Annotated in this window: 111 protein-coding genes and 1 pseudogene (1 of these 112 running past the window's edge); 46 read left to right on the top strand and 66 right to left on the bottom strand. The window is 67.1% G+C overall.

Features of this window, described 5'->3' with window-relative positions:
• The first annotated feature begins 544 nt into the window (after positions 1 to 544).
• The 11 genes from WJ16_RS18480 (at position 545) to WJ16_RS18425 (ending at position 13921) form a co-directional block, all read left to right on the top strand.
• Positions 545 to 1441, top strand: coding sequence for a transporter (locus WJ16_RS18480; protein ID WP_069258502.1), 897 nt, complete (start codon positions 545 to 547; stop codon positions 1439 to 1441).
• Between the two features lie 80 nt (positions 1442 to 1521).
• Complete coding sequence (gene oxdA / locus WJ16_RS18475) at positions 1522 to 2580, top strand: aliphatic aldoxime dehydratase (protein ID WP_069258501.1); 1059 nt, start codon at positions 1522 to 1524, stop codon at positions 2578 to 2580.
• A 57-nt stretch (positions 2581 to 2637) separates the two neighbouring features.
• Positions 2638 to 4164 carry an amidase gene (locus tag WJ16_RS18470; protein ID WP_069258500.1) on the top strand — a complete coding sequence of 509 codons (1527 nt, stop codon included), beginning with the start codon at positions 2638 to 2640 and terminating at the stop codon, positions 4162 to 4164.
• Positions 4165 to 4269: 105 nt separating this feature from the next.
• Positions 4270 to 5319, top strand: coding sequence for an AraC-like ligand-binding domain-containing protein (locus WJ16_RS18465; RefSeq protein WP_069258798.1), 1050 nt, complete (start codon positions 4270 to 4272; stop codon positions 5317 to 5319).
• A gap of 249 nt (positions 5320 to 5568) precedes the next feature.
• Positions 5569 to 6054: a hypothetical protein gene (locus tag WJ16_RS18460; RefSeq protein WP_069258499.1), complete on the top strand. Its 486-nt coding sequence runs from the start codon at positions 5569 to 5571 to the stop codon at positions 6052 to 6054.
• Between the two features lie 250 nt (positions 6055 to 6304).
• Positions 6305 to 7768, top strand: coding sequence for a PepSY-associated TM helix domain-containing protein (locus tag WJ16_RS18455; protein WP_069258498.1), 1464 nt, complete (start codon positions 6305 to 6307; stop codon positions 7766 to 7768).
• Entirely contained in the window at positions 7746 to 8177 is a 432-nt protein-coding gene (locus WJ16_RS18450; RefSeq protein WP_084636068.1) for a DUF2946 domain-containing protein, read from the top strand. The genes WJ16_RS18455 and WJ16_RS18450 overlap by 23 nt, the downstream gene beginning before the upstream one ends.
• 173 nt (positions 8178 to 8350) lie before the next feature.
• Positions 8351 to 10465, top strand: coding sequence for a TonB-dependent receptor family protein (locus WJ16_RS18445; RefSeq protein ID WP_069258796.1), 2115 nt, complete (start codon positions 8351 to 8353; stop codon positions 10463 to 10465).
• Positions 10466 to 10765: 300 nt separating this feature from the next.
• Positions 10766 to 11233, top strand: coding sequence for a copper uptake system-associated protein (locus tag WJ16_RS18435; RefSeq protein ID WP_069258496.1), 468 nt, complete (start codon positions 10766 to 10768; stop codon positions 11231 to 11233).
• A 76-nt stretch (positions 11234 to 11309) separates the two neighbouring features.
• Positions 11310 to 13430: a TonB-dependent receptor gene (locus tag WJ16_RS18430; RefSeq protein WP_069258495.1), complete on the top strand. Its 2121-nt coding sequence runs from the start codon at positions 11310 to 11312 to the stop codon at positions 13428 to 13430.
• A gap of 41 nt (positions 13431 to 13471) precedes the next feature.
• Entirely contained in the window at positions 13472 to 13921 is a 450-nt protein-coding gene (locus WJ16_RS18425) for a hypothetical protein (RefSeq protein WP_157126812.1), read from the top strand.
• Between the two features lie 45 nt (positions 13922 to 13966).
• On the opposite strand, the gene WJ16_RS18420 is transcribed toward WJ16_RS18425, so the two are convergent.
• The 5 genes from WJ16_RS18420 to WJ16_RS34895 form a co-directional block, all read right to left on the bottom strand.
• Positions 13967 to 14425, bottom strand: a complete 459-nt coding sequence (locus tag WJ16_RS18420) for a copper chaperone PCu(A)C (protein ID WP_069258493.1) — start codon at positions 14423 to 14425, stop codon at positions 13967 to 13969.
• Between the two features lie 76 nt (positions 14426 to 14501).
• The gene (locus tag WJ16_RS18415; RefSeq protein ID WP_069258492.1) at positions 14502 to 15419 is read right to left on the bottom strand and encodes a copper resistance D family protein; all 918 of its coding nucleotides are present in this window, start codon (positions 15417 to 15419) and stop codon (positions 14502 to 14504) included.
• Positions 15420 to 15421: 2 nt separating this feature from the next.
• On the bottom strand, positions 15422 to 15787 hold the full coding sequence (locus WJ16_RS18410) for a copper resistance CopC family protein (protein WP_069258491.1): 366 nt from the start codon (positions 15785 to 15787) through the stop codon (positions 15422 to 15424).
• Positions 15788 to 15803: 16 nt separating this feature from the next.
• Entirely contained in the window at positions 15804 to 16553 is a 750-nt protein-coding gene (locus WJ16_RS18405) for a hypothetical protein (RefSeq protein ID WP_404822540.1), read from the bottom strand.
• A gap of 274 nt (positions 16554 to 16827) precedes the next feature.
• A complete protein-coding gene (locus tag WJ16_RS34895) occupies positions 16828 to 17415 on the bottom strand; it encodes a DUF2946 domain-containing protein (RefSeq protein ID WP_157126811.1) in 588 nt (195 codons plus the stop codon).
• Between the two features lie 142 nt (positions 17416 to 17557).
• On the opposite strand from WJ16_RS34895, the gene WJ16_RS18395 reads away from it, so the two are divergent.
• The 4 genes from WJ16_RS18395 (at position 17558) to WJ16_RS18380 (ending at position 22536) form a co-directional block, all read left to right on the top strand.
• Positions 17558 to 18619, top strand: coding sequence for a HoxN/HupN/NixA family nickel/cobalt transporter (locus tag WJ16_RS18395; RefSeq protein ID WP_069258488.1), 1062 nt, complete (start codon positions 17558 to 17560; stop codon positions 18617 to 18619).
• 172 nt (positions 18620 to 18791) lie between these two features.
• Positions 18792 to 19259: a DUF2946 family protein gene (locus WJ16_RS18390; RefSeq protein ID WP_069258487.1), complete on the top strand. Its 468-nt coding sequence runs from the start codon at positions 18792 to 18794 to the stop codon at positions 19257 to 19259.
• A 30-nt stretch (positions 19260 to 19289) separates the two neighbouring features.
• The gene (locus WJ16_RS18385; RefSeq protein ID WP_157126810.1) at positions 19290 to 21674 is read left to right on the top strand and encodes a TonB-dependent siderophore receptor; all 2385 of its coding nucleotides are present in this window, start codon (positions 19290 to 19292) and stop codon (positions 21672 to 21674) included.
• Positions 21675 to 21684: 10 nt separating this feature from the next.
• Positions 21685 to 22536, top strand: coding sequence for a DJ-1/PfpI family protein (locus tag WJ16_RS18380; RefSeq protein ID WP_069258485.1), 852 nt, complete (start codon positions 21685 to 21687; stop codon positions 22534 to 22536).
• 483 nt (positions 22537 to 23019) lie between these two features.
• Here WJ16_RS18380 and WJ16_RS18375 read toward each other — a convergent pair whose 3' ends face one another.
• Genes WJ16_RS18375 through WJ16_RS18365 form a run of 3 tightly spaced genes read right to left on the bottom strand, consistent with a single transcriptional unit; the run spans position 23020 to position 26047 of the window.
• Entirely contained in the window at positions 23020 to 23424 is a 405-nt protein-coding gene (locus tag WJ16_RS18375) for a BspC domain-containing protein (protein ID WP_069258484.1), read from the bottom strand.
• A gap of 58 nt (positions 23425 to 23482) precedes the next feature.
• The gene (locus tag WJ16_RS18370) at positions 23483 to 24802 is read right to left on the bottom strand and encodes a chloride channel protein (protein WP_069258483.1); all 1320 of its coding nucleotides are present in this window, start codon (positions 24800 to 24802) and stop codon (positions 23483 to 23485) included.
• Positions 24803 to 24859: 57 nt separating this feature from the next.
• Positions 24860 to 26047 (bottom strand): MFS transporter, encoded by a 1188-nt coding sequence (locus tag WJ16_RS18365; RefSeq protein WP_069258482.1) that lies wholly within the window; start codon positions 26045 to 26047, stop codon positions 24860 to 24862.
• Positions 26048 to 26260: 213 nt separating this feature from the next.
• On the opposite strand from WJ16_RS18365, the gene WJ16_RS33455 reads away from it, so the two are divergent.
• Positions 26261 to 26488: an OmpA family protein gene (locus WJ16_RS33455; RefSeq protein WP_208607003.1), complete on the top strand. Its 228-nt coding sequence runs from the start codon at positions 26261 to 26263 to the stop codon at positions 26486 to 26488.
• 72 nt (positions 26489 to 26560) lie between these two features.
• On the opposite strand, the gene WJ16_RS18360 is transcribed toward WJ16_RS33455, so the two are convergent.
• The 4 genes from WJ16_RS18360 to WJ16_RS18345 form a co-directional block, all read right to left on the bottom strand.
• Entirely contained in the window at positions 26561 to 26815 is a 255-nt protein-coding gene (locus WJ16_RS18360; RefSeq protein WP_069258481.1) for a hypothetical protein, read from the bottom strand.
• On the bottom strand, positions 26799 to 28778 hold the full coding sequence (locus tag WJ16_RS18355) for a chloride channel protein (protein ID WP_084636066.1): 1980 nt from the start codon (positions 28776 to 28778) through the stop codon (positions 26799 to 26801). Before WJ16_RS18355 ends, WJ16_RS18360 begins: the two co-directional genes overlap by 17 nt.
• Positions 28779 to 28809: 31 nt before the next feature.
• A complete protein-coding gene (locus WJ16_RS18350) occupies positions 28810 to 30411 on the bottom strand; it encodes an APC family permease (RefSeq protein ID WP_084636065.1) in 1602 nt (533 codons plus the stop codon).
• A gap of 125 nt (positions 30412 to 30536) precedes the next feature.
• Positions 30537 to 30962, bottom strand: a complete 426-nt coding sequence (locus WJ16_RS18345; RefSeq protein WP_069258794.1) for a MarR family winged helix-turn-helix transcriptional regulator — start codon at positions 30960 to 30962, stop codon at positions 30537 to 30539.
• 884 nt (positions 30963 to 31846) lie between these two features.
• Between WJ16_RS18345 and WJ16_RS18340 the strand changes: the two genes are divergently transcribed.
• Positions 31847 to 32167 carry a hypothetical protein gene (locus WJ16_RS18340; protein ID WP_069258480.1) on the top strand — a complete coding sequence of 107 codons (321 nt, stop codon included), beginning with the start codon at positions 31847 to 31849 and terminating at the stop codon, positions 32165 to 32167.
• Positions 32168 to 32301: 134 nt separating this feature from the next.
• On the opposite strand, the gene WJ16_RS18335 is transcribed toward WJ16_RS18340, so the two are convergent.
• The 3 genes from WJ16_RS18335 to WJ16_RS34280 all read right to left on the bottom strand — a co-directional run bounded on the left by WJ16_RS18335 (position 32302) and on the right by WJ16_RS34280 (position 34190).
• Positions 32302 to 33309: an ABC transporter substrate-binding protein gene (locus WJ16_RS18335; protein ID WP_069258479.1), complete on the bottom strand. Its 1008-nt coding sequence runs from the start codon at positions 33307 to 33309 to the stop codon at positions 32302 to 32304.
• Positions 33310 to 33359: 50 nt separating this feature from the next.
• Entirely contained in the window at positions 33360 to 33704 is a 345-nt protein-coding gene (locus WJ16_RS18330; protein WP_069258478.1) for a DUF3088 domain-containing protein, read from the bottom strand.
• 120 nt (positions 33705 to 33824) lie between these two features.
• Positions 33825 to 34190 carry a hypothetical protein gene (locus WJ16_RS34280; RefSeq protein ID WP_157126809.1) on the bottom strand — a complete coding sequence of 122 codons (366 nt, stop codon included), beginning with the start codon at positions 34188 to 34190 and terminating at the stop codon, positions 33825 to 33827.
• Here WJ16_RS34280 and WJ16_RS18325 point away from each other — a divergent pair.
• Positions 34189 to 35373, top strand: coding sequence for a porin (locus tag WJ16_RS18325; protein WP_069258477.1), 1185 nt, complete (start codon positions 34189 to 34191; stop codon positions 35371 to 35373). The two genes, WJ16_RS34280 and WJ16_RS18325, sit on opposite strands and share 2 nt — an antisense overlap.
• A gap of 202 nt (positions 35374 to 35575) precedes the next feature.
• Here the strand turns inward: WJ16_RS18325 and WJ16_RS18320 are convergent, their stop codons facing one another.
• The gene (locus tag WJ16_RS18320) at positions 35576 to 36286 is read right to left on the bottom strand and encodes an MgtC/SapB family protein (protein WP_069258476.1); all 711 of its coding nucleotides are present in this window, start codon (positions 36284 to 36286) and stop codon (positions 35576 to 35578) included.
• 303 nt (positions 36287 to 36589) lie between these two features.
• On the opposite strand from WJ16_RS18320, the gene WJ16_RS18315 reads away from it, so the two are divergent.
• The gene (locus WJ16_RS18315) at positions 36590 to 36874 is read left to right on the top strand and encodes a helix-turn-helix domain-containing protein (protein ID WP_069258475.1); all 285 of its coding nucleotides are present in this window, start codon (positions 36590 to 36592) and stop codon (positions 36872 to 36874) included.
• Complete coding sequence (locus tag WJ16_RS18310) at positions 36864 to 38168, top strand: HipA domain-containing protein (protein WP_069258474.1); 1305 nt, start codon at positions 36864 to 36866, stop codon at positions 38166 to 38168. Before WJ16_RS18315 ends, WJ16_RS18310 begins: the two co-directional genes overlap by 11 nt.
• Before the next feature lie 79 nt (positions 38169 to 38247).
• On the opposite strand, the pseudogene WJ16_RS18305 reads toward WJ16_RS18310, so the two are convergent.
• Positions 38248 to 39214 (bottom strand): annotated as a pseudogene (locus WJ16_RS18305) (SDR family NAD(P)-dependent oxidoreductase).
• Here WJ16_RS18305 and WJ16_RS18300 point away from each other — a divergent pair.
• Entirely contained in the window at positions 39101 to 40270 is a 1170-nt protein-coding gene (locus WJ16_RS18300; RefSeq protein ID WP_418219855.1) for an AraC family transcriptional regulator, read from the top strand. The pseudogene WJ16_RS18305 and the gene WJ16_RS18300 sit on opposite strands and share 114 nt — an antisense overlap.
• 198 nt (positions 40271 to 40468) lie before the next feature.
• On the opposite strand, the gene WJ16_RS18295 is transcribed toward WJ16_RS18300, so the two are convergent.
• A complete protein-coding gene (locus WJ16_RS18295; protein WP_006489184.1) occupies positions 40469 to 40681 on the bottom strand; it encodes a twin transmembrane helix small protein in 213 nt (70 codons plus the stop codon).
• Positions 40678 to 41028 carry a hypothetical protein gene (locus tag WJ16_RS18290; protein ID WP_069258473.1) on the bottom strand — a complete coding sequence of 117 codons (351 nt, stop codon included), beginning with the start codon at positions 41026 to 41028 and terminating at the stop codon, positions 40678 to 40680. Before WJ16_RS18290 ends, WJ16_RS18295 begins: the two co-directional genes overlap by 4 nt.
• A gap of 249 nt (positions 41029 to 41277) precedes the next feature.
• On the opposite strand from WJ16_RS18290, the gene WJ16_RS18285 reads away from it, so the two are divergent.
• Together WJ16_RS18285 and WJ16_RS18280 are read left to right on the top strand one after the other, a co-directional pair.
• Positions 41278 to 42036 carry a YoaK family protein gene (locus WJ16_RS18285; RefSeq protein ID WP_069258472.1) on the top strand — a complete coding sequence of 253 codons (759 nt, stop codon included), beginning with the start codon at positions 41278 to 41280 and terminating at the stop codon, positions 42034 to 42036.
• 87 nt (positions 42037 to 42123) lie between these two features.
• Positions 42124 to 42309 (top strand): ribbon-helix-helix protein, CopG family, encoded by a 186-nt coding sequence (locus WJ16_RS18280; RefSeq protein ID WP_069258471.1) that lies wholly within the window; start codon positions 42124 to 42126, stop codon positions 42307 to 42309.
• 44 nt (positions 42310 to 42353) lie between these two features.
• Here the strand turns inward: WJ16_RS18280 and WJ16_RS18275 are convergent, their stop codons facing one another.
• Both WJ16_RS18275 and WJ16_RS18270 read right to left on the bottom strand, forming a co-directional pair.
• Complete coding sequence (locus WJ16_RS18275) at positions 42354 to 43190, bottom strand: class I SAM-dependent methyltransferase (protein WP_069258470.1); 837 nt, start codon at positions 43188 to 43190, stop codon at positions 42354 to 42356.
• A 43-nt stretch (positions 43191 to 43233) separates the two neighbouring features.
• On the bottom strand, positions 43234 to 43587 hold the full coding sequence (locus WJ16_RS18270; protein WP_404822563.1) for a zinc ribbon domain-containing protein YjdM: 354 nt from the start codon (positions 43585 to 43587) through the stop codon (positions 43234 to 43236).
• Between the two features lie 407 nt (positions 43588 to 43994).
• On the opposite strand from WJ16_RS18270, the gene WJ16_RS18265 reads away from it, so the two are divergent.
• The 3 genes from WJ16_RS18265 (at position 43995) to WJ16_RS18255 (ending at position 45257) form a co-directional block, all read left to right on the top strand.
• On the top strand, positions 43995 to 44246 hold the full coding sequence (locus WJ16_RS18265) for an HPr family phosphocarrier protein (RefSeq protein ID WP_069258792.1): 252 nt from the start codon (positions 43995 to 43997) through the stop codon (positions 44244 to 44246).
• A 66-nt stretch (positions 44247 to 44312) separates the two neighbouring features.
• Positions 44313 to 44534 carry a hypothetical protein gene (locus tag WJ16_RS18260; RefSeq protein ID WP_069258468.1) on the top strand — a complete coding sequence of 74 codons (222 nt, stop codon included), beginning with the start codon at positions 44313 to 44315 and terminating at the stop codon, positions 44532 to 44534.
• Between the two features lie 183 nt (positions 44535 to 44717).
• A complete protein-coding gene (locus WJ16_RS18255; protein WP_069258467.1) occupies positions 44718 to 45257 on the top strand; it encodes a GNAT family N-acetyltransferase in 540 nt (179 codons plus the stop codon).
• A gap of 31 nt (positions 45258 to 45288) precedes the next feature.
• Here the strand turns inward: WJ16_RS18255 and WJ16_RS18250 are convergent, their stop codons facing one another.
• A complete protein-coding gene (locus WJ16_RS18250; RefSeq protein ID WP_236858240.1) occupies positions 45289 to 45594 on the bottom strand; it encodes a hypothetical protein in 306 nt (101 codons plus the stop codon).
• A complete protein-coding gene (locus WJ16_RS18245; protein WP_069258465.1) occupies positions 45582 to 45929 on the bottom strand; it encodes a hypothetical protein in 348 nt (115 codons plus the stop codon). The genes WJ16_RS18250 and WJ16_RS18245 overlap by 13 nt, the downstream gene beginning before the upstream one ends.
• 587 nt (positions 45930 to 46516) lie before the next feature.
• On the opposite strand from WJ16_RS18245, the gene WJ16_RS18240 reads away from it, so the two are divergent.
• Positions 46517 to 47227, top strand: coding sequence for a response regulator (locus WJ16_RS18240; protein WP_069258464.1), 711 nt, complete (start codon positions 46517 to 46519; stop codon positions 47225 to 47227).
• A 218-nt stretch (positions 47228 to 47445) separates the two neighbouring features.
• On the opposite strand, the gene WJ16_RS35320 is transcribed toward WJ16_RS18240, so the two are convergent.
• From WJ16_RS35320 to WJ16_RS18190, 12 genes are all read right to left on the bottom strand, one after another.
• Positions 47446 to 47601 carry a hypothetical protein gene (locus tag WJ16_RS35320; RefSeq protein ID WP_167375378.1) on the bottom strand — a complete coding sequence of 52 codons (156 nt, stop codon included), beginning with the start codon at positions 47599 to 47601 and terminating at the stop codon, positions 47446 to 47448.
• Positions 47601 to 47999 (bottom strand): RidA family protein, encoded by a 399-nt coding sequence (locus tag WJ16_RS18235; RefSeq protein ID WP_069258791.1) that lies wholly within the window; start codon positions 47997 to 47999, stop codon positions 47601 to 47603. The genes WJ16_RS35320 and WJ16_RS18235 overlap by 1 nt, the downstream gene beginning before the upstream one ends.
• A 73-nt stretch (positions 48000 to 48072) precedes the next feature.
• Positions 48073 to 48849, bottom strand: coding sequence for a benzoate diol dehydrogenase BenD (gene benD, locus WJ16_RS18230; protein WP_069258463.1), 777 nt, complete (start codon positions 48847 to 48849; stop codon positions 48073 to 48075).
• Entirely contained in the window at positions 48846 to 49868 is a 1023-nt protein-coding gene (gene benC / locus WJ16_RS18225) for a benzoate 1,2-dioxygenase electron transfer component BenC (protein WP_069258462.1), read from the bottom strand. The genes benD and benC overlap by 4 nt, the downstream gene beginning before the upstream one ends.
• A gap of 45 nt (positions 49869 to 49913) precedes the next feature.
• On the bottom strand, positions 49914 to 50402 hold the full coding sequence (benB, locus tag WJ16_RS18220) for a benzoate 1,2-dioxygenase small subunit (protein WP_069258461.1): 489 nt from the start codon (positions 50400 to 50402) through the stop codon (positions 49914 to 49916).
• Entirely contained in the window at positions 50399 to 51757 is a 1359-nt protein-coding gene (locus tag WJ16_RS18215) for a Rieske 2Fe-2S domain-containing protein (RefSeq protein ID WP_069258460.1), read from the bottom strand. Before WJ16_RS18215 ends, benB begins: the two co-directional genes overlap by 4 nt.
• Positions 51758 to 51877: 120 nt before the next feature.
• Entirely contained in the window at positions 51878 to 52822 is a 945-nt protein-coding gene (gene catA / locus WJ16_RS18210; RefSeq protein WP_069258459.1) for a catechol 1,2-dioxygenase, read from the bottom strand.
• Between the two features lie 53 nt (positions 52823 to 52875).
• Positions 52876 to 54012, bottom strand: coding sequence for a muconate/chloromuconate family cycloisomerase (locus WJ16_RS18205; protein WP_069258458.1), 1137 nt, complete (start codon positions 54010 to 54012; stop codon positions 52876 to 52878).
• Between the two features lie 93 nt (positions 54013 to 54105).
• Entirely contained in the window at positions 54106 to 54252 is a 147-nt protein-coding gene (locus WJ16_RS34890) for a hypothetical protein (protein ID WP_157126808.1), read from the bottom strand.
• Positions 54253 to 54554: 302 nt separating this feature from the next.
• Positions 54555 to 56027: an indoleacetamide hydrolase gene (gene iaaH / locus WJ16_RS18200; RefSeq protein WP_069258457.1), complete on the bottom strand. Its 1473-nt coding sequence runs from the start codon at positions 56025 to 56027 to the stop codon at positions 54555 to 54557.
• 101 nt (positions 56028 to 56128) lie between these two features.
• Positions 56129 to 56842 carry a helix-turn-helix transcriptional regulator gene (locus tag WJ16_RS18195; RefSeq protein WP_069258790.1) on the bottom strand — a complete coding sequence of 238 codons (714 nt, stop codon included), beginning with the start codon at positions 56840 to 56842 and terminating at the stop codon, positions 56129 to 56131.
• A 310-nt stretch (positions 56843 to 57152) separates the two neighbouring features.
• A complete protein-coding gene (locus tag WJ16_RS18190) occupies positions 57153 to 58349 on the bottom strand; it encodes a sugar transporter (RefSeq protein ID WP_069258456.1) in 1197 nt (398 codons plus the stop codon).
• Positions 58350 to 58564: 215 nt separating this feature from the next.
• On the opposite strand from WJ16_RS18190, the gene WJ16_RS18185 reads away from it, so the two are divergent.
• Positions 58565 to 59239, top strand: a complete 675-nt coding sequence (locus tag WJ16_RS18185) for an HAD family hydrolase (protein WP_069258455.1) — start codon at positions 58565 to 58567, stop codon at positions 59237 to 59239.
• 87 nt (positions 59240 to 59326) lie between these two features.
• Here the strand turns inward: WJ16_RS18185 and WJ16_RS18180 are convergent, their stop codons facing one another.
• Positions 59327 to 59569: a DUF6566 family protein gene (locus WJ16_RS18180; protein WP_069258454.1), complete on the bottom strand. Its 243-nt coding sequence runs from the start codon at positions 59567 to 59569 to the stop codon at positions 59327 to 59329.
• A 323-nt stretch (positions 59570 to 59892) separates the two neighbouring features.
• Here WJ16_RS18180 and WJ16_RS18175 point away from each other — a divergent pair, with 323 nt between their 5' ends.
• The 8 genes from WJ16_RS18175 (at position 59893) to treY (ending at position 78354) form a co-directional block, all read left to right on the top strand.
• Complete coding sequence (locus WJ16_RS18175) at positions 59893 to 60177, top strand: hypothetical protein (RefSeq protein WP_069258789.1); 285 nt, start codon at positions 59893 to 59895, stop codon at positions 60175 to 60177.
• 141 nt (positions 60178 to 60318) lie between these two features.
• Complete coding sequence (locus WJ16_RS18170) at positions 60319 to 63696, top strand: maltotransferase domain-containing protein (protein ID WP_069258453.1); 3378 nt, start codon at positions 60319 to 60321, stop codon at positions 63694 to 63696.
• Positions 63696 to 67106 (top strand): maltose alpha-D-glucosyltransferase, encoded by a 3411-nt coding sequence (gene treS / locus WJ16_RS18165; protein WP_069258788.1) that lies wholly within the window; start codon positions 63696 to 63698, stop codon positions 67104 to 67106. The genes WJ16_RS18170 and treS overlap by 1 nt, the downstream gene beginning before the upstream one ends.
• The gene (gene glgB, locus WJ16_RS18160; protein ID WP_069258452.1) at positions 67103 to 69310 is read left to right on the top strand and encodes a 1,4-alpha-glucan branching protein GlgB; all 2208 of its coding nucleotides are present in this window, start codon (positions 67103 to 67105) and stop codon (positions 69308 to 69310) included. The genes treS and glgB overlap by 4 nt, the downstream gene beginning before the upstream one ends.
• A gap of 32 nt (positions 69311 to 69342) precedes the next feature.
• Positions 69343 to 71469 carry a glycogen debranching protein GlgX gene (gene glgX / locus WJ16_RS18155; RefSeq protein ID WP_069258451.1) on the top strand — a complete coding sequence of 709 codons (2127 nt, stop codon included), beginning with the start codon at positions 69343 to 69345 and terminating at the stop codon, positions 71467 to 71469.
• A complete protein-coding gene (gene treZ, locus WJ16_RS18150) occupies positions 71466 to 73337 on the top strand; it encodes a malto-oligosyltrehalose trehalohydrolase (RefSeq protein WP_069258450.1) in 1872 nt (623 codons plus the stop codon). Before glgX ends, treZ begins: the two co-directional genes overlap by 4 nt.
• Positions 73334 to 75556 carry a 4-alpha-glucanotransferase gene (gene malQ, locus WJ16_RS18145; protein WP_069258449.1) on the top strand — a complete coding sequence of 741 codons (2223 nt, stop codon included), beginning with the start codon at positions 73334 to 73336 and terminating at the stop codon, positions 75554 to 75556. The genes treZ and malQ overlap by 4 nt, the downstream gene beginning before the upstream one ends.
• Positions 75553 to 78354 carry a malto-oligosyltrehalose synthase gene (gene treY / locus WJ16_RS18140; RefSeq protein WP_069258448.1) on the top strand — a complete coding sequence of 934 codons (2802 nt, stop codon included), beginning with the start codon at positions 75553 to 75555 and terminating at the stop codon, positions 78352 to 78354. The genes malQ and treY overlap by 4 nt, the downstream gene beginning before the upstream one ends.
• Here treY and WJ16_RS18135 read toward each other — a convergent pair.
• From WJ16_RS18135 to WJ16_RS18115, 7 genes are all read right to left on the bottom strand, one after another.
• Positions 78341 to 78568: a hypothetical protein gene (locus tag WJ16_RS18135; RefSeq protein ID WP_069258447.1), complete on the bottom strand. Its 228-nt coding sequence runs from the start codon at positions 78566 to 78568 to the stop codon at positions 78341 to 78343. The two genes, treY and WJ16_RS18135, sit on opposite strands and share 14 nt — an antisense overlap.
• Positions 78569 to 78782: 214 nt before the next feature.
• Positions 78783 to 79124, bottom strand: coding sequence for a DUF1488 family protein (locus tag WJ16_RS18130; RefSeq protein WP_069258446.1), 342 nt, complete (start codon positions 79122 to 79124; stop codon positions 78783 to 78785).
• A 4-nt stretch (positions 79125 to 79128) separates the two neighbouring features.
• On the bottom strand, positions 79129 to 79251 hold the full coding sequence (locus tag WJ16_RS35775; protein ID WP_257785863.1) for a hypothetical protein: 123 nt from the start codon (positions 79249 to 79251) through the stop codon (positions 79129 to 79131).
• 112 nt (positions 79252 to 79363) lie between these two features.
• Positions 79364 to 79744: a hypothetical protein gene (locus WJ16_RS18125; protein WP_069258445.1), complete on the bottom strand. Its 381-nt coding sequence runs from the start codon at positions 79742 to 79744 to the stop codon at positions 79364 to 79366.
• Between the two features lie 624 nt (positions 79745 to 80368).
• Positions 80369 to 80530, bottom strand: a complete 162-nt coding sequence (locus tag WJ16_RS18120) for a DUF1328 family protein (RefSeq protein ID WP_027792525.1) — start codon at positions 80528 to 80530, stop codon at positions 80369 to 80371.
• Positions 80531 to 80576: 46 nt separating this feature from the next.
• The gene (locus WJ16_RS33450) at positions 80577 to 80780 is read right to left on the bottom strand and encodes a DUF3008 family protein (RefSeq protein WP_076605968.1); all 204 of its coding nucleotides are present in this window, start codon (positions 80778 to 80780) and stop codon (positions 80577 to 80579) included.
• 96 nt (positions 80781 to 80876) lie between these two features.
• Positions 80877 to 82337 carry an RNA polymerase factor sigma-54 gene (locus WJ16_RS18115; protein WP_069258444.1) on the bottom strand — a complete coding sequence of 487 codons (1461 nt, stop codon included), beginning with the start codon at positions 82335 to 82337 and terminating at the stop codon, positions 80877 to 80879.
• Between the two features lie 218 nt (positions 82338 to 82555).
• On the opposite strand from WJ16_RS18115, the gene WJ16_RS18110 reads away from it, so the two are divergent.
• On the top strand, positions 82556 to 82777 hold the full coding sequence (locus WJ16_RS18110) for a CBS domain-containing protein (RefSeq protein ID WP_069258443.1): 222 nt from the start codon (positions 82556 to 82558) through the stop codon (positions 82775 to 82777).
• 254 nt (positions 82778 to 83031) lie between these two features.
• Here the strand turns inward: WJ16_RS18110 and WJ16_RS18105 are convergent, their stop codons facing one another.
• The 3 genes from WJ16_RS18105 to WJ16_RS18095 form a co-directional block, all read right to left on the bottom strand.
• On the bottom strand, positions 83032 to 84399 hold the full coding sequence (locus tag WJ16_RS18105) for a sigma-54-dependent transcriptional regulator (RefSeq protein ID WP_069258442.1): 1368 nt from the start codon (positions 84397 to 84399) through the stop codon (positions 83032 to 83034).
• Positions 84400 to 84853: 454 nt separating this feature from the next.
• Positions 84854 to 85318 carry a DUF1269 domain-containing protein gene (locus WJ16_RS18100; protein ID WP_069258787.1) on the bottom strand — a complete coding sequence of 155 codons (465 nt, stop codon included), beginning with the start codon at positions 85316 to 85318 and terminating at the stop codon, positions 84854 to 84856.
• Positions 85319 to 85364: 46 nt separating this feature from the next.
• Positions 85365 to 86003 (bottom strand): MarC family protein, encoded by a 639-nt coding sequence (locus WJ16_RS18095; RefSeq protein WP_069258441.1) that lies wholly within the window; start codon positions 86001 to 86003, stop codon positions 85365 to 85367.
• Between the two features lie 122 nt (positions 86004 to 86125).
• On the opposite strand from WJ16_RS18095, the gene WJ16_RS18090 reads away from it, so the two are divergent.
• Positions 86126 to 86347 (top strand): DUF6566 family protein, encoded by a 222-nt coding sequence (locus WJ16_RS18090; RefSeq protein WP_069258440.1) that lies wholly within the window; start codon positions 86126 to 86128, stop codon positions 86345 to 86347.
• A gap of 37 nt (positions 86348 to 86384) precedes the next feature.
• On the opposite strand, the gene WJ16_RS18085 is transcribed toward WJ16_RS18090, so the two are convergent.
• Positions 86385 to 86762 (bottom strand): DUF5594 family protein, encoded by a 378-nt coding sequence (locus WJ16_RS18085; protein ID WP_069258439.1) that lies wholly within the window; start codon positions 86760 to 86762, stop codon positions 86385 to 86387.
• A 37-nt stretch (positions 86763 to 86799) separates the two neighbouring features.
• Positions 86800 to 88332 carry an FAD-dependent oxidoreductase gene (locus WJ16_RS18080; RefSeq protein ID WP_069258438.1) on the bottom strand — a complete coding sequence of 511 codons (1533 nt, stop codon included), beginning with the start codon at positions 88330 to 88332 and terminating at the stop codon, positions 86800 to 86802.
• 234 nt (positions 88333 to 88566) lie between these two features.
• Here WJ16_RS18080 and WJ16_RS18075 point away from each other — a divergent pair, with 234 nt between their 5' ends.
• On the top strand, positions 88567 to 89727 hold the full coding sequence (locus WJ16_RS18075) for an NAD-dependent formate dehydrogenase (RefSeq protein WP_069258437.1): 1161 nt from the start codon (positions 88567 to 88569) through the stop codon (positions 89725 to 89727).
• A gap of 32 nt (positions 89728 to 89759) precedes the next feature.
• Here WJ16_RS18075 and WJ16_RS18070 read toward each other — a convergent pair whose 3' ends face one another.
• The 6 genes from WJ16_RS18070 to WJ16_RS18045 form a co-directional block, all read right to left on the bottom strand.
• A complete protein-coding gene (locus WJ16_RS18070; protein WP_069258436.1) occupies positions 89760 to 91184 on the bottom strand; it encodes an aminotransferase-like domain-containing protein in 1425 nt (474 codons plus the stop codon).
• Positions 91185 to 91572: 388 nt separating this feature from the next.
• Positions 91573 to 91821, bottom strand: a complete 249-nt coding sequence (locus WJ16_RS18065) for a hypothetical protein (protein WP_069258435.1) — start codon at positions 91819 to 91821, stop codon at positions 91573 to 91575.
• Between the two features lie 34 nt (positions 91822 to 91855).
• Entirely contained in the window at positions 91856 to 92311 is a 456-nt protein-coding gene (locus tag WJ16_RS18060) for a DUF1269 domain-containing protein (protein WP_069258434.1), read from the bottom strand.
• Between the two features lie 66 nt (positions 92312 to 92377).
• On the bottom strand, positions 92378 to 92575 hold the full coding sequence (locus WJ16_RS18055; protein WP_069258433.1) for a hypothetical protein: 198 nt from the start codon (positions 92573 to 92575) through the stop codon (positions 92378 to 92380).
• A gap of 51 nt (positions 92576 to 92626) precedes the next feature.
• The gene (locus tag WJ16_RS18050) at positions 92627 to 93076 is read right to left on the bottom strand and encodes a phosphate-starvation-inducible protein PsiE (RefSeq protein WP_069258432.1); all 450 of its coding nucleotides are present in this window, start codon (positions 93074 to 93076) and stop codon (positions 92627 to 92629) included.
• Positions 93073 to 93456 carry a helix-turn-helix domain-containing protein gene (locus tag WJ16_RS18045; RefSeq protein WP_069258431.1) on the bottom strand — a complete coding sequence of 128 codons (384 nt, stop codon included), beginning with the start codon at positions 93454 to 93456 and terminating at the stop codon, positions 93073 to 93075. The genes WJ16_RS18050 and WJ16_RS18045 overlap by 4 nt, the downstream gene beginning before the upstream one ends.
• Before the next feature lie 389 nt (positions 93457 to 93845).
• Here WJ16_RS18045 and WJ16_RS18040 point away from each other — a divergent pair, with 389 nt between their 5' ends.
• The 5 genes from WJ16_RS18040 to WJ16_RS18020 all read left to right on the top strand — a co-directional run bounded on the left by WJ16_RS18040 (position 93846) and on the right by WJ16_RS18020 (position 102344).
• Entirely contained in the window at positions 93846 to 94886 is a 1041-nt protein-coding gene (locus tag WJ16_RS18040) for a Dyp-type peroxidase (protein ID WP_069258430.1), read from the top strand.
• A 436-nt stretch (positions 94887 to 95322) separates the two neighbouring features.
• Positions 95323 to 96138, top strand: a complete 816-nt coding sequence (locus WJ16_RS18035) for a family 1 encapsulin nanocompartment shell protein (RefSeq protein WP_069258429.1) — start codon at positions 95323 to 95325, stop codon at positions 96136 to 96138.
• A 102-nt stretch (positions 96139 to 96240) separates the two neighbouring features.
• Positions 96241 to 96510, top strand: coding sequence for a hypothetical protein (locus WJ16_RS18030; protein ID WP_069258428.1), 270 nt, complete (start codon positions 96241 to 96243; stop codon positions 96508 to 96510).
• Between the two features lie 580 nt (positions 96511 to 97090).
• Entirely contained in the window at positions 97091 to 99940 is a 2850-nt protein-coding gene (locus WJ16_RS18025) for an ATP-dependent Clp protease ATP-binding subunit (RefSeq protein ID WP_069258427.1), read from the top strand.
• A 124-nt stretch (positions 99941 to 100064) separates the two neighbouring features.
• Positions 100065 to 102344, top strand: a complete 2280-nt coding sequence (locus tag WJ16_RS18020; RefSeq protein WP_069258426.1) for an FdhF/YdeP family oxidoreductase — start codon at positions 100065 to 100067, stop codon at positions 102342 to 102344.
• Between the two features lie 130 nt (positions 102345 to 102474).
• Here the strand turns inward: WJ16_RS18020 and WJ16_RS18015 are convergent, their stop codons facing one another.
• Positions 102475 to 103896: a purine-cytosine permease family protein gene (locus WJ16_RS18015; RefSeq protein WP_069258425.1), complete on the bottom strand. Its 1422-nt coding sequence runs from the start codon at positions 103894 to 103896 to the stop codon at positions 102475 to 102477.
• A 397-nt stretch (positions 103897 to 104293) separates the two neighbouring features.
• Between WJ16_RS18015 and WJ16_RS18010 the strand changes: the two genes are divergently transcribed.
• Positions 104294 to 105217 carry a LysR substrate-binding domain-containing protein gene (locus tag WJ16_RS18010; protein WP_069258424.1) on the top strand — a complete coding sequence of 308 codons (924 nt, stop codon included), beginning with the start codon at positions 104294 to 104296 and terminating at the stop codon, positions 105215 to 105217.
• A gap of 60 nt (positions 105218 to 105277) precedes the next feature.
• Here the strand turns inward: WJ16_RS18010 and argE are convergent, their stop codons facing one another.
• The 7 genes from argE to WJ16_RS17975 all read right to left on the bottom strand — a co-directional run bounded on the left by argE (position 105278) and on the right by WJ16_RS17975 (position 110940).
• Positions 105278 to 106441 carry an acetylornithine deacetylase gene (argE, locus tag WJ16_RS18005; protein WP_069258423.1) on the bottom strand — a complete coding sequence of 388 codons (1164 nt, stop codon included), beginning with the start codon at positions 106439 to 106441 and terminating at the stop codon, positions 105278 to 105280.
• Entirely contained in the window at positions 106434 to 107111 is a 678-nt protein-coding gene (locus WJ16_RS18000; RefSeq protein WP_069258422.1) for a DUF1028 domain-containing protein, read from the bottom strand. The genes argE and WJ16_RS18000 overlap by 8 nt, the downstream gene beginning before the upstream one ends.
• An 8-nt stretch (positions 107112 to 107119) precedes the next feature.
• Positions 107120 to 107557, bottom strand: coding sequence for a RidA family protein (locus WJ16_RS17995; RefSeq protein ID WP_069258421.1), 438 nt, complete (start codon positions 107555 to 107557; stop codon positions 107120 to 107122).
• Positions 107558 to 107631: 74 nt separating this feature from the next.
• Positions 107632 to 108972, bottom strand: coding sequence for a flavin-containing monooxygenase (locus WJ16_RS17990; protein WP_069258420.1), 1341 nt, complete (start codon positions 108970 to 108972; stop codon positions 107632 to 107634).
• A gap of 340 nt (positions 108973 to 109312) precedes the next feature.
• Positions 109313 to 109915 (bottom strand): hypothetical protein, encoded by a 603-nt coding sequence (locus tag WJ16_RS17985; protein ID WP_226243647.1) that lies wholly within the window; start codon positions 109913 to 109915, stop codon positions 109313 to 109315.
• A 35-nt stretch (positions 109916 to 109950) separates the two neighbouring features.
• Positions 109951 to 110268 (bottom strand): RebB family R body protein, encoded by a 318-nt coding sequence (locus tag WJ16_RS17980; RefSeq protein WP_069258418.1) that lies wholly within the window; start codon positions 110266 to 110268, stop codon positions 109951 to 109953.
• 114 nt (positions 110269 to 110382) lie between these two features.
• A complete protein-coding gene (locus WJ16_RS17975) occupies positions 110383 to 110940 on the bottom strand; it encodes an RNA polymerase sigma factor (RefSeq protein WP_069258417.1) in 558 nt (185 codons plus the stop codon).
• A 251-nt stretch (positions 110941 to 111191) separates the two neighbouring features.
• Here WJ16_RS17975 and WJ16_RS17970 point away from each other — a divergent pair, with 251 nt between their 5' ends.
• Positions 111192 to 112022 carry a Crp/Fnr family transcriptional regulator gene (locus WJ16_RS17970; protein WP_236858239.1) on the top strand — a complete coding sequence of 277 codons (831 nt, stop codon included), beginning with the start codon at positions 111192 to 111194 and terminating at the stop codon, positions 112020 to 112022.
• 82 nt (positions 112023 to 112104) lie between these two features.
• Here the strand turns inward: WJ16_RS17970 and WJ16_RS17965 are convergent, their stop codons facing one another.
• The 4 genes from WJ16_RS17965 to WJ16_RS17950 all read right to left on the bottom strand — a co-directional run.
• Entirely contained in the window at positions 112105 to 112428 is a 324-nt protein-coding gene (locus WJ16_RS17965; RefSeq protein WP_069258415.1) for a RebB family R body protein, read from the bottom strand.
• A gap of 178 nt (positions 112429 to 112606) precedes the next feature.
• Positions 112607 to 112963 carry a RebB family R body protein gene (locus tag WJ16_RS17960; RefSeq protein WP_069258414.1) on the bottom strand — a complete coding sequence of 119 codons (357 nt, stop codon included), beginning with the start codon at positions 112961 to 112963 and terminating at the stop codon, positions 112607 to 112609.
• 187 nt (positions 112964 to 113150) lie between these two features.
• Entirely contained in the window at positions 113151 to 113483 is a 333-nt protein-coding gene (locus tag WJ16_RS17955) for a RebB family R body protein (protein WP_059574945.1), read from the bottom strand.
• An 81-nt stretch (positions 113484 to 113564) separates the two neighbouring features.
• A protein-coding gene (locus tag WJ16_RS17950) for a hypothetical protein (RefSeq protein ID WP_069258413.1) crosses the window boundary here: on the bottom strand, positions 113565 to 113630 show its final stretch. The gene runs 591 nt beyond the window's last position; only the last 66 of its 657 coding nucleotides appear in the window; its start codon lies off the right edge, out of view — the gene reads right to left on this strand; its stop codon occupies positions 113565 to 113567.

Raw genomic sequence — 113630 nt, 5'->3', positions numbered from 1 at the left:
TCCTTGACATGGTTCGGAACGACCGCGTTCGCGATGCCACGCAGCCGTCGGACGGAGCGTGGCGCGTCCACATCGTGCGGTCACGCTCCACGAGCAGGGTAAGAAGAGAAAAAGCGCGCTTCTGTGCCGTGTCGGATCAGAAACTGTGCTGGGACGGAAGCGTGAGAAGGCGCGGTATCCGGCAGCACGAAATACGATGCCGCCGCTGTATACAGGCGCCCCCCGCATCCGTGCGCCGCGTCGCCGCGAGCGACCTCGGCGTGTCTGCATGCCCGTCCTCGCGTCTTTCCGACCTGCTGCCGTCAGCCGGATGGCATTTCGATGACGCCGCGCGCGGAGGCCCACCACAGTCAAATTTTTGTTCCGCTACGAAACAGAAACGCGCATTTTGCCTTTCTATTCTCCCCTCAAGCGATGTCTGTCACGGGCGCCGCCAACCGGTGGCGCGCATCGCGCGTCGCCAGACAACAGCCACGCAACGCACCTCGATACCGGCGTCCGGTGTGACGTGTCGAGGAGGTGTCTGCACATCCATGTCAGGGGAATGATGGAATCCGTTAACCGCACGAAACTGAAGCGGATCATGCGCGCGATCGGCGCATCGGTGATGCTGATCGCGTCCCACTACGCAGGCGCGGTCGAAGTCGATCCGGGCGACTACGAGCAGTACCCGGTCGGGGCGACGATCGGTGTGCTGTACTACAACTACTCGGCGACCAACGCGTATTACGCCAACGGCAGCAAGACGTCGGACTTCGACCTGCAATCGAACATCGGCATCGCGCGTCTGCTGCACGTATTCGCACTGACCGACCGGCTGACGATCGATCCGCAGGTGCTGCTGCCGTTTGGGCACGTGAGCGGCTTCGGCAACGCGAGCGGGTTAGGCAGCACGAACGGCGTCGGCGACGTCATCTTGACCGCGCCGCTGAAGTTTCGCCTGAACGACGCGAAAGACGTCATCGCCGGGACCGTCTACTTGTATGCACCGACCGGCAGCTACGACCAGAACCGCGGCCTGAATCTCGGCGCGCATCGCTGGTCGCTCGACTTCCAGGCCGCATACGTCAAGCACTTCTCGCCGCAATGGGCCCTCGATCTGGTGGGCGATGCGATCTGGTACAGCAACAATACGTCGTACGGCACGAGCGGTGCGACGCTGCATCAGCGGATGAGCTATAGCGCGCAGGCGATGGTCCGCTACATGCCCGATCCGGGCACATCCTTCGGGATCGGCGTCACGCAGTTCTGGGGAGGTGCGACCAGCGTCGACGGCGTCGACAACCACGATGCGTTGCGCACGACGCGTATGCGGCTCACCGCGTCGAAGTTCGTGACCAAGGCCGATCAGGTGCAGATCCAGCTCGGCACCGATCTCAGCGTACACAACGGCCCGCGCGACAGCGTTCTCGTCGGGTTGCGCTACGCGCACATCTTTTGACGCTGCGCATTGCACCGACACCCGGGCAACGCCTGTTCTTCTCTCGTCTTTATCAACCCGTCACCCCAGCGAGGCCATTCATGGAATCCGCCATCGACAAACACCTGGTCTGTCCGCGTACGCTGTCGCGCCGCGTCGCCGACGATTACCAACCGCCGTTCCCGATGTACGTCGCCCGGGCGGCCGAAGACCTGAACCAGGTCGTGATGGGCTACTTCGGCGTCCAGTATCGCGGCGCGGAACAACGTCCCGCCGCGCTCGCTGCGCTGCGCCGGATCGTCGCCGGCTTCGGCCTGCCCGACGGCCCCGGCAATCATGACCTGACGCAGCATACCGACAACCAGGGCTACGACAACCTGATCGCGGTCGGCTACTGGCGCGACCCGAGCGCGTATGCACGCTGGATCGCGTCGCCGGACGTCGCCGGCTGGTGGGCGTCCGACGAACGGCTCGAGGATGGCCTGGGCTATTTCCGGGAGATCGTCGCGCCGCGTGCCGAGCAATTCGAGACGCTTTACGCGTTCAAGAGTGACTTTCCGGGCGTCGGCGCGGTGATGGACGGCGTCAGCAACGAAATCGAGGAGCACGGCTACTGGGGCTCGATGCGCGACCGCTTCCCGATCTCGCAGACCGACTGGATGCGCGCTCACGGTGAACTGCAGATCGTCGCCGGCGACCCGGAGCAGGGCGGTCGCGTCGTCGTGCTCGCACACGACAACATCGCGCTGATCCGCTCCGGCCAGGACTGGCGCGCAGCCGAACGCGACGAACGGCGGCTGTATCTCGAAGAGATTGAACCGACGCTGCGCGCCGGCATGGACTTCCTGCGCGACAACGGCGCCGAGGTCGGTTGCTACAGTAACCGCTACGTGCAGTCGATAGACCTCGACGGCAATCTGCTCGACGAGAGCTACAACATCGGCCACTGGCGCTCGCTTGACCGCCTCGAACGCTGGGCCGAGTCGCACCCGACCCATCTACGGATCTTCGTGACGTTCTTCCGCGTCGTGACTGGGCTCGAGAAGCTGCGGCTGTATCACGAGGTGTCCGTGTTCGATGCAAAAAATCAGGTGTACGAATACATCAATTGCCATCCGCGAACCGGGATGCTGCGCGACGCCGTCGCCGCGGCCCGCTGACGTGCCCCACGCGCCGTGCGACGTGCCCGGCGCCGCCTCAACGAACAGGAGAATGTCATGGCGATCAAGCGCCCAACCCGCACACAACTTTCCGATATCGCGGCCGGATTTGGCTTCCATGTCGACGAACGGCAACTGGCCGATTATGACGACGCATTGCAGGCGAACTTCGACGCATACGACGCGATCGATGCGTTGCCCGACTATTTGCCCACGGTCATGTATCCGCGCACGCCCGGTTATCGGCCCGAAGGCGACGAGAACCGCTACGGCGCGTGGGCGCGCAAGAGCACGATCCACGGTGCGCCGGACGGCAAACTGCACGGCCGGACCATTGCGATCAAGGACAACATCAGTGTCGCCGGCGTGCCGATGCGCAATGGCGCAAGCACGTTCGAGGGCTACGTGCCGGATGTCGACGCCACGGTCGTCACGCGCTTGCTCGATGCGGGCGCGACGATTGCCGGCAAATCGACCTGCGAGTACTACTGCTTTTCCGGTGGCTCGCACACCAGCGCCTCGGGTCCGGTAGAAAACCCGCGCAAGGCCGGCCATTCGTCCGGCGGCTCGTCGTCGGGGAGTGCCGCGCTGGTGGCGGCGGGTGAGGTCGACATGGCGCTTGGCAGCGATCAGGGCGGCTCGGTGCGGATTCCGTCCGCGTATTGCGGTGTCTACGGCATGAAACCGACGCATGGGCTCGTGCCCTACACCGGTGCAATGGCGATCGAAGCGACCGTCGATCATCTCGGCCCGCTGACGCGCAGCGTGCTCGACAACGCGCGGTTGCTCGACGTGATCGCTGGCGACGACGGGCTCGACCCGCGTCAGCGTGCGCTGCCGCCACGTGGCGATTTCCTCGACGGGATCGACAAGGGTGTCGCCGGGCTGCGGATCGGTATTCTGCGCGAAGGTTTCGGGCTTGCGAATTCGGAGTGGGTCGTCGACGAGGCTGTGCTGGTCGCCGCGCACCGGCTGCGCCAGCTCGGCGCGATCGTCGACGAGGTGTCGGTGCCGCTGCACGCGTCTGGCACCGCCATCTGGCTGCCGATCGCGGCCGAAGGTGCGACGCAGCAGATGATGAAGGGCAACAGCCACGGCTTCAACTGGAAAGGGCTGTACATGACCGGGATGATCGACCATCACGCAGGCTGGCGCGAGCGCGCCGACGAACTGCCGGACACGGTGAAGGTTACGATGTTGCTCGGCGAATACTTCACGAGCCGCTATCGCGGCCGCTACTACGCGAAGTGCCAGAATCTCGCGCGGCGGCTGCGCGCCGAATACGACGCAGCGCTGCAATCGTTCGATCTGCTGCTGATGCCTACCGTTCCAATCCGCGCGTCAAGGCTGCCGGAGCCGGGCTGCACGATGTCCGATTCGCTGACGCGCGCGTTCGAAATGCTTGCGAACACCGCGCCCTTCGACGTGTCCGGGCATCCGGCGATGTCGCTGCCTTGCGGGATCGCCGAAGACCTGCCGATCGGGCTGCAACTGGTTGGCCGGTGCTTCGACGAAGCGACGATCTACCGGTGTGCGTTTGCGTATGAACAATCGTCCGACTGGAGCCAGACGACGTTCGCATAACGAGCGCGGAGCGGCAGCGCGCGGTAAGCTGTCGAGTCGGTTTGACAACGCGTTTTTGACCCAGAACCCTACCGGCTGGCTGGTTCTTCCATTTGGGGCATGATGATGACGATGCTTCCTTTCCCTCGCGTCGGGAGCAGCGATGGTCCCGGCCGGGACTCCGACGGCGCACCGGCCGACTGGAGGGACGCGTCGATCCAGGTTGCGACCCAGGGCACCGTGAGCCAGCGCATCGAGTTCTGGCGCGAAGCGATCCTGCGTTTGTTCGCGGACGTGGAGATCGCCGCCGTACAGAAAGACGATTTCTTCGGCCGGGTGCGGCAGCGCAAGTGCGACAGGATGCGGATCTCCGAAATTTACGCGAGCGAGCAGGCGGTGACCCGGCGTTATCGCCAGGCGCGGGACGAGTACGAGGACAAGTATTTTGCGATATTGATGCTCGAGGGTAGCCAGTCAATCGAGCAGGACGGGAAAATCGTCACGCTGAATCCCGGGGATTTTGCGATTTATGATGCGACCCGGCCGCATCACCTGCAGTTCGGGCAATCGTGGCGCGAGATCGTCGTCAGCATTCCGCGCGCGACGCTGAACCAGCTCGTCGTCGGGATGGAACAACGCACTGCGTGCCGGATTCAGACCGGGCAGGGCGTCAGCAACATCATGCGTGTGTTTCTCGAGCAGATGCTGTCGCAGATTCGTCATGTGTCCGACGCCGATATGCTGCAACTGTCGGATACCGCGATCTCTCTCATCGCGATGACGCTAGGAAGCCTGCAGCGCAACGACATCACCCAGTCGCGGATGAAAGCGCTGACGCTGACGCGCGTGAAGCGGCATCTGCTTGAGCACTTGCGCGACCCGGAACTGAATCCGCTCATGATCGAGCAGGCGACCGGAATTTCTTCGCGTTACATCAACAAATTGTTCGAGGCTGAAAATACGTCGCTGATGCGTTACGTGTGGAATCTGCGGCTCGAGCGGTGCGCGGAAGATCTCGCGAATCCCATGTATGCGGTGATGAGGGTGTCTGACATCGCATTGCGCTGGGGCTTCAACGACATGTCGCATTTCAGTCGCGTGTTCCGTGAGCGGTTTTCGATGTCGCCGCGGGAATGGCGAGAATTGCGACGTGCGGGTGGCGGCTCTTCTGCATGAATTCCGCCGCACCCCCAGATGCGACATTACAACTTTGCTCCTACAATAAAAAGTTCGATCATAAATATTATGTAAAGTTGGCTGGTAATCCGAGTCATGTGTCGGCATGTCCTTAGAGGCGTTACAAGCGGACGAGCACCGTATGCCCCCGTGACCTCATTGCCGTCTAATCCAATTGAATAACGACTGATACCGCCCATTGGCGCGGCAGTCTTTCCCTGCCAGTAAACCCATGTACAATCGCGCGCCATGAACGCACTTCGCCGCTTCCTGCTCCGGCAAGGCGTCGCGCGACAGCTTCTGTGGGGGGTCCTCCTTGTAACGCTGCTGTCCCGCGCGCTTATGTCGGGCGCCGTGATGCTCGATCCGGACGGTCCGGATACGGGCTCGGTGGTGCTGTGTTCGGGGCGCGGCCCGCTGCTCCTCGACGTGGCAGCACTCGCCGCCCGATTCGAGGCGGGTTCGCCGATCACGCCGGCCAACGATGCGTTCGCGCTCGCCGGCGCGCTGAAGCATGATGCACACGCCGGCAAAGCAGCGTCGTCCTCCGGCGACGACGGGCTGTGCGCGTTCGGTGCGGCGCTGTTCACGGCGCTGGCGTCGGTCGCACTGCTGGCTCTATTGTTTCCCGCCGCGGCACCTCAACGGTTCCGGATTCAATTCGACATCCCTCGCGTCGTGCGGTCGGTACTCGACGATCGCCCGCCCTGCCGCGCCCCTCCTCTGTTCTGCTGATCGATTTGCCTGATGGCCCGCGTACGTCAACGTGCGCGGATCGTCACGCCGTTCGTTTCACATCATCCGATTCAAGCGATCACCCGACAGCGCACGCCGTTCTGGCGACGCCGCCATGCGCGCCATGACCGCGCGCGCATGACGTGTCGTCGTCCGTTCGGCCGCCGTGCGCATACGGGTGTGCCGCGCGTCGACGGCGGCACGGCCGCGTGCCGGCCAGACCGATCGACGAACACGAGGAGCTGACACCATGTCGACCACCGTCGAGCGGGCCCTTTCGCCCGCCCAATCCGCCAACGCCGGTTACCGGACACTCTGGCGCTGGCACTTCTATGCCGGCCTGTTCGTCATGCCGTTCCTGGTGGTCCTCGCGATCACCGGAACGCTCTACTGCTTCCAGCCGCAGATCGAGCCGCTGCTGTATCCGCACCGGCTCGTCGTCGAGCCGCGCGCCACACCGCGACTCAATGCCGACGCGCTGCTCGCGAACGCGCGCGCCGCGATGACGGCCGGCGCGACGCCGGTGTCCGTCCAGGTCTCGACCGCGCCGGACCGCAGCGCCGAATACGTGTTCCGGCTGCGCGACGGCAGCCGCGAGAGCGTCTATGTGAACCCGTACGACGGCAGCGTGCTCGGCACGCTGAGCGTCGAGAACCGCTTCATGCAGATCGACCGGATGCTGCATCGCAAGCTGCTGCTCGGCAAGACCGGCGAGTTGCTGATGGAGCTCGCCGCGTGCTGGACCCTCGTGATGATCGGCACCGGCATCGCGCTGTGGTGGCCGCGAGGCACGGCGCGCGTCGGGCAGGCGCTGCGTCCCGACCTGTCGCTGCGCGGCCGGCCGCTGTGGAAAAACCTCCACGCGACGGCCGGCATCTGGCTCGCAGCCGGCACGGTGGCGTTCATCCTGACCGGGCTGCCGTGGTCGGGCTCGTGGGGCAAGAACTTCAAGGCGCTGGCCGCGACCGTGAACCTCGGCGCGCCAGAAGGCGCATGGGGCGGCGGGTCGGTGCGCTCGACGCGCCCGGGTGCTGCCGCGGTGCCCGCGCCTGCCCAGGCCGCCGCGCCGTCGGGTCATCACCACGAATCCGGCGATTCGATGCCGGGAATGGTGATGGACGACCTGCCGCTGCCGCAAACGCCGTGGGCGGTCGGCAACGTGCCCGTGCCGCACTCGCCGTCGGCGCCGACGCCGGCACCGCTGCCGCTCGCGCGCGCAATCGCGATCGTCGCGAGCCTCGGCGTGACGAGCGGCTACACGCTTGCGCTGCCGTCCGGCACGGACGGCGTGTTCACCGCGTCGTACTTCCCGGCCGACCCGAAGGCCGAGCGCACGATCTACATCGACCAGTACAGCGGAGCCGTGCTGAAGGACATCCGCTATGACGACTACGGCGCGGTATCGCAGGCCGTGTCGTACGGCACGTCGCTGCACATGGGCCGCTACTTCGGGCTCGCGAACCAGATCATCTGCGCGGTCCTGTCGCTCGGGCTGGCCGCGATGGCCGTCACCGGTACCGTGATGTGGTGGAAGCGCCGCCCGGCCGGCAAGTTGGGCGCGCCGTTGCGCGAACGCGGCACGCCGCCGATGCGCGGCTGGGCCGCAGGGCTCGTGCTGCTCGGCATCGTCTTTCCGCTGATGGGCGCGACGATCGTCGCGGTCTGGTTGATCGACCGTCTGCTGTTCGGCCGTGCGGCACGCGCAGCCGCCTGAATCGTCGCGCGCCGGCACACGCCGCGCGCCGACACGGCAAGCCCGGGCCACGGCGTGGCTCGGGCTGTTCGCGCTCGTGCTCGCGCTGGTCGCGCCGCTGATCTCGCAACTGCGCGCGGCCGCATCCGATGACGGCTTGCCGGCCGCGCCGATCTGCTCGGCAACCGGCAACACGCGTGTGGCGCACGCGGAACCGCACGCGCCGTCGGATTCGCCGTCCGACCGGCATTTCGATCGCTGCGGCTATTGCGGCCTGCTCGCCGGCCATCCGCCGCTGTCATACGCGGTGCCCTTCCCTGCCCCCACGGCCCTGCGGCACGCGCTGCCCGAACTGCCGATCCCGTCTACCCGATTCCCGTCGAAACGCTACGCGCTCGCCGCGCGCGGGCCGCCGTCCGCTCGCGCCTGACGCGTTTCTCGAACGATCCGACGCACGACCGTGCCGACGTCGTTCGCACCGATTGCCGACCACACCGATGCCAGGTGCCGAGCGCGCGCGCAAGCGCGTGGAGCGACTGGCCGCCGGCCGTGGTGCGCACCGTATATACGTTCCGCATTCACCATAACCATACATACAACGACATGTTTCCCTTGACCCGTATTGCCGTCGCGCTGTCCGGTGCGATCTCCGTTCTGTTCGCCTCGAGCGCATGCGCACAAAGCGCCGCCGCGCCGACGGAAGCGTCGGCCGCGTCGACGCTACCCGCCATCAACGTCAACGCGACCCGCGCGGAGGATTCGCTGACGTCGAAATCGACCGGCGACCTGAAACGCACGCTCGGTCAGACGGTCGGCTCGGTCGGTTTCGTCGACGCCGACAGCTACCGGAACACCTACGCATTCACGCTACGCGACGTGCTGAAGGACGTGCCGGGCGTATTTGTCGAAAACCGCTACGGGCAGGAATTGCGTCTGTCGATCCGCGGTTCGGGGATTGCCCGCGCGTATCACACGCGCGGCCTTGAGATCCTGCAGGACGGCATTCCAACCAACCTCGCGGACGGCAGCGGCGACTACTACCAGATCGATCCGCTCGCGCTGCAGGCGGTGCAGGTCTACAAGGGCGGCAACGGCCTCGCGTACGGGGCATCGACCCTCGGCGGCGCGATCGACTTCATCACGCCCACCGCCCATACCGCCGACGCGCCGAGCATCGTGCGCGTGGAAGGCGGCAGCTACGGCACGGTGCGCACCAGCGCGCAGATCTCGCGCGTGCTCGGCCCGCTCGACTTCCTCGCGAACTTCAGCGTCAATCACGCGGACGGCTATCGCGATCATTCGAAGGGGCAATACGAGCAGTTCAACGCGAACGTCGGCTACCGGTTCAGCCCGACGGTCGAGACGCGCTTCTACGTCGGCGTGTACGTGGTCGACCAGTTGCTGCCCGGCACGCTGTCGCTGTCCGACGCGCTGAACAATCCGACCAAGGCCGCGCCGAGCGCGGTGTCGGGCGACCAGGCGCGCAACACGCGCACCGAGCGGATCGCGAACCGCACGACGGTGAAGCTCGATTCGGGCGAACTGCAGTTCGACACGTGGGCGATCCACAAGAGCCTCTATCACCCGATCTTCCAGGCGCTCGACCAGGACGGCTGGACCTACGGCTTCGCGCCGCGCTACACGGGGCGCCTCACGCTCGGCGGGATGCGCAACGACCTGATCGTCGGTGCGCGCTTCTTCGGCGGCCGCACGCAGGCGAACCAGTACGTGAACGTCAACGGCGACAAGGGCGCGCAGACGCTCGACTCGACGCAGACGGCGTTCAACTACGAGGCGTACGTCGAGAACCGGCTGTTCTTCGTGCCGACCGTCGCGCTGATGACCGGCGTGAAGGTACTGCACTCGGCGCGCGAGTACATCGACAACGGCGGCCTGCCGCGCGACCCGAACTACAAGTCGACGAATGCGAGCTACAGCGGCGTCAATCCGAAGCTCGGGCTGCTGTGGCAGCCGGATGCGAACACCCAGGCCTACGTCGACATCACGCGCAGCCAGGACGTGCCCGACTTCACCGACCTCACGCAGACCTTCTCGAGCACGACGCGCTTCACGCCGCTCGCGGCGCAGCACGCGTGGACGATCGAGTTCGGCACGCGCGGCTCGCGCGAGCGCGTGAGCTGGGACGTGACCGCCTATCGCTCGCTCGTGCGCGACCAGTTGCTGCAGTACACGACGAACCCGGATGTCCCGGCGTCGACGTTCAACGCGAACAAGACGGTGCTGCAAGGGATCGAGGCGGGCGCGTCGGTCGAGTTGCTGCGTAACGTCACCGGGCGCGGCGCGGGTGACAAGGTCACGCTGTCGGGCATCTGGAACCTGAACGACTTCCGCTTCAAGAACGACCCGCAGTACGGCAACAACCGGATCGCGGGCGTGCCGTTGAACGTGCTGCGCGCGACGCTGGGTTACGCGCGCCCGAGCGGCTTCCACATCGCGGCGACCCTCGACTGGGTGCCGTCGGGCGCATGGGCCGACGATGCGAACACGCTGCGCGTGCCGAGCTACACGCTGCTCGGGCTGCAGGCCGGTTACGACTTCCGCAATGGGCTGTCCGTGTTCGTCGACGCACGCAACCTGACCAACAAACGTTACGTCAGCGACATCAGCACGGTCGCGAATGCGCGCACCGCGAACACCGCGATCTTCTATCCGGGCGAAGGGCGCAGCGTGTTCGCCGGCATGCGGTACGCGTTCTGATGAAGCACGCGAATTCCACCACGTCGAACCATGGAGGTTGGTATGAATGCTCGCCTTTCCCTGCTTGAACTCATCGTGCTGCACCGGCGGTCGTTGAACATCGCGACCCTCGTCGTGGTCGGGTTGTGGGCAGGTTGGGTTGCGTGGATCACGCGGCCCGCTGCACTCGACGCACAGCCCCGAAATGCCGCGTGGTGCACACGAGCGACGGAGTGAGCGGCTTCGTCACATGGCACTCGATCCCCTAACCGCCCCGCGCCGCAACGCGGGGCGCAATTCAACACATTGCCCACTTCCATCATGAAGCGATTCTTTCCGATCCATTCGCTCGCCGGGCGGATCGCATGCGGCATCGCGCTCGCAGTTGCCACCGCGAATGCATGTGCTCGCGACGCCCCACCCTCGGCCGCCATGCAGATCGCGCAACTGCTCTCCCGCACCTACGACGGCCCCGACAGACATGTCGTGACCGAGGCCGTCGCCCTTGCCGGCAAGTTCGCGATCGCCGACTGGACGCAGCGCGACATGGCCGGCCGTGCGCTGCTGCGCGTCGTGAACGACCACTGGACGATCGTCACCTGCGGCGGCGCTGCGTTGAAGGATCCCGCGTGGCTGACGGATGCCGGCGTGCCGCCAGCGGATGTGCACGTGCTGCTGTCCCGTCTCGCGGATGCCGAGCGGCCGATGCTTCCGGTCACGGTCGCGCGTTTCGACCGATTCCGCATGCCCGCGGACGTGCCATCCGCATCGGGCGGCGTCGCACATTGACGTCACGACCCGGCGTGCCGTGGCCACCGCACGCCGGGAATCGTCCCGCTTCCCATCAACCGAACCAGAGCTTTTGATGAGCATTCGACATACCCGGAGAGCATGGCTGGCTCCCGCATGCATCGCGATCGCGATGACCGCGCAGGCCGAGCCCGCCGCACAACCTGACGCCGAGCGCGACGACGCCGAGCCTGCCGAAATGCGCGGCAGCCACACCTCGGCCGCACCGAAAACCGATTCGGCCGCGACCGCGACCGGCGACTCCACCTTCATACTCGGTACCATCGACGTAAGCGGCACGCGTACCGGCGCATTGACGTCGAGGAACATCCTGACCTCGGTCGACCGCGTCGACGCCGAGCATCTCGAGAACCAGAACGCACGCAGCCCATGGGAGCTGTTCGGCCAGCTACCGGGCGTGCTGCTGACCGACTTCAACCAGGGCACCACGTCAGGCAAGCTGTCTTTTCGCGGCTTCAACGGCGAGGGCGAGATCAATGCGGTCAAGCTGCTGATCGATGGCGTGCCGTCGAACAGCAACGACGGCAACATGCCGTTCATGGATGCCGTGTTTCCGCTCGAAATCGACTCGCTCGAGACGGTGCGCGGCACCAACGATCCGCGCTACGGGCTGCACGCGATCGCCGGCAACGCGTCGATCGCGACACTCACGGGTGGCACCTACGCGCGCGGCCGGGTCGGCTATGGCAGCTACGACACGTTCGATGCGGAAACGGTCGCCGGCCATGAAACCGACACGTTCTCGCAGAACTACGCGTTCGGCTACCGCAAGTCGGACGGCTATCGCGATCACTCGGGATCGGACAAGGTTGGCGTGGCCGGCAAGTGGTTCTACAGCCCGACGGCTGACGTACGCGTCGGTTTCTCCGCACGCTACGCGCGCGTGTCGGCCGACGAGCCGGGCTACCTGAGCGGCGCGGACGCCCGCGCGAATCCGCGCACCTCGTATGCGTTCAACTCGACCGATCAGGCAACCCGCGAAACGGGGCAGTACGCGCTGTACGCCGACGTGAATCTCACGAACCGGCTGTCCTGGTCGACGATCGCGTACCTGAACACGTTTCGCGAGCGCCGCTGGGTCACGTTCTCTTCGGCGACCAGCCAGCAGGAGCGTTTTTCCGACGAGCGACATCTCGGATTCCTGAGCACCCTGACGTTCCGTCCGCGCGTGAACGGGCTGCGCGATTTTGCGCTGGAGGCCGGCGTGAGCGGCGAGTGGCAGGACGATGTCAGCCGCCGCTGGCTCACCGACCACCACGTGCGCACGTCGCAAACCCGCGATCAGGCATTCTCGTACGACACCTGGGGCGCTTACGTGCAGGCCGTCGTGAAGCCGGTCGAAGCGCTGAAGATCGTGCCGGCCTATCGCGTCGACGCGTTGAGCGGGCATCTCGCCAACAACCTGAGCGGCGCGCGCTACGACATGAACGGCTATGGCGTGATCGGCCAGCCGAAAATCAGTGCGGTCTATACGCCGTGGCACGGCTACAGCGTGTACGGCAACTACGGTCGTTCATTCCAGGTCGGCGTCGGTGCCGGCGCGTACAAGATCCCGCCGCGCACCGGCAATCTCGCGCCATCGATCAACGACGGCTGGGAACTGGGCGTGAAATTCCAGCCGGCGGAATGGCTTGACGGCCGCGTTGCTTACTGGGAACAGCTCGCGACCAACGAGGTGCGCCGCAAGCTGAACGACCCGACCGGCGACTACGACAATCTCGGCAAGACGAAGCGCCACGGGGTCGATCTGCAGGCCAACCTGCGGGTGGCGCGGGATGTCGGGCTGTGGTTCGGGTACACGTACCAGATGGCGCGCATCGTCGATCCGGGGCCTGCGAGCCCGGCGAGCGCCGGCAAGCAGGTCGATCACGTGCCGAACCATCTGTTGTCGGCCGGGATCGACTGGCAGGCAACGCCCAAGCTCGACGTGTCGGCATGGGGCAATGCACAGAGCGCGTACTACCTCGAGCAAACCAACTCGACTGGCCGCTTCGGCGCGGCGGTGACCGTCAACGCGCGAGCCGCCTATCGCCTATCGAAGCGGGCAACCGTCGAGCTGCAGGTGACGAACCTGTTCAACCGGTTCAACGAATACGTCTGGTACGACGGCTCGCAGACACTGCATTCGCCCGCGCCCGGCCGGGCCGCGTTCGCGTCGCTGACCGTGCGCTACTGAAACGTCACGGCATGCGTTCAATCGAAAAAGGGAATTTCCACATGGCTACGATGGCATGGCACTACACGGTCATGTTGCACTTCGAGTCCATCATCATGAGCGAAGTCATCATGCCGAAAGCGCTCGACATGGCACCGGAAGCGAAACCTGTCGCGTGGTTTTCGCGCAATCCTTACTGGGAGAAAACGGCGAACAGACGGGCGATCGACCCGGGCACCGGTGATCGCGTGACATTGACGATGTGGCAAACGCGCCAGGCCGGCGGTGGACTCGTACGCTTCGGGATCGACGCGACGAAGCTGCTTCACGATCAGGCACTCTGGCGGCGGGCGCGGATCGAGGACACGGCACGCGACGCACTCGTCGCAGCAGGCGTGCGTCAAGGCGCGGATCCGCTCGAATGGTACGGATCGGTCAAACCCGTTCCGGTCGAGCGGCTCGTCATCGAGTCGCTCGACGATACGTACCGCTGGCAGACGTTCAAATGGTAGAAGCATGCCGGTGCGTATCGGCACCGGCATGCTCGTTTGCCGCGCTTACTTCGCCATCGTTCCCGGCGCCTTCACCGTGCACTGCGCGGTGACTTTCTCGCCGTCGCCGAACGTGAAGGTGAGCGGTAGCGTCGTACCGACCTTCAGCGGATGCGTCGGCTGCTCGAGCATCACGTGATAGCCGCCCGGCGCGAACGACAGCGTGCCGCCTGCCGGTACCGTCGCCTTGTCGACCATCACCATGGTCGACGTGCTGCCGTTCGATTGTGTCTGGTGCAGCATCGCCATGCCGAAAGCATCGCTGTCGACGCCAGTCAGGTCGATCGGGTTGTCGCTGCTGTTCTTCACGTTGAAGAAGCCGCCCGACGGCAAATTGCCGGGCATCCCGCGAATCCAGCAGTCGGAGACGGCGACCGATTGTGCGGGCGCCGCATGGGCGACCGGCGACAACGCGGCGACGGACATGTAAGCGAGCGTAGCAAGCGTTTTTTTCGTGATATTCATTGTCGATCCTCTGTCATGAATGGTTGGATAACGAAGGGGCCCCTCCCCCTGCTTTGTTCCGTGGGCAAACGTATCGTCAGGACGCGCCCGCCGTCGGCGCCGTATGGCCCAGCAACGCTGCAAGCGCCAGGACCGCGACCATGACGACGGCCTCGACGGCAAGCGCCCTGTCGAAGCGGCGTTGCGCGGCCGGATAACCCGTATCGTGCCGTTCGGCACGCAAGCGCAGATCGGGCAATACGACCAGGCGGTTCCAGCCGCCGAGCAGCGCCGCGAATGCGACGCACGTGAGCTTCGCCGCGAGCACGCGGCCCCAGGCTATGCCAAACAGCGCCGCCCCGGTTTGCGCCGTATCCTGCAGCACGTTGTAGAGCCCCGTGACGAGCACGACAGCGAATGCCCCGGTCGCGAGACGGGAGAGCGCCGAGCAGAACGCAGCCGTCTGCTGCGCCGGAACGCTCGCGGCCCCGGTACGCCCGAGGCACCGCAACAGGGCCGTGGCGGCGATCACGCCACCGGCCCACATCGCGGTTGCGAGTACGTGCGTCAGGTGCACCGCTTCACGCCACGAAAAGTCGCCGCCATCGGCCGCATGCCCCATGGCCGCCTTGCCGGCGACCCAGAGCAGGATGCCCGCGGCACACGGCACAGTGTTACGGCCGCGCGCGAAGATGCCCACCGCGACGAGCAGCGCGCCTGAACATCCGATCGACCAGGCGACACCGAAATGCGATTCCGTGAGCACTGCGACGACGGCAGGCCCGGCGTCGCCGAGCGGCGAGCCGCTCATCACGGCGGCTTGCACCCAAAGATAGCCGAACGCCGTCAGCGCCAGCGCAAGGCCGAGCGCAGCACGCACGACGCGCAGCGCCCGCTGGTCGAACAATCCGATGCGCCGGTCGATGGAGCCGCACGCGAGCAAGCCCGCTGCCGTGGCGAGCAGCAGGTCCTGCACGGCGGCCAACGCGATCTGTGCGTCGACGAGCACGTCCACGACTACTTCACCGTGAACGCGTAGTGCCCCTGCGTGCGATGGCCGTCGAGCGCGACGGCCACCCATGCGACCGTGTAGACGCCCGGCGTGAGCGGATTCAGCGCGACGGACATGTGCTTGCGGTTCGACGCATCGACCTCGGCCTTGCCGTTCGTGACGGCGTGCCCCTGCGCATCGGTGACTGCGATCGAACTGAACGCGGGCTCGAGCCAGTCGTCGAAATCGATCGCGACCGTCTTCGGCGCGCCGGTCACGGTCTCGCCCGCGGATGGCTCCTGATGCGTCGGATACGCATGCGCGTGAGCAAGTTGCGCGGCGGCGAGCAGCAGCGCGCCTGCCGCCGCGCGCATCGTGGTCGAAAGATTCATGCGGTTTCTCCGTGGATCAGAACAGCGGCTTGCCGAGCGAGCCGGGGAACAGGTCGTCGAAATACAGATGCGCGTCGAAGATCACGCCGACGTGATTGCCGCTCGCGCGATTGACCGGAATCTGCGCCTCGACGCCGAACTGCCCGTAGCGATTGAGCCATAGTACCCCCGGGTTGATCGTCCCGGTCGTCTGGCCCGAACACGCGCCCGCGGTGCAGGTGCTCATCGGCGCCTCGACGACGAACACCATGTTGCTGAGCGGCTGCGGCAGGCCGAGGTTCTTCACCTGCTGCTGCAGGTACGGGATGCTGTACTGCAGCGTCAGGCCCCAGCCGAACGAATTCGGCCCCTGGTCGGACGACGCGGTGGTCAGGTTCGGCCCGAGTTCGGCCGTCAGCGCGAGCGGGCGCAGGTAGCCGAGCGACGCCGGCAGATCGCCGAAGCCCTTGCCGAGGTAGACGGTCGGCGTAAACGTCGAGTACGGGTTCGCGATCGACTTCGCGCCGGTGCCGCCGATTTCGGTTTCCAGACCGACCGACGCCATGAACTCGTGCGCGGCATTCGTGTAGACGAGGTACTTCACGCCGAGCGTGACGTTGTCCCACCCCTTCGCGGAGCCGCCGTTCGGGTCGTTCTGCGACACGTACTGGCTGGCGACGCTGAATGCGAGGTTCTTCGTGATCAGCTTGTCCCACTCGTACGACACGGTATTGACGTTCATGTTGTCGCCATTGTCGTCCGGCGACTTGATATGGCCGAACTGCATGTCGAACTCGTCGCCGACACCGGGGTCGTCCACTGTCATCGTGGCAGGAAAGACGCGGTCGCCGACCACGGCGTGCGCGTCTGAGAAGGAAGCATGGGAAAGGCAGGCGATGGCGGCCAGCAGCGCGGCACATGCGCGGGGCGCACGCCGTTCGGTATGACGAGGCATGGTGTGTGTTCTCCGGTTGTCGTTCGGTACGTCGCGCATATGCGCGACGACCGACCGCCTCGCGCTTCGCGGGCGGCAATTCTTCAGGCAGAAAAGTCAGACGAAATCAGGAGAGTGCGGGCGGCGCACGACATTGCGCGACCGTGTGGACGAGGCTGATGCGAGCCGGATTCGACGCCGACACGACCGGCCTCTGCGAACCGGGACGCAGGGTGGCAAGCACGACGGCGTGCCCCGGCAACGCAGTCGCGTGAGCGAAGAAACTGCAATAGGGGCAAGCCTGCCAGTGCGTCTTTGCCGCGTGCGACGGCTTGCCGTCATGTGCGGCCGACACTTCGTCGACGCTTGCGGTGCAATAGACGGTCAGTGCGTCGACGAGCCGGTGACGCGACATCATCATCTGCGAAACCGCAGGGGCGAGCGCCATCATCAGGATTGCAATCAATCCGATCAGGCTGCCGGGCTTGCGGAAACGGGCGACGTGCATGACGCGCAGAAACGACGACGTGAGGTGTGACGGACGCCGATTATGCCATGCTGAAAACAGGAGCAAGCTCTTGAAATTTTCAGGTAAACGAATGCGATATTTCCGAATGTAATTTGAAAGAACGCGGATCGAGCACCGTCGCGAATGGAATCGACTTTTCCATTTCCGCGAGGTATAAGCGTGGCTGATTTCTCTTGAAGCAGACACAACGGGAAACCGGTGAGATTCCGGTACGGTCGCGCCACTGTGTCGGGACAGCGATTTGAAATCGCAGTCGATCCCGAAGCCAGACCTCGTTATGCACCTGCCCCTTCACTATTCGGAACGCGTGCTTTCCGGGAGATTCTCGATGCTTGACCGATTCACTCAGATTTTCAACGACTCGAGCGCCAGCGTACAGCGGAAGTTGCTGGGCATCTATGGCGTGCTGATCGCCATCAACGTGCTTGCCTGGGGATGGGCGCTGGTGGCGTTCCATGCCTATCCGGTCCTGCTCGGCACCGCGATGCTCGCATACGGCTTCGGGCTCCGCCATGCGGTCGACGCCGACCATATCGCCGCAATCGACAACGTCACGCGCAAGTTGATGCAGGAAAAGAAGCGACCGGTCGCGGTCGGGTTCTTCTTCTCGCTCGGCCATTCGACCGTCGTCGTGCTCGCATCCATTGCGGTCGCGCTCGCGACCACGGCCATACAGAGCCGCTTCGACAATTTCAAGGCGATCGGCGGCATTATCGGCACGGCCGTCTCGGCGTTTTTCCTGTTCGCACTCGCGCTGATGAACTTCATGATCCTGCGCGGCATCTACCGCGCCTGGCGTCACGTCCGCAGTGGCGGCGCATACGTCGACGACGATTTCGACATGCTCCTCGGCGATCGCGGCTTCCTCGCGCGGTTGTTCCGCCCGCTGTTCCGGCTCGTGACGCGCAGCTGGCACATGTATCCGGTCGGCTTCCTGTTCGGCCTCGGTTTCGACACGGCGACCGAGATCAGCCTGCTCGGCATCGCCGCGACACAGGCGGCGAAGGGCCTGTCTCCTTGGGCCATCATGGTCTTTCCCGTACTGTTCAGCGCAGGCATGTCGCTCGTCGATACGCTCGACGGCCACCTGATGCTCGGCGCTTACGGCTGGGCTTACCAGAAGCCGCTGCGCAAGATCTACTACAACATGACGATCACGCTGGTGTCGATCGTTGTCGCGCTGGTGATCGGCGGAATCGAGGCGCTCGGCCTACTCGCCGATCAGCTTGACCTGAAGGGCGCGCCGTGGGACGCGATCGGCACGCTCAACGATAACTTCGGCATGCTCGGTTACATCATCATTGCCATCTTCGCAGTAAGCTGGATCGCGTCGATCGTGATCTATCGAGTAAAGCGTTTTGACGAAACGTTGTTGAACACACGCATGTGATCTGACGACGGTCGCGGGCGGATATTGTCCGCCCTGACTCGACACGTTTCTTGTAGCTCTCCGACAAGCCGCCCGACATCCACCATCGGACACTGGTGCATCAGACGACGAAACAGGACGGTCGGTCCGGTGTATTTCGGATCGCTTGTGAAGCGACTACAATACGGGCGCCATGATCCGCTTACGTCGACTGCTTGCGCAGCGTTTGACGAATCCCGCCGTTGCCTCGTTGCTACTGCTGGTCGTCGCGTTCCGCCTGCTACTCCCGCCCGGTCTGATGCTCTCCCCGAGCACCAGTGCGAACCTTGGCGATCTCGTGATCTGTAGCGGCCACGGAGCACTGTTTGACGAAACCGTGGCAATGCGTGCCGCCCCTACGGCAACGGTGGCAGTGTCCGACCTGACCAATGCGCTCGGGAGTGCCGATTCGCACGCGGACCATTCTCATTCTGGCGATATCTGCCCTTTCAGTGCGACGCTCGCCATGAGCATCGCCGTCACCGTGCTCGTCACCGCGTACTGGCTGCAAAGTATCGCCAGCACGCGGGCCCCACGCCCGGCTGACGACGCCTGTCCTGCAGTTACGCCGACGTACGGCCCGTTCGGCGCTCGTGCACCGCCCTTCACTGCGCTTTCCTAGTCGAATCATTCGATCCGTGAACGTTCTGCAATGTCGCGCATTCGCGCGACGTTTCAGTTCGTCCATTCCAAATCACCTCGCGCGACCAACAAGGCGCGAGTCGATTTGTCGTTCCTCCTCGCTCGTCAACTTGCGTCGCTCGTGATTGCGCGGGAGGTTCACATGTGCATGGCAATCGACATCCCAGCGACTTCCAGCTACATGTCGGCAATCGCCAGAGCACGCGCACACGTTCCTATCATGCTAGATCTGAAATTGGTCACGACCGCCTCGCTGGCAGCTTTCTCGCTCGCGGGGCATGCACAATCCATCGCCTCGAATTCATCGCCATTGCCCCAACAGCCAATACCCGCTGTCGGTGCGCAGATCGACATCCAGTCTGGACCGCCGGCCGACATCAAGTTACCTGCGATCAGCGTCACAAGCCATCGTTACCGCTTCACAACGACGGATACGGCACTCGACAGCGAATCCGTGACGCGCACCGATACGCCCCTGATCAACGTGCCGCAATCGGTGCAGGTGGTGCCGCGAAAACTGATCGAGGAACAGGACGCCCGCACGCTGGCCGACGCACTTGCCAACGTGTCGGGCGTGATGCCGAGCCAACCTGCGGAAAATGGTCTGACCGCAAATATCGTGCGCGGCTTCCCCGCCGAGATCTACCTTGATGGTTTGCCTATGTACGGCATGAGTGCTGCTAACAGCCCCGCTAGCCTCGTCGGCATCCAGCAGATCGACGTACTCAAAGGGCCATCGTCGACTTTGTATGGTGGCGGGCTTGGCTCCCCGTTGGGCGGCCTGATCAATATCCAGTCGGAACTACCGCAGACCAAGCGCAGCGGTTACGTGGCAATGCGCACGGGAAGTTATGGCACCGTCAATCCGTATTTCGACCTGACGGGCGCGCTAACGTCTTCAATCGACGCACGCATCGCCGGCGAGTACGAGCACGCCGGAAGCTGGATCGATCAGGTCAAGAGCGACAAGTGGTCGATCAAGCCGAGCGTGCTGTTCAAGCTCGACCCGCGCACCACCCTGCTCGTACAAGGGCAGTTTAACCATAGCAGCCAGCTCGAATACTCGGGCTTGCCGGCGTCGCAGGCTCTGGCCGGCCAACTCGATCGCTACGCGTTCCCGGGTGCACCGATCGGGCAGCAGCGAACCTCATTCGACAGTCAGCTCGCAACGGTCCAGCTTCAACACGAGTTCAATGACAACCTGAAGCTGAGTGTCAGCGGACGCTACTACCACAACAGCATTCCCGAATATGGCAGCTTCGTCTACCCGAGCCTCTACGCGCCCGATCCGGCCACACCGACCACGTACCCGATCCTGCCGCTCAACATGCAGACGAGCACCAGCGAAGCGACCCTCGATGCCAATCTGCAGACGAAGGTCAATGCGCTGGGCGGGCGCCATGAACTACTCGTCGGCATCAACTACGACCACACCGATTTTTCGTCGGACATGGGCTTCACGGGCGTGCCGGTCGGCTCGCAGAATCTCGCACAACCTGCCTACGATCTCGCATTCGGCGCACTCGCCCCGCTCACGTTGACGCAGACCGACCGCTATCAGACGATCGCCGCCTATGTGCAGGATCAGGCTACCTACGGCCGGTTTCATCTGACCGGCTCGCTGCGCATCACGCAACTCAGATTTCACGAAGCGGAACAGGGCACCAACGATACCTACCATCACGTCTCGCCGCGCATCGGCGCGAGTTTCGATCTGACGCAGGGCGTAGCCGTCTACGCCGCGTATTCGACGGCCTTCCGGGCTGCATTCGGCTACGTCGGGCTCGGTTCACCGAAACCGGAAACCTCCCGCAACGTCGAGGCCGGGCTGAAACTGGCGCGGACCGACATCGGCCTGTCCGGCACGCTCGCCGTGTTTCAGCAGACCCGGCAAAATGTCGCCACCCCCGATCCGAACAATCCCCTCTACTCGATTCAGGCGGGCCAGCAGCGTGCACGCGGATTCGAGACCGACCTGGTCTGGGAACCCACATCTGCGTTTTCGATGCTGATGACCTACGCCTACACGCGCGCCACGGTGACCGAAGACAATGCGATCCCGGTCGGAGACACGCTTGCGCGCGTGCCGAAGCAGAGCGGGCGTATCGCGCTGCGTTATCGCTTCCTGAACAGTACCGCGCGTGGCCTGTCGTTCGGTGCCGGCATAACCGCATTCGGCGCCCGCGAGGTGACGTTGCCGAACACCGTCTCCGTACCCGGCTACGCATTGTTCGACGCACAAGCGGAATACAGCTTCGGGCGCTATACGATCGGCGTATCGGCCGTGAACTTGGCCAACCGTCATGTGTACGCGCCATATGAATATCTCTCTTTCCCGGTAGTCATGCCGGTTCAACCGCGTTCCGTCTACCTGACACTTAAGGCAAGCATCTGAGGAAACCGATATGACAGACATTAACCGCCGGAATATCGTGCTCATGACGCTGCTCGCGCCATTCGCAATGGATGCCGCCGCCCGGTCTACGCAATCCGAGCATACGATGACGATGCCCGACATGGGCCCCGAGATGAACAAGGTGCACTGGGAGGGCAACGAACAGATCGCCATGCTGATGTACCCGGGCATGACCGTGATGGACCTGATCGGCCCGCAAAGCATGTTCGGCGCGCTGATGGGCGCGAAGATCCATCTCGTGGCGAAGACGCTCGAACCCGTGACGAGCGATGCTGGTGTGACGATCGTGCCGACAGCGACCTTCGACACCTGCCCGCGCGAGCTGACCGTGCTGTTTACGCCCGGAGGCACCGACGGCACCCTGGCTGCGGCCAGCGATCCGGCCACGCTTGCCTTCATGCGCGATCGCGGTGCGCGTGCGAAATACGTGACGAGCGTCTGTTCGGGATCGTTGATCCTCGGCGCCGCCGGATTGCTGAAGGGGTATAAGGCAACCTCGCATTGGTCGGTGCGCCATGTACTGGCCGAATACGGCGCGATCCCGACCGAAGCGCGTGTGGTGCGCGACCGCAATCGAGTGACGGGCGCGGGTGTGACGGCCGGGCTGGATTTTGGGCTGATGATGCTGGCCGAGCTGCGTGACCGAACGTATGCCGAATGTACGCAGTTGGTCAGTGAATACGATCCAGAGCCGCCTTTCAACGCCGGCTCGCTGAAAACCGCGCCACCGGCCGTTGTGAAGGCAATGGAGGACTTGTTGGCCGGCTTCACGAAACAGGCCGAGACGCTCGCCGCGGCTAAAGCTCATCCACTGCGCACCATACGAAAGCTTGACGAGTAAATCGACGAACAGCGCCGCAAACTGCGCGGGCCGTGCGCAGCACGCCGGTCCGCCGCCCAGTCCTCCGGCTGGTTTAGCTCGCCCATTTTCGAAATGCCAGTCTAGATAGACCGCCCCGGCATGTCCCGAGCGGCCGGCGATCGTTGGCCTGCCGCAATAACTGAACGGGTTATCGCGCTGCTTGGCGTGAAAAAGGCGATCAAGCGCCGCCAGCTTCGCACCAATACAGCAACCTTTTGATCTTAAAGCAATATTTATTGGGGCCATGCCACGACCACGCGTGCAGTATGAATCGCCCTAACCGGTGAATTGCATTGAAATCAAGGACACCCCTTTGATCACCGCATCCCACTCTTGCGTATCGGATGCCAGCGAGATCACGTTCCCATCGTCCAAGCGGGAAACGAAAAACGCATAGCTGCACCGAGGCACCAGTGCTCATCATCGCCCGGGCAACGGTTGCAGCTCCGGGCAATGAATCCGTCACCGCAAATCCGACGGTTTCAGCAAGACGCTCACCACGTGTGCACGCCAGACTTTGCACTTCGCAATTACGGGGATCCACGCGCCACGAGGCCGCAGGCGCGCTGAAGCACGAACGGCCACCGTGGAATCGACCATCGGCTCGCTGTTGGAACGATCCTCCATCCCGCGAAAAGCACGAACCTTGGCTCTCAGTAACCGGACGTCAGGCGCGAGAAACATGTCGTACTTCGACGACGTCCGAATCCATCGGTCGATTTCCGCGACGCAATTGATGACGATCGGACGAACGTTCATCCGTGCCAGGTAGCGGTAATCCTCGGGAATCGCGTCGTCGGCGCGCAAGCGCGCGACAGACGCAAACAGCAGCAGCAACGTGGCAAGAAAAATCAGCAGGCCCTTCATGAGTCGAGACGAATGCAGTGAATGATCTTCGATGCCCCGGAACCATGCCCGCAAAAGGTCATCGGTGGTCCGCGGGGAAATAGCGTGTCGACAATGCTTCGTACAGCGGCGGCGCAAAGAATCGCGACACGCGGCTGGCGATCAGCGCAGTGGCCATCAGCGAGATGACCAGCGCGTGGCCGTTGATCATCTCGATCACGATCACGAACGCCGTGATCGGGCTCTGCGTGACCGCGGCCAGATAGCCGACCATCCCGAGTGCGATCAGCATTTGCAACTGCATGCCCGAGAACAGGATATGCAGCGTGTTGCCGATCCCCGCACCGATCGCAAGCGACGGGGCAAACAAGCCGCCCGGCGCGCCGGGCAGGTACGAGCCGATCATCGAAACCATCTTGAACACCGGGTACAGGACGCTCACGTCCGTGTGGCTCTCGAGCATGCCGCGGGCTTCCGCGTATCCGCTGCCGAACGTATGGCCGTGCGTCGCGACACCGACGACCGCGACGACCAGCCCGCACGCCGCGCCGAACAGCACCGGCCGACCGGCACGAAAATCCTGAAGCCGTTGCGGCATCCAGCGTCGCGTGTTGAGTAACAGCCAGCAGAAGATTCCGCCCATGACGCCCGCGAGCACACCGATGAGAACGACCGCGAGCGCCAGCGACTCAGGCAAGTGCGCTCCGACATCGATCGTGCCGAAATAAACGTAGTTACCCTGAATGCCGAGCGATACGATACCGGCGAAGATGATCGCGGTGATCAGCACACCACTCGTGCGTTGCTCGAAACTTCGCGTGAGCTCCTCGATGGCGAACACGACACCCGCGAGCGGTGCATTGAACGCAGCGGAAAGGCCTGCCGCCGCGCCCGCGAGCGCCAGCCGGTGCTCGAGGACGCCCGGGCGAATCGCACGAAACCGCTGGGGATAAAACTTCCGCAGGTTGAACATGAGTGCGGCACCGACGTGAATCGTCGGGCCTTCGCGACCGATCGTGAACCCGCCGAGAATGGCCAGGAACGAGACAAGGATCTTCCCGACCAGGATCCTCAACTTGAGCAGCCGCGCGCCGGTGTTGCCCGGGGCATGCAGCATCGCAATCACCTGGGGAATTCCGCTCCCCTCCGCTCCATCGAAGAATCTTCGCGTGAGCCAGACCGTCACCGCACCGATCAGCGGCGTGACGATCAGCGGCAGCCACGCGTGTCGGGCGGCATAGCCCAGAAACACCGCGTAGCCGAAATCGATCAGCTTCGCGTAAAGCACCGCCACGAGGCCGACAGCCACCGCACCCAGCCAGAACACGCCATAGTGAAGCCACAGACGCCGCGCATGCAGCAGCGCGCGGCGATCAGCGAGCGCGGAAATGCGGATCATCGGTCTCCCCCCAACCACTCGTCAGTCTTGTTCATTGTAAAACGATGTCCGGATCGTTCAGGTTCGCCGCGCCGGCGGCTTCATGCCGAATGCGATCGCGAGCCATACCGCAACCACGCCGGCACAGATCAGAAACACCATGTTCGGACCGCCCTGCTTCAGCAGCCAGCCGCCCACGATGCCGCCGAGCGCGAGCCCGATCGACTGCGTGGTGTTGTAGACGCCCGTGGCCGCCCCCTTGCGCGAACCGGGCGCGAGCTTCGACACGAGCGACGGCTGCGACGCTTCCAGGATGTTGAACCCGAGGAAGTAGACGAACAGAATCGCCGCCACAATCAGGATGGTATGCGGCGCGCTGCCCAGCAGCAATTGGCCGATCAGGATAGCCAGGATGCCGCCGAGCAGCACCGGCTTCATCTTGCCCCGTTTTTCCGCGACGATGATCGCCGGGACCATCATCACGAACGCGAGCCCCATCACCGGCAGGTAGACCTTCCAGTGCGCGGCGACCGGCAGGCCGCCGTCGACCAGCAGGCGCGGCACGACGAGGAACAGCGCCGTCTGCGTCGCGTGCAGCACCAGCACGCCGAAGTTCAGGCGCAGCAGCTCGACGTTGTGCAGCACTTCCGCGAACGGCGCGGGCACGTGCACGGGCTTCGCCGCGTCGGGCACGATCCACAGCACGACGCCGATCGCGACGATCGACAGCACGCCGACGATCGCGAACAGCCCGCTCATCCCGACCCAGTGGAACACGATCGGCGCGCCGACGATCGCCACCGCGAACGACACGCCGATCGAGCCGCCGACCATCGCCATCGCCTTCGTGCGGTTCTGCTCGGACGTGAGATCGGCGATGAACGCGAGCACCGCGGACGACACCGCGCCCATCCCCTGGATCACGCGGCCGACGATGATCCACGTGATGTCGTGCGCGAACGCGGCGACGAAGCTGCCGAACGCGAAGATCACGAGGCCCGTGGCGATCACCGGCTTGCGGCCGAACTTGTCGGACGCCCAGCCGTAGAAGATGTAGAACAGCGACTGCGTGACGCCGTAGGCCCCGAGTGCGATACCGACGAGCAGCACGTTGTCGCCGCCCGGAATGGTTTTCGCGTAGACCGAGAACACCGGCATGATCATGAACAGGCCGAGCATGCGCAGCGCGAAGATCGCCGCGAGCGACGCGGTCGCGCGCAATTCGGGCGTGGTCATGCGGGAAGACACGGTGGACGACTGGGACATCGTTGACGCGATTTACCGAACAGATCCAACAACGGACGAAAAACCAGCTGGACAGCCGGGTTCAAGAAGCTCGCCCCGGCCTTTCGTATGAGGACGACCGGACGTCGAGTGACGCGAGCTGAGGGAGCACATCAGAATTCACGATTGCGCAGAATTTCCGCATCGTAACATGGCAACTAGTCACGATGTGACATTTCTCCCGCTCTGGGTTCGGTGGCGGCATTCACCGACCATGTGACCAGGAAATCCCTCGAATCGACCTTCAGTTTATTTACAAAACGCTATCATCGGTCGCGGGCCGTGCTTCGCACACTGGAAATGCTCGGCGTACCTGATTCACCGATCGACGCAGTCAGCTTCGGCAACGCGAAGCCGGTTGCATCGGGCTACGACGACGCGTCGCGGGCACGGAATCGTCGCGCGGATATCGTTCATCGCTGAAGCGCCGGCGTGGCAGGTACCCGCTCCCGCCACGCATTGACCGGCAGAAGCGGTTAGGCACCGATGCCGCGGTCACAAGCCGATGAAGTACGTCCGGACATCCATCTCGGCGGACCACGACTGCACATCGGCGAGTTCATCGAACTCGACCGGCTTCCCCCGGTAAAGGCAACAGTATCCATTCGCCGTTCTATAGACGATGACCCACTCGCAATCGCCACTCGCGTGGTCTTCCAGGTTGCCGGCCAGCACCTCCTTCCATTCATCCAGATGCAGGGCCACCGCCACGCGCCGGCGCAAGACGGCCAGTTCAACGCCGAGTTTCATGCTGCTCCTCCTGGCCGGCAGGCGCTTCGGCCCGAGTCGACGCGTGGCTGTCACGATGCGGCGCTCCTGACGGCCGGCCGCGTTCCGTAGCGCGCCGGTTCTCGGGAAAAATCCTGATACTGCTCGCCACCGCGTCTGCGATGTGTTCCTTGGCAATGACCCCGACCACTTCCATCGCGCCCTCTTCGTCGGGCCGCGTCACGACCACCGCCATGGTCGCGTGCTTCTGACGCAGCTTGCTGATCACGTCGAACGCCGCTTCGCCCGGCGCGACCACGATGAAGTTGCGTTGAGCGAGCGCACCGAGCGTCACCGACGGATGATCGTGCGAGATGGCGCGGCGCAACCCGGTGTTGATGCGAAGCACACCTTGGATTCGGCCCGATCGCGTGACGACCACGTGCCGAAACGGGGGACCATCCAGATTTCCCAGAATGTCACGGAACAGTACGCCCTCGTCCTGCACGAGCACGTCCATTTCCATCAGTTGTGCCGCGTTCTGGACGAGGAACATGTTGGCATGCAACGCGTTCGGAATCATGTGGCCGCGCCGCACGAGCTTGAGCGTATAAATGCTCTCGCGGCACAGCAGGCGCCGGGTCGCAAGGCTGACCGCCACGGCGATGATCATGGGCAACACGATGTCGTAATCGCGGGTCATCTCGAAGATCATCGCGACCGCTGTCATCGCCGCCCCGGTGCCGCCGCCCACCATCGCGCCCATGCCGACCATCGCGAACGCGGGCGCGCTGACGGGGGCGACGGGCAGTACGGCCTGGACGAATGCGGCGAACGCCGCGCCCAGTGCCGCGCCGATGAACAGCGACGGCGAAAAGACGCCGCCGGAAGATCCCGAGCCCAGGCTGATCGAGGTAGCGAACGTCTTGCAAAGCGCAAGCACGATCAGGAACAGGTAGCCGCCGAGCTGCCCGTAAAGCAGCGCCTGAATCGTGGCATACCCCACACCTTCGACGTAGTAATGTCCGGCGAAGCGCATCAACAGATAGATCGTCACCCCGACGAGCAGCATCCCCAGCGCATGACGCGCATAGCGGCCCCGAATGCGCTCGAAGACATCCTCCGCGAAATGAAGCCCGTGGGTCAGTAGCGCCGCGCCCGCGCCGGTCAGGATGCCGAGCGCGGCATACAGCAGCAGCGTCAGCACGCTGCCCGGTCGATCGGGAATCGCACCGAGCTGGGCTGGGACCAGAAACGCCGGCGCGCTGCCGAAAAACAACCGTCCGACGAAGGTTGCGGTCCCAGTCGCCAGCGCGACGGGCAGGAACGTGTTGACGCTGATCTCAGGCATCATCAGTTCGGTCGCGAACAGGACGCCGCCGATCGGTGTATTGAACGTCGCGGCGATCCCGGCGCCCGCGCCTGCCGCGACGAGCGTGATGCGCTGGCCGGCGGTCATCCTGACCGCTTGCCCCAGCGTCGAGCCGAGCGCCGAGCCGATCTGGATGATCGGCCCCTCTCTGCCGACCGCCGCGCCGGTGCCGATTGCGAACGCGGATGCCAGCGATTTCACGATCGCGACCACCGGCCGAATCACGCCGCGCTTGAAGTAGATCGCGTCCATCACCTCGGGCACGCCGTGCCCCTTCGCTTCCGGCGCAAAGGTGCAGACGAGCCACGTCACAACCAGGCCACCGGCAACCGGCACGAGTATGACGAACGCCCCCCATACGGAAGTGGGCGTGAACTCGCTCGCGTTGTACGAGGCCGAAAGCCGGCCGAGGAAAAACGCGTTGTGCACGAAACCGATCAATCCGCGAAATGCCGCGGCGCCGATTCCGGTGACGACGCCGACCACGATCCCCAGGCAACTCAGGCGATACATGTCGATCGGCTGCGCGTCGTCTTCCGTTGGCGTCGAACGCTGGACGCGACCGGTTTCCACGCGAGGCGATGCGAGTTCGCCGGCCGCGCCGTCCTCTTCCGCTGTCGATCCCGAAGTCATGACGCCCGCCTGTGTCGAGTGTGTCGATCCGTCAACTGGTCTCGTTCATGCGCCCCATCATGTCCGACGTCTCGCCGGCATCGAGCGCATTGCGCATGGCGAGCACCAGCACCACCACGCTCCAGGCGGCGACCAGCAGGATGTCCCAGCCGAAACCGATGACGCCCAGGCCGCCGCCAATTCCGCCCATCCACGACAGCAGCCACAGCCCGCCGAACCACGGGAGCAGCCACGCGATGTGCTGCCAGCCGAAGTCGCGCGCGCTACGGCGCAACACGACGTGATGGTGAAGCGCATAGAGGACGAAGCCGACCGCCACCAGCGAGAACAGGAAGTTGTTGGTCTTGAAGCCGGTCCAGTAGATGACGAGGTTGCTGCACACGAATGCGAGCGGCGCGATCAACCCGGCCCCGCTCATGCGGAACGGCCGCTGCAGTTCCGGCATGTTGCGTCGCAGGACGAGCAGCGCGATCGGCCCGAGCCCGTACGTGAGCACGGTGATCGACGTGATATAGCTCACCATCTGCTGCCACGCCGGGAACGGCATCAGGAACAGCACACCGACCGCCCACATGATCAGTACGGCAACCCAGGGAATCCTGTTGGCATTCAACCGCGTCAGCATGCGTGGGCCCGCGTCCAGTTCTCCGGCCGCGAACAGGATGCGCGAGCCGCCGGTGACGTACATCAGGCCGGTGCCCCCTGGCGACACGTAGGCGTCGATGTACAGCAGCGTGGCCATCCATCCCATGCCGAGGGTCGTTGCGAGCCCTGCGAACGGCCCCATTTCACCCTTGAAGCTGAGGTTGTTCCAACCGGCGGCAAGATCGGCCGGCGCAAGCGCGTAGATGAATGCGACCTGCAACAGGATGTAGATGACGGCCGCCAGAAGGACCGCGCCGATCACGGCCAGCGGAATGTTTCGATGCGGATTGGCGCTTTCGCCGCCGAGGTCGATCGCCGTTCGAAAGCCCAGATAGCTGAAGACGATGCCGGCGGCCGGCAGCGCGGTGAACATGCCGGACACATGGTAGCTGCCGGGCGCCGCGTGCATGACGCCCCAGTGCGTGCTCGCGCCCAGCAGGCCGGCTATCGTCAGAAGCGGCACGAGTATCTTCCACCACGTGATGGTCGAGTTCACCCCGAGCAGCCAGCGGATCACCATCAGGTTCAGCAAGGCCATGACGCCGAGCAGGCCGGCGCAGGCGACGAAGCCGGCAGCCGTCAGCAAACCCGCGCTTCCGGGCTGGATGAACCACGGGAGATAGTTGTTCGCGTACGTGACGATCGCCTCCGCCTCGACCGCCGGAACCGGCACGTACGCCAGAAACAGAAGACCGCACCAGATGCGGCCCAGTCCGGCGCCATGACTCGCATGGCTCATGTGCACCAGCGCTCCGCTGCGCGGAAACAGCGCCGCGAGCTCGGCGAAACACAGGGCGATCAGCATGATGATGACCGCGCCGAGTACCCAGCTGCCGATGCTCAGCGGGCCGGCGATGCGCGATGCGTGATAGGCGCCGAACAACCAGCCGGAACCGACCATGCTGGTCGTGCTGGCGAACAACAGCCCGATGATTCCGGCGTCACGCCGGAGCTTGCCTTCCAGATTGAGGCTCGAGGTCGTGCTCATATGCCGCTCCTTGCAAACGACCTCCCCCTGCTGCGTGTGTGTTGGTTCTCCCGCCCTTGCCGTGATCGCGACGACCGACAAATATCGGCCGACCCGGCGAATCCGCGCACGTCGCTGGCGCGCGCTCAGTTGATATCGGTGACGTCCTGGAAAGCCCAGCCGAACGACTGGATTTCCGACTTGTGCAAAGCCGCAACCTTGCGCAAGCAATTCGCCCCTTTTTCCGTCAGATGGATCTCCGCTTGCCTTCGATCCTGCTCGCTCGTCCGACGCCGGACGAGCCCGGCCGCTTCGCAGCGCGTGATGAGCGCCACCGTGCCATGCGAGGACGCCTGCAGCCGTTCGGCAATCTCGCCGACCGTCGCCCACGAGCGGTCCGGAAACGCACAGGTGTGCAACATCAGCATGTACTGCAAAGGCGTCAGCCCCTCGGCGCGCAGGATTTCCTCCGAGAAACGCAGAAAACGCCGCAGACGGTAGCGAAATTCCGATAGCTGCTCGAGGTCGTGTTTCGTGACGCTTGCGCCGGCCTTTCGATTGCTTGCTGCCATCACGAACTCCGTGAACACCGGGAGTTTTCTGGAATCATGTCATCACGTGACCTAAAATATAGGCGCGCGTGACGGGGAGTGCAAAGTGCTTTCATCGGTCGCTGCTTCGGTCGCATTGTGGATTGACCCCATCAACCTGAATCGGTGAGGAGAAGTGGACGGCATTTCGATACCGCTGCTGGTCGCCCTGGTCGTCGCGCAGCCCGGTTATTCGACACACTCGTATGCGGGAACGGCGAGCCAAGGCGTTGTCCCGTCGCCGAATATACTGCATGTGGGTCGCTCGCAGCCATCTCGAGATTCCCCTTCGAGATCCCGCAATGGATGGGCGGGCAATCGGCCTTATTACCCGCTCTACATCCCGAGTGTCACGTATCACGCTGACGGCTGGGGTGCCCACTCCCTGCTGTCGGGCAATCGATTCCGGTGGTAATCCGTCTCGCCTGAATCCTGCCCGTCCACTGCGGCGGGCATGTTCCTTTGTGCGTCATTCCCCGAAGGTTTCCTGATCACTATCGCTTCGCGGGCGAAGGGATCGAACTCACTCGTGTGTCTTCTCATGGGCGAGTCTGATAAAGGATAAAGACGCGCAATATCGAGCTTGCGCTTCAGGAGCACGGGCGTTGCATACGCGCATGCAAACGGCGCCAAGGTCGCCCGATTATCACCACGGCGCGGTACCCCGGCGCAGCATCAAAATGCGGCTATTCCGGACGTTTGTTAAATAGCGTGAATGACCGCCAACGAGCGCACGATTTGCCGTAGTATCCGGCCGTCATCCTGGCTGATGCCGAACGCGGTCGACCGACCGTGGGCGCCCGCCGTGATTTTAATTTTCGGGGCTCGACTCGGGCGCCGATTTTATCCGAACGCTTACACCGATCATGTTCCAGTCTCCCGGAGATTCATTCGTCAACGGTTCGTTGCTCGGCCTGTGCGTCGAGATGCCGCTTGCGGCGATCGTTTCGCTGGCGATGCACGGTGTCGACTGGAACGGACAGCGCATCGCGATGCTCATCGCGACGCCGGTGCTGATCGCATGCATCGCGCTGCTGACCCGCCCGGTCGCATTCAGCACGGTCTGGAAGCACAAGCGCTCGCCGTTCGTGCTCGACGACAACGTGCGCGCATCGATTTACGGCCGGCTCTGCGGGATTGCGATCGGCGTCGTGTTCGGCATCATGGTCGCGACGACGTTCGCCTGACCCGCTCCCGCAGGATTGCCCGGCAAACCTCACGCCGGGCTTGAAGCCCCGTTCATGCGCGGAAAGCGGCGCTTGAGACGGCGCGTGTTCACCCGAATGCTCCGCTCACGCGGGCGTATTCTCATTGCCTCCGGTCACGTCGCCGCCAGTAGCGCGTTGAACGAGGTATCCCACAGCGGCGCGACACTCGCCGGCCCGTCCAGCACACCGATCCGCGCGAATACATCCGCGACCTGCTGATGCTGCGCGATCACGTCGGGCGTTACCGGCAGCAGCGCGTAATCCTCGCTGCGCTGCTCGAACATCGCGACGAGATCGGCAACCGGCACGCGCGTTTCGCGATTCTGCACGAGCGCATAGTCGCGGAAATGTCCGTTCGCCCACGCATATGCGCGCCGAAACCGCAGCAGCAGGTCGCCCGTCGCCGCACGACGGCGCACGTCGTCGAGCGTGCGCGGGTTCGCGTACACCGGAAAATTGCCCGACAGATAGCCCTTCCCTGTCTTCAGCACGCGCGCACCGTAGCGATTGCGTGCGAGCTGGCCGTTGTAGCCGTAGATCGCCCACGCGTCGATGTCGCCCCGGTCGTAGGCGGACAACCCGTCGGTCGGAGACAGGTTGATCGGCTGGATGTCGTCGAAGCTCAGGCCGGCTTCCGCGAGCTGGCGATACAGGAAGTAGTGCGACGTCGTGGCGCGCACGTACCCGACGCGCTTGCCCTTCAGATCCGCGATGCTGCGGATCGACGTGTCCTTGCGCGCGAGTGTCACCTGGTTGTTCAGGTCGTCGCGCACGCGCGCGATGAGCCGCACGTTGGCCTTCTGGCGCGCGGCGAACACGGCCGGAATTTCGCTGCCCGAACCGATGTCGAGCGCATCCGCATTGAGCGCCTCGATGTGCAGCACGCCGTTGTTCAGCTCGCGCCACTCGATCCGGTATGGTGTGTCGGCAAGCCCGGCCGCCTGCAGCAGCGCACGCCAGCCGCCCTTGTAGGTCGCGACGCGCAACGTGGTGCCGGCGAGATCGGCATTGACCGCGGGGGCGGCGAATGCGGCCTTCGCGGTCAATGGGGCGAATGGCGCCGCGACGAGCGCGGCGCCGGCAAGCAGCAAACGGCGGCGTACCGCCAAAATTGACGACATCGGGTGCTCCTGTCGACCGGTCGCTCGATCGGGAAATGAACGTTGCCGCGTCAATGCAGCACCGGAAAGCCGTGGCGTTCGGCCAGCAGTTCGAGGATGCGGCGCGCGTCGGTGACGAAGCGCACGTCGCCGAGCGTTTGCGCGTCGTCCGGCGCCGGCTGGTCGCGGCCGAGCACGAGCACCGGCAGCCCCTGGTGTGCATCGTCGAGCGCGTCGATCACCGCGTGTCGCGGCCGCTCGAAGCCGACGCGTTTCACGTCGATTCGATCCGCGCGATCGGGCGCGCTGGCGAGCAGCCCCTCGATCGACAGACCATGCGGGCAGACGAAGCGCCGGCCCGGATGCTTCGGATCGGCAAAGCCCGCTTCCAGCAGAAACAGCACATCGCGACTCATATCCAATGGCTCCCGTGTGAGTTGTTCAACCGGGACGAACGCACTTGCGCACCTTGCCGTTCCCGGAGCATGCCGACACCTGGCCGGACGCCCGACTCTACCGTCACGCGTTGCACGGTCCTACCAACGTTTTGCGGAATCGATATGCGGGCGCACGTAGCGCATCGGGCGAGCGCCGCAAAGCGGACGTTGCGTAAAAACATCGCAAGCGTAGCTGCGTGTATTGCGGACATCGAACGATTTCAGCGATCGATATGACGACGCCCGCGTGTTTCCGCCGCGCGACGTTCGCCGTTCGCACGATGTGTTCGCCGCAGCAGGGTCGCCGGACGCGATCGCGGCGCACATGCCGGGTTTGCGGCAACGCACATTGCAATTCGGCCGCGCAGCGATTTGCAAATCACGGATCGACCGTTCGCCGGCACGGCCGTCGTCAATAGCATCGTGATCCTCGCAGACGTACCCATAAAAACAGAGGATAGTCATGATCAAGAAATCGGTAGTCCTGGGTTTGGTTTCGATCGGTTCGGTCGGCGCGCATGCGCAGAGCTCGGTCACGTTGTACGGCGTCGTCGACGCCGGTTTCGCCTATACGAACAACCAGGGGGGCGCAAGCAACATCCAGCAGACGAGCGGCAAGCTGAGCGGCAGCCGCTGGGGCCTGAAAGGCGTGGAAGATCTCGGCGGCGGCCTGCAGGCGGTCTTCACGCTCGAAAGCGGCTTCCGGCCGAGCGACGGCGGGCTCGGCCAGGGCGGCCGCCTGTTCGGCCGTTCCGCATACGTGGGCCTCGCCAGCAAGGGGCTCGGCACGCTGACCTTCGGCCGCCAGTACGAGCCGATCACCGACCTCGTCGCGCAATACTCGGGGTCGGGTTTCTGGTCGCCGGCCACGCACGTGGGCGACAACGACAACATGAACCAGAGCTTCCGGCTGAACAACGCGGTGAAGTTCCGCAGCGACACGATCGCCGGCTTCACGGCCGACCTGCTCTATGCGTTCAGCAACCAGGCCAACGGCGGCGCGGGCACCGGCTTCTCGAACAACAACGCATGGGGCGCGTCGGCGAACTACGTGAACGGCCCGCTGTCGGCAGGCGCCGGCTACGTGCGCTTCAATCATCCGAATGCGACGTCGAATACGGGCGGCGCGGTGGGCGGCGCGACGTCGACCACCGGCAACGACTACAGCGGCGCGTTCTTCTACGGGCTGAACGGCGGCGTGCGCAAGCAGCAGATCGGCGTGGTCGGCGCGAACTATGCGCTCGGTCGTGCGACGCTCGGCTTCGCGTGGAGCCACACGCAGCTCGACTATCTCGACGGCTCGTCGCGCAAGTTCAACAACTACGACGTGAACGCGCGTTACCAGATCACGCCGGCGGCCACGCTGATCGGCGTCTACACGTTCACCGACGGGCGCGCGAGCGGCCTGCCGGGCACTGGCGGCCAGACGCTCAAGCCGCGCTGGCACCAGTTCACGCTCGGGTTCGACTATGCGCTGTCGAAGCGTACCGACCTCTACCTGTCCGGCATCTACCAGCTTGCGGCCGGCGATCCGAGCACGTCCACGGCGGGCGGCTATCGCGCGATCGCGTCGATTGCGAACATCGGCAGCGCGTCGTCGACGAACCGGCAGGTTGCGGTCGTCAGCGGGCTGCGCGTGAAGTTCTGACCGCGCGCAGGCCGGGCGCGGCGGGGCGCCGCGCGTTAAGCAACGAGGGAATCGTTGTGTGCCGCGCCGTGCCGGCTTGCCGAGAACGGGTGCTGCCGCTGCCACGCGACGCCGGCTTGCTGTGCTGACGTCGGGCCGCGAATGCATCGTGTAGCGTGCGTTTTCGCGGACGAGCCCGTCGATCGCGTGGCAGCCGCGCGGATCAGTTCTCCGTCGAGCAGCGGACCGACGTCAGGCCGGCCGATTCGACGATCCGCATCAGTTGCTTCAGCATCACGTCGGCGGCGGCCGCTTCGCGCCACTGCACGAGCAGCTCTTCCTCGCGCTCCGCGTGCGCGGCCGCTTCGTGAAAGCCCCGCGTCCGGCACGTGAAGCCGGCGTCGCGCAGTCTCTCGATCAGCCGTTCGCGCGCCGCCGAGCCGCGTGGATATTCGACTGCGATCAGCGCGGTCCTGACGCGCCGCAGGCGCTTTTCGACGAACCGCAGCGGCCAGATGACCAGCAGCGCGAGCGCCAGCCCGAGCACCCCGAGCGACAACTGGCCGCCGCCGATGCACAGGCCGATGACCGTCACGAACCACAGCGTCGCGGCCGTGGTGACGCCGGACACCAGCCCGTCGCGATGCAGGATCGCGCCGCCGCCGATGAAGCCCATCCCCGTCAGGATGCCGAGCGGCAGCCGCATCAGATCGAGCACGGCGAACGCACCCTGCGGCTTGCCCGCCTGCGGCAACAGCGCATTGACCTGCAGCATCGCCAGGCACGCGGCGAAACACACGAGGATCGTCGTGCGCAGTCCGGCCGTCTTGCCGGATTCGCTGCGGTCGAGGCCGATGAGCCCACCCGCGACGAGCGACAGCACGACCCTGATCAGCACGTCGCTCCACTGCAGTACGGCCGGCATCGGCTCCATGGGCGCCTCCTTCGTGTTCGAATCGTCATGCGTCGTGCGTCACGCGAACGCCTTCGACGCCGCTGGCAGGACGCAAGGATCGAACCTGCTTTGCGCGTTCGGAAGTGCCCTGGAACCGTACCTGACCGGATACGAAAGTGCTCTCTATCCGGATTTTCCCGCCATTTCTGTACCCGACCGGATACGACGCGACGTTTGACAGCAGGCAACGGCAGTTTCGTTCCCGTATGGAAACGAAAGCGCGCCTCGATCGGTGAGTTGTGCGATACTGTTCCCGATCGGATACGAAACACGGAGAGCGTCATGTCGGAGAGTCAATCCGTCGACACGATCGGCGCCCTGGCCCACCTCGTGCGTGCGGCGAGGCTTCAGCAGGGCTTCACGCGCGACGCGCTCGCGAACGCGACCGGGCTGTCGCCGAAGTTCATCAGCCATGTGGAAGCGGGCAAGCCGACCGCGCAGATCGGCAAGGTATGGCTGCTGCTCGCGGAACTGGGCGTGCGGCTGTACGCCGAGTCGTCGGTCGAGATCGCCGAAGCCACCGCGATCAAGGCTGCGCAACGTCGCAGGAGCGCGCATGGCGGCTAGAACGCTGATCGCATCCGCGAACGGCATGCGCATGGGCACGCTGACCGACGACAAGGGAATCTGGTCGTTCGCGTACGACCCGCAATGGCTGGCCAATCCGGCCGCGTACCCGCTGTCGCCGGCCTTCGCGTTGCGCACCGCCCCGTTCACCGACACGTCGACCGATCGCCCGGTGCAGTGGTTCTTCGACAACCTGCTGCCCGAGGAAGGCATGCGCACGTCGCTTGCGCGCGAGGCGAAGGTCGATGCGGCCGATGCGTGGGGCCTGCTCGCGTATTTCGGTCGCGAATCGGCCGGCGCGCTCACGCTGCTGGCCGACGGCGAGCAGGAAGCGCCCGGCAGCCGGCAGCCGCTTTCGTTCGACGAACTCGAACGCCGCATCCAGGCGATGCCGCAGCGCGCGCTGACGGCCACCGCGCCCAAGCGGATGTCGGCGGCCGGCGCGCAGCAGAAGCTGCTGCTGATCCTGCGCGGCGAAGCGCCGGACTACACGCTGTTCGAACCGGTCGGCAGCGAGCCGTCGATGCATCTGCTGAAGCCGGACATGCGCGCCGCCGGCTATCCGCATTCGGCGATCAACGAGTTCTTCTGCATGAAGCTCGCGAAGCGGATGGGCCTCGACGTTCCCGACGTGCATTTCCTGCGTGCGCCGTCCGCCTGCTACGTGATCGACCGTTTCGACCGCGATACCTCGGCGGAGCCGGCCGCACGCCTGCATACGATCGATGCGATGCAGTTGCTGAACTACGATCGAGGCTTCAAGTACCAGCGTGCGAACGCGGAAGAACTCGGCCGCGCGATCGCGCAAACCAGCACGCGCGCGCTGGCGCGCCTGTCAGTGTTCCGCTGGACGATTTTCAACGTGGTGGTGGGCAATGGCGACGCGCACCTGAAAAACCTGTCGTTCTTCGTCGACGCGCGCGGCTACCGGCTTGCGCCGTTCTACGACCTCGTCAGCACGGTCGTCTATCACACGCCCACGCACCGGCCCGACCATCGCGGCGACGATTGGCCGCATTGCGAGCTGACGATGCCGCTCGGCTCGGCGACGCGCTTCTCCGACATCGACACAGGCGCGCTGGTCGCGTTCGGCAGCGCGCTCGGGCTCAGGGACAAGGCCGCGGAAAGCGAACTGCTGCGCTTTCTCGAGCCGCTCGAGCGCAACGTCGCGCAAACGCTCGACGAAGTGCGCGAGATCGCACGCCCCGACGCCGGTGAAATCCGCCTGCTGAACTCGATTGTCGCGATGCCGATCGCGGAGATGAGCCGCGCGCTTCGCAACGCGCGCGGGTGAGCGGCCGCACGGATTTCGCGCCGGCCGCCGGCTCCGGTCTGCGCACGCGCCTGCGTATTTCGCCGTGTGCGCTCGGGTTTCAGCGACGTACCGCGAAGGCATCGATTCCGGTTTGCTGCGCGGACCACGCCCACAGACGCGCTGCGGCTTCCGGGTCGATCGCATGCGGCCGCACGCCCGACTCCTCGTCGCCCTGCGTGACCACCGCGACGTCGCAATCCTCGCAATAAACGCCGCCGATGCCGGCGAGGCGCGGCGACGTTGCCGCCCCATACCTGGGTTGCCGCGCCCTGCGCGGGGGTCTTGAACGTCGGATCGATCGGCACGCCGTGCTCGTCCACCCAGCCCTGCGCCATCATTTCTTCGCGTGTCAGGTGGCGCTGCAGCGGCGTTGCGATCTTGCCCGGATGCAACGACCAGGCGCGCACGCCGAACGGGGCACCGAGCGCGTCGAGCTGCACCGCGAACAGCGCGTTGGCGGTCTTCGACTGCCCGTATGCCAGCCATTTGTCGTAGCCACGGGCGAACTGGATGTCGTCCCAGCGAATCGGCGACAGCCGGTGACCGAGGGACGACACCGAGACGACGCGGGCCCCGTCGCGCTGCGCGAGCACGGGCCACAGCCCGTTGACGAGCGCGTAGTGGCCGAGATGGTTGACGGCCATCTGTGCTTCCCGGCCGTCGCCGACGCGGGTCTCGGGGCACGCCATGATGCCCGCGCTGTTGATGACGATGTCCACGTCGCGTCGCGCATCGACGAACCGCGCCGCGAAAGCGGCCACGCTTGCGAGATCGGCGAGGTCGAGTACCGCAATCTCCACACCGGCGATGCCGCGTGTTGCATCGCGCGCGGCATCGGCATGCCGTGCGCCGACGACGACGGTCGCACCGGCCTGCGCCAGCGCGCGCGTCGTTTCCAGACCGAGACCCGAATGGCCGCCCGTGACGATGGCGGTCTTGCCGTGAAGGTCGAGATCGGCCAGTACGTCGCTTGCCGTCGATGCGGCGTCGAATCCGGAATGAAGGGGGTGTTGCCTGCTCGTCATGGAAGGCTCCTGGAACGATGCGCGCAGCACGCGCCGCCTGTCGGTCGCGTCGCTGCACAAGGTCATTTTCCGGCGACACCTCCGGACTGTGAATGCAATAAAATCCGGCTTTTCGTCGAGATCGTCCGGAGCTTGAACGTGGATCCGCTGTCGGAAGTGTTGTCGCTGCTGGAAACCCGCGACTCGTATTTCACCGGACTGAGAGCCGGCGGCCCGTGGGCGGTTGCCATTCCGCCGCCCGAGGGCATCAAGTTCAATGCGGTCGTCGAAGGCAGTTGCTGGCTGACCGTCGACGGCACCCCACCCGTCCGGCTGCGCACGGGAGACTGCTTCCTGCTCGCGTCGCCGCGGGCTTTTACGCTGGCGAGCGACCCATCCGTCACGCCGGTGCCCGCCGCCGACATGTACCGGAACATCGAACACGGTATCGCGCACCACGGCGAACCGGTGAACTGCTTCCTGATCGGCGGCCGCTTCTCGTACGAGGAAGGCATGCCGTTGCTGCTCGGCAGCTTGCCGCCCGTGGTGATCGTGAGCGGCGACTCAGAACAGGCGGCGGTATTGCGCTGGGCACTGCAGCGCCTCGCGCATGAATTCGGCAGGCCGTCGCCGGGTGCGTCGCTGATGGTTCGGCATCTCGGTCACATGATGCTGGTCGAGATCCTGCGGCGCTATGTGGACGACGGTGCGAAGAGCGACGCCGGGTGGCTGGCCGGATTCGCGGATTCTCGGGTGAGCGCGGCGCTCGTCGCCATTCACGCGGAGCCCGCACGGCGCTGGACGGTCGACGAGCTTGCGACTTGCTGCCATGTATCGCGTTCGACGTTTGCGCTGCACTTCAAGCGGCGGCTGGGATTCGGGCCGCTCGAGTACGTACTGCGCTGGCGCGTGCAGCTCGCGATGCGGGAACTGCGACGCTCGAACGCATCGATATCGGCGATCGCGCAGATGCTCGGCTACGACTCGGACAGCGCGTTCGGACATGCGTTCAAGCGCATCGCGGGTCGCTCTCCCCGTGCCTATCGTCATGACTTCGCGAGCGAATCGGGCGATTAGCGTCGTCTCGGGGGGCGCTACTACCGCTTTTGTGTTGGTGCCCCACCCCCTTTCAGCCACGCAGGCGATGCTGCGCTCCCCAGATGGGTTTGATTCGAATCACAGATATCTGGATAAGTATAATTATCACGATAGCATTGTTGTAAATCCAAACTCGCATTTGCACGAATGCCCCGCATGCAGCGGGGCGTTCGTCGTTCAGCGCCCGATCGGCAGCCCCGTCGGCTCGATCCAGCCCAGCTTGTAAGCGATCAGCAGCGACAGGAACAGCGTGACCGACAGTCCGACGCGCGCCGCGAGCGACCATGCCATCCGCTTGGACTTGCCGCGATCGTGATTCATGAAATACAGCGCGAAGATCAGGCTCGCGATGATCATCGCGAAGGCCACGGAAACCAGCAGCGTTTTCATTGGTGATGCCCTTGAAGATCGGAATCGGCCCGTATCAGTTCGGTCAGTTTTTGCCGTTCGTCGGCGAGCGCGCCGACGCCCGACGCCGGCCAGTCCAGCGCGACGCCATTGCTCAGCGAATCGCGCACGAGCGCCTGGTAGCGCCGGTCGTTGATCCGGCCATCGTCGATCGTTGCCGAGATCGCGCGCCGGAACGGCAGCGGGAAACTCGCGTATGCGCGCGACAGCGCCGCATATTGTCTCGCATCGATCTCTTTCGACGATGGTATGACAGTCCAGATCACCACGGCCACGATGGCCGTGAACGGGATCGCGGTGTATCGAAGAATGAACTTGATCGGGGTCATGAAACGGTGGGCAGTGTGATCGCACATGCGGGCGGCGCGGCCATCCGACGGGGAAGTCGCGCTCGGGCCGCGCCGCATGCATTGTACTGAAAGCCCCATCGGGATAACAGAGTATGATAATGGCGTTATCATAATCATCACATGATTCGAGCAATCCGGTGCCGGTCCGCAAGCGGCGTGCCAGCCCTGCTGTCCGGCGCCGGTGTTCCCGTCCGTGTCCGCGATCCGCGGCGATCGAGCGAAGCCCCTATGCCAGCGCAGTATTTTCGAAATCTGACGGGAAAACACCGTAGCGCGACCGCGAACCGTCAGCTCGGCTTTTCGCTGGCGTTCGTCGCCGGCGCCACCAATGCCGGCGGCTTTCTCGCGGTCAAGCAATACACGTCGCACATGACCGGGATCGTGTCGGCGATCGCCGACCAGACGGCGCTCGGCGACGTGCGCTTCGCGCTGGCCGGCATCAGTTCGCTGGGCTCGTTCCTGATCGGCGCAGGCTGCTCGGCAGTCCTCGTCAACTGGGGCCGCCGCCGCGGCCTGCAAAGCCAGTTCGTGCTGCCGCTGCTGGTCGAGGCCGCGCTGTTGCTCCTGTTCGGGCTGCTCGGCAGCCACCTCGCGCTGTGGGAAACCTTCTTCGTGCCGGTGACCGTGACGCTGCTGTGCTTCATCATGGGGCTGCAGAACGCGACGATCACGAAGCTGTCGGGCGCGGAGATCCGCACGACGCACATGACCGGCATCGTGACCGATCTCGGCATCGAGCTCGGCAAGCTGTTCTACTGGAACCGGTCGGCGGCCGGCGTCGATGCGCATGCGGTCATCGCCAACCGCGCCAAGCTGCGGATTCACGCGACGATGCTCGGGGCGTTCTTCATCGGCGGCGTGGCAGGCGCGATCGGCTTCAAGCGTGCGGGGTACGTGTCGACCGTGCCGCTCGCCGCGATGCTCGTCATGCTCGCGATCGTGCCGGTGATCGACGATCTGCTCGCGTTGCTCCGCAGCAGGCGCTGAGCGTGCCCCCGGGAAGCGTTTCCGGCGGTGGCGCCGAAAGCGGATCGATTATAATTTGATTAACATATCGACCACCCTCGCGCTGCAATGGAAACGAAAACCGCCCGCCTGACCGTCCTGATCGACCCTGCGAAAAAAGAAGCCTTCGAGATGCTCTGCGCGGAGCAGGATCTCACGCCTTCGCAAGTCGTGCGGCAACTGATCCGCGAGTATCTCGACCGCCATGGCGTGACGTACAAGACCCAGAGCGCGCTCGGCAAGCGCGTGAAGTAAGCGCGGTAGCACAAACCACGCACGTGGCGGCACTTGCATGGCGGCTACGCGCCGATTTCCCACCGCCCGTGCGGCTGCGCAAGCAGCACCATCCGCTGCGGGTCGACGCTCTCCCCCGCCTTCATGCGCCTCGCCGTGGCCGCCAGCTTGAGCTCGCCGGCTTTGGTGCACGCCAGTGCGCGTTCGAGCAGGATGCGCAGTGACGGCAGCCGGTTCCCGCCCTTCCACGCGAACGCGATGAAATTGTTGTCGTCGCCGCACGGCACCAGCGTATACGACGCGCCGAACACCGCTCGCAGCTGCTCGAGATGCTGCGGCAGCGCCGGATCGTCGTCCATGAAGTTGATGGCGAGCACGCCGGTTTCGCTCAGGCGCGCGTGGCATGCCGCGAGGAATGCAGTGCCCGCACACCGGCCCCGCATGCCGTCGGCAACGAACGCATCGTGCAGGATCACGTCCGCGCGGACATCGGCCCGTTCCAGATGATCCGCGCCATCGGCCCAGATCACCTTGAACCGGCCGTCATCAGAAGGAATCCTGAATACGTCCCGTAGCGCGATCACGTCCGGGTTGATCTCGACCGCGTCGATCGCCGAGCCGGGCAAGTGCCGGTAGCAGTATTTCGCCAGCGAACCGCCGCCGAGCCCGAGCATGCAGATGTGCGCAGGCTCGGGCTGCAGCAGCAGAAAGCCCATCATCACGCGCGTATAGCCAAGCTCGAGCCGGCCCGGGTCGCGGAGCGACATGAAGCTCTGCGTGCCGAAATGGTCGAAGTGCAGCGACAGCGCGTGCTGTGTCTCCAGCACGAACGGCCGGCCGTCGTTCAGCGGTGTCGCCAGAAATCTGACGAATGCGTCGTAGGAAATGCGTTCCTCGGCCATGAGCGGAGACTCGGTTGCGAACGGTGGATCGGGGCGTGCGCGCTCAGACTTTCTTCAGGTAGCACGCCTTCAGCATGAAGCCACCCATGTCGGTCTTGCAGTCGACCTCGTGATCGCCGCCGACGAGCCGGATGCTCTTGACCTTGGTGCCCATCTTCAGTGTGATCGACGAGCCCTTCACGCGCAAATCCTTGATCAGCACGACCGAATCGCCGTCCGACAGCACGTTGCCGTTCGCGTCCTTGACGACGTCGGCCGCCGGTTCGTCGCCGGATGCGGCGCCGGCGTCGGCCGACCATTCATGGCCGCAGTCGGCGCAGACGGTCAGCGCGCCGTCCGGGTAAGTGTTTTCCATCGCGCATTGCGGGCAGGCGGGGGCGTTCATTGCAGCTTCCATTGGGGAGAAGTTGGGGGTGGTCGATGACGAGGCCGGCCGAGCGGATTGTGCGCCCGGATATGTTGCCGCTCATCCTGCGGCAGCGCCGCGGGCCGGCATTGATGCACACGGCATTATAATGTAATTCACATGATCACATCGATGCATTATAATCGCCGTTTTGCGACGATCCGCGAACTTGAACGTGCCTTCGCCGCGGATGTCGGCGCGTTCGCGCTGAATGGCGTGTGCAAACGACCCGGTGCGATGCACCGCGGTCGTGCGCGAAATCACGATACGCCGGCCGCACGAGGTCCGCGACACGCGCGCAATCCTGCGTGTCGCGCATGCCCGTGTGCTGTCGCCCCGGCGGCACGCACCGACCCCGATCCCCTGTCCGGAGGCTTTCCAGCATCGTGGCAACCGTCGTGTACGTTCAAATCGGCCCTGCATGGAACCGCGATCGCGGCCGTGCCGCGCGCGACGCAACCGTCGACGCGGCCCGCCGTTTCGACAGCGACATCCAGCTGATCGCGAACGGGCACAGCAGCAACGCAAAAGACGGTGGCGCGATCGCGTCGATGCAGGTACACGGCGGCACGTCGGCGCAGGTGCTCGCCACCGGCCCCGACGAGGACGCGGCGCTTCAGGCGCTGCTGCCGTTGCTGCAAGCCGGCTGACGCCTGGCGTCGCCGATCCCGCGGCCTCGCGCCGTCCATCCCGAAACGCCATTTCCCGAGGAAGCGATGAACGACCATTCCACGTCCAGCACCCCCAACCTGTCGGCCTCCGCGATCTGGGCACTCGAACGCCTCGCCGACGTCCGCTATGGCCGCGATGCGCCGGCGCTCGGCTGGTCGATCGGGCGGGAGCTCATCAGCGCGGGGTTCGTCAGCCACCCCGCGCACGGCCGCTCCGGCGCGGCGATCACCGCCGAAGGGCGGACGTTCCTGAAAAGCCGGAAGTAACGCGAAGGCGGGCCGGCCGCTCGATCCGCAAGCGTGGCGTGCGCGCCAGCCCGGGCAGGGGTTTTGATATGATTTCCGTTCTCCGTCTTGCCGAAACGGCCGTGGTCGACGCCCCGCGCCAGCGCGGCATCGACGTACTGACGGTCCAGCCGCCCGGCCTTCCCCCTTTTTCCGACCCGCCCGATGCCACCCGTCTCCTCCCCGCCCGTTCTCGACACGCCGCGTCTCATCCTCGAAGGCCATCCGCTCGGCGACTTCGATGCACTCGCCGCGATGTGGGCCGAGCCGAAAGTCGTCGCACACATCTTCAACGGCGAGCCATCCGCGCCACGCGACTCGTGGATGCGCATGCTTGCGTATCGCGGGCTGTGGCCGCTGCTCGGCTATGGCTACTGGGCGATTCGCGAGAAGGCGTCGGGCCGCTATGTTGGCGATCTCGGCTTCGCCGATTTCCACCGGCTCATCGAGCCGTCGATTCGCGGCGTGCCGGAAGCCGGCTGGGCACTGGCGACATGGGCGCACGGCAAGGGCTATGCGACCGAGGCGCTCGCGGCGGCGCTCGCATGGCTCGATGGGCAGCAGCGATTCGAGCGCAGCGTATGCGTGATCGCGCCGACCAACGTCGCGTCGATCCGCGTGGCGGAGAAAGCCGGTTACGGCGAACCGGTGCCGATCCGGTTCAACGACGCCGATTCATTGCTGTTTTCGCGCGCGAGCCGCTAGGCGCGACGGCGTACCGGCTCGCCCTTCCCGCTCACTCCCCGGCGGGTTCGTAGAGACTGGTGAAGAGCCCGTCATCCATCGGCCAGCAGTTGCCGCGATCGTCGAGCAGGATCCAGTCGCCCGGCTTCACCGAACGCCAGCCTTCCGGCGTGACGACCGCCCATCCGCCTTCCCGGGCTTCCACCCGATCGTGATCGCCGTCGGCGAACCACCGCGTTGCATCGACATACCTGATGCGTTTTCGAAATCGCATACCGCCACCGAAACGTTGAGACCTGACTGAGACTTGTAAAGACCGTTCGCGTTCGCGAATGGCCGTGAAACTCACGAGTGCCACGAACGGGATCGGGAGGCCCGGGCATCCGCGCCGGGCGACAGCGGCCGAGCCGTCAACGCCTGCATCGACAGCCGTGCTTCGTGCAACGCCTTCCAGCCCTCGGCCACGAGGGCTTCCAGTGTTTCCCGCGCGGTGGTGGATATCCGGATGTCGGTCTCCCGCATTCTCCCGATCGCCGCGTGGACCTCGTCGGGTTGATCGGGCACGAGCGTCATCAGGAACGTCGCACGTGTCTCCGCGGCCCGGACGGCCTCGCTCCAGTCGGCACGGGCGACCGCGACCTCGATGGCGTTCGTGAGCACTTCGATCGTGTGGATGATCTGCCGGGAGTCCATTTCGCATTCCTATCTGTCTGCCGTGGTGTCGACAAGCATGCCGTCGCAAGCGCGTGCGGCGTCAGCGCCAATCCATGCGCATTCGAGGGTGGCCGTCGCGCGTCGGGTGCGGACTACGGCGAATACCGATTACCGCCTTTCGCCGTCTCGGCCGTGAACGACGAGGGGGAAGCGCGCCCGGTTCCTCGTGGATTGCGACGATTGTAGGGAGGCATTCACCGCGGATCGTGTAATATTTCGTAATGATCTGTCGAGTAATCTTTACCTGACCTGAATCCGGCGGTGTCGCGGCGTTCGCGCAAGCCGGTTTCCGCGGGCGTGTTTGCCCGGGCGGCGTCGGGTCGGGGTTTCCTCCCGCCTGCGCGCGGGATAGCGCGCCGCCATGTGTCGCCCCGCTCACCGGGCCGGTCTTCGACGTTTGCCGCAGGGCGGCAAGGATTGCCGGACGAACGGGCGCGAAGACCGATGCAGATTTCGTCACATTCCACCGGAATATTCCGCAGTATCATCCGCGTCGCGTCGGCTACCACGCGTTCGGACCGGGCCTAACCGCACGCCAATTTCCCGTATTGCCCCCTCGTTTAGCGATGCCCACCCGAATCCTGCTCGTCGAAGACGACGCCCCATTGTCCGCGCTGATCGCAGACTATCTGCGCAAGCACCAGTACGAGGTGGACACGCTGCTCGACGGCACCGATGCGGTGGCGAGCATCGTCGCGAGTCGCCCCGACCTGGTGCTGCTCGACATCAATCTGCCGGGCAAGGACGGTTTCGAGATCTGCCGCGAGGCACGCATGCACTACGACGGCATCGTCGTGATGATGACGGCCCGCGACGAACTGTACGACGAGCTGCTCGGCCTGGAGTTCGGCGCGGACGACTTTCTCCACAAGCCGGTCGAGCCGCGCATTCTGCTCGCCCGGATCAAGGCGCACCTTCGCCGGGTCCGCATGCGGCCGGCCGATACCGCGCCGGCGTCGCCGCAGCGGTTCGAGTTCGGCAAGTTTTCGATCGACCGCGCGGATCGCAAGGTTCGCCTTCCTGACGGGAGCGCGCCGCGCCTGACGTCGACCGAATTCGACCTGCTGTGGGCGCTGGCCTGCCGCGCCGGCGAGGTGGTCAGCCGCGAAGACCTGACGGTGCTGTTGCGCGGCATCGAATTCGACGGCTTCGACCGCTCGATCGACGGCCGCATCTCGAAGCTGCGCCGCAAGCTGCGGGACGACGTCACGGAGCCGAAGCGGATCAAGACGATCCGCTGCAAGGGCTATCAGTTCAGCAAGCACGCGTGGGAGTGAGTGACGGGCCGCGCGCCCGCGTGCGCCGTCACGGCGAGCACGGCTTTGCGCACCGCCTCCGGCGGAATGCGCGATAGCGCCATCAATAGCACCGAGAGATTCTGGATGCCGCTCTGCATGCCGGGCGTGTCGAGCGCGTCGGCGAACGTGCCGGCCGTCGCACTACCGCATGTTTCCGGTATGGTCCGGCGAGTAGCGGCCGGGCTGCAGCCACACGGCTAACCGTACTGCGCCATGCCGACGGGAATCGACCGCACCGCGCCGCTCGTCTTGTCGATCGAATAGACGAAGTCGTCGAAGCGGCCCGACCGCCACGACGCGTTACCGTTCGCATGAACCGCGGCCCATCGCGACTGCACGCCGTCGACGCGCATTACGCCGCCAGTACGGCCACGGCCTTGATCTCGACGATATAACCGGGCGCGCCGCCGAGCATGTGCGCACCGACCGCCGTCCATGCCGGCTTCGGATGCGAAGCGAGGTAACGATCGCGAACCTGCATGAACAACGGCAGGTCGCGCATGTCGGTATGGAAGGTCGTCAGGTCGACCACGTCGTTGAACGAGGCGCCGGCGGCTTCCAGCACGCGCTTCAGGTTCTCGAACGCCTGCACGATCTGCGCTTCGCGGCCTTCGACCAGCTGCATCGCCGCGTCGCGGCCGATCTGGCCGGAGACGTACAGCGTATCGCCAACCATCAGGCCGGGCGCGTAGCCGATTTTCTCGTACACCGCTTCCATTCCCGCCGGAACGATGGCTTTGCGATCACGCATGGATGTCTCCATGGCCGGCGTCTCGGCGCCGGCCGGTTGGTTGTCGATGGGCACGTCGAACGCCGCGCGCGGCTCAACCCGTGTCGCCGCCCGCGACCGGCAGCACCGTGCCGGTGATGTAGCTCGCTTCGTCGGACGCGAGGAACAGGATCGGCGCGATCTGTTCGTCGAGGCTGCCGTAGCGCTTGAAGAACGTCGATTCCGTGACCTGACGCACGGCTTCGCTCATCCACGCCTGTTCCCGCTCGCTGTCGCCGGCCGCATTGCGCGGCACGCGGCGCGGCGGCGCGCTGGTGCCGCCCGGCGCGGTGGCCACGACCCGGATGTTGTGCGTCGCGTATTCCATCGCGAGCGCCGCCGTCAGCGCGTTGACGCCGCCTTTGGCCGCCGAGTACGGCACGCGGCGGATGCCGCGCGTCGCGTTCGACGAGATGTTGACGATCGTGCCGCCGCCGCGCGCGAGCAGATGCGGCAGCGCCGCGTGACAGGTATAAAGCGTCGGCATCAGCGAGCGGCGGATTTCCGCGTCGATCTGCGCGGGCTCGAATTCGGCGAACGGGCGCATGCGGATCGCGCCGCCGACGCCGTTGATCAGGATGTCGATGCCGCCGAACGTCTGCACCGCGCATGCGATCGCCGCGTGCGCGCCTTCGTACGTTTCGAGATCGGCGACGAAGCCGGCCGTGTCGCAACCCGTCGCTTCGGCCGCGACCTCGGTAACGAAATCCGCGCGATCGACGAACAGCACCCTGCCGCCTTCCGCCGCCGCGCGGAGCGCGACGCCACGGCCGATGCCCTGCGCGGCGCCCGTGACGACGATGACCTTGCCGGAGAATCGTTGCATGATCATGCCGCCTTTGCCGTGACGTTCGGGGTGAACTTCTCGTAGTGGAAGCTGTGCGGCTTCACGCCTTCGTCGTCGAAGTATTTGCGCACCGCGTCGACCATCGGCGGCGGCCCGCACAGATACACGTCGACGTCGCCGTCGTTCAGCACATCGGCCGGAATGTGCTGCGTGACCCAGCCCTTGCGCGGATGGCCCGACGCCGCATCCGCGACCACCGTCGCGAAACTGAAGTTCGGCAACTTCGCCGCATACGCCTCGATCGCGTCGACCAGCACGAGGTCGAGATCGCGCGTCACGCCGTAGATCAGGTGGACCTTCTGCTGCGACCCACTGCGCGCGAGCACCTCGAGCATCGACAGGAACGGCGCGAGCCCCGTGCCGCCTGCTAGGAACAGCAGCGGCCGCTGCACGTCGCGCAGGTAGAAGCTGCCGAGCGGCCCGTGCAGTTCGAGCGTGTCGCCGGGCTGCGCCGATTCGAGCCACGTGCTCATCACGCCGCCGGGGATCTTCTTGATCAGGAAGCTGACCTTCGAATCTGCCGGCGCCGACGAGAACGAATAGGAACGGTGCTGCCCGCTCGCGGGCACGTCGATGTTCACGTACTGGCCCGGCAGGAACACCGGCGCGGCCGCGCCGACGTCGAGTTCGAGCACGACGGCCGCATCGTTGTGCTGCTCGACCTTCGTCACCGTCGCGGCGAATCCGCTCTGGCCCGTCTTGCACGCCACCGACGACGTCGGCACCGCGATCACGCAATCGCTTTGCGGCACCATCTGGCAGGTCAGCACGAGGCCGCCGTCCTTTTCGTCCTCGGTGAGCGCGTCGTCGATGTAGTCGTCGCCGAGATCGTAGCGGCCGCTTTCGGCGCGGCACTTGCAGGTGCCGCACACGCCGTCGGAACAGTCCATCGGCAGGTTGATCTTCGCGCGGAAGGCGGCATCGAGCACCTTCTCGCCGGCCTTGCAGTCGATGAAGCGGGTTACCCCGTCCTCGAAATTCAGGGCAATCTTGTAGCTGGACATGGCGTCACCTCCACTTCGTTTTCTTTCATGACGAAACAACGGGCGTCAGACGTGATAGACGTCGAGCACCTGCCGGATGTAGTCGTTCTTCAGCACGATCTTCTTGTACGAGATCAGCAGTTCATCGCCCGCACGGCGCAACGTGACGAACATCGTGCCGAAGAAGTGATCGGTCACGCGGTAGCGGTGGTTCAGCGTGTGAAAGTTGTAGCGCACGTCCACCTCGTCGTCGCGTTCGGCCAGCACCTCGACGTTCGTCACGTTGTGGCTGGTGCGCGGCTCGGGCGTCGATGCGCCGCTGCGCTCGGTCTTGATCCGGAACACGCGATCCTCGAGGCCGCCGCGGTCCGGGTAGTACATCAGCGAGATCTGGCTCTGGTGATCGTCGGTCGTGCGATCGTCGTCGTCCCACGCGGGCATCCAGTACGTGACGTCTTCCGTGTAGCAGGTGAGCCACTCGTCCCACTGACGATCGTCGAGCAGGCGCGCTTCGCGATACAGCGCCGCGCAAATGGTCCGGTAATCGAAGTTCATGCCGCCACCTCCCCGCGTTCCTTCTTCAGCGCATCGCGCATCACGTTCACCCAGTGTTCGTGCTGGCACACGAACAGCCCTTCGTCCTCGCTGCGCTCGCCGGAAATGCGCGGGTTCAGCCCCATCTTCTTCGCGTTCTCGTCGGGCCCGTGGACCCACAACGGCGCACCGCGCGACAGGTCGTTCCACATCGCCGTGATGCCCGCATAGCCGGCCTGACACGCGCGAAACTCTTCGAGATCGTCGGCGGTGCCCATGCCCGTCACGTTGAAGAAATCCTCGTACTGGCGAATCCGCACCGTGCGATCGGCATCGCTCTCGCCCTTGGGTGCGAAGCAGAAAATCGTGACTTCCGTCTTGTCGACGGCGAGCGGCCGCACCACGCGAATCTGCGTGCTGAACTGGTCCATCAGGAACACGTTCGGGTACACGCACAGGTTGCGGGTCTGGTTCACGATGAAGTCGGCCTGCACGTCGCCGACGCGCGCCTTGATCTCGTCGCGGTGCCGGTACACGGGCCGCACTTCGGGATTCATCGTCTGCGTCCACAGCAGGATGTGGCCGTTCTCGAAGCCGTACACGCCCGCGACCGACTTGCTCCAGCTGTTCGCGTCGACGGCCTTGGTGCCGTCCTCCTTGCGGCGGCCCATCGTCGCCGCGTAGTTCCAGTGCACGGTGCTGACGTGGTAGCCGTCGCAGCCGTTCTCCATCTGCATCTTCCAGTTGCCTTCGTAGATGTAGGACGAGTTGCCGCGCAGCACTTCGAGCCCGTTCGGCGCCTGGTCGACGATCTGGTCGATGATCACGCGCGCTTCGCCGAGGTATTCCTCGAGCGGCAGCACGTCGGCGCTGAGGCTGCCGAACAGGAAACCGCGATAGTTCTTGAAGCGTGCGACCTTCTTCAGGTCGTGCGAGCCGTTCGTGTTGAACTGCACCGGATACTCGGTCGTCTTCTCGTCCTTCACTTTCAGCAGCTTGCCGGTGTTCGAGAACGTCCAGCCGTGGAACGGGCATGTGAAGCTGCCCTTGTTGCCGTGCTTGCGGCGGCACAGCATCGCGCCCTTGTGCGCGCACGCATTGATCACCGCATGCAGCTCGCCGGTCTTGTCGCGCGTGATCACGACCGGCTGACGGCCGATCCACGTCGTGTAGTAGTCGTTGTTGTCCGGGATCTGGCTTTCGTGAGCCAGGTACACCCAGTTGCGCTCGAAGATGTGCTTCATCTCGAGTTCGTACAGTTCCGCATTGGTGAAGATGTCGCGGCGGCAGCGGAATACGCCGGCCTCCTTGTCGTCCTGCACCGCGGTGGCGAGCAGGTGATCCAGGTCGGTGGCTTGATCGATCGTGGCGGACATGTTGGCTCCTCCCATGCGCGTGCCGCGTCCTGCAAGCACGCTCGCATCGGTAATCGGTTGAATCTCGCGGGAACCCGGCCGGCGGCGGCAGCGCAATCGCGCCGCCGCGCCGTCGGGCGGTTATGCCGTCGCGGCGGCGCGCGGGCGGTGGACGATCTGGTTGTCCTTGCCCTGCACCAGCGGCGTCAGCACGAAGTTGAACTCGATGTCCTGGTACGCATCGGCCTTCAGGCCGAGCGCCGTGCCGCCGGTCTTGTCGGCCACGGGCGGGATCAGCTCCTCGCGGGTCGCGTACGCGAAGTCATCCCAGATCAGCGGATCGCCGGCAATGTTGAACTGCGTCGTCAGCTTGCGGTGGTCGTGGCTGTCGACGAAGAAGTGCACGTGCGCCGGGCGGTTGCCATGCCGGCCGAGGGCGTTCAGCAGTTGCTGCGTCGCGCCCTGCGGCGGGCAGCCGTAGCCGACCGGCATCAGCGTGCGGAATTCGTACTTGCCGTCCGCGCCCGTCTTCACCGCGCCGCGCAGGTTGAAATCGCTCTGCTTGCTGGTCGGGTCGAAGTGCGAATAGAAGCCGTGCGAATTCGCGTGCCAGCATTCGACCAGCGCGCCCGCCACCGGCTTGCCCTCGAGATCCGTCACCGTGCCGTGGATCACGAGCGGGCCCGCGCCGTCGTCCGCGTCGAGGTCGATCTTCGACACGCCGTCGCGCACCGGCGCACCCGCGACGTACAGCGGCCCTTCGATCGTGCGCGGCGTGCCGCCGTCGAGGCCGGCTGCCTTGTCCGCGGCATCCATCCGGATGTCGAGGTACTTCTCGAGGCCGAGGCCGGCCGCGAGCAGCGCCGCCTCGCCGTCCTGGCCGAGCTTGTTCAGGTAGTTCACGCCGGCCCACACCTCGTCGGGCGTGATGTCGAGATCGTCGATCGCCTTGAACAGGTCGCCGAGCAGCCGCAGCACGACCTGCTGCGCGCGCGCGTTGCCGCCGTTCGTGCCGTTCGCGCCCGCGTTCGACGCGGCCTTCAGCAGATCCTGCACTTCCCGGGTATCGAAAACTTTGACGCTCATGATGGTGTCTCCACGTGTATTTGGGGGGAATGACGGCCTTTGCCCGGCCCGGGTCATCGCGCGACTTTCGTCAGCCCGTCGCGGGTGAAACGCCTGACCTTGTCCTCGTCGAGTTCGATGCCGAGGCCAGGGCCGTCCGGCACGGTCAGTTCGAAGTCGCTGTAATCGAGCGGCTGCGTCAGGATCTCTTCGGTGATCAGCAGCGGCCCGAACAGTTCGGTGCCCCACTGCAGGTTCGCGAAACTCGCGAACAGGTGCGCGGACGCCACCGTGCCGAACGCGCCTTCGAGCATCGTGCCGCCGTACAGCTCGATGCCGGCCGCATCCGCGATCGCGGCGACGCGTTGCGCGGCGAACAGGCCGCCGCTTTGCTCGATCTTGATCGCGAACACGTCCGCGCCGTGATGCTTCGCGATATCGAATGCGCTGTCGGGGCCCTGCAGGATTTCATCGGCCATCAGCGCGACCGGGAAGCGGCGCATCAGCCGCGCGAGCGCCGCGGCCGACCCCACCGGCTGCTCGACCAGTTCGCAGCCGGCATCGGCCAGCGCCGGAATCGCGCGCGCGGCCTGCGTTTCGCTCCACGCCATGTTCACGTCCACGCGCACCGACGCACGATCGCCGACGGCCTTCTTGATCTCGGCCACGTGGCGGATATCGGTATCGGGCGCCTTCGCGCCGATCTTCAGCTTGAACACGTTGTGGCGGCGCAGGTCGAGCATCCGCTCGGCTTCGGCGATGTCGGTGGCCGTGTCGCCCGATGCGAGCGTCCACGCAACCGGCAGGCGGTCGCGCCGGCGGCCGCCGAGCAGCTCGCTCACCGGCACGCCGAGCCGCTTGCCGTGCGCGTCGAGCAGCGCGGTTTCGAGTGCGCTCTTCGCGAAGTGGTTGACCTTCGCGAGCTTGCCGAGGAACGCCATCAGCGTCTGGATGCGCGTCGCGTCCCGGCCGACGATGGCCGGCGCGAGATACGTGTCGATCGCCAGCTTCATCGCTTCGGGGCTTTCCGGGCCGTACGCCATGCCGGCGATCGTCGTGCCCTCGCCGATACCCGTCACGCCGTCGCTGCAGAACACCTTCACGAGCATCAGCGTCTGGCCGTGCATCGTGGCCACCGACAGCTTGTGCGGGCGGATCGTCGGCAGGTCGACGAGGCGGGTTTCGATACGTTCGATGGTGACGGAGGACATGGGGCACGCCGTGGGGGTGAAGTTCTTGAGGCGATTTATACGTCTCGGCCGGAACGAGCGTCCAATACTTTTAGGCGGGCTTTTCAATACCTTTCAGGTATCGAGATTGGCGAATATCGGCGTGATTTCGCGGTCTGCCATACCTTTCATGACAGGCAACGAGAGCGGAAAGCCATGCTGGATCAGGGGGAGCGGCAACTGCGGTTGCGGGCCGCTGAAGACGGGAACGGCATCGGCCATCGTGCGCGGCGACGTGAAAAAAAGCGGCCTCGGCGGGCCGCTGTCAGGGTTTTCCTGATGCGTAGTCAGGGCGCGCGTGCGCGAGTTTCGCGAGATGGCGACCGGCTTCGTGGCCGGTTTGTCCGCCGCTTGCCGGCGCAGGTCAAAGTAGCCCCGTCATGATTCCCGGCGGCGGTGTCTGCGCATCCGCCCGGTCGGGTACAGGCAGGCTTCGGCATCAGCGCAATCCACCGGGCCTGCCTGCCGGCTCGCTTCGTGGCGAGTGCGGGCGATTCATCGTGCCACCGCCCCTCGGCGCGCCTTCACGACATCCCGTCGGCGCCGGGCCAGCCTCCGAGCCGCCCCTCCACCCCATACCCGTCGTCCGGCGCCGGCAGCCTCCCCAGCACCCGCTCGACCTCCAGCGCGACCGCGATCAATTCGCGATCGGTATCGGCGGCTCCATCCAGTGCGAGGCCGACCGGCAGCCCGGCCGCCGTCAGGCCGGCCGGCACGGTCATCCCCGGTACGCCGGCATTGCTGCCCGGCTCGGTATTCCGGATGTAAGTCGCGAACACCGAAGCGGTTTCACCGTTCAGGATCATCGTGTCGCCCGACGGAATCGGGCATGCGACGGCGATCGTGGTCGGAAAGACCAGCGCATCGGCGCCGCTGTCGGCGAGGCATTGCCGATACGCGGCACGCGACCGCGTACGGCGGTCGAGCGCGGTGCGATAGGCCGCTTCGCCGATCCCGTCCGGTCCGGTTATATGACGCGCGATTCGTGCGACGTCCGGGCTTCCGACGTTCGCGACGATATCGTCGACCGACAGGTCGTAGCCGTTCTCGACCAGATACGCGTGCATCGACGAACGGAATTCGTACATCGCGATGACGGCCGGCTCGTCGTCGAAGAAGTCCGGATAGTCGTTCAGATCGAGGTCGACGCACTCGAATCCCGCCTGCGCCAGCTTCGCCACCGCGGCATTCGCCACCGCGTCGACATCCGGCGCGAGGCCGCGCCAGAACGTCGTGCGCGGCACCGCGAGACGCACCGGCCGCGTCGCGCTGCGCGTCGGCATCGACGTTGGCGTGCCGGTGCCCGACAGAATCGCGTCGAGCAGCGCGATGTCCTCGACCGACCGCGCGATCGGCCCGACGGTGTCGCGCGTGCGCGAAATCGGCGCGACGCCGCCCGACGGGTAGCGCCCCACGGTCGGACGAAGGCCGACGGCACCGCACAGCGCCGCCGGAATCCGGACCGAGCCGCCGGTGTCCGTCCCGAGTGCGGCGGGCACCACGCCCGCGCCGACCAGTGCGCCCGAGCCGCTGCTGCTGCCGCCCGGAATCCGGTTGAAGTCGTACGGGTTGCGGACCATGCCCGACACGCGGTTGTTGCCCGATACGCCGAATGCCAGCTCGTGCAGGTTCGCCTTGCCCGCGATCAGCGCCCCGTGCGCCAGCAGCCGCGCGACGACCGGCGCGTGCCGCGGCGGCACGCGATTGTGCAGCGCCAGCGTGCCGTTGCCGGTCGGCAAACACGTGGTGTCGATGTTGTCCTTGATCGCGATCGGCAGGCCGAGCAGCACGTGCGGGGCGGCCGACGTCGCGAGGTCGCGGTCGCAGCGGGCCGCTTCGGCGAGCAGCCGCGCGTCGTCGACGCAGGTAAAGCCGTTCAGGTAGCGCCAGCGTGCGTGGCGCTCGATCAATGCGTACGCGTATTCGACACAGGAAAACTCCCGGCGCAGGATCGCGTTCCGGGCTTCGGTGAGCGTCAGGGTTCCCAGGGTGGGCATCGTCGTCGTTCCTCGTCACAGGGGTCGTCACAAGGTAGGACGCGCCGATTTTGACGACCATCGTCACAATGGATGACCCCGCCCATGCGCCGCGCGGCCGGTCACGCCAGCGCGGCCGCCAGGCTCGCGCGGTTGGCGACGCCCTTCTTCGCCATCACGCGGCGCAGATGCGTGCGCACCGTGGACAGCCCGATGCCGAGCGTGCGCGCGACGTCCTTGTCGGTATAGCCGGCGGCGACGAGCCGCGCGACGTCGCTCTCGCGCTCGGTCAGCCCCGCGCACGCGTGGCGCCGCCGCAGCAGCGCGCGCCGGAAAAACGGCTCGATGCCGTTCAGCAGCAGCTTGTCGCGTTCGGTGAAATCGGGCCGCCCCCGCGCCCGCCAGATCCGCAGGTCGCCCACGTGGGTCGCGCCGTCGAACGCGTAGACGTTGATGCCGTGGTGCATGCCGTCGCGGCACAGGAAATCGTTGTAGAACTCGGTGCGCTCCAGCTCGCGCCGGCTCACCACCTCGTCGACGCAGGTCGCCACGCGGCGCGCGCGCAGTGGCGACGTGACCGGGTCGATATGCTGGAACCATGCTTCGTACCGCGCGATCTGCAACGGATCGACGTTGTACGAGAACCCGTTGCACCACAGGCCGGTTCGTTCGTCGCAATCGAACGACGCGGCGAAATCGGCGCGCAGCAGTTGCGTGATCGCGGGCAGCACGACCGTCCTCACGTCGACGACCGGCCCCAGCTCTTCCAGGCGGGCGACGATGTCGCCGAACAGCCGGAGTTCCTCCGGTGTGATATCGGATGCGGAAAGGTTCATCACGTACGGTTCCTCGGCAAGCCGGTGGAGAACGCCTGCGTCGAGCGTTTCGACGGGGGCTTTCGTGACGATGGCCCGAACGGGCACGGGTTCATCACGATGCGTCATGTTACCCGGCTGATCGATGCATCGCGTAGCGCGTGTCGACTACGACAGCGTGCGGGCGCATGCGTCGCCCAGCCCGCCGACACCCGGGCGGTTTCCCGACGCACGAGCGCGACGCAACGCGGCCGGTTTCCCGGGAAGCACGACGGCCGGCCAACCGCGGCGCGACGGGCCGCGGCGTCGTTGCGCGAACGTGAAGGCCCGCTTAGTGGCCGGCAGCCGCCACCGCCTGCCACGCATGCAGCCGCAACGCGAGCCACGCGATCCCGACCGCCACCGCGCCGACCACGCCGCCGAACGTGCCGATCCACGGCAGCCCGAAGTCGCTGGCGATATGGTTGCCGATCAGCGCGCCGGCGCCGATGCCGACGTTGTACAGCCCCGAGAAGATCGACACCGCGAGGTCGGTTCCCTCCGGCGCCAGCTTCAGTACCCATGCCTGCATGGCCAGCCCGAAGCAGACGATCGCGCCGCCCCAGACCAGCGTATGCACGGACAGCGTGACGATGTTGAGCGCGCACGGGAACAGGATCAGCAGGCATCCCGCCAGCGCGACGATCGACCCGAGCAGGAAATCGTCCGGCCGGTGCGGATAGATGCGGTTGAAGCAGATCGCGGCCGGTATGCCGGCGACGCCGAACAGGATCAGCACGTACGTGATCCGGCTGCTGCTCGCATGGTTGACGCTGTGGACGAAGGGCTCGATGTACGTGTACGACGTGAAATGCGCGGACACGACGAGCACGGTGATCGCATACAGCGCCACCAGCGCGGGCTTGCGCAGGAACACGCCGATGCTGCTGAGCGACCCGGCGCCCTGGCTCGGCAATACCGGCAACGTCGCGCGCAGCAGCAGCAACGCGACGGCCGCCGCGCCGGCGATGATCAGGAACGTGACCCGCCAGCCGAACGTTTCGCCGACCACGCGCCCGAGCGGAATGCCGGCCACCATCGCGATCGCCGTGCCCATCGCCAGCAGGCTGAGCGCGCGGCTTTTGCGGTCGCTCGGCGCGAGCCGTACGGCCAGCGGCACGGAAATCGACCAGAACACCGCATGCGCGCACGCGATGCCCAGCCGGCCGACCATCAGTACCGCGAAATTCCACGCGACACCGGTCACCACATGACTGCCGATGAACACCAGCAACGCACCCGTCAGCAGCTTGCGGCGCTCGACGTGGCGCGTGGCCAGCGTCAGCGGCAGCGACACGACGGCCACGGCCCACGCGTAGATCGTCAGCATCAGGCCGACGTCGGTCGGCTGCATGTGCAGGCTGTCGCCGATCGCGCTGAGCAGCGCGACGGGCACGAATTCGGTGGTGTTGAAGATGAAGGCGGTGAGTGCCAGGGTCAGTACGCCCCACCACGAGTGCTTGGAACTGACGGCGTCCGGTGTGGCCATACCTGGAATCGACGAGACGAGGGTTGGAGGCGCGCGGCGCGGAGAAACCGCGCCCGGCGATCGCCGCGATTGTACCAGCGGCGCATGACACGGCGCGGCGCGCGGCGGTGCGCGATGGCCGCGGGACATGGTCATGACACGGCCGTGCGCCGATAATGTGCCGACATGCTTCTCGCGACCCGTTCGCCCGAACCCTCACGAACCAGGAGATTCCCATGCGCATTGAAACGTCCTTTCTGTTCGATCTCGACGGCACGCTCGTCGACAGCGTCTATCAGCACGTGCTCGCGTGGAAGGAAGCGCTCGATGCCGAGGGCATCGAACTGTCGGTATGGCGCATCCACCGCAAGATCGGCATGAGCGGCGGCCTGTTCCTGAATCAGTTGCTGCGCGAGACGGCCGGCGACATCGACGCGGAGCGCGTCGAGCGGCTCGCACGGCTGCATGCGGCCGCGTACCAGCGGCTGCGCGCGCAGGTGCGACCGCTGCCGGGTGCGCGCGAGCTGCTGACCGCGCTGTCGTCGGCGGGCATTCGCTGGGCGATCGCGACCAGCGGGCGGATGGAAACGGCCGCCATCAATCTCGAGGCGCTCGGCGTCGATCCGGCGAAGCAGGTGGTCGTCACGCGCGACCAGGTGAAATACGCGAAGCCGGACCCCGACCTGTTCCTGACGGCCGCCGCGAAATTGAACGTGCCGATCGAACATACGGTCGTGGTCGGCGACAGCATCTGGGACATGCTGGCCGCGGCCCGCTGCCGCGCGCTCGGCGTCGGGCTGCTGTCGGGCGGCTATGGCAGCGACGAACTCGAACGCGCGGGCGCGCTGCGCGTGTACGACGATCCGGCCGATCTGCTGTGGCATCTCGACGAGATTGCCGCTCGGCCCTGACACACCGGCTTCACCGGCCGCACCTGCGCGGAAGCGCCGTCTGACCGGCTACGCCAGTGCCGTATCGGCACGCGGCGGCCGCACGGCTCAATCGTCGTCGACGTGCTTGTCGACCAGATGGCGGCCGCGCTCGACGCCCGCGCGCAGCGCTTCGCTCTCGGTCATCCAGTCGGGGCCGTCGGCCGCCGGCACGCGCAGCTCGCCGCGCGCGTCGCCGACCACCACCTGCACGTCGTGGCGCCACGCGCCGCTGGCGTTGCGCCCCGCCCACACGCGTATCTCGTGCCCGCGATACAGGTCGCGGATCTGTGCATCCTGTCGATTTTGCACGGTGGTCTCCTGTACCCGTCTGCAATGACGATGCAAAAAATGCGCGCCGCATGATCGCCGCGCGCCCGTGCGCCCGGTGCGCACGCGCCGTGCCCGGTACTCGCCGCCCGGCACGCCGTTTGCGCGACGCTTGCGTGTCGAACCGCCGCCGGCACGCGCCGCGAGCCCGCGATACGGTTCACTCCCCTGCAACCGGACGACGATCGGCGCATCGACGCCTGCCCGGCTCGCGGATCGAACGTCGCCTCTTCGCCAAGGAGCCTCGTGTGAATCAAACGACCGATCTGCTCTCCTATCTCGTGACGAGCCAGCTTGCCGCGCGCATGCGCTCCGGCGCATGGCCCACGACCGGTCAGGTCGTCGATGCGCAGCGCGCGTGGCTCGCGTGCCATCACGCCGAATGCGGATGGCTTGCGCGGGTCAGGATCGCGGACGCATCCGCGACGATCGCGCAAGGGATCTACGACATCGCGGTCGCGAACCGCGATCCCGACAGCGGCAACCACGGGCGGCTCGATGCCGACTCGCCGGAACTGCACGCGCTGCGCGAACGCTGCGATGCACTATTACAGCGCATCGACGCCGACCGGGACTTCGGCCCGCGATGACCGCGCGGTCCCGAATCGTGTAAAAACGACAGTCCGTTGGGGTCGGCATCCCGCGCAGGCCCCGCCGCGCGGGAAATCGGCCGGCAGGCACGTGCGTTGCGGTGGACAGAAGTCATCGACCGCCGCCCTACGCGCCACGCCATGGATTCCACGTCACCCTTCGCTCCGCACCTCTATTTCTGCGACGCCCGCCTCGTCGGCCCGCTCGACATATGGCCGCAGACGTTCGCGCATATCGCGGGCATGGGTTTCGATCACGTGCTGGTCGGTGCCTTCTGGGCCGCGAGCGTCGCCGGCTTTCCGCGCCACGTGGCCGATTTCCGGCGTCCGGCCCAATCGTTCGCGACCCGCGCGAGCGCGCTCGAAACCTTCGCGCGGCTCGCGCAACTCGCGCAGGGTCACGGGCTGCGGCTGCTGCTCGAAGTCGTCCCCGAGCGCATCGCGCGCGAAAACCCGCTGCGCGCCGAGCACCCTGGCTGGTACGTCGAGCGCGCGCACGACGATGCGCTGATCGACCCGCGCGGCACCGCGCATGCGATGGATGTCGCGCACGCGAATCTCGACGACGACGCGGCGCGCGACGCGCTGTCCGCGTGGTGGTGCAAGCACCTCGCCGCATTCGCCGACGCCGGCGCGGCCGGTTTCCTCATCGACGCACCGCATCACCTGCCGCCCGACTGGTGGCCCGGCTGGCGGGCGGCGCTGCGCCGTGCGCGCTCCGACGTCGCGCTGCTCGCGGGCGTGCCCGGCCATGCGCGCGACGCGCTCGCGCGGCTCGAAGGCGCCGGGTTCGACGCGGTGTTCTCGTCGGCGCGCTGGTGGGACCTGCGCGCACCGTGGTTCGTCGACGAACACCGGCTGCTGCGGCGCATCGGCTCGCCGATCGCGTTTCCCGACGCGTTCGACGGCCCGCGCGTCGCCGACGACTGGCCCGACGCGCCCGACGACACCGTCGCCCGCGCGTATCACCGCGCGCTGTGGACGGCCTCGGCCGTCGGCACCGGCTGGCTCGTGCCGATGGGCTTCGAGCGCGGCGTCACGGTACCGCTGATGGCGCGCGACGCGGATGCCGCGCGCTACCGTGCCGCATTCGAGCGTGCGCGTTTCGACCTGTCGGGTGCGATCGCCGAGGCGAACGCGTGGCGCCGCGCCACGCGCGTCGCGGCGGCCCGCGGCGAAATCGCGCAACTGAGCGGGCCGGGCGCGGCCGCGACCACGCTGCTGCGCGGCACGGGGCCGTCGCTCGAACACGACGACGCGGCGCTGCTGATCGCGCTGAATCCCGATCTCGACGCCGCCGCGGCGGTCGACCCCGCGACGATCCTGCCCGGCGTGCCGGGAGAATTCACACGTGTCGTCACGCGCGACGGCGCGCAGACCGCGCTCGAACCGTTCACGCTCGAACCCGGCGGCTATGCATTGCTGGATGCGCGGCGGGCGCCGCCCGTCACGACACGCCCCGACGCCGCGCGCGAGGGCAATACGCTGTCGGCGGCGCTCGCGGCCGACCGGATCGCGATCGAGCGCGTCGAGCCGTCGGTCGACGGCGGCCGCTTCGCGGTGAAGCGCGTGATCGGCGAGACGTTCGTTGTCCACGCATCGATCTTCAGCGACGGCCACGCGCATCTCGCGGCCGTCCTGCAATGGCGCGCGGCCGGCGAAGACTGGCGCGAAATCCCGTTCGAAGCCGAACCGAACGATCGCTGGCATGCGCGCGTCGTGCTCGACCGGCTCGGCCGTCACGAATTCCGCGTGATCGCGTGGCGCGACGACTGGGCGTCGCTCGTCGACGACGTCGCGAAGAAGCATGCGGCAGGCCAGGACGTGACGCTCGAATTGCGCGAGGCGCAACTGCTGCTCGCGACCGCGCTCAAGCGCGCCGATCCGCTCGATGCGCGCGCGCTCACGCAAATGAAACGGCTCGTCGCCGAGTTCAAGGACGCGCCGGCCGATGCGCGCCGCGCGCTGCTCGCGGCGCCGCAGCTCGCCGATGCGTTCGCGGCGCTGCGCTACCGGCCGTTCGTCACCCACGATGAAACCTGCTACCCGGTCGACGTCGAACGCCGCGCGGCGCGCTTCTCGAGCTGGTACGAAATGTTTCCGCGCTCGGCGAGCGACGATCCGCATCGGCACGGCACGTTCGACGACGTGATCGCGCACCTGCCGCGCATCCGCGACATGGGTTTCGACGTGCTGTATTTCCCGCCGATCCATCCGATCGGCACGACCGCGCGCAAAGGGCGCAACAACAGCCTGACGGCCGGCCCCGACGACGTGGGCAGCCCGTACGCGATCGGCTCGCCCGACGGCGGCCACACGGCCGTGCATCCGCAGCTCGGCACGCTCGAATCGTTCTGCGCGCTGGTCGATGCCGCGCGCGGCCACGGGCTCGAGATCGCGCTCGACTTCGCGATCCAGTGCTCGCCCGATCACCCGTGGCTCGCCGCGCATCCGGGCTGGTTCGCGTGGCGCCCCGACGGCTCGCTGCGCTTCGCTGAGAATCCGCCGAAGCGCTACCAGGACATCGTGAACCCCGATTTCTATGCACCGGACGCGCTGCCCGACCTGTGGCTCGCGCTGCGCGACGCCGTGCTGTTCTGGGTGGAAGCCGGTGTGCGGATCTTCCGCGTCGACAACCCGCACACGAAGCCGCTGCCGTTCTGGGCGTGGATGATCGACGACGTGCGCGGCCGGCATCCGGACGTCGTGTTCCTGTCCGAAGCGTTCACGCGGCCGGGCATGATGTATCGGCTCGCGAAGGTCGGCTTCTCGCAGTCGTACACGTACTTCACGTGGCGCGAGTCGAAACGCGAATTCATCGACTACCTGACCGAACTGACGACCGGCCCCGCACGCGAATTCTTCCGGCCGAACTTCTTCGTCAACACGCCCGACATCAACCCGCGCCACCTGCAGAACGCGCCGCGCACGCAGTTCGTGATCCGCGCGGCGCTCGCGGCGACGCTCGCCGGGTCGTGGGGCATGTACTCGGGCTTCGAGCTCGGCGAATCGGCGCCACTGCCGGACAGCGAGGAATACGCAAACGCGGAGAAATACGAACTGCGTGCCCGCGACTGGAGCAAGGCCGCGCACATCGGCGCCGAGATCGCGCGGCTGAACCGCGCGCGGCGCGCGCACCCGGCGCTGCAGACGCATCTGGGCGTCACGTTCGTCGACGCGGACAACGACGCGGTGCTCGTGTTCGTGAAGGCGACGCCGGCGTACGACAGCGTGGTCGTGGTCGCGATCAGCACCGACCCGTGGAATCCGCAGGTCGCGAACTTCACGCTCGATGCGTCGCTGTGGCGCGGGCTGGGGCTCGTGGACGGCGAACCGCTCGACGCGCTCGAACAGGACGCCGCGCATGCGCAGACCTGGCGCGGGCATCGCCAGTACGTGTCGCTCGACCCGCACGTGCGGCCGTATGCGATCTGGCGGCTCACGCCGTCTCCAGGCGCCGCGCGGGTGGCGGCGCCAGAACCGGGCGCCGCCCGGCCACCTTCGGGAGCGCATGGATGATGAAACGCGAAGATTCCCTCGACGACGTGCGCCGCGCGCAGTTTTCGTCGCTCGCACCGGCCGGCGCGGCGCGCCGCCGCCGCGCCCGCCGCCGCGCGCCGGCGCTCTGCGCGGACGATCCGCTGTGGTACAAGGACGCGATCATCTACCAGGTGCACGTGAAGTCGTTCTACGACTCGAACAACGACGGCATCGGCGACTTCCCCGGCCTGATCGCGAAGCTCGACTACATCGCCGAACTCGGCGTCGACACGGTCTGGCTGCTGCCGTTCTACCCGTCGCCGCGCCGCGACGACGGCTACGACATCGCCGACTACCGCGACGTGCATCCCGACTACGGCACGCTCGCCGACGTGCGGCGCTTCATCCGCGAAGCCCATGCGCGCGGCATCCGCGTGATCACCGAGCTCGTGATCAACCACACGTCGGACCAGCATCCGTGGTTCCAGCGCGCGCGCCGCGCGAAGCCCGGCTCCGCGTATCGCGACTACTACGTGTGGTCCGACACCGACACGAAATACGCGGACACGCGGATCATCTTCCTCGACACCGAAACGTCGAACTGGACCTACGACCCGGTCGCCGGCCAGTATTACTGGCACCGCTTCTATTCGCACCAGCCGGACCTGAACTTCGACAATCCGGCCGTGGTGCGCGAGGTGTTGCAGGTGATGCGCTTCTGGCTCGACCTCGGTATCGACGGGCTGCGGCTCGACGCGGTGCCGTATCTCGTCGAGCGCGAAGGCACGAACAACGAGAACCTGCCCGAGACGCACGCGATCCTGAAGCAGATCCGCGCGACGATCGATGCCGAATATCCGAACCGGATGCTGCTCGCCGAAGCGAACCAGTGGCCGGAAGACGTGCAGGAGTATTTCGGCGACGAGAACGAATGCCACATGGCGTTCCACTTCCCGCTGATGCCGCGCATCTATATGTCGATCGCGAGCGAGGACCGCTTCCCGATCGTCGACATCATGCGCCAGACGCCGGCGCTCGCGCCGAGCAACCAGTGGGCCGTGTTCCTGCGCAACCACGACGAGCTGACGCTCGAGATGGTGACCGACTCCGAGCGCGACCTGCTGTGGCAGACCTATGCGAGCGACCGGCGCGCGCGGCTGAACCTCGGCATCCGGCGCCGGCTCGCGCCGCTGATGGAACGCGACCGGCGCCGCATCGAGCTGATCAACTCGCTGCTGCTGTCGATGCCCGGCACGCCGGTGATCTACTACGGCGACGAGATCGGGATGGGCGACAACATCCACCTCGGCGACCGCGACGGCGTGCGTACACCCATGCAGTGGTCGTCGGACCGCAACGGCGGCTTCTCGCGCGCCGATCCCGAAATGCTCGTGCTGCCGCCGGTGATGGGTTCGCTGTACGGCTACGACGCGATCAACGTCGAGGCGCAGACGCGCGACCCGCATTCGCTGCTGAACTGGACGCGCCGCATCCTCGCGACGCGCCGCGCGTCGCAGGCGTTCGGGCGCGGCACGATCCGCTTCCTGCGCCCGGAGAACCGCAAGGTGCTCGCGTACCTGCGCGAGCTGGACGGCCACGATCCGCTGCTGTGCGTCGCGAACCTGTCACGCGCGTCGCAGGCGGTCGAGCTCGACCTGTCCGGATTCGCGGGCCGCGTGCCGATCGAGATGACGTCGGATTCGCCGTTTCCGCCGATCGGCCAGCTCCCGTATCTGCTCACCTTTCCGCCGTACGGATTCCTCTGGTTCGTGCTCGCCGAGCACGGCCGCGAGCCGTCGTGGCGGCAGCCGCATGCGGAGCCGCTGCCCGAGTACGTGACGCTCGTGATGCGGCGCGGCGACATGCGGCCGGACGTGTCGCAACTGCACGCGCTCGCGCACGATGCGCTCGCGTCGTGGCTCGCGCGCCGGCGCTGGTTCGCGTCGAAGGATCGCGCGATCGGCGACGCGTGGCTGAACGTCGTCACGCCGGTGCCGGACGAACCGTTCCAGTACGCGGAGGCGTGGGTATCCGCGAGCGACGGCGGCGTCGAACGCTACGTCGTGCCGCTCGCGACCGCGTGGGGCGGCGAGACCTCGCACCCGCTGTTCGCGCAGCTCGCGCTGGCGCGCGTGCGGCGCGGCCATACGGTCGGCTACCTGACCGACGCGTTCGCGCTGCCCGCGTTCGCGCACGGGATGCTGCGCAAGCTGCGCGACGGCGCGACGGTGCCCACGTCCGACGGCGGGCGGCTCGCGTTCCTGCCGGAAGACGCGCTCGCCGCGCTCGACCCGGGCGACGACGCGGAAGTGCGCTGGCTCGCGGCCGAGCAGAGCAACAGCTCGCTCGTGATCGGCGACGCGATCGTGCTGAAACTCGTGCGTAAGGTCGCGCACGGCATTCATCCGGAAGCGGAAATGAGCCGTCACCTGACGCGCATCGGTTATGCAAATACCGCGACGCTCGCCGGCGAAGTCGTGCACGTCGATCCGGACGGCAACCCGCATACGGTCGCGATCCTGCAGCGCTACGTCGACAACCAGGGCGACGCGTGGACGCGCTCGTTCGACTTCCTGCGGCGTGCGATCGACGAACTCGCGCTGCCGGCCGCGGACGACGATGCCGCCGCCGAAGCGAGCGCGCAATCCGATGCGCTGCTCGGCTATGCGGCGTTCGCGGGCATCGTCGGCACGCGGCTCGGGCAACTGCACGTCGCGCTCGCGCAGCCGTCCGACGATCCCGCGTTCGCGCCGGAGCGCGCGACGCCCGATCACGTCGACGGCTGGTGCATGGATGCGATCGCATCGTTCGAGCGCGCGCTCGACGTGCTGCACACGCGGCTCGATTCGCTCGAGCCCGCGACCCGCGCGTCGGCCGACGCGTTGCTCGCATCGCGCGACGCGGCCGTGCGGGCGATCGGCGAACTCGTGCCGCGCACGCTCGACGCGCAATGCACGCGGATTCACGGCGATTTCCATCTCGGCCAGGTGCTCGACGTGCAGGGCGACGCGCTGCTGATCGACTTCGAAGGCGAACCCGCGCGCCCGCTCGCGCGGCGCCGCTCGAAGTCGCATCCGCTGCGCGACGTGGCCGGCCTGCTGCGTTCGCTGTCGTACGTCGGCGCGACCGCGCAGATCGCGATCGAGAAAGCGCCGCAGCAGGCGGCCGACCGCAAGCGCGCGCTGTTCGACCGCTTCGGGCAGGCCGCCGCCGACCGTTTCGTCGAATGCTATCGCGCGGCGGCCGACCTCGCGCCCGCCCGTTTCGTCGATCCGCGCTACGCGGATCGCCTGCTCGCGCTGTTCCTGATCGACAAGGCATCGTACGAGCTGTGTTACGAGGCCGCGAACCGGCCCGACTGGCTGAGCGTGCCGGTCGGCGGGCTCGCGGCGCTGGTCGAGCGCCTGCTGGGCGACGGCGGCCGCCCCGAAGACGGAGAGACCCGATGACCGACACGCTGTTCGAACGCGCCGATATCGACGCGCTGCTCGCCGGCCGCCATCCCGACCCGTTCGCGTGCCTCGGCCCGCACGAGCAGGCCGACCGGCTCGTCGTCCGCGCGCTGCTGCCCGGCGCCGAACGCGTGCGCGCGCTGGCGCCGGACGGCAGCGAACTCGGTGCGCTCGCGTGCATCGACCGCGCCGGCTGCTTCGCGGGGACGATCGCGCACGACGGCGGCACGCCCCGCTACCTGCTTGCGATCGACTGGCCGGACGCGCACCAGGTGACCGACGATGCGTATGCATTCGGCACGCTGCTCGACGAAGCGGCGCTCGCGCGCTTCTCGGCCGGCGACCCGGCCGCCGTGCTCGACTGCCTCGGCGCGACGCCCGTGCGCATCGGCGACACCGACGGCGTGCGCTTCGCGGTCTGGGCGCCGAACGCGCAGCGCGTGTCGGTGGTCGGCGACTTCAACGCATGGGACGGCCGCCGCCACCCGATGCGGCTGCGGCGGCCGTCGGGCGTGTGGGAACTGTTCGTGCCGGGCATCGGCGCGGGCGAGCGCTACAAGTTCGAGCTGCGCGCGGCCGACGGGCGCGTGCTGCCGCACAAGGCCGACCCGTGCGCGCGCGCGACCGAAGCGCCGCCGCGCACCGCGTCGGTCGTCGCCGACGTCGCGGCGCTCGACGCGTTCGCGTGGCACGACGAAGGCTGGATGCACGCACGACCGCGCAACGACCGCTACCGCGTGCCGTGGTCGATCTACGAGGTGCATGCGGAATCGTGGCTACGCATTCCCGAGGAGATGGAGCGCAGCGCGACGTGGGACGAACTGGCCGAGCGACTGATTCCGTACGTGCGGGGCATGGGCTTTACGCACGTCGAGTTCATGCCGATCGCCGAGTACCCGTTCGGCGGCTCGTGGGGCTACCAGCCGCTCGCGCAGTTCGCGCCGTCCGCACGCTTCGGGCCGGTCGACGGCTTCGCGCGGTTCGTCGATCGCGCGCACGCGGCCGGCATCGGCGTGATCGTCGACTGGGTGCCCGCGCACTTCCCCGACGATCCGCACGGGCTCGCGCAGTTCGACGGCAGCGCGCTCTACGAGCATGCGGACCCGCGCGAGGGCATGCATCCCGACTGGCACACGTGCGTGTTCAACGTCGGACGCACCGAGGTCGGCGCGTTCCTCGTCGCGTCCGCGCTCGCGTGGGCGCGCCGCTATCACGTCGACGGCATCCGCGTCGACGCGGTCGCGTCGATGCTGTACCGCGACTACTCGCGCGCCGAAGGCGAATGGGTGCCGAACGTGTACGGCGGCCGCGAAAACCTCGAATCGGTCGCGTTCCTGCGGATGCTGAACGACACGCTGCACGGTACGGCCGCGCCGGCCGGCGTCGTCACCGTCGCGGAGGAATCGACCGCGTGGCCGGGCGTCACCGCGCCGACCGGCGACGGCGGCCTCGGCTTCGACTTCAAGTGGAACATGGGCTGGATGCACGACACGCTCGCATATCTGCACGAAGATCCGATCCACCGCCGCTATCACCACGACCGGATGACGTTCGGGCTCGTGTACGCGTTCTCGGAGCGTTTCGTGCTGCCGCTGTCGCACGACGAAGTGGTGCACGGCAAGGGCTCGCTCGTCGCGAAGATGCCCGGCGACGCCTGGCAGCGGCTTGCGACGCTGCGCGCGTATTTCGGCTTCATGTGGGCGCACCCCGGCAAGAAGCTGCTGTTCATGGGCAGCGAATTCGCGCAATGGGCCGAGTTCGCGCACGATGCGACGCCGCACTGGGATTTGCTCGACGCCCCCGCGCATCGCGGGGTGCAGCGGCTCGTGCGCGACCTGAACCGCGCGTATGCGGCCGAGCCGGCGCTGCATGCCCTCGACTGCCACGCGGCCGGGTTCTCCTGGCTGATCGGCGACGACCGCGACAACAGCGTGTTCGCGTTCGCGCGGCGCGACGACACGGGGCGCCTCGTCGTCGCCGTCTGCAACTTCACGCCCGTGCCGCGCGCCGGCTACCGCCTCGGGCTGCCCGCGCCCGGCCACTGGCGCGAACTGATGAACACCGATGCCGCGTCGTACGGCGGCACCAACGCCGGCAACGACGGCGCCGTGTGGGCCGAAGCCGTGCCCGCGCACGGCGAAGCGTGGTCGGCGACCTTGCGCCTGCCGCCGCTCGCGACGCTGTGGCTCACTCCCGCTTGATCACCCGCGCCTTCGACACGGAGATCCGCCCCATGCCGACCGCCCTGCCCACCCGTCTCGAATCCGGCCGAAGCTACCCGCTCGGCGCGACCTGGGACGGCCTTGGGACCAACTTCGCGGTATTTTCCGCGCACGCGCATCGCATCCAGCTGTGCGTGTTCGATCCGACCGGCCGCAAGGAACTCGCGCGCCTCGACCTGCCCGAATGCACCGACGAGGTGTGGCACGGCTACCTGCCCAACGCGCATCCCGGTACCGTGTACGGGTTTCGCGCGGACGGTCCGTATCAGCCGCAGCACGGCCACCGCTTCAATCCGACCAAGCTGCTGCTCGACCCGTACGCGCGCAAGCTGGTCGGCCAGTTCCGCTGGTCGGACGCGCTGTTCGGCTATCGCGTGCATTCGAATCGCGCGGACCTGTCGATGGACCGCCGCGATTCGGCGCCCGCGATGCCCAAGTGCGTGGTGGTCGACGAGGCGTTCGACTGGAGCAACGACCGGCGCCCGCGCGTCGCGTGGCGCAACACGGTGATCTACGAAACGCACGTGCGCGGCGCGTCGATGCGGCGCGCCGGATTGCGCGTGCCGGAACGCGGCACGTTCTCCGCGTTCGCGCATCCGGCGTTCATCGATCATCTGCTGTCGATCGGCGTGACGACCGTCGAACTGCTGCCGATCCATGCGTTCCTGCAGCAGCGCGAGCTCGTGAAACGCGGGCTGCGCAACTATTGGGGCTACGACACCGCTGCATACTTCGCGCCGGAGCCAACCTATCTCGCGACGCGACGGCTCGACGAGATGCGCATCGCGATCCGGCAGTTGCACGCGGCCGGCATCGAGGTCGTGCTCGACGTCGTGTACAACCATACGGCCGAAGGCAATCAGCTCGGCCCGACGCTGTCGTGGCGCGGGCTCGACAACGCGAGCTACTACCGGCTGATGCCGGACGACCCCCGCTATCACGTCGACGAGACGGGCTGCGGCAACACGCTGAACCTGTCGCACCCGCGCGTACTGCAGATGGTGATGGATTCGCTGCGCTACTGGGCCACCGCGTTCAACGTCGACGGCTTTCGCTTCGACCTCGGCGTGACGCTCGGCCGCGAGGACCACGGCTTCGATCCCGGCGCGGGGTTCTTCGACGCGTTGCGGCAGGACCCGGTGCTCTCGCAGCGCAAGCTGATCACCGAACCGTGGGATCTCGGCCTCGGCGGCTACCAGCTCGGCCGCCATCCGCCCGGCTTCGCCGAGTGGAACGACCGCTTTCGCGATACCGTGCGGCGCTTCTGGCGCGGCGACGCGGGCCAGCGGCCGGAACTTGCCGCGCGCCTCGCCGGGTCGGCCGACCTGTTCAACCACCATCGGCGTCATACGTGGGCGTCGGTCAATTTCATCACCGCGCACGACGGCTTCACGCTCGCCGATCTCGTGTCGTATGCGGGCAAGCACAACGACGCGAACGGCGAGGACAACCGCGACGGCCGCGACGACAACTGCAGCGCGAACTGGGGCGTCGAAGGGCCGACCGACGATGAGGCGATCCGCGCGGTGCGCGCACGTGTCGCCCGCTCGATGCTCGCAACGCTGTTCACCGCGCTCGGCACGCCGATGCTGGTCGCGGGCGACGAATTCGGCCGCACGCAGCACGGCAACAACAACGCGTACTGTCAGGACAACGAGCTGTCGTGGCTCGACTGGGATCTCGCGCGCAGCGACGAAGCCGTGACGCTGATGCGCTTCGTGTCGCGGCTCGCCGCGCTGCGGCGCATGTATCCGTCGATGTCCGCGCCGAGCTATCCGTCGGGCGACCGCGACGCGGCGCCGGGCATGGCCGAGATCGGCTGGTTCGACGAGCGCGGCGACGCGCTGACCGTGCCCGCGTGGCAGGACCACGAGCGCCGCGCGCTGACGATGCGGCGCGTCGGCCCGGGCCGCACCGGGCGCACCGAGGCGCTGCTCGTGATGCTGAACGCGTCCGCCGAGACGGTCGTGTTCACGCCGCCCGCGCCGGCGCTCGACTATCGCGTGCTGGTCGACACGGCCACGCCGGACGCCGGCCCGCGTTCGTGGCCGGCCGACGGCCTCGACGTCGCCGCGCACGCGGTCGCGATCGCGGTGGCCGTCGTGCCGGCCGACTGGCCTTCGGGAGACTCGCCATGAGATCACGCTCCGCCCGCCCCGCCGGCACGCATGCGTTCGATGCGTCGTTCGGCGCGACCTGCATCGATGCCGGCCACACGCGCTTCCGGCTGTGGGCGCCCGCGAGCCGCACGGCCGCCGTCGAAATCGACGGCGAAAGCACGTCGGCCGTCGCGATGACCGCGCTCGCCGACGGCTGGTTCGAGGTCGTCGCGCCGTGCGGCCCCGGCACGCTGTATCGCTACCGGCTCGACGGCGAGCTTGGAGTGCCCGATCCCGCATCGCGCTTCCAGCCCGGCGGCGTGCACGGCCCAAGCCAGGTCGTCGATCCCGCTGCATACCGGTGGCGCCACGACGCGTGGCGCGGCCGCCCGTGGCACGAGACGGTGCTGTACGAGCTGCACGTCGGCGCATGCGGCGGCTACGCGAGCGTCGAGCGGCGGCTGCCGGCGATCGCCGCGCTCGGCGTGACCGCGATCGAGCTGATGCCGGTCAACACGTTCCCCGGCACGCGCAACTGGGGCTACGACGGCGTGCTGCCGTTCGCCCCCGCGGCGTCGTACGGGCGGCCCGAGGAACTCAAGGCGCTCGTCGACACCGCGCACGGGCTCGGGTTGCAGGTGTTCCTCGACGTCGTCTACAACCACTTCGGCCCGGACGGCAACCTGCTGTCGCGCTACGCGCCCGCGTTCTTCCGCGCGGACCGACAGACCGCGTGGGGGCCGGCCATCGACTTTTCGCGCGCGCAAACGAGCGCGTTCTTCATCGAGAACGCGCTGTACTGGCTCGACGAATTCCGTTTCGACGGGCTGCGCATCGACGCCGCGCACGCGATCGACGACGATGCGTGGCTGCGCGAGCTCGCGCGCCGCGTGCGCACGTATGCGGGCGACACGCGCCACGTGCATCTCGTCCTGGAGAACGAGCGCAATGCGGCGAGCCTGCTCGGGCCGGGCGGCTTCGACGCGCAATGGAACGACGATTTCCACAACAGCGCGCACGTGCTGCTGACCGGCGAGCGCGACGGCTACTACCGTGCGTACGCGGACGCGCCGCTGCGCCATTTCGCGCGCACGCTCGGCGAGGGCTTCGCGTACCAGGGCGAACCGTCGCCGCTGCACGACGGCGCCGCACGCGGCGAGCCGAGCGCGCACCTGCCGCCGACCGCGTTCGTCGCGTTCCTGCAGAACCACGACCAGATCGGCAACCGCGCGTTCGGCGAGCGGCTGCGCGCGCTCGCGAACGACGACGCGGTGCGCGCGGCGACCGCGCTGCTGCTGCTCGCGCCGTCGATCCCGCTGCTGTTCATGGGCGAGGAAGACGGCAGCACGCAGCCGTTCCAGTTCTTCACCGACTATCGCGGCGCGCTCGCCGACGCGGTGCGCGACGGCAGGCGCCGCGAATTCGCGGCCTTTCCGGCGTTCGCCGATGCCGCGCATCGCGACGCGATTCCCGATCCGAACGACATCGCGACGTTCGTGCGTTCGACGCTGCACGGCAGCAGCGACGAGACCACGCCCGACACCGACGCATGGCGGCGCTTCTACCGCAGCGCACTCGCCGTACGCGCGGCGCTCGTGACGCCGAACCTGCCCGGCGCGCGCGCGCTCGGCGTCGACCTGCTCGCGGGCCAAGGCGACCCGCAGGCGCTCGCCGCGCGCTGGCGCCTCGGCGACGGCAGCACGCTGACGATCGCGTTGAACCTCGGTTCGCACGACGCGGTGCTGCCCGCGCTGCCGGTCGGCAAGATCGTGTTCGAGACGCCGCCGCGCGCGCGCGACCGGCTGCCGGACCTGCGGCTGCCGCCGCGCGCATGCATCGTGTGGCGCGACGGCGAGGTCAACGACGATGCGCGGCGGCACCGCGCGAACGGACAGGAGCGCGCATGACGACCGACGTATCGATCGCCGAACTCGCGCGCGCGGCCGGCCTGGAACCCGACTGGACCGACGCGGGCGGCATCGCGCGGCGGGTGGACGACGACGCGCTCGCCGCGCTCGTCGACGCGCTCGGCTGGCCGTGCGGCACGGCGGCCCAGCGCGTCGCGAGCGCCGCCGCGCTCGCCGACGCAAACGCGGCTGCGCCGCGCATCGTCATCGGCGATGCGGGCCGACCGCTGACATTGCCGGCCGCGCTCGCGCCGCCCGGCGCGCGCTTCCGGATCACGCTCGAAGCGGGCGGGCACGTCGACGGGCACGTGGGCGGCGCCAGCGAACACGGCACGCTGCCGCCGCTCGCGATGCCCGGCTATCACGCGCTCGATGTCGGCAACCAGCGGATCGGCATCACGATCACGCCGCCGCGCCCACCGGCGCCCGACCCGCGCGCGGCGGATGCGGGCGGCCGCTGGGGCATCGCGGCGCAACTCTACAGCCTGCGCCTCACCGGCGACGACGGCGCGGGCGACTACACCGCACTGGCGCGGCTGGCCGCACAGGCGGCACGGCACGGCGCGCACGCGGTGGCGATCAGCCCGACGCACGCCGGCTATCCGGCGCTGCCCGAGCACGACAGCCCGTATTCGCCGTCGTCGCGGCGCTGGCACAACGTCGCGTATCTCGATTGCGACGCGGTGCCGGGCGCCGACGCCGCGCGTCACGCGCCCGGCGCCGCCGACGCGCCGCTGATCGACTGGCCGCACGTGCTGCCGCTGAAGCTGCGGCGCCTACGCGCGTGCTTCGACGCGTGGCGCGCGAGCGACGACCCGTCGCACCGAGCGTTCGAGCGGTTTCGAGCGGCGGGCGGCGCGGCGCTCGACGCCCATGCGCGCTTCGATGCGCTGCAGGCGTTCTGCATCGAGCACGGAGCCGGCGCGGACTGGCGGCACTGGCCGGCGCCGTGGCGCGAGCCGGGGTCGGCCGACGTCGACGCGTTCGCGCACGCCCATGCCGACACGGTCGCGTTCCACACGTACCTGCAATGGTGCGCGTCGCGCGCGCTCGGCGACGCGCAGCACGCGGCGCGCGGCGCGGGCATGGCGACCGGGCTGATCGCCGACCTCGCGGTCGGCTCCGATCGCGCGGGCAGCGATGCGTGGGCGCATCGCGCGATGCTGCTGCGCGGCGTGTCGGTCGGCGCGCCGCCCGACCTGTTCAACGCGGCCGGCCAGGCGTGGGGCGTGACGACCTGGACGCCCGCCGCGCTGCGCGCGGAAGGCTTCGTGCCGTTCGTCGAGCTGCTGCGCGCGGCGTTCGCGCATGCGGGCGGCATCCGCATCGACCACGTGCTCGGCTTCGCGCGGATGTGGATCGTGCCGGACGGCGGCTCGCCGCGCGACGGCGCGTACCTGCGCTATCCGCTCGACGATCTCGTGCGGCTCGTCGCGCTCGAGGCCGCCCGTCATCGTGCGATCGCGATCGGCGAGGATCTCGGCACGGTGCCGGCCGGGTTTCGTGAACGGCTCGGCGCGCAGGGCATCGCCGGGATGCGCGTGCTGTGGTTCGAGCGCGACGCGGACGGTGCGTTCCGGCCGCCGTCGGCATGGGATCGCGACGCGATAGCGATGTCGTCGACCCACGATCTGCCGACCGTCGCCGGCTGGTGGCGCGGCGTCGATCTCGCGTGGCGGCGGATCGCGGCCGACGCCGCGCGGCAATCGGACGACGCGAATGCGCGCAACGTCGGCACGCCAGCGCCGGATGAGGCGGACAAGGCAGACGCGCGCGACCGGGCCCCCCGCGTCGCACGCGCGGCTGACTCGCCTGACACCGCGCCGCGCCCGGAAGGCGGCCCCGTCACGCCGCCGCCCGCCGTCGACCCGGATCTCGTCGCCGCGCAGGTGGCGCGCGCCGCCGACCGCGCGGCGCTGTGGCGCGCATTGCAGCGTGCGGGTTGCGCGCCGCCGGAGGCCGCCGCCCCGCCGGCGGATGCGCCGCCGGTCCGCGCAATACTCGCGTACGTCGCGCGCAGCCCGTCGCCGCTCGCGATCCTGCCGCTCGAGGATCTGCTCGCGCTCGACATGCAGCCGAACCTGCCGGGCCCACCCTGCGGCCATCCGAACTGGCGGCAGCGCGTGCCGCGCGCGGTCGACACGCTGTTCGACGCCGCCGTGCGCGAGCGCATCGCGGCCATCGCGCAGGCACGACGTACGCGGGAGCCCGGCCCATGACGCCGCGCGCGACGCTGCGGCTGCAGCTGCATGCCGGCTTCACGTTCGACGACGCGGCCGCGCACGCCGGCTACTTCGAGCGGCTCGGCGTGAGCCACCTGTACCTGTCGCCGATCGCGACGGCCGAGCCCGGTTCGCGGCACGGCTACGACACCGTCGATTACGGCACGATCAACCCCGAACTCGGCGGCGAAGCCGCTTTCGTGCGGCTCGTCGATGCGCTGCGCGCGCACGGGCTCGGTGTGATCGTCGACATTGTGCCGAACCACATGGGCGTCGGCGGCTCGACGAACGGCTGGTGGAACGACGTGCTCGAATGGGGGCCCGCGAGCGCGTATGCGCATCACTTCGACATCGACTGGCATCCGCCCGACCCGGCGCTCGACGGCAAGGTGCTGCTGCCCTGCCTCGGCATGCCGTACGGCGACGCGCTCGCGGCCGGCGACATCACACTCGGCGCCGATCCGGCCACCGGGCGCTTCTTCGTGTCGTGCCCGGGACGGCGGCTGCCGGTCGCCGCGGCCACCTATGCGGACATCCTGCGCATCGCGAACCGCGCGGACCTGAACGCGCTCGCCGAACGCTTCGACGCCGTGCTGCCGCGCGACAGCGCACGGCTGGCCGCCGCGCACGCGGCGCTGCGCGATCACGCGGCCGCGCAAGGCCCGCATGCGCTCGACGCGGTGTTGCGCGGCGCCGATCCGCGCCGCGCGCGCTCGCGCGCCTGCCTGCACCGGCTGCTCGAACGCCAGCACTACCGGCTCGCGTGGTGGCGCACGGCCGCCGACGAACTGAACTGGCGCCGCTTCTTCGACATCGCGACGCTCGCGGCCGTCCGCATGGACGACGACGCGGTGTTCGACGCCGCCCATGCACTGCCGCTGCGGCTTCATGCGGCCGGATACGTCGACGGCCTCCGGGTCGATCACGTCGACGGTCTCGCCGATCCGCGCGGGTATGGCCGGCGGCTGCATGCGCGACTGGCCGCGCAACGCGACGCGCGACCTTACGTCGTCGTCGAGAAGATCCTCGCGCCCGGCGAGCAGTTGCGCGCCGACTGGGCCGTCGAAGGCACGACCGGCTACGACTTCATGAACGACGTCGGCGCGCTGCTGCACGATCCGGCCGGCGCCGCGCCGCTCGCCGAGCACTGGGCGCACGTGTCGGGGTCGTCGCGCACGTTCGCGCAGGAGGCATGCGACGGCAAGCGGCGCGTGCTGCTGCGCCAGCTCGCCGTCGAGCATGCGCGCGCGGCGCGGGCGCTGCACGGCATCGCGCGCGCGGCGCCCGCGACGCGCGACGTCAGCCTGATCGCGATTCGGCGCGTACTCGGCGAACTCGCGGTGCAGTTGCCGGTATACCGGATGTATCCGGCGCGGGGTGAAGAACCCGCCGACGCCGACCGCCGCGTGCTCGCACAGGCGTACGCAGCCGCGAGCGCGGCCATCGATCCGGCCGATCGGTTCGCGCTGGACCGGGTCGCGACGTGGCTCGGGTTACCGGTCGCGCACATCCCGCGCGCGGACGCCGACGCGCTGCACGCGGCGCGCGTCGCGTTCGCGCAGCTCACCGCGCCGCTGGCCGCGAAGGGCGTCGAGGATACGGCCCACTATCGTTACGGCCGGCTGCTGTCGCGCAACGAGGTCGGCGCCGACGCGGGCGACTTCAGCCTGTCGCGCGGCGCGTTCCATGCGCGCAACCGGCGCCGCGCGCGCACCGTGCCGCACGGGCTCGTCGCCACCGCCACGCACGACCACAAGCGCGGCGAGGATGCGCGTGCGCGTCTGGCCGTGCTCAGTGAAATACCGGACGCGTGGCGCACGGTGTCGCTCGACTGGTCCGCGCTCAATCGGCCGCACCGCGGCGGCGCGCATCGCGACGCCGCGTGGGCGCCGGGGCCGGCCGCCGAGGCGATGCTGTACCAGACGCTCGTCGGCTGCTGGCCGCCCGAACTCGCACCCGAGGATGCGGCCGGGCTCGCGGCGCTCGCCGAACGCGTCGCGCAGTGGCAGACGAAGGCGCTGCGCGAGGCGAAGCGGCACACCGACTGGCTCGCGCCCGATCCGCGCTACGAGCGCGATTGCGACGCGTTCGTCCGCGCGATCCTGACGCCGCGCGGCGCCGGCGATTTCGCGCACCGGCTGCACGCGTTCGTCGCGCGGATCGAGCCGGCCGGCGTCGTCAACAGTCTGACGCAGGCCGTGCTGCGGATGGCGTCGCCCGGTGTGCCCGACCTGTATCAAGGTACCGAGTCATGGGATCACTCGCTCGTCGATCCGGACAATCGCCGCGACGTGCCGTTCGCGGCGCTCGCGGCCGAACGGGTCGATGCGCCGGTCGCGTCGTATCTGGCCGCGTGGGCCGATGCGCGCGTGAAGCGCGCGCTGGTCGAGCGCATGCTGGCGCTGCGCGCGCGGTGGCCGGCGACGTTCGCGGATGGCGCGTACGTACCGCTGCGCGTGCGTGGCCCGCTCGGACGGCATGCGATCGCGTTCGCACGATGTGACGAGGCGGCCGCCGTCGTGGTCGTCGCGACCCGGCTCGCTTGCCGGTGGCTCGGCGAAGCACCCGGGTTGCCGCGCGTCGAACCCGCGCAATGGGGCGATACGGCAGTCGTCCTGCCGCGCGGCATGGATGGGCCCTGGACGGACTGGCTGAACGGGGGAGATACGGGAGATACGGCAGATACGGCAGACGCGATCGACGTGCCGGGACGCGTGCTGCCGCTCGCCCGCTGCCTGGCCACGCTACCCGTCGCGGTGCTGGTGGCCGCGCGCGGGCCGGTCACGCATCGGTGACGTCGGCCTCTTTCGTGTCGTTGCGCTGTACGCACCGCACGAGCGACAGGCCGTCGGCCGTCAGCGCGGGCCGGCGCTCGCCCGATGCGGGGTCGTACTGCATCACGATCAGGTGTCGCTCGACCAGCGCGACGAAGTCCTCGCGGTCGATCTGGATCTGCTCCGGCGCGCGATGCACCAGCAGCAGCGTGGCGAATTCGTGGGCGGACAGCATGCTCGTTCCCCGTTGGCGGCTGCGCGAGATGCGCGCCGGCGCGCAGACAGGCACGCACGGATCGTGCCGGTTCGCTCGGCGGTGGCGCCGCCCCTGCCGCCTGCGCGCGGTGCGATGCGGCACGCGCCGCTCATGGCGGCCGGTGCAAAGTTTTCAACGGCGTGTAACGCGGGCAGCCGCGCGGCGTGCGACCCCGCCGGAAACGGCTGTCGGGTCAGGAGCCTCGCGACCGGAACAGGCCAGCCCGCACGCGGCCGGCGGGTGCGCGGAAAACGCCGCTGTGCAGCACCATGCCGCCGTCACCCTCGCTGCCGCCCTTATTCAACATGTCCGCGCAGGCGGCCTCGATGCGCGCCCGACCTTGCTCGAATGCATCGCGCAAGTCGGCTTCCAGCGCGGAATTCGCACCGAAATGATCTTCCAGCGCTTCGACCGTGATCGCGCAAGGCTGCGGTTCGCCATCGACGTCGATGACGAAGCGCAACTGAAGCGCGGCGCCGTCGAACACGGGCGGTTCGTCGGTCAACGTCACGCGACGGGGAGAATCGGCCGGCATCGTGTCAGGCCCTCCGCGCCGCGAGGCGATCGAACTGCTGGTTACTGATGAACGCGGGCAATTCGGCCTCGTCGAAGCCGTCGACCGCGAGAATGGCGAGCTTGCAATCATCCAGCCTTTCGCTCATGAGCGTCTCCGTCAGTGTGGCGACACACATCGTGCCGCTTCATCCCGAGGGAGCAAGCGGCATGCCGACACGCCCGTTCGCGCAGGCGATACCGGACGGCCGATCGGGTCGGTCACTGCAGCACGCGCGCGGCGTCGAGCATCGCATCGGTCAGCTCGATCGTCAGCGTCGCGTGCTCGTCGGGCTGGCGGTCGAGCAGGTCCTGCACCGTGTGGCGCAGGATCGCGTGCACGCGCATCCGCGTGCTTTCGTCGAGATCCGCGTAGCGCTCCATCGTGTCGCAGTCGAGCACGAGCACGACCGAATGGCGCTCGGTCTCGGGCGGCCGGTCGGCCGCCTCCATCCACGCGGCCTGAAACTTGACGGTGCCGGTTGCGACGTCCACGTGGACCGTCGTATCGAAACCGTCGGCGTCGATCGTCTCGTTGTCGTCATCGGCGTCGGTCTCGTCAACGTCGTCGTTCTCCAGCCGATTGCGGGAATGCGATTGCATGATGTCCTCCTGCCAGATGGCGGATTGGCATGTCCTGTTCGCGCTCGAACGCTGTCGTTCGGCACGGGGCGCCCGCTTGCTGCGCCCGTGCCGGCGCCCGTGCCGGTATCGGTGATCGCGATTTGCGCGATTCCGGCGACGAACGCGTAGCACCGGTTGAAGCGTCGGCGTCGATGCGCTCGCGATGTGCCGGGCCGCGCAGACGGCTACCGTGCGCGTGGTGGCGACGGATAGGGCCGACCGGGAACGGCATCGGCATCGGCATCCGCTCGCCGCATCCGTGAACCCAGCGGTCAGCGGATCGCCGCTCCGCCAGCCGCACACGCGGCTGCCGGATCAGCGCGCATGCAACGCCCTGCCGGATTCGGCGCCCATCACGTCGAATGCCCGGTTGCATTCGATTGCCGCATCCTCGACGCACGGCCTGCTTTCATTCACCGTAGGCCGCACGCTGCCGCCCCGTGGGGACGCACATGCAGCAGGCATCGCGCTTCCACGATGCCCGGCCGGTCAACCACCCGGACGCATCGCCACCATGCACGACAACATAGGACTGCGATCAAATCGCCGATCGCAAACGCGTGTCCGGGTTCTTCGACGCGCTGCGACCGGCCGCGATACCCCTCATCGTCGCACGACGCCCAGCAGCAGCGTGACCAGGAAGATCACGACGAAGATGTAGAACAGGATCTTCGCGATCTCGGCCGCGCCGGCCGCGATCCCGCCGAAGCCGAACACGGCCGCGACGATCGCGATGATGAAGAAGATGATGGCGTATCGAAGCATGGATACCTCCTGGATGGCAGCTGTCGTCAGCACACGTCGTCGTCGTTCACGCATCGGGCTTGTGCTCCGGGTTGCCGAGCCTCGTCGTGAACTCGGTTTTATCAAATGCCTGTTCGCTCATCGACCCGGCCACCGACTTCGCCGGTGGCCCGAGGTCCCGGATGGCCACCGGATCGTGGCCGCCCGGAAGTGCAATACCCGGCGCATGCCGCCGCGCTCGCGATCCGGTCTGCAATACGGCTTGCAACACCGCATGCGATCCGGCGCGGCATGGCGGCACGCCTGCCGCCGGCGCGCGCCGATGCGACGATCGGCTCGCCCGCACGATGGCTATGCCGGGCAATCATCATGCGGCGTCGCGGCGGCGCAGGTCGGCCGGCGGAATCTTCATCGCCTGGCGATACTTCGTCACCGTGCGACGCGCGAGCAGAATGCCGCGGCCCGCGAGGTTGTGGGCAAGCGCGACGTCGGACAGCGGATCGGTCTGCCGTTCGCCCGCGATCATGTCGCGGATCAGCACCTTCGCGGCCGCCGCCGAGCACACTCCCTTGCCGGCCGCCTCCAGCTTGCGCGGGAAGAAATGCTTGAACTCGAACGTGCCGTGCGGCGTGGCCATGTACTTGTTGCCCGTCGCGCGCGACACGGTCGATTCGTGCAGGTCGAGTTCTTCGGCGATGTCGCGCAGCACGAGCGGCTTCATCGCGATCTCGCCGTAGCGGAAGAAGTCGCGCTGCCGCGCGACGATGCATTCGCCGACACGCTGGATCGTCTCGAAGCGCTTCTGCACGTTGCGGATCAGCCAGCGCGCTTCCTGCAGTTGCTGGCCGAGCGGCGAATCGCGCTCGCCGCTCGACTGCGCGAACAGCGTCGCATAGCGTTCGTGCAGTCGCGCGCGCGGCAGCACGGCCGGGTTGATCGTCACGATCCATTCGTCGCGCACCTGGCGCACGATCACGTCGGGCACCACGTAGTCGCCGCGCGTGCTGCCGTAATGATTGCCGGGGCGTGGGTCGAGGCTGCGCACCAGCGCGCAGGCCGCCTGCAGCGTCTGCGCGTTGCAGCCGATGCGCCGCTGGATCTCGGCCGTTTCGCGGCGCGCGAGCCGCTCGAGATGCTCGCGCGCGATCGCCTTCGCTTCCGCGAGTGCCGGCGTGCCGGCCGGAATCGCGTCGAGCTGCAGCACGAGACACTCGGACAGCGAGCGCGCGGCCAGCCCCGGGCGGTCGAGCATCTGCACGAGCCGCAGCGCGACGGCGAGATCCTGCTCCGTCAACAGCAGCGCGGGATCGGCCGCCACCAGCAGTTCGGCCAGCTCCTGACGCAAGTAGCCGTCGTCGTCGAGCGCGTCGATCACGATGCGCGCGGCTTCGCGGTCGCGCCGGTTCAGCGGGTAGAGCCGCAGCGCATCGTGCAGCTGCTGATGCAGCGAAGGTTCCGCGGCCAGCCATTCGCCGGGCGACAGCCCGCCCGCATCGTCGCCGTGGCGGCTCGCGTCGCGCGGTGCGGGCGCGGCCGTCAACGACACCTCGGACGCCTCCGGCACCTCGGGCACGTCGTCAGATTGCGGGCGAGCGTCGTCAGGCTCGGGCACCGCTTCGGGCGCGGCGGCTTCGGCCTGCGGCCCGGGTGCGTCGGCCTCAGCCTCCTCGTCGCCCTGGCCATCCTCGAGAAACGGATTCTGATCGAGCGCCTGCCGCAACTCCTGTTGAAATTCGAGCGACGACAACTGCAGCAACCGCAGCGATTGCTGAAGCCTCGGCGTAAGTGCGAGATGCTGTCGCATCTGCAGTGCAAGCGAGACGGACATCGAGAGTCCTCCTGACGTTTCGTGGGTTCGTATCGGTATTCGGTCAGGATTCACGCAGCTTCCATGCCAGGCACGCAGATCGCGCCACGTCGCGGCTCACGCGGGATCGCACCCTGCGTTGCAGCGCGGGCGGAGCCGCTTTTTTACAAGCCGGCGGCAAGTTTGGGCACGTTTTTCGCGCACGGCCCGGTACGCGCCAGCTTCATGTCGAATCGGTAATGGATCGGTGGTGGTGTAACCGGCAGCAGCCGGTCGCGCGGACCGACTCGATCCGCCACGCCGCGCAATGGGTGGAGCGCTACGACATTGGCACGCTGCCCATGTGCGACGACAACCGGGTGGTGGGGAGGATGACGAGCCGCGACCTTGCGATACGCGCGACCGAACGCGCCGACGTAGCGAACACGCTCGACGGCGTGTCGCACCCGCAGCGGACGTAACGGTAAGGCACGCTGCTGATCGCCCGAAGAAAGGTCGGCCGGATGATGCGATGCAGGCGCCCGGTCAGAAGCGCTGCCACGGCGCCAGAAACGGGCCTCGGCCGCGCAAGACCGCTGGATGCCCGTGTCGCCAACCGGCCTGTCGGGTCACACGTGTGTTCGCGCGCGCCGATGCGAGTTCGGCTTCGCGCCCACCGACCGGCTTGCCGCCCATCGCGTTCCCGCCGGCCGAAGCCCGATCGGTCGCGCCCAGATCACGATTCCCGCTTGTCCGTTTCGCCTTCGAGTTGCGCGAGCCGGTTGTAGATCGTCTTCAGGCTGACGTCGAGCACCTCGGCCGCCTGCGCCTTCACGCCGCCGCATTGCTCGATCGTGCCGAGAATCAGCTTGCGGTCGACTTCCTCGAGCGACGTGCCGAACGGCACCGTCACGCGATCTTCATGCGAATCGACCATGTTCGACAGTTCGTCCATGATCGGCGGCGGCAGGCTGTCGATCACGTCGGTGTCGCTGAAGATGGCCGCGCGCTGCACGAAGTTGCGCAGCTCGCGCACGTTGCCGGGCCACGCGTAGCGCTTCAGCGCTTCGCGTGCGGCCGGCGAAAAACGCAAAGTGCGACCGGTTTCCTCGTTGTAGCGCTGCAGAAATGCGTCGGCGAGCATCGGGATGTCGTCGCCGCGCTCGCGCAGCGACGGCAGCGGAATCGGAAACACGTTGATCCGGTGAAACAGGTCGGGCCGCAGCTTGCCGTCCGCCATCGCGGCTTCCGGGTCGCGGTTGGTCGCCGCGACGATCCGCACGTCGACGTCGATCTCCCGCGTCGAACCGAGCCGCGTCAGGCGCCCCGTCTCCAGCACGCGCAGCAGCTTGACCTGCGATTCGAGCGGCATCTCGGTGATTTCGTCGAGGAACAGCGTGCCGCCGTCCGCGCGTTCGAAGAAGCCCTTGTGCTGGCGCTCCGCGCCGGTGAAGCTGCCGCGGTCGTGGCCGAACATCTCGCTCTCGACGAGGTTCGCGGCGATCGCCCCGCAGTTCACCGCGAGAAACGGGCCACGGCGGCGCAGGCTCAGGTCGTGCACCGTCTGCGCGGCCAGCTCCTTGCCGGTGCCCGATTCGCCGGTCAGCAGCACCGACGCCTCGGTGCGCGCGACGCGGCCGATCGCGTCGTACACCGTCTGCATCGCGGGCGAGCTGCCGAGCATGCGGCCGAAGCGGCCGAGACGCTGCAGCTCCGAGCGCAGCTCGGCGATTTCCTCATGCAGCGCGGTGGTGCGCGGCACGCGCGCGAAGATGCTGTTCAGCCGCTGCATGTTCAGCGGCTTCACCAGGTAGTCGGTCGCGCCGCGCCGCAACGCGTCGATCGCGGTTTCGAGGCTCGCGTGGCCGGTGGTCAAAACAATTTCGCAGTGCGAACGCTTCGGCAATGAATCGAACAGATCCATCCCGTTGCCGTCCGGCAGCACGAGATCGCACAGCACGAGATCGGGGGTATGCGTCGACACGAGCGTGCGCGCTTCTTCGAGCGTCGCGGCCGTGTCGCAGGCAAGCTGCTGCGTGCGCGCGAGCGCCGCAAGCATCGCTCGCGTATCGGCGTCGTCTTCGACGATCAGGACGTAGGGCATCGTGGCTCCTTGTGAAGCGGCCCGGCACACGTATCCGCCGGAACCGCAGCGGTTTCAGCGAGGTCCGGCCGTCGGTCACACGACGATACGGCATGATCAATGCACTCGTCCCGACTGGCTATCCTCCCGTAAAAAAGCGGTCCCTTTCAGTATAGGAGAGCGATGTCGCGCATGCGCCGATCATCGAATAAATCTATCCGTTCACGGTAACTGCATTGCCGGATTCAATGCGACGCAATCGGTAAGAACGCCTCGTGCTCGCGCCGGATATGCGGTGCGAAGTGGCCTCGATGGCGTCTTTTGCTTATATATCCGCGCTTTGCGGTCAAACTTTCCGGCCTGATTTTTTGCATGTCGAAATCCGGCGATGACAACGGCGCTGACTCGATGACTCCGCCGGCTCGCGCAGCCCTGCCGATTCATCACGCACGATGCACATCAGACGCGTCGTCAGTCAGTCGGCCATAGCATCGCCGCCCCCGTCGCGCGCATGCGAAATCGCCTCGACGAGCTTCAGTTCGTCGTCGATCGACAGCGTCGTATCGATCACTTCTCCGCCGAACGGCGCGAGCGCCGTGCTCAGTGCGTAGATGTCGAGTTGCGTCGCGGCCAGCCCGAGCGACACGGTGCCCGGGCGCGCCTTGCGCGCGACGCGGTCGATCAGTGCGTCGTCCACCGGCTTCTCGCGCCATGCATCGAGCGACGATTCGATGTGCGCCACCACGCTGTCGACGAGCGATCCGGGCGGCGAGCGGCCGGGGTCGACCGCATGGGCGCGCAACTGTCCGTCGGCTGCGCATTCGACGATCGCCACACCCGACAGCGCGACGACGTGCCGGTCGCGCAACGTATCGAGTTCGGCGAGCGCGCGATGGGCGGCCGCGAGGTCGGGATAGGACAACACGATCAGCGTATTCATCTGCGACTCCATGAAATCATGGCGGCCGATTGCGCGGGCATCGCGCTCAATGCGGCAGCCCGAACGCGGCCTTCAGGCTCGCCACGATCATCTGCATCGCGATCGCCGCGAGAATCATCCCCATCAGCCGTTGCGTCACCGCCGTCACGCGCGGCGACAGGTAATGGCCGATCAACGGTGCCGACAGCAACGACACGGTCAGCAGCACGAGAAACGCGGCGAGCCCGAGCGCGAACGCGGGTTCCTGCCCGGTCGAGAATGCGTTGTGCCCGAGCACGATCATCGTCGCGATCGTGCCGGGGCCCACGAGTAGCGGAATCGTCAGCGGATAGATCGCGACGCTTTCGGCCGCGGCCGGGTCGGCGCCCTCGTCGTCGCCCGGCGAATGCTGGCGGCTCGGCGTGCCGTGCAGCATCGACAGCGCGATCAGCAGCACCAGCAGCCCGCCCGCGAGACGAAAATCGTCGATCGTCAGGCCGAACACGTGCAGGATAGCGCCGCCCGCGACGGCCGATACGATGCAGCCGACCGTCACGCCGATCGACGCGGTCAGCGCGACCTTGCGGCGCACGCCGTCCGCCGCGCCTTCCGTCAGCGACAGGAACACCGGAATGTTCGCGATCGGGTTCATGATCGCGAACAGCGCGGCGAATACCTTGATGGCAAAGGTCAGGTCGAAGGCCACTGGCTCGCTCCCGTGTCGCGCGGCGCTTCGCGCGCCGGTTCCGCTTCGTTTCCGATGCACGGCGCGCGCCATGCTGCTACGATCGACGCACCGCGATCACGCACGACGGAGGGCCCCGACCGATGCAACAAGCCACCGACACCTTCATGGATCACGAGATTCGCGTCGATGCGACGCGCACCGCGACCGGCGCGTGGGTCGCGCAGGTGCGGATCTTTCGCGACGGCGCGCCGGTCGATCTGCCCGCGCCCGAGCTCGTCACACCCGAATGGCTCACGTGCGACGAAGCGCTGCGCGGCGGCATCGACCAGGGCCGCGTGATGATCAGGACACGCGACCGATAACGGCAACCGGTTCGTCGGCGCGCGCGGCTCGACGCGATCACGCATCGAAATCCAGATCGCCGATCAGGATCTCGCGGTCGCGCTGGGTGCGCGAGCTGAAGTCGACCGGCAGCGTCATCTGCCAGCGTTCGATCGTGACCGGCAGCGCCGCGAGGTAGCGGTCGAAGCGGCTGCGGTCGGGGTCGGCCAGCAGCGCCTCGATCGCGTCATCGCACCACGCGAGCCGCGCGTTCAGCGGGTTCGGCAGCCCGACCGTCGACGTGAGGCCGATCACGTCGACGCAGGTCGGGCCGCCCTGCCCGTCGTGCGGCACCACGTCGACCTTCACTTCGCCGGGCTCATACAGGCCGCGCACGCGCGCCGCGATGTGCGGCGCAAACTCGGTTTCAAAACGGGCACGCACATCGGGGTTCATCTCGCCTCCGGGTTCGAATCATGTCGTCACGCCGCCGTCACGCGGCGACCATCTGCCGCTCGAATGCGGCTTCCGCCTTCAGGCTGTCGAGATCGCGGCCGAGCGTCGCGACCGCGAGCCGTGTATTGCCGCGCCAGTATGCGATCGAGCAGTCGTGCGCGCCGAGCTCGCCGTCGATCTCGACACGATCCCATTGCTCCGCATGCCCGACGTAGCGGATCGACACGTCGTAATGCTGGCTCCAGAAAAACGGCACCGCGTCGAACGGGCGCTGCTGGCCGAGCAGGTTGCGTGCGGCGACGCTGCCCTGCCGCTCGGCCACGACCCAGTGCTCGACGCGAATCCGCTCGCCCGTGTGCGGATCGGGCCAGCGTGCGATGTCGCCGGCCGCGTAGATATCGGGCACGCTCGTCCGAAGGAAGCGGTCGACCGTCACGCCGTGCTCGACGGCGAGCCCCGCGTCCTGCGCGAGCGCCACGTTCGGATGCACGCCGATGCCGACCAGCACGACGTCGGCCGGCAGCACGTCGCCGTTCGACAGCGCCACGCCGTCCTCCGTGATCCGCGCGGGTGTCACGCCGAGATGGAACACGACGCCGTGCGATTCGTGCAGCGCCTTCAGCGAGTCGCCGAGCGCTTCGCCGAGCACGCGCGCCATCGGGTGCGGATCGGGCGCGACGACCTGCACGACGAGCCCGCGCGTGCGCAACGCGGCGGCCGCTTCGAGCCCGATGAAGCTCGCGCCCACCACGACGCAGCGGCGCGCCGTCTTCAGCTTGCCGATCAGCGCATCGCAATCGGCGCGCGAGCGCAGCATGCATACGTGCGGCAGATCCGCACCGGAGATGGTCAGCCGGTTCGGCTCGGCGCCCGTCGCGAGCAGCAGCGCGCCGTATCCGACACGGCTGCCGTCGGCCAGCTCGACCGCGTGCTGCGCCGTATCGATGCGTGTGACGCGCGCCCCGCACCGCACGTCGATCCGCTGGTCGGTATAGAACGACGGCGCGCGCAGCGGCAGCCAGTCGGCCTCGGCCGTGCCGGCGAGATAGTCTTTCGACAGGTTGGGCCGGTCGTACGGCGGATCGGCATCGGCGGTGAGCAGCGTGACGGGATGCGGATAGCCTTCCTGCCGCAGCGTCACGGCGGCCGCGATCGCCGCGGCGCCGCCGCCGACGATCACCACCGACGCGGGCAGTCCGGCCGCATTCAGCGCGGGCGGCACGGCGGCCGGCCGCGCATCGAGCACGACCGCGCGGCCGTCGCGGCGTTCGACGCGCCAGCACGGCAGCCCGTCGAGCGCCGGTGCGCGTTGCAGTTCGCCCGTGCGCAGGCAGAACGCCGCGTGATGCCACGGACAGCGGATCGTGTCGCCGACCAGCAGCCCTTCGGCCAGCGGCCCGCCGTAGTGCGGACATTGCGCGCCCACCGCGAACAGTTCGTCGGCGCGGCGCACGAGCAGCACCGCTGCGTCGCCGACATGGCCCTCGATCATCGCGCCGTCCGCGAGATCGTCGAGCGCGATGCCTTGCGTGAGGTCGGGGCGTGAAGACGAAGCGTCGCTTCCAGTCATGACGTGGCTCCCGAAAAGTCAGGTAACGATCCCATTATCGACATCCCTCCTGAAAAGAACAGGTACAGATGCCCCGCAGCGCACGCAAACGCGGACTGTAGCTTGCACGTGGTCCATGGCGGGCGTAGAACGTCACGAACGTTGCGGCGCAACACGCCAGCCGGCCTGCGGGGTACATCGCGCGTCCTGCGCAATCCGCGTGCCGCCTTCACCCGTCACCAGGAGGGCTCCCCGATGGCCACCGTTCTGTGCGTGCTCTACCCCGATCCGGTCGACGGCTACCCGCCGCGCTATGTTCGCGATGCGATTCCGGTCATCACGCACTACGCGGACGGACAAACCGCGCCGACGCCCGCCGGCACGCCCGGCTTCCGGCCCGGCGAACTCGTCGGCTCGGTGTCCGGCGCGCTCGGATTGCGCGACTACCTGGAAGCGCACGGCCACACGCTGATCGTCACGAGCGACAAGGACGGCCCCGACTCCGAATTCGAGCGCCGGCTGCCGGACGCCGATGTCGTGATCTCGCAGCCGTTCTGGCCCGCGTATCTGACGGCCGAACGGATCGCCCGCGCGCCGAAGCTGAAGCTCGCGCTGACGGCCGGCATCGGCTCCGATCACGTCGATCTCGACGCCGCCGCGCGCGCCCACATCACCGTCGCCGAAGTCACCGGCTCGAACAGCATCAGCGTGGCCGAGCACGTGGTGATGACGACGCTCGCGCTGGTGCGCAACTACCTGCCGTCGCATGCGATCGCGCAGCAAGGCGGCTGGAACATCGCCGATTGCGTGTCGCGCAGCTACGACGTCGAGGGCATGCATTTCGGCACGGTGGGCGCGGGGCGCATCGGGCTCGCCGTGCTGCACCGGCTGAAGCCGTTCGGCCTGCATCTGCACTACACGCAGCGCCACCGGCTCGACGCGTCGGTCGAGCAGGCACTCGGGCTCACGTATCACGCCGATGCCGCGTCGCTCGCGGGCGCCGTCGACATCGTCAACCTGCAGATCCCGCTGTACCCGTCGACCGAGCGCCTGTTCGACGCGGCGATGATCGCGCGGATGAAGCGCGGCGCGTACCTGATCAACACCGCGCGCGCGAAGCTGGTCGACCGCGACGCGGTCGTGGCGGCCGTCACGTCCGGGCATCTCGCGGGCTATGGCGGCGACGTGTGGTTTCCGCAGCCGGCGCCGGCCGATCACCCGTGGCGCACGATGCCGTTCAACGGGATGACGCCGCACATCTCCGGCACGTCGCTGTCCGCGCAGACGCGCTACGCGGCCGGCACGCTGGAGATCCTGCAATGCTGGTTCGACGGCAGGCCGATCCGCAACGAATACCTGATCGTCGACGGCGGCACGCTCGCGGGAACGGGCGCGCAGTCGTACCGGCTGACGTGACATGACATGACGCGCGACAGGCGACGGAACGTTCAGTCGATGCAGCAGGCGACGAGCTTGCCGACTGCGATCACCGCCTGCTCGATCTCCGGCGACCACGAGCTGCTGTAATTCAATCGGATGAAATTCCGATAGCTGTCCGTGATCGAGAACATGTAGCCCGGCCCGATCGTGATCCCCTGCTCCAGCGCGAGCTGGTACAGCCGCATCGCATCGACCTGCGCGGGCAACTCGACCCACAGCACGTAGCCCCCCGCCGGGCTCGAAATGCGCGTGCCCTCCGGGAAAAACCGCGACACCACCGTGCGCATCAGGTTCGCCTGCTGCGCATACGCCTTGCGAATCCGCCGCAGATGATGTTCGTAGCCGTCGCGTTCGAGAAACTCCGCGATCGCGAGCTGCGGCAGCGACGGCGTCGCGAGCGTGTTCAGGAATTTCAGCTTCTCGACCTGGTCGCGATAACGGCCCGGCAGTGCCCAGCCGATCCGGTATGCGGCCGTCAGGCTTTTCGAGAACGACGAGCAATGCAGCACGATGTCGTGCCGGTCGAACGACTTCAACGTGCTCGGATGCGAGTTGCCGAAGTACAGTTCGTTGTACACACCGTTCTCGATCAGCGGCATGCCCGCGTTCGTCGCGAATTCCACCAGCTCGCGCTTGCGCGCATCCGGCATCTGGAAGCCGAGCGGGTTCTGGAAGTTCGGCATCACCATGCACGCGGCGATCGGCTGCGATTTCGCGATCGCGGCCAGCGCCGCGACGTCGATCCCGTATTCCGGATGCGTCGCCACCTCGATCGCCTTCATCCCCATCCGCTCGATCGCGTGCAGCATCGCGTAGAACGTCGGCGACTCCACCGCGATCGTGTCGCCCGGCTTCGCCACCGCCTGCAGACACAAGTTGATCGCCTCCGTCGCGCCGACCGTCACGATGATCTCGTTCGGGTCCACCGACATCCCGTTTTCCAGGTAGCGCCGCGCGATCTGCCGGATCAGCCGCGGATGGCCGGGCGGCAGCCCGTCGGTCACGCCCCACAGCGACTTGTCGCGGCCGGCCGCGTACGCGTAGCGGTTCAGCTTCTCGAACGGAAACAGGCTCGGGTCCGGATACGGCGAGCCGAGCGGCACCGCGTCGTCCGTGCCGATCGAGCGCAGCGTCGACAGCACGAGCCGGCTCACGTCCACCGACGACGAAATCGCGATCGGTTTCGACGGCCGCAGCTCGCGCACCGGCGCGTGGCTGTCGTCGCGCCGCAGGTTCACGAAATAGCCCGACTGCGGGCGGCTTTCGAGCAGCCCGCGGCTTTCCAGCAGCAGATACGCATGCAGCACGGTCGTGATGCTGATCCGGTGCTGCTGGCTCGCCTGCCGCACCGACGGCACGCGATCGCCGTGTCGATATACGCGCTGCCGGATGAGTCTCTCTATGTCGTTTGCAAATTTCTCGTAGAGCTTCATCCGCCTCGCCCCGCCAGCGGTGAACCGGCCTGCGATGCACGGCCGGCACGATCGCGCCGACGGACGAAGCCGGATAGCCGTGCCCGGGCGCGGGGAGCCCGGGTCGAACCTCGTCCGTTATCGAAATTGAAAGCGGATACCAATGCGAATCTCATCTAGACAAGGTTCGGCATCCTACTGCGTCATTTCGACGAATGTAAGTGACAGTTGGGCGGGAAAACGTGAAATCCGGCCGGCGTGGTGAACAGATTCGAATGCGGCGGCATGGCCCCGCGCGATCGCACGGCAACCCGTCGCCGCGCTGCACCGGCGCACGTCGTCGCGCACTGCCGCGCGCGGCCGGCAGTCGATCACGCGAGGCCCGTTCAGACGCGGGCCTCGCGTATGGTCAAGCGTCGTCGACGTTGTCCGCGTAGTGATCGATCGCGACCTTGCATGCGTCGAACACCACCGTCAGCGACGCGGCGTCGTTCGACTCGACCCACTGGCGGATCTGCAGGAATTGCCCGGTGCCGAGATCGGCGATGCGGGCCGGATCGTCGGTCGTCACGTCGACGATCGCGATCGCGCGGTTGGCGGGCAGCGGCGACAGCGTCGCCGCGATGTCGAAGCGCCGGTACGATTGGTCGATGCGCATGTCGTTCTCCCGATGCGGTTCGCAGCCGGCGCGCTCAGTCGAGCGTCTGGCGGAACACCTTGCCGCCGAATCCGGTCACGACGTTGTCGACCGAGAACGGCGTGGCCTCCTTCGCTTCCAGGATGATCGCGACGCTGCCGGGCACAAGCCGAGCGGCGACCGTCTCGACGAACGTGCCGTCGAGCAGCGCATTGCCGGCCGCTTGCGCGAGAATGCCGGCGCCCGCGCCGGCCGCCATCCCTGTGATCGCGCCGATCGGCCCGGCGAGCAGGCCGAGCAGCCCGCCCGCGATCGCGCCGATCACGCCGCCCTTGAACGGCCGCGATTCGGCGTCGAGCACCGCGAGCTTGCCGGTCGTGTCCTTCTCGACGACGACGCCGTTCTCGATGTGGAATCCTTCGTTCTTCTCCGACAGCGCCTCGAAATCGGCTGCGGCCTTGTGGGCCGTGTCGACGCTGTCGAACACGGAGACGATCAGTTGCCTGGTCATGCGATACCTCGCTCGGTGGGTGTCAATGGCTGCCGGCGCACCGCACGCGGCACGCCGGGGCTGGATTCAGAGGCCGGTGGCCGCCGCGCGGGCGCGCGCCGCATCGGCATACGCATGCGCGGCCGCCCGCTGCAGCCGGGCGACGAACGGTGCGCGGGCGAGCATCGGATCGGCATCGCGCGTGTCGCGCGCCAGCCGGTACGCGTCCGACGCCGCTTGCTGCAACTCGATCGCCTGTTTCGCTTCGGCGGACTGCGTGTTCATCCGGCCTCCTCGTGGCAGTGACATCGAACCTGCATGCGGCTTGCGTGCCTGTCAGCGGCGCTCATGCGCGTCGTCCTCGACGTCGGCGACGTCGGCCGGAAAGCGGTGCTGGCCGAAACTCAGAATCAGCACGCCGACCGCGAGCAGCACGATCCCGAGCGTCGTCATCAGCATCCGTTCGGGGCTGTCGGTCGCGCCGCGCAGGATCAGGTCGCGCGCGAGCGACGTCATCGCGATGAACAGCGGAAACCGCACGGGCAACCGGCCGAGCCGCAGGTAGCGCACGTTCATCGCGAGCACTTCCAGATACAGGAACATCAGCAGCAGGTCGGTCAGCGACACTTCGCCGGCGACCACGACCTTCCACGCCTCCTGCGCCATCGCAAACGCGGTCGCGAGCCCGATCACGATCAGCCCCGCCAGTTCGGCCGCATGCAGGAAATGGCCGAAGCGGCGGCGGATGCGCTCGGCCGGCGAGCAGGAAACGGTGGTCGTATTCAAGGTGACGGTCGCGATGATGAGGCTCGAACGGCGCCGGCCGGCGAGAAGGCGGCGTCACGCACGGACGGCGCGGATTGCATGGCGTGCGGGACATCGTCCGCGTCCGGCTCGTGCGGTGCGCGCGTGCCGGCCGCACCGGTCGCCTGCTCGACCGCGGACAGCGTGCGGCGGCAGCACACGTGAAACGCGTCGCCTGCGTCGCTGCACGCGACGTCGTCGTGCTCGCAGCACAGCAGCAGGCGACAGCCGAGGTACCGTTCGAGCCAGTCGATCCGCTCGCTCACCTGCGCTTCGTCGAGCCGCAGCGCGGACGCCGCGCCGGACAGGCCGCCGTGCTCGACCACCGCGACATACACACGCATCGCATCCAGCAGGTTCATGGTGACGCTCCTCGTCGGCGGGCGCATCGGAACCTAATCTACTGCACACGGCACGCACGCTCAAGAGCACAGCGCCGCACGCGCCAGGAGTACAGCTGCGCAGGCGCCGCCCAAAATCCGGCCCTGTTTGACGCATTCGGATGACAGATTGGCGATACGTGTTCCAAAGACCGGCCGAAGCTGCTAGATTGCTTGCTCGACGACGTTACGCGGCGCGGGCGGCTCACGCGCCGGACGGCCGGCCGCCACCGCTGCGGCCCGTTGCGCGAGGTCCGCGCAACGTCCTTCATCCGCATGACACAAAGAGAACAGTCGCATGACACAGTTCAACCGTTCGCGTTCGCGCGCCACGGCCCGCCCGTTCCAACACGACTGACCGGCAGGCCGCGATGCAGACACCTCCCCCGCTCTCCCAGGCCGTTCACAGCACGATCACGCGCAGCGCGATCTTCCTCGTGGCGACGATCAATCCCGGCGCCGATCACGCCGACACGATCCGTTCATGGTGCGGCGACATCGCCGCGCTCGTGCGCTCGGTCGGCAAGCGCGTGCCGGGCGGCAACCTCACGTGCGTATGCGGCTTCGGCTCCGACGCATGGGATGCGCTGTTCGGCAACCCGCGCCCCGCTTCGCTGCATCCGTTCCGCGAATTCGGCGCCGGGCAGCGCGTCGCAGTCGCGACGCCGGGCGACATCCTGCTGCACATCCGCGCGGACGCGATGGACCTGTGCTTCGAACTCGCGACGCAACTGCTCGGCGCGCTCGGCGACGCCGTTACGGTCGTCGACGAGGTGCACGGCTTCCGCAATTTCGACCAGCGCGCGATGATCGGCTTCGTCGACGGCACCGAGAACCCGGAAGGCCGCGAGGCGATCGACTTCACGGTGATCGGCGACGAAGACGCGAACTTCGCGGGCGGCAGCTACGTGCTCGTGCAGAAGTACCTGCACGACATGGCCGGCTGGAACGCGCTCGCGGTCGAGACGCAGGAGCGCATCATCGGCCGCACGAAGCTGTCCGACATCGAGCTTGCGCCGGACGTGAAGCCGTCGTGTTCGCACAGCTCGCTGACCACGCTCGACGAGAACGGCGAGGAAGTGAAGATCCTGCGCGACAACATGCCGTTCGGGCGCCCGGGCGCCGGTGAATTCGGCACCTATTTCATCGGCTATGCGCGTTCGCCGGCGCCGATCGAGCAAATGCTCGAGAACATGTTCGTCGGCCGGCCGCCCGGCAACTACGACCGCCTGCTCGACTACAGCCGCGCGGTCACCGGCTCGCTGTTTTTCGTGCCGTCGGCCGACCTGCTCGAGGCGCTCGCCGATCGCGCGGCGCCGGCCGAAACGGCCGCGCAGCCGGAACCCGCGGCGGCCGCGCCGCATCGCGACGGGTCGCTGAACATCGGCTCGTTGAAAGGCGTTCCGTCGTAAACGGGGGGCGAAGGGCGTTCGGCGCGCAACCTCCGCCGGGGCCGGGGCCACACCCGGCCCCGGCGGCTGAACACCGCCCGCCCCGGCTTGCGCAAGCCCGGCTGGATGAATATTCGTAAGAAACTTCAGTGCGCACCGGGCGTTGAACCGGAACCGATTCAGCCCACCGCCGCACACGCGCCCCAAGCGGCACCGCACGAACCCGGTATCGCCAACCGGCCGCATCGTTCGTACCTGTGCACACCGACGCCAGCACCTGAACTGCAGAACAGTTGCGCCACCGCACGGTGTCGTTTCGCGTTGTGCTGCAGCAGTGTCGACAGAGCCTGCTAATATGTTTTTTCGTCCGCGATCGGCGCGCCTGACGTCAGGCGCAGTCGTTCCGCCGATCGGCCCACCATGAAGTGTCATCGCTGACGTGAGGCAGCCCAAATCCATGAATAACCTGCACCGCGAACTCGCCCCGATCTCGTCTTCCGCCTGGGAACAAATCGAGGAGGAAGTGGCACGCACGTTCAAACGATCGGTGGCCGGCCGCCGCGTCGTCGACGTCGACGGCCCCGAAGGCCCCGAACTGTCGGCCGTCGGCACCGGGCACCTGGTCGACGTCACCGCGCCGCGCGAGCTGGTGAATGCGCGGCTGCGCGAAGTCCGCACGATCGTCGAGCTGACGGTGCCGTTCGAACTGAGCCGCGATGCGATCGACAGCGTCGAGCGCGGCGCGCGCGACGCCGACTGGCAGCCGGCAAAGGACGCTGCGCAGCGGCTCGCGTTCGCCGAAGACGGCGCGATTTTCGACGGCTATCCGGCGGCCGGCATCCTCGGCATCCGCGAAGGCACGTCGAACCGCAAGCTCACGCTGCCGGCGGACGTCAGCGCATACCCCGACGCGATCAGCGACGCGCTCGAGGCGCTGCGGCTCGCCGGCGTCGACGGCCCGTATTCGGTCGTGCTCGGCTCGGATGCGTACACCGCGCTCAGCGAGGCGCGCGACCAGGGCTATCCGGTCCTCGGCCACATCAAGCGGATCGTCAGCGGCGAAATCATCTGGGCGCCGGCGATCAGCGGCGGCTGCGTGCTGTCCACGCGCGGCGGCGATTACGAGCTGCACCTCGGGGAAGACGTTTCCATCGGCTACACGAGCCATACCGACAAGGTCGTCCGCCTGTACCTGCGCGAGACGTTCACGTTCCTGATGCTGACGAGCGAAGCATCGGTTGCCGTCGCGCCGCAGGGCAATTTGGCGGCCTGACCGGTCGCCCGCGCGCGACGCCTGCCGGGTGTCGCGCGCAACGGGCCGCACTGCCGGCCGCATGTTCGTCGCCGATCGAACCCATCTTGCATGGAGTGTGTGATGAGCGATACGAATGAGTCATTGCAGGCGCTGCAGACGTCGGTCGACACGCTGAAGCAGGCCGTCGACGCGAACGCGGGCAGTCAGGCGGCCGACACCGCCGTGTTGTTTACCGTGATGTCGCTGGTCCTGGCCGAGTTGCCGCCCGACACGCGTAACCTGATCGAAGATTCGTTCTCCGTCTGGGCCAATGGTCTGCCGAATGCGGCACTGTCGACGGACGTGAAGCAGATCGCCCGGCAGCGGCTCGCGATGAAACTTTCGGACTGACCTCGGCACGCGTCGATTGCGCTGCGTCCGGCCCGGACCGTGCAACCCGCCCTCGCGTTCGGCCGCGCCACACGCATCGTCTGCGGTGCGTGTGCGGGCGAATTTGACCGGCCGACGCGCACCCGCGCGGCCGCGCTCGCGCCGCGCCCGTCCTCCCGCATCCCCGCCCCCCCATCGACCTTCGGCGCCCTGCGCGCCGATGTCGCACCGCGATCCGTTCGCGTTCCGCCCGCTCCCGCTTCCGGCCATCACACGCTACGCCCGCCGCGCACGCCCGTGCCGCCTCGCGTGCGCCCGTCTGTACTCCTTGCCGCCCGCGCACGCGCGCTTGCGAGGGTGCAATTGGCGGCCGGGCCGGCGCGGAACTGTGTCTTGGATGACCTCCGGCGATTCGCTATTTTGAACGCAGTCGAAGCGATGGCGTGGGCTCCTCCCGGCACGCACGCTGGCCGCCCCGACCGCGCCGCTGCACGACACCGCCGCGCCGCGCGTCGTGCCTGCACGGTCGGGACGCGCGAGCGCCGCACCGCATCGGGACTTCACCCTTCGACCCACTTTCACCGACAGGAGCCAGACCACCATGCCCGCACTTTGCGATATCTGTCACGCCCGGCCGGCCGTCGCGCGCGCAACCGTGATGCAGGACGGCGAGCGCAAGACGATCTCGATCTGCGACTACCACTTCCGTCAGCTGATGCGGCATCAGAGCATGCTGAATCCGTTCGATTCGCTGCTGGGCGGCGGCGGTCCGTCGTCGCTGTTCGGCGGGCTCGACGACGAATCGTCGCTTGCCGCCGAGATTCCGCGCGAGTCGGTCGACCCGACCGACGCGTTCAGCGAGCAGACGCTGGAACTGTTGCAGCGCGCGGCCGAGAAGGCGCACGAGCTGCGCCGCAGCGAGCTCGATTCCGAACACCTGCTGTATGCGCTCGCGGACACCGACGTGTGCGCCGCGCTGCTGAAGGAACTGAAGCTGTCGCCGCAGGACATCAAGTCGTACATCGACGAGCATGCGCACACCGGCACGGCCGCCGCCGATGCGCCGCTCGACAAGCTGACGATCTCGCCGCGCGTGAAGAAGGCCGTGCAGTACGCGTTCCAGGCGTCGCGCGATCTCGGCCATTCGTACATCGGCCCAGAGCATCTGCTGATCGGCCTCGCCTCGGTACCGGACAGCATCGCCGGTACGCTGCTGAAGAAATACGGCGTGACGCCCGAGGCGCTGCGCCAGAAGGTCGTGAAGGTGGTCGGCAAAGGCGCCGAGGACGGCCGCGTCGATGCGCCGACCGGCACGCCGAACCTCGACAAGTTCGGCCGCGACCTCACCGCGATCGCGCGCCAGGGCAAGCTCGACCCGGTGCTGGGCCGCGCGCAGGAAATCGAAAGCACGATCGAGGTGCTCGCCCGCCGCAAGAAGAACAACCCGGTGCTGATCGGCGAGCCGGGCGTCGGCAAGACGGCGATCGTCGAAGGGCTCGCGCAGCGCATCGTCAACGGCGACGTGCCCGAGGTGCTGCGCAACAAGCGGCTCGTCGAAGTCAACATCAACTCGATGGTGGCCGGCGCGAAATATCGCGGCGAATTCGAAGAGCGCGCGAAGCAGCTGATCGACGAAGTGACTGCGAAGCAGGACGAACTGATCCTGTTCATCGACGAGCTGCATACGATCGTCGGCGCGGGCCAGGGCGGCGGCGAAGGCGGCCTCGACATCGCGAACGTGCTGAAGCCGGCGCTCGCGCGCGGCGAGCTGAGCCTGATCGGCGCGACGACGCTCAACGAATACCAGAAGTACATCGAGAAGGACGCCGCGCTCGAGCGGCGCTTCCAGCCGGTGTTCGTGCCGGAGCCGAGCGTCGAGCAGACGATCGTGATCCTGCGCGGGCTGCGCGACAGCCTCGAGGCGCACCACCAGGTGACGTTCGCCGACGACGCGTTCGTCGCGGCCGCCGAGTTCGCCGACCGCTACATCACGTCGCGCTTCCTGCCCGACAAGGCGATCGACCTGATCGATCAGGCCGCCGCGCGCGTGCGGATCGGCGCGACGTCGCGCCCGGTCGACATCCAGGAAGGCGAAGCGCAGATCGCGCAGCTCAAGCGCGAGCAGGATTACGCGACGTCGCGCAAGCGCTTCGACGAAGCGAAGCAGTTCGAGGATCAGATCAACGCGAAGCAGAAATCCGTCGACGACATGATGGAGGCGTGGCAGCGCAAGACGGGCTCCGAGACGCTCGAAGTGACCGTCGAATCGGTGGCCGAGGTCGTGTCGCGCCTGACCGGCATCCCGGTGTCCGAACTCACGCAGGAAGAACGCCAGAAGCTGCTGAAGATGGAAGAGCAACTGCGCGAGCGCGTGGTCGGCCAGAGCGACGCGGTGGTCGCAGTCAGCGATGCGGTGCGGCTGTCGCGCGCGGGGCTCGGCCAGACGCACCGGCCGATCGCGACGTTCCTGTTCCTCGGGCCGACGGGCGTCGGCAAGACCGAGCTCGCGAAGGCGCTGGCCGAGACCGTGTTCGGCGACGAGCAGGCGATCATCCGCATCGACATGTCCGAATACATGGAGCGGCACGCGGTTGCGCGGCTGATCGGCGCGCCGCCCGGCTACGTCGGCTACGACGAAGGCGGCCAGCTGACCGAGCGCGTGCGGCGGCGCCCGTACAGCGTGATCCTGCTCGACGAGATCGAGAAGGCGCACCCGGACGTCTACAACGTGCTGCTGCAGGTGTTCGACGACGGCCGGCTGACCGACGGCAAGGGCCGCGTGGTCGACTTCAGCAACACGATCATCATCGCGACGAGCAACCTCGGCGCCGCGATCATCATGGACAACCTCACGCAGCCGGAAGCCGCGCGCAAGACCGACAAGGCGATCCGCGAGGAACTGATGCAGGTGCTGAAGGGCCACTTCCGCCCCGAGTTCCTGAACCGGATCGACGAGGTGATCGTGTTCCATGCGCTGTCGAAGGAGAACATCCGATCGATCGTGCAGATCCAGCTCGACCGCGTGGTGCGCACGGCCGCCGCGCAGGACATCACGCTCGTGATGGGCGACTCGCTCGTCGAGCACCTGACCGAAGCCGGCTACCAGCCGGAGTTCGGCGCGCGCGAACTGAAACGCCAGATCCGCCAGACCATCGAGACGCGGCTCGCGAAGGAAATCCTCGCCGATCGGCTGAAGTCGGGCGATCGGTGCGAAGTCGACTACGACAAGGCCAGCGACGAAGTAACGTTCAACAAGCTCGCGGCGCCCGAAGCGAAGGAGACGAAGGACGCCAAGGACGCGAAGAAGGACGCCGACGGCAACGCGAAACCGAACGGCAAGGCGACGAAGGCCGCCGGCGAAGCGAAGGACGCCGATGCACCGGCCGACGCCCCGCCGCCGCCGGCGAAGTCCGGCAAGAAGTCGTCCGGCGCGAAGAAGGGCGCGCACTGAAACCCGCATGCCCCACTCGCCCGGGGCACGCATGACCGGCTCCGTCCGCGGGACGGAGTCGCCCCCACGCCGCGACACGGCGCAACCGAGCCGCCCGCACCGGGAACGGCAGATGGAGATTCACATGACAAATCGACGCGAAGTGCCAGGCATCAGGAAGTACGACGGGCCCGCCGGTGGTTGGGGCGCGCTTCGCGCGACAGCCGAGGCGGTGCGCACGCAAATGGAAACCATCGAGGCGCCGATCGTGCTGATGCGGACCAACCAGCCCGACGGCTTCGACTGCCCCGGCTGCGCATGGCCCGACAAGGAACACAAGTCGACGTTCCAGTTCTGCGAGAACGGCGCGAAGGCCGTCACGTGGGAAGCGACGACCAAGCGCGTGACGCCCGAATTCTTCGCGGCGAACACCGTATCGTCGCTGCTGCGCATGTCGGACTACGAGCTGGAGAACATGGGCCGGCTCACGCATCCGCTCGTCTACGACCGCGCGACCGATACGTTCCGCGCGATCGAATGGGACGACGCGTTCGCGCGCATCGGCGAAGTGCTGCGCACGCTGTCGCCCGACCAGGTCGAGTTCTACACGTCGGGCCGCGCATCGAACGAAGCCGCGTACCTGTTCCAGCTGTTCGCGCGCGAGTACGGCACCAACAACTTCCCCGACTGCTCGAACATGTGCCACGAGCCGACCAGCGTCGGCCTGCCGCAGTCGATCGGCATCGGCAAGGGCACCGTGTCGCTGGAGGACTTCGACCACTGCGAGCTGATCATCTCGATCGGCCACAACCCCGGCACGAACCATCCGCGGATGATGGGCACGCTGCACGAGTGTTCGCGCCGCAACGTGCCGATCATCGTGTTCAACCCGCTGCGCGAGCGCGCGCTCGAACGCTTCGCCGATCCGCAGGACATGATCGAGATGGCGTCGTTCGGCTCGACGCGCATCGCATCGACGTACTACCAGGTCGACGCGGGCGGCGATGCGGCCGCGCTGAAGGGCATCATGAAGGCACTGCTTCAGCTCGAAGCCGAGCGCGGCGACGTGCTCGACCGCGATTTCATCGAGCAGCACACCAACGGCTTCGACGCGTTCTCGGCCGACCTCGAAGCCACGTCGTGGGACGACATCGAACGCGCGAGCGGCTTGAGCCAGGCGCAACTCGAACAGGTCGCGCTCGCCTACGCGAAGTCGAACGCGACGATCGTCACGTACGGGATGGGCGTCACGCAGCACAACAAGGGCACCGCAACCGTGCGCCTGATCGCCGACCTGCTGCTGATGCGCGGCAACATCGGCAAGCCCGGCGCCGGCGTGTGCCCGCTGCGCGGCCATTCGAACGTGCAGGGCAACCGCACGGTCGGCATCACCGAAAAGCCGTCAGCCGAGTTCCTGAAGAAAATCGAGGACGTGTTCGGCTTCACGCCGCCCGCCCATCACGGGCATGACGCCGTGCAGGCGATGCAGGCGATGATCGACGGCACCGCGAAGGCGCTGCTGTGCCTCGGCGGCAACTTCGCGGTCGCGCTGCCCGATCCGGAACAGTCGTTCCCGGCGATGGCGAAGCTCGACCTGAGCGTGCATCTCGGCACCAAGCTGAACCGCTCTCACCTGCTGGTCGGCAAGGAAACCTTCATCCTGCCGGTGCTCGGCCGCACCGAGCTCGACATGCAGGCCAGCGGCCGGCAGTCGATCACCGTCGAGGATTCGATGTCGATGGTGCACGCGTCGGCCGGCAAGCTCAAGCCGGCGTCCGACCAGTTGCGCTCGGAGCCCGCGATCGTCGCCGGGATCGCGCATGCGACGCTGCCGGCGAGCAAGGTCGCATGGCTCGACCTGATCGCCGACTACGACCGCATCCGCGACCTGATCGATCGTACGGTGCCCGGCTTCGAGGCGTTCAACGAGCGCATCCGCACGCCGGGCGGCTTCCGCCTGCCGCTACCGCCCACCGAGCGCGTGTGGCCGACGCCGACCGGCAAGGCGATGTTCTCGGTCTACAAGGGCGTGAAGGAAGATGCCGACGTGCTCGGCGCCGAGCAGGTGCTGCGGCTGATCACGCTGCGCAGCCACGACCAGTACAACACGACGATCTACGGGCTCGACGATCGCTATCGCGGCGTGTTCGGACGGCGCGACGTGCTGTTCATGAACCCGGCGGATCTCGCGAAGTACGGGCTCGAACACGGCGACCTCGTCGACATCGAGACGCTCACCGCAGCGGGCCGCACGCTGCGCCTCGAGAAGATCACGGCGATCGAGTACGACATCGCGCCGGGTTCGGTCGGCGCGTACTACCCGGAAGCGAACGTGCTGGTGCCGCTCGACTACATCGACAAGGAAAGCGGCACGCCGTCGTACAAGTCGGTGCCGGTGCGCGTCGTGCGCTCGGCGGTCGTCTGATGCACGGGCAGGCTCGCGGCGCGGCGCCGGCCGCGACCCTGCCCGCTTCTTCCCGAAACGCTTCCCCGGGCCGCCCCATCGCAACCGATGCGGCGGCCGCCTTCGTTCTCCGCGTTGAACAACGCCCCGCTCACCGCGCGGCCGTCGGCGGCAGATGCGCGCCGGTCTGCCGGCGCCGGTACGCGCTGTCGCGCGTCGCGAGCCAGTAGTACAGCGGCGACGTCAGCGCGAGTCCCACCAGCCACGACAGGTCCGCGCCGCCCAGATGCGCGGGAATCGGGCCCGCATACATCGGCGTGTTCATGAACGGAATCTGCACGAGGATGCCGATCGCATACGCGAGCAGCGCCTGCGGATTGAAACGGCCGTAGATCCCGCCGTCCGCCATGAAGATCGACTGGATGTCGTACTTGCCCCGATGAATCACGTAGAAGTCGATCAGGTTGATCGCCGTCCACGGCACCAGCACGACGAGCAGCGCGAGCACGAGATCGACGAGGTTGCCGACAAAGTTCGTCGACGCGCCGATCGCCGCGTAGCAGCACGCGACGAAGATCACGACCGACACCACCGCACGCGCTTTCGCGGTCGGAATCCACTTGTACGCGAACGTCTGCACCGACGTGATCACCGCGAGCACCGCGCCGTACAGGTTCAGCGCGTTGTGGCTGATCACGCTCAGCAGGAACAGCACGAGCATCAGCGGGCCGAGCGGGCCCGTCGCCTGCTTGACCGCGTCCATCGTGTCCGCGCCGGCCGGCACCGCGAGCACCGCGACCGCGCCGAAGACGAACGCGAGCGTCGAGCCGATCGTGCAGCCGAGATAGGTCGCCCAGAACGTCGACGCGACGCCGACGTCCTCCGGCAGATAGCGCGAATAGTCCGACACGTACGGCGCGAACGCGATCTGCCACAACGCCGACAGCGACACCGTCGCAAGCCAGCCCGCGAAGTCGAAGCCGCCGCGCGTCAGGAAATCGTCGGTGCTCACATGCGTGAGGATCATCCAGAAGCCGACGACGATGCCAATGCCGAGCACCCACGTGCCGATGCGGTTCAGGATGTGGATGAACCGGTAGCCGACGATGCCGATCAGCCCCGACCCCACCGCGCCGATCACGATGCCGACGGGCACCGGCACCGACGACGCGATGCCGTGCACCGACTTGCCGGCGAGCACGATGTTCGACGCGAAGAAGCCGACGTACATCACGGCCGCGATCACCGTGACGAGCAGCGCGCCCCACGAGCCGAACTGCGCGCGGCTCTGGATCATCTGCGGGATGCCCATCTGCGGCCCCTGCGCCGAATGCAGCGCCATCAGCACGCCGCCGACCGCCTGGCCGACGACGATCGCGACGATCCCCCACATCAGGTTCAGGTGGAAGAGCTGCACGCCGAGCGCGCCGGTCACGATCGGCAGCGGCGCGATGTTGCCGCCGAACCAGAGCGTGAACAGGTCGCGCACCTTGCCGTGGCGCTCCGCGGGCGGCACGTAGCCGATCGTATGCTTCTCTATCATCGGGGACGCATTGCGTTCCGCGTTCGTCATGGTGAAGTCTCCTGTCCTGCGCGACGATGCGCGCGTGCCGTTTCGCGCCGGCGTGCGTCGGGGTGCGCGCCGGCAATCGGGCCGGATGCGCGAGCGACGGCGCGCCGCGTGCACGCGCGGCGGTGTCGGGCGAAGCGGCGAATGCGCGGCATGCGGGGACGGATGACATGTCCCGCCGGCACGCGCGCGGCCGCTTCGTGTGCTTCGTGATCCGGGTTGAAGGCGATGGTGCGCCACGCTCGGCGGGACCGGAAAATACTAAAAATATTTCCGCGACATACGAAAAAGCTCTGCAGCGGAAATGCCGCCGGCGGGAGGCTTCAGGTAAGGTGCTAGGCACAACCATGGACAGATTGCGCCCGCGGCGGCACGCCGGGGCCGTGCATCAGAGGTGCTTGTGGCTCACTACACTTTGCGGCAACTGAAATACTTCGTGACGACGGTGGAATCGGGCAGCGTCGCCGAGGCATCGCGCCAGCTCTTCATCGCGCAGCCGTCGATCTCCAGCGCGATCAAGGGGCTGGAAGAAAGCTTCGGCGTGAAGCTGTTCATCCGCCACCACGCGCAGGGCGTGTCGCTGACGCCGAGCGGCACGCGCTTTTACAGGAAAGCGCAGGAGCTGCTGCGTATCGCGCACGAATTCGAACAGAACGCGCTCGCCGACAACGACGTGATCACCGGGCAGATCGACATCGGCTGCTTCGAGACGGTCGCGCCGCTCTATCTGCCGCAACTGATCGCGGGCTTTCGCGAGCGCTACCCGGGCGTGAACATCCGGCTGCGCGACGGCGACCAGCAGGAACTCGTGCAGGGCCTGACGTCCGGCACGTTCGATCTCGCGCTCATGTACGACCACGATCTCGACGGCACGATCGAGACCGAACCGCTGATGCCGCCGCAGCAGCCATACGTGCTGCTGCCGGAGAATCACCGGTTCGCGGGCCAGACGCACGTGTCGCTACGCGACCTGTGCGTCGAGCCGATGATCCTGCTCGACGTGCAGCCGAGCCGAACGTATTTCGTCAGCCTCTTTCACGAGCTCGGGCTCACGCCGAACATCGTGTTCGGGTCGCCGTCGATCGAGATGGTGCGCGGGATGGTCGGCCAGGGGTTCGGCTTCTCGCTGCTCGTCACGCGCCCGCATTCCGAATACACGTACGACGGCCAGCGCGTCGTGACGATCGGCCTCAGCGAAACGGTGAGCCCGTCGGGACTCGTGAGCGCACGGCTGAAACGCGGCCAGCTCACGAAGCAGGCGCAGTCGTTCGTCGATTTCTGCCGCGAACGGCTCGCGCAGCTCGTCGCGGAAACCGCGCAATAACGACAAGAAAAAACGCACGCGCCGCGGGATGCGGTGCGTGCGTGTCGGCCGCTCGCCGCGTCAGACGGCCGCGGCGAGATGCGCGGCCAGCCGCCCCAGCATCGCGTCGCAGCCGTGGAGCTGGTCGAGCGTGACGAACTCGTCGGGCTTGTGCCCCTGGTCCATGCTGCCGGGCCCGCACACCACGGTCGGAATGCCGGCCTGCCCGAACAGCCCACCCTCGGTGCCGAACGCCACCGTGCCGAACGCATCGGAGCCGCTCAGCATCGCGAGCAGCCGCGCGGCTTCGCTGTCAGGCGCGGTGGCGAGCCCCGGATACGCGCCCAGCGGCTGCAGCCGGATATCGGTATCGGGCTGCACCGCGCGCATCTTCGGCAACAGTTCGGATTCCGCATAATCGAGCAGCTTGTTCGGCACGTCGTGCGCGTCGAAATCCGGCAGTGCACGCACCTCGAAATCGAATTCGCATTCGGCCGGCACGATGTTCAGCGCGCGGCCGCCCTTGATCAGCCCCGTCTGCACGGTCGAGAACGGCGGATCGAAACGATCGTCGTGCCGTTCCGGCCGCGCGAGCGCCGCGCCGATCTCGCCGAGCCGGCCGATCAGCTTCGCCGCGTAGTCGATCGCGTTGACGCCCGACGGCGCGTACGCCGAATGGCACGCGGCGCCCTTCACGTGGCAGCGCATCGCGAGCTTGCCCTTGTGACCGAGCACCGGCTTCAGTTCGGTCGGCTCGCCGATCAGGCACAGGCGCGGTCGGTGCGCGCGCGCGGCCAGCGCGTCGAGCATCGGCCGCACGCCGAGGCAGCCGACTTCCTCGTCGTACGAGAACGCCAGATGCACGGGCGTGCCGAGCGGCCGTGCGACGAACGCCGGCACGGCCGCGAGCACCGACGCGATGAAGCCCTTCATGTCGGCCGTGCCGCGGCCATACAGGCGGCCGTCGCGCTCGGTCAGCCGGAACGGCTCGACCGTCCACGCCTGCCCGTCCACCGGTACCACGTCGGTATGGCCCGACAGCGCGATGCCGCCGCGATCGCGCGGGCCGATCGTCGCGTACAGGCTCGCCTTCGTGCGCTCTGCGTTGTAGAACAGTTCGCTCTCGACGCCGAAGCCCGCGAGATAGTCGCGGATGAAACCGATCATCTCGAGGTTCGAATCGCGGCTGACCGTCGCGAAAGCGATCAGCCGCTCCAGCAACGCGCGGCTCGACGTGTCATTCATTGCCCGGCACTCCGTAGCTCGGCGCGGCGGTCGGGTTCAGCGCGCGCGTCTGGTAGTCCTGCATCTGCGGTCGATACGCACGCCACAGCGCGTCGAGCTGCCCGATCGGGTCCACGTCGGCCCAGTCGATACGCAGATCGACGATCGGCCAAGTCACGTCGCCGGCCACCTGCAGCGCGGCCGAATGCACGGGCCCCGCCTCGCCGCCGGCTTTCATTGCCGCGTGCATCGCGGCCAGCAGCCGATCGGCGAGCACGCCGGGCGCCTGTTCGAACGCGCGCACCATCGCGTCGATCACGGCCGGCGCGGCCAGCAGGTTGCCGGCCGCCACGCATTGCTCGCCCCGCACCGCATGATGCGTGCCGAGCGCTTCCTTACCGGTGAAGCACGCCGTCTGCCCCTGCCCATCGATCACCGTCACCTGCCGGTACTGGCTCCAGCCGTTCGCGCTGAGCGCGCGGTCGAGTGCGGCGGCCGGCGCGAGCTGCTCGTGCTCGATCAGGTCGAGCGTCTGGGGCCCCAGCGCCGGCAGCGTGACGTTCTGCGTCGCGACCGCGCCGACGCCCGCGCGCACCCACGGGCAGCGTGCGCCCACCGCGATGCTCGACGAGCTGATCGCGATCCCGAGCTGGCCCGTCTCCGGGCAGCGCCCGACGATGGAGAAAGTCATGTTGCCTCCTATGCGCGGTTCGGCTGCCAGTTGTCCGGGATCACCGCGATTACGTCGATTTCCATCAGCCACTGCGGCTGGCCGAGCGCGGACACGACGAGCCCCGTCGAGATCGGGTACACGCCCTTCAGCCACTTGCCGACTTCCTGGTACACGGGTTCGCGATAGCGCGGGTCGATCAGGTAGGTCGTCGTCTTCACGATGTGCGTGAGGTCGCTGCCGGCTTCTTCCAGCAACTGCTTCACGTTCTTCATCGCCTGCTCGGCCTGCGCGCGCGGATCGCCGAGGCCGGTCAGGTTGCCGTCGAAATCGGTGCCGACCTGGCCGCGCACGTAGACGGTGTTGCCCGCCCGCACGGCCTGGCACAGGTCGTTGTCGAGCGTCTGGTTCGGGTAGGTATCCTTCGTGTTGAACATCCGGATACGGGTATGGGTCGGTTCGCTCATCGAAATCCTTCAGTCGTCAAGGGTCGCGCCGCCGCACGGGCACGAACGCGGTGCGGCTGGCGCCAGGGGTCCGTTCAGTTCACCGCATCGGCAAGCGGCTGCGCGTCGACGCGCGACACGCCGCCGTCCTGCGCCGCGGCCGACGTCGCGCGGCGCTGCGATGCGTCGTGGTATTCGAGGTAGGTGCGCTGTATCGCGATGTGATCGGCGATGTGCCGCGCGTCGTGCCACACGCCCCAGATGAAGCTGGAGCCGCGCCGCGACAGCCACGGCAGCCCGAGGAAATAGATGCCCGGCTCCTTCGACACGCCGCGCTGATGCTGCGGCTTGCCGTCGTCGGCGAATGCGTCGACCTTCAGCCAGTCGTAGTCGACCGCATAGCCCGTCGCCCAGACGATCGACGTGACGCCCGCGCCGGCGAGGTCGAGCGCGAGGATCGGATGCGCGACGCATTCCGGGTTCGGCAGGATGCGGCGGGCCTCCGGTTCTTCCGGCAGGTCGAGGCCATTACGCGCCGCATAGGCGTCGGCCGCGTCGAGCAGCGACAGGTAGTTCTCGTCGCCGCGTGCGAGATTGATCGCCAGATCGCGTTCGAACACGGCCACGCCGCCGTCGAACGATTTCGTCAGCCCGACGAGCGTCACGCCCTGGTTCGCGAGCCGGCGGAAATCGACCGTATGGCCGCCGCGCGCGCCGCTTACCGCGATCGTCACGTGTTCGCGGCCGGGCGTCGCGACTTCCTTGTCCCATTCGCCGAGCACGCCGAGCCACCAGCAGAAGTCGCGGCCGCGATACGCACGCGGCGGGCGATCGTGCGGGCCGACCGACAGGTACACCTGCCGGCCCGCGCGCTGCAGTTCGTCGGCAATCTGCACACCCGACGAACCCGCGCCGACCACCAGCACCGCGCCGTCCGGAAGCTGGCCCGGGTTGCGGTAGTCGGCGGAATGGATCTGCACGAGGCGCGCGTCGTCCGGCGCGATCGGCGGAATCACCGGGCGCTGGAACGGCCCCGTCGCGACGACCACGCGGTTCGCCTCGATCGTGCCGTCGGAGGTCTCGACGGCGAAACCCGGCTTGCCCGTATTGCGCACGACCTTCTTCACCTCGACGCCCGTGCGGATCGGCGCGTTGAACTTACGCGCATACGCTTCGAAGTAGTCGGCGACCTGGTCTTTCGACGCGAACGCATCGGGATCGAGGCCGTCGAATTCGAGGCCGGGGAAGCGGTCGTGCCACGCGGGGCCGTTCGCGACCAGCGAATCCCAGCGCCCCGTGCGCCAGCGCTCGGCGATGCGGCCGCGCTCCAGCACGAGATGCGGCACGCCCAGCTTGCCCAGGTGCTCGCTCATCGCCACGCCGGCCTGACCGGCGCCGACGACGAGCGTATCGATTGAGGTTGTTTCGACTGCCACGGCTGTCTCCTTCTGAAGTGCGGCTCATGCGACGCTCGTGTCGTCGCGTGAGGGGGAATGGAGACATTCTGCTGACAGGCCGCGTGGCGCGAAATGATGTTTTTTGTTGGTGTTGACGAGCAAAAAGCTGGGCGTGGCGGGGATGGCGGGCGGCGTATGGGCCGGGAGTCCGAAACGGGATGGGGGCCGGGAGCGGTTCGATGCGTCCGTATCGCGCGGACGGTCGTGCGTGCATCGACTCGACGCCTGTCGTGTCGCGCCTGCGGGGCCGTCGTCGACGCTGCCGACGCTGCCGACGCCGCCGGCGTTGGCTGCAACGTCCCGCGCCGCCACCCTCGCGCTATACGCCTTTCTTGTCCAGCAGCGCCTGATACTTCTGCAGGCTCTCGTCGATCCTGTCGAGCGCAACGCTCGCGGCCTCGCCTTCGATCGCTTCCGCGGCACCCGCGACGATCGCCGCGGTCGCCACGAACAGATCGGTCAACAGCAGGCCCACCGCATCCATCGCCATCCCGCGCACGTTCTCGTCGACGGTCTTCTGCGCCAGATCCTTCATCAGTACGCTCTTGCCCGCGATCGCCAGCGACGTCGTCGCCTCGAAGTAGTTGGCCGCCGCCTGCGCGACCATCCCGCCCGCCTGCGTGATCAACATGTTCGGGCCGACGGCGATCTGCGTCGTCGCATAGGACGCCGCCTCCGCATTGATCGCCTGCACGGTCTGCAGCGCGGAACCGCCCGACCCGGCGGCCGGGTCGGGCGCTTTCAGCGCATCGGTGAACCGGCGCAGCCGGCTCACTGGCCACGCGCGCGCGCCGGCTTTCGGTGTCGCGGCGGGCGGCGCGGCCTCGGCCGGCGTCGTGGCTTCGACTGCGGCGTCCGCGTCCGTGACGGCGTCCGGCGTCTGCGTCGCACCGTCGCCGCGTCCGCCCAAAAGACCTTTCATGTTCATGGTTCACGTATCCCGAGAGTCATCGCGACCTAATGCGCCGAACCCGTCTGCGGCCCGGCCGCCGGAACCTGCGGCAAGCCGCCCGATCCGCCACCCGTCCCACCGCCCGACGCGCTCTTCGGCGACGCTTCGACGGACAGGATCATCGCCACCGCCTTCGACACGACGGCGTTCGAAATCTGGTTCAGCGCGGCCTGCTGCTGCGTCATGTTCTGCGCCGAGATGCCGACCGCCTGGCTGAACATCTGGTAAAGCGTACCCAGCGCCTGGGCCGGAGATCCCGCGACGACGTTGACGTTGGTCTGTGTCACCGCGTCGGTAATCTGCTCATTGACTTTGTCTGCCACGAGGCCTCCTCGGATCTCGGCTCCGGCATGCGATTGAAGGAACGGACGGGCCGGCAGGCCAGCGACGCCGTACATGCCGTTAGGAACGCTGCATACCCGCGTTCGTGAACGCCCTTACGCGAGTTCCTCGCGCAACTTCTTGCGCAACAGCTCGACGCGCTTTCTGGCGAGCGGTTCGTTGATCCCGAGCGCCGTCGCGATGTGCAGGTAGGATCGGTCCTCCTCGAACTTCAGCGTGAACAGCATCTGCTGCTGAGGTGGCAGCGTGGACAACGCCTGCTGCAGACGCAGCAACTGCTGTCGAAGCAGCAGTTGCTGCTCCACCGACGGCGCGTGACCCGCCAGCTCGACGATATGGTCGTCGTCCCAGCCCGGGTCGAATTCGAGCATGCCGCGCTCGCGCAGCCGGCGCCGCGCGCCGTCGAGGAAGGCGTGATTCAGCACCAGAAAGAGAAAACCGGAGAGGTTCTGAACGCGCTCCGGCGAGCGCTGCAGGTAAATGTGGACCTTGAGTGCGGTATCGGAGAGCAGGTCGTCCGCGCGATGAATATCGCCCTTGCACAACAGGCGCGCGCGACGCCGCAATTTCCCCTGCATTTCCCGCCACGTGCGATCGAGCTGCTGCGCCGGAGACTCGCGCGTCGCGGCAGCGTGCTGGTTCGAGGTTGTCATCCCGTGTCTTCCTTTTTCGTGGAAAACACAGAATCGATTCGACGCCGGGAATGGCGCTGTTACCCGTGTAACACCGTTATAACGATAATCGGTTTCGGTAAATTTTCTTGATTATTATGAACGGAATTTTCAATTCCCCGGTATTGCCCGATCCGTTGTTTCAGGTGCGTCGCCGGGCCTGAATATCGGCATTGCGATGAAAAAGAACGACTGCCGCCACGACGTGTTCGCTGGCCGGCATGCCGCTATCCATGCCGATCGACCCAGCGCCGTTGCCGCCGAAGTGCCGCCCTGTACGGACTGCTGGCCGATTATCTCGATACTTTCATTTTTCTTTTTTCACGCAATGCCGAAGACAGCGTTTTTCGCTAGGTGGTCGTATCGTCAAACAACCTCGCGCGGAAAACATGCCTGCCCTTGCTAACGCTCAGACGCTGCGCAATATACCGATACTCACCGACCTCCCGGAAAGCCTGATCGCTCACGTGGAGCGCCATGTCACGCCGTGGCCCGAACACGGCAACCGCCTGTTGTTCTTCAAGGGCGATCCGGGAGATTTCGTCGCGTTCGTGCACTGCGGACGCGTCTACAAGACGCTGCACGAACCCGGCGGACGCGAGATCATTCTCGGTCACTCGATGCCGGGCGAGCTCATCGGCGAAAACACGCTGATCCGCGCACACCGGCGCAACTTCACTGCCCAGTTGAGCGCCGACTGCCGCATCTCGCTGCTGCATCGCCCGTATTTCGCGCCGCTGCTGGCCAACGCGGAATTCATGGGGCGCATCCACGAGCAGCTGTGCCGGCACATCCACCAGTTGAGCGACTTCGTCGAATCGGCATGCCTGTACCGGCTCGAAGCGAGGCTCGCGCGCCATCTGCTGAACCGCATGCAAGGGAATGATCTCGAGGTGCCGCTGCCGGAGAACCAGAGCGTCCTCGCGGCGATGCTCAACGTCAGCCGGCCGCGACTGAACAGCAGCCTGCAGAAGATGCAGCGTGCCGGCCTGATCCGGCTTCACGAACACGGCGTGACGATCGAGAAGCCGGAACTGCTCCGGACCATCGTCGACGCCAATTGACGGCCGGGCACGCACGAGCGTCGTGCGGTGCCCCGGCGCGGGGGAAAGCGCGTGCGCCGGATCGGGCGGCGTGCGGGGAGGATCAGCCGCGCCAATGGCCGATCGCGTTCAGCAGTTGCGCGACCGCGGAAAGTTGCGACGCAAAGCTGTCGTTCGCCGAGCGCGCGGCGCCGGCCGCCGCCGCCGGCGAGCCGGCATAGAGCTGCATGACACCGACGGTCGTGGCGGCGAGATTGGACATGGCCTGGTTCGCCTGCATCTGCACCGCGTTGTGCAGCAGGATCGCGGAGGCGTGGCTGTTCGACTGCATGAGCGTGCCCAAGGCCACGGCGGGCGCCTCGCCCACCACCTTGACGTTGGATTGCGTGACCGCATCGGTCACCGCGGCGGAAACCTGTTCCGGCATGTCGTTGCTCCTGGTTGGCTCGCCGCTGCGGTGCAGTCACGGCGAAAGCATGAGTGGGTCGGTCGGCGACGCCCCGCCGCACGGGCCGTCGATGCTGTGCGCGCATCGACACGACATCGGGCGCCGGGCGGCGGCCACCGATCGGGGCCGCCGCCCGGCGTCGACGCCAGCCTGCGCGTCAGACAAGCGCCTTGCCGAGCGCGAGCACGTCGGCCAGTACGGACAGCACGCCGTTCGAGCCGATTTCCGTCGAGGCGGCGCCTGCGCTCGCCGGCCCGAGCGTGTACAGCTGCATCGTGCCCACGTTCGTCGAGGTCGGCAGTTGCACCGCCGACTGCGACTGCTGCTGTACCGCGTTCTCGAACAGCACGCTGAGCGAATGGCTCTGGGCCTGGTACAACGAGCCCGTTGCCATCGCCGGCGCTTCGCCGACCACCTTGACGTTGGTTTGCGTGACCGCGTCGGTGATCGCGGCGTTCACCGCGCACGTCTTGCAGTTGCACGGGTCTTTCAGGTCATCTGCGTTATCTGCCATCGTATTTCTCCTGATTCGCGAACAGGCGCCGCATCGAATCGGCTCTGCCCGTTCTGTCGTTTGCTCCGGAACACCGCGCGGCACCGCTGTTCAGGCGCCGGCGGCCATGCGGGGCCGCGGCACGGCGGCGGCGTTGGCGGCGCGTGCCGCTTGCGCCGCCGTTCAACCACGGCGTTGCGATGGCACGTCAGCCCTTGACGGCCTTCCCGATCGCGATCACGTCGGCCAGAATCGAGATGATCCCGTTCGCGCCGATTTCCGTGGCGGCCGCGCCCGCGCTTTCCGGCCCGATCGTGTAGAGCTGCATCGTCCCCACGTTCGTCGACGTCTGCGACTGGATCGCGGCCTGCGACTGCTGCTGCACCGCGTTCTCGAACAGGATGCTGAGCGAATGGCTCTGGGCCTGGTACAGCGAGCCCATCGCCATTGCCGGCGCTTCCGCGACCACCTTGACGTTGACCTGTGTGACCGCATCGGTAATCGCGGGATTCACCTGGCACACTTGACACGTATCAGCCATTTGTAGCTCCTTGGTTCACGTAGTTGAGAGATCGCACATCGGGGGCCGGCCGGTCTCGCTTTCTGCCGAATAACCCGCGTGCTACTCCATGGACGCTGCGCCGCGGGTATCGTGAACGGTCGTGACGACGGCGATGGGCGGTTCGGG

This window comes from Burkholderia metallica, assembly GCF_001718555.1.
Taxonomy (GTDB): Bacteria; Pseudomonadota; Gammaproteobacteria; order Burkholderiales; family Burkholderiaceae; genus Burkholderia; species Burkholderia metallica.
Note: the sequence above shows the minus strand (reverse complement) of the source record. Positions and strands in the feature narration are given on the sequence as shown.

Coding starts and splice junctions, on each gene's coding strand:
- WJ16_RS35775 (WP_257785863.1), bottom strand. CDS start 79,251: ATGAGCGAAAGGCTGGATGATTGCAAGCTCGCCATTCTCGCGGTCGAC.
- WJ16_RS18170 (WP_069258453.1), top strand. CDS start 60,319: ATGGATTCCACGTCACCCTTCGCTCCGCACCTCTATTTCTGCGACGCC.
- benD (WP_069258463.1), bottom strand. CDS start 48,849: ATGATCATGCAACGATTCTCCGGCAAGGTCATCGTCGTCACGGGCGCC.
- WJ16_RS18390 (WP_069258487.1), top strand. CDS start 18,792: ATGATCCGCTTACGTCGACTGCTTGCGCAGCGTTTGACGAATCCCGCC.
- WJ16_RS35320 (WP_167375378.1), bottom strand. CDS start 47,601: ATGCGCGTCGACGGCGTGCAGTCGCGATGGGCCGCGGTTCATGCGAAC.
- WJ16_RS18055 (WP_069258433.1), bottom strand. CDS start 92,575: ATGAACACGCAGTCCGCCGAAGCGAAACAGGCGATCGAGTTGCAGCAA.
- WJ16_RS18120 (WP_027792525.1), bottom strand. CDS start 80,530: ATGCTTCGATACGCCATCATCTTCTTCATCATCGCGATCGTCGCGGCC.
- WJ16_RS17955 (WP_059574945.1), bottom strand. CDS start 113,483: ATGGCTGATACGTGTCAAGTGTGCCAGGTGAATCCCGCGATTACCGAT.
- WJ16_RS18190 (WP_069258456.1), bottom strand. CDS start 58,349: ATGGCCACACCGGACGCCGTCAGTTCCAAGCACTCGTGGTGGGGCGTA.
- argE (WP_069258423.1), bottom strand. CDS start 106,441: ATGAATGACACGTCGAGCCGCGCGTTGCTGGAGCGGCTGATCGCTTTC.
- WJ16_RS18175 (WP_069258789.1), top strand. CDS start 59,893: ATGCGCTCCGGCGCATGGCCCACGACCGGTCAGGTCGTCGATGCGCAG.
- catA (WP_069258459.1), bottom strand. CDS start 52,822: ATGAGCGTCAAAGTTTTCGATACCCGGGAAGTGCAGGATCTGCTGAAG.
- WJ16_RS18185 (WP_069258455.1), top strand. CDS start 58,565: ATGCGCATTGAAACGTCCTTTCTGTTCGATCTCGACGGCACGCTCGTC.
- WJ16_RS18090 (WP_069258440.1), top strand. CDS start 86,126: ATGCAACAAGCCACCGACACCTTCATGGATCACGAGATTCGCGTCGAT.
- WJ16_RS18340 (WP_069258480.1), top strand. CDS start 31,847: ATGTTCCAGTCTCCCGGAGATTCATTCGTCAACGGTTCGTTGCTCGGC.
- WJ16_RS34890 (WP_157126808.1), bottom strand. CDS start 54,252: ATGGCCGATGCCGTTCCCGTCTTCAGCGGCCCGCAACCGCAGTTGCCG.
- WJ16_RS18020 (WP_069258426.1), top strand. CDS start 100,065: ATGACAAATCGACGCGAAGTGCCAGGCATCAGGAAGTACGACGGGCCC.
- WJ16_RS18460 (WP_069258499.1), top strand. CDS start 5,569: ATGAACGCACTTCGCCGCTTCCTGCTCCGGCAAGGCGTCGCGCGACAG.
- WJ16_RS18285 (WP_069258472.1), top strand. CDS start 41,278: ATGCCAGCGCAGTATTTTCGAAATCTGACGGGAAAACACCGTAGCGCG.
- glgX (WP_069258451.1), top strand. CDS start 69,343: ATGCCGACCGCCCTGCCCACCCGTCTCGAATCCGGCCGAAGCTACCCG.
- WJ16_RS18135 (WP_069258447.1), bottom strand. CDS start 78,568: ATGCTGTCCGCCCACGAATTCGCCACGCTGCTGCTGGTGCATCGCGCG.
- WJ16_RS18375 (WP_069258484.1), bottom strand. CDS start 23,424: ATGAAGGGCCTGCTGATTTTTCTTGCCACGTTGCTGCTGCTGTTTGCG.
- WJ16_RS18040 (WP_069258430.1), top strand. CDS start 93,846: ATGCAGACACCTCCCCCGCTCTCCCAGGCCGTTCACAGCACGATCACG.
- iaaH (WP_069258457.1), bottom strand. CDS start 56,027: ATGCCCACCCTGGGAACCCTGACGCTCACCGAAGCCCGGAACGCGATC.
- WJ16_RS18430 (WP_069258495.1), top strand. CDS start 11,310: ATGAGCATTCGACATACCCGGAGAGCATGGCTGGCTCCCGCATGCATC.
- WJ16_RS18025 (WP_069258427.1), top strand. CDS start 97,091: ATGCCCGCACTTTGCGATATCTGTCACGCCCGGCCGGCCGTCGCGCGC.
- WJ16_RS18310 (WP_069258474.1), top strand. CDS start 36,864: ATGGCGGCTAGAACGCTGATCGCATCCGCGAACGGCATGCGCATGGGC.
- WJ16_RS18335 (WP_069258479.1), bottom strand. CDS start 33,309: ATGTCGTCAATTTTGGCGGTACGCCGCCGTTTGCTGCTTGCCGGCGCC.
- WJ16_RS18205 (WP_069258458.1), bottom strand. CDS start 54,012: ATGTCCTCCGTCACCATCGAACGTATCGAAACCCGCCTCGTCGACCTG.
- WJ16_RS17995 (WP_069258421.1), bottom strand. CDS start 107,557: ATGAGCGAACCGACCCATACCCGTATCCGGATGTTCAACACGAAGGAT.
- WJ16_RS18465 (WP_069258798.1), top strand. CDS start 4,270: ATGACGATGCTTCCTTTCCCTCGCGTCGGGAGCAGCGATGGTCCCGGC.
- WJ16_RS18405 (WP_404822540.1), bottom strand. CDS start 16,553: ATGCAGTTCGGCCATATCAAGTCGCCGGACGACAATGGCGACAACATG.
- WJ16_RS18370 (WP_069258483.1), bottom strand. CDS start 24,802: ATGATCCGCATTTCCGCGCTCGCTGATCGCCGCGCGCTGCTGCATGCG.
- WJ16_RS18080 (WP_069258438.1), bottom strand. CDS start 88,332: ATGACTGGAAGCGACGCTTCGTCTTCACGCCCCGACCTCACGCAAGGC.
- WJ16_RS18000 (WP_069258422.1), bottom strand. CDS start 107,111: ATGACTTTCTCCATCGTCGGGCGCTGCCCGGAGACGGGCCAGCTCGGG.
- WJ16_RS18295 (WP_006489184.1), bottom strand. CDS start 40,681: ATGAAAACGCTGCTGGTTTCCGTGGCCTTCGCGATGATCATCGCGAGC.
- WJ16_RS18435 (WP_069258496.1), top strand. CDS start 10,766: ATGAAGCGATTCTTTCCGATCCATTCGCTCGCCGGGCGGATCGCATGC.
- benC (WP_069258462.1), bottom strand. CDS start 49,868: ATGTCCAGCTACAAGATTGCCCTGAATTTCGAGGACGGGGTAACCCGC.
- WJ16_RS18115 (WP_069258444.1), bottom strand. CDS start 82,337: ATGTCCGTCTCGCTTGCACTGCAGATGCGACAGCATCTCGCACTTACG.
- WJ16_RS18245 (WP_069258465.1), bottom strand. CDS start 45,929: ATGGACTCCCGGCAGATCATCCACACGATCGAAGTGCTCACGAACGCC.
- WJ16_RS18315 (WP_069258475.1), top strand. CDS start 36,590: ATGTCGGAGAGTCAATCCGTCGACACGATCGGCGCCCTGGCCCACCTC.
- WJ16_RS18365 (WP_069258482.1), bottom strand. CDS start 26,047: ATGTCCCAGTCGTCCACCGTGTCTTCCCGCATGACCACGCCCGAATTG.
- oxdA (WP_069258501.1), top strand. CDS start 1,522: ATGGAATCCGCCATCGACAAACACCTGGTCTGTCCGCGTACGCTGTCG.
- WJ16_RS17960 (WP_069258414.1), bottom strand. CDS start 112,963: ATGGCAGATAACGCAGATGACCTGAAAGACCCGTGCAACTGCAAGACG.
- WJ16_RS18015 (WP_069258425.1), bottom strand. CDS start 103,896: ATGACGAACGCGGAACGCAATGCGTCCCCGATGATAGAGAAGCATACG.
- WJ16_RS18445 (WP_069258796.1), top strand. CDS start 8,351: ATGTTTCCCTTGACCCGTATTGCCGTCGCGCTGTCCGGTGCGATCTCC.
- WJ16_RS18030 (WP_069258428.1), top strand. CDS start 96,241: ATGAGCGATACGAATGAGTCATTGCAGGCGCTGCAGACGTCGGTCGAC.
- WJ16_RS18270 (WP_404822563.1), bottom strand. CDS start 43,587: ATGGAAGCTGCAATGAACGCCCCCGCCTGCCCGCAATGCGCGATGGAA.
- WJ16_RS18455 (WP_069258498.1), top strand. CDS start 6,305: ATGTCGACCACCGTCGAGCGGGCCCTTTCGCCCGCCCAATCCGCCAAC.
- malQ (WP_069258449.1), top strand. CDS start 73,334: ATGACGACCGACGTATCGATCGCCGAACTCGCGCGCGCGGCCGGCCTG.
- WJ16_RS18275 (WP_069258470.1), bottom strand. CDS start 43,190: ATGGCCGAGGAACGCATTTCCTACGACGCATTCGTCAGATTTCTGGCG.
- WJ16_RS18360 (WP_069258481.1), bottom strand. CDS start 26,815: ATGAAACTCGGCGTTGAACTGGCCGTCTTGCGCCGGCGCGTGGCGGTG.
- WJ16_RS18130 (WP_069258446.1), bottom strand. CDS start 79,124: ATGCCGGCCGATTCTCCCCGTCGCGTGACGTTGACCGACGAACCGCCC.
- WJ16_RS18350 (WP_084636065.1), bottom strand. CDS start 30,411: ATGAGCACGACCTCGAGCCTCAATCTGGAAGGCAAGCTCCGGCGTGAC.
- WJ16_RS18065 (WP_069258435.1), bottom strand. CDS start 91,821: ATGCGCATCGACCAATCGTACCGGCGCTTCGACATCGCGGCGACGCTG.
- WJ16_RS18260 (WP_069258468.1), top strand. CDS start 44,313: ATGAACGACCATTCCACGTCCAGCACCCCCAACCTGTCGGCCTCCGCG.
- WJ16_RS18420 (WP_069258493.1), bottom strand. CDS start 14,425: ATGAATATCACGAAAAAAACGCTTGCTACGCTCGCTTACATGTCCGTC.
- WJ16_RS18240 (WP_069258464.1), top strand. CDS start 46,517: ATGCCCACCCGAATCCTGCTCGTCGAAGACGACGCCCCATTGTCCGCG.
- WJ16_RS18105 (WP_069258442.1), bottom strand. CDS start 84,399: ATGCCCTACGTCCTGATCGTCGAAGACGACGCCGATACGCGAGCGATG.
- WJ16_RS18355 (WP_084636066.1), bottom strand. CDS start 28,778: ATGACTTCGGGATCGACAGCGGAAGAGGACGGCGCGGCCGGCGAACTC.
- WJ16_RS34280 (WP_157126809.1), bottom strand. CDS start 34,190: ATGACTATCCTCTGTTTTTATGGGTACGTCTGCGAGGATCACGATGCT.
- benB (WP_069258461.1), bottom strand. CDS start 50,402: ATGAACTTCGATTACCGGACCATTTGCGCGGCGCTGTATCGCGAAGCG.
- treZ (WP_069258450.1), top strand. CDS start 71,466: ATGAGATCACGCTCCGCCCGCCCCGCCGGCACGCATGCGTTCGATGCG.
- WJ16_RS18320 (WP_069258476.1), bottom strand. CDS start 36,286: ATGGAGCCGATGCCGGCCGTACTGCAGTGGAGCGACGTGCTGATCAGG.
- WJ16_RS18345 (WP_069258794.1), bottom strand. CDS start 30,962: ATGGCAGCAAGCAATCGAAAGGCCGGCGCAAGCGTCACGAAACACGAC.
- WJ16_RS18480 (WP_069258502.1), top strand. CDS start 545: ATGATGGAATCCGTTAACCGCACGAAACTGAAGCGGATCATGCGCGCG.
- WJ16_RS17985 (WP_226243647.1), bottom strand. CDS start 109,915: ATGAAAGGTCTTTTGGGCGGACGCGGCGACGGTGCGACGCAGACGCCG.
- WJ16_RS18045 (WP_069258431.1), bottom strand. CDS start 93,456: ATGAACCTGCTGGATGCGATGCGTGTGTATGTCGCGGTGGTCGAGCAC.
- WJ16_RS18280 (WP_069258471.1), top strand. CDS start 42,124: ATGGAAACGAAAACCGCCCGCCTGACCGTCCTGATCGACCCTGCGAAA.
- WJ16_RS18380 (WP_069258485.1), top strand. CDS start 21,685: ATGACAGACATTAACCGCCGGAATATCGTGCTCATGACGCTGCTCGCG.
- WJ16_RS18385 (WP_157126810.1), top strand. CDS start 19,290: ATGTCGCGCATTCGCGCGACGTTTCAGTTCGTCCATTCCAAATCACCT.
- glgB (WP_069258452.1), top strand. CDS start 67,103: ATGACCGACACGCTGTTCGAACGCGCCGATATCGACGCGCTGCTCGCC.
- WJ16_RS18060 (WP_069258434.1), bottom strand. CDS start 92,311: ATGACCAGGCAACTGATCGTCTCCGTGTTCGACAGCGTCGACACGGCC.
- WJ16_RS18085 (WP_069258439.1), bottom strand. CDS start 86,762: ATGAACCCCGATGTGCGTGCCCGTTTTGAAACCGAGTTTGCGCCGCAC.
- treS (WP_069258788.1), top strand. CDS start 63,696: ATGAAACGCGAAGATTCCCTCGACGACGTGCGCCGCGCGCAGTTTTCG.
- WJ16_RS18410 (WP_069258491.1), bottom strand. CDS start 15,787: ATGAATCTTTCGACCACGATGCGCGCGGCGGCAGGCGCGCTGCTGCTC.
- WJ16_RS18195 (WP_069258790.1), bottom strand. CDS start 56,842: ATGAACCTTTCCGCATCCGATATCACACCGGAGGAACTCCGGCTGTTC.
- WJ16_RS18395 (WP_069258488.1), top strand. CDS start 17,558: ATGCTTGACCGATTCACTCAGATTTTCAACGACTCGAGCGCCAGCGTA.
- WJ16_RS18470 (WP_069258500.1), top strand. CDS start 2,638: ATGGCGATCAAGCGCCCAACCCGCACACAACTTTCCGATATCGCGGCC.
- WJ16_RS18325 (WP_069258477.1), top strand. CDS start 34,189: ATGATCAAGAAATCGGTAGTCCTGGGTTTGGTTTCGATCGGTTCGGTC.
- WJ16_RS18255 (WP_069258467.1), top strand. CDS start 44,718: ATGCCACCCGTCTCCTCCCCGCCCGTTCTCGACACGCCGCGTCTCATC.
- WJ16_RS18075 (WP_069258437.1), top strand. CDS start 88,567: ATGGCCACCGTTCTGTGCGTGCTCTACCCCGATCCGGTCGACGGCTAC.
- WJ16_RS17970 (WP_236858239.1), top strand. CDS start 111,192: ATGCCGATCGACCCAGCGCCGTTGCCGCCGAAGTGCCGCCCTGTACGG.
- WJ16_RS18290 (WP_069258473.1), bottom strand. CDS start 41,028: ATGACCCCGATCAAGTTCATTCTTCGATACACCGCGATCCCGTTCACG.
- WJ16_RS18215 (WP_069258460.1), bottom strand. CDS start 51,757: ATGTCCGCCACGATCGATCAAGCCACCGACCTGGATCACCTGCTCGCC.
- WJ16_RS17965 (WP_069258415.1), bottom strand. CDS start 112,428: ATGCCGGAACAGGTTTCCGCCGCGGTGACCGATGCGGTCACGCAATCC.
- WJ16_RS17975 (WP_069258417.1), bottom strand. CDS start 110,940: ATGACAACCTCGAACCAGCACGCTGCCGCGACGCGCGAGTCTCCGGCG.
- WJ16_RS18330 (WP_069258478.1), bottom strand. CDS start 33,704: ATGAGTCGCGATGTGCTGTTTCTGCTGGAAGCGGGCTTTGCCGATCCG.
- WJ16_RS18300 (WP_418219855.1), top strand. CDS start 39,101: ATGGCCGCCCGTGACGATGGCGGTCTTGCCGTGAAGGTCGAGATCGGC.
- WJ16_RS18425 (WP_157126812.1), top strand. CDS start 13,472: ATGGCTACGATGGCATGGCACTACACGGTCATGTTGCACTTCGAGTCC.
- WJ16_RS18070 (WP_069258436.1), bottom strand. CDS start 91,184: ATGAAGCTCTACGAGAAATTTGCAAACGACATAGAGAGACTCATCCGG.
- WJ16_RS18110 (WP_069258443.1), top strand. CDS start 82,556: ATGGATCGGTGGTGGTGTAACCGGCAGCAGCCGGTCGCGCGGACCGAC.
- WJ16_RS18100 (WP_069258787.1), bottom strand. CDS start 85,318: ATGAATACGCTGATCGTGTTGTCCTATCCCGACCTCGCGGCCGCCCAT.
- WJ16_RS18125 (WP_069258445.1), bottom strand. CDS start 79,744: ATGCAATCGCATTCCCGCAATCGGCTGGAGAACGACGACGTTGACGAG.
- WJ16_RS18235 (WP_069258791.1), bottom strand. CDS start 47,999: ATGCGTGATCGCAAAGCCATCGTTCCGGCGGGAATGGAAGCGGTGTAC.
- treY (WP_069258448.1), top strand. CDS start 75,553: ATGACGCCGCGCGCGACGCTGCGGCTGCAGCTGCATGCCGGCTTCACG.
- WJ16_RS18035 (WP_069258429.1), top strand. CDS start 95,323: ATGAATAACCTGCACCGCGAACTCGCCCCGATCTCGTCTTCCGCCTGG.